The organism is Stutzerimonas nosocomialis (assembly GCF_005876855.1).
Lineage (GTDB): Bacteria > Pseudomonadota > Gammaproteobacteria > Pseudomonadales > Pseudomonadaceae > Stutzerimonas > Stutzerimonas nosocomialis.
This window is the reverse complement of record NZ_QLAE01000002.1, coordinates 57672-173014: the sequence shown is the minus strand read 5'-3', so window position 1 is coordinate 173014 and position 115343 is coordinate 57672. Positions and strand designations below refer to the sequence as shown.

General features: G+C 67.8%; 93 protein-coding genes and 2 tRNA genes (1 of these 95 only partly in view). 38 read left to right on the top strand and 57 right to left on the bottom strand.

The annotated features are described in order from the left end of the window. Positions 1-123: 123 nt before the first annotated feature. The 5 genes from DN824_RS01880 to hisB all read right to left on the bottom strand — a co-directional run bounded on the left by DN824_RS01880 (position 124) and on the right by hisB (position 3937). Complete coding sequence (locus DN824_RS01880; RefSeq protein ID WP_138406695.1) at positions 124-876, bottom strand: substrate-binding periplasmic protein; 753 nt, start codon at positions 874-876, stop codon at positions 124-126. A gap of 119 nt (positions 877-995) precedes the next feature. Next, on the bottom strand, positions 996-1766 hold the full coding sequence (hisF, locus tag DN824_RS01875) for an imidazole glycerol phosphate synthase subunit HisF (protein ID WP_138406694.1): 771 nt from the start codon (positions 1764-1766) through the stop codon (positions 996-998). A 98-nt stretch (positions 1767-1864) separates the two neighbouring features. Next, positions 1865-2608, bottom strand: coding sequence for a 1-(5-phosphoribosyl)-5-[(5-phosphoribosylamino)methylideneamino]imidazole-4-carboxamide isomerase (gene hisA, locus DN824_RS01870; protein ID WP_138406693.1), 744 nt, complete (start codon positions 2606-2608; stop codon positions 1865-1867). A 97-nt stretch (positions 2609-2705) separates the two neighbouring features. Further along, positions 2706-3344 (bottom strand): imidazole glycerol phosphate synthase subunit HisH, encoded by a 639-nt coding sequence (hisH, locus tag DN824_RS01865; RefSeq protein WP_138406692.1) that lies wholly within the window; start codon positions 3342-3344, stop codon positions 2706-2708. After that, a complete protein-coding gene (gene hisB, locus DN824_RS01860) occupies positions 3344-3937 on the bottom strand; it encodes an imidazoleglycerol-phosphate dehydratase HisB (protein ID WP_138406691.1) in 594 nt (197 codons plus the stop codon). The genes hisH and hisB overlap by 1 nt, the downstream gene beginning before the upstream one ends. A 116-nt stretch (positions 3938-4053) precedes the next feature. Here hisB and panM point away from each other — a divergent pair, with 116 nt between their 5' ends. From panM to DN824_RS01830, 6 genes are all read left to right on the top strand, one after another. Further along, on the top strand, positions 4054-4458 hold the full coding sequence (gene panM / locus DN824_RS01855) for an aspartate 1-decarboxylase autocleavage activator PanM (protein WP_138406690.1): 405 nt from the start codon (positions 4054-4056) through the stop codon (positions 4456-4458). A gap of 113 nt (positions 4459-4571) precedes the next feature. Next, the gene (locus DN824_RS01850) at positions 4572-6797 is read left to right on the top strand and encodes an AsmA family protein (RefSeq protein ID WP_138406689.1); all 2226 of its coding nucleotides are present in this window, start codon (positions 4572-4574) and stop codon (positions 6795-6797) included. Further along, positions 6794-7861, top strand: a complete 1068-nt coding sequence (gene mutY / locus DN824_RS01845; RefSeq protein WP_138406688.1) for an A/G-specific adenine glycosylase — start codon at positions 6794-6796, stop codon at positions 7859-7861. Before DN824_RS01850 ends, mutY begins: the two co-directional genes overlap by 4 nt. After that, positions 7858-8130, top strand: a complete 273-nt coding sequence (locus tag DN824_RS01840) for an oxidative damage protection protein (protein WP_138406687.1) — start codon at positions 7858-7860, stop codon at positions 8128-8130. Before mutY ends, DN824_RS01840 begins: the two co-directional genes overlap by 4 nt. Positions 8131-8263: 133 nt before the next feature. Then, positions 8264-8339: transfer RNA gene (locus DN824_RS01835), tRNA-Phe, on the top strand. A gap of 290 nt (positions 8340-8629) precedes the next feature. Beyond that, positions 8630-10681, top strand: coding sequence for a BCCT family transporter (locus tag DN824_RS01830; RefSeq protein ID WP_138406686.1), 2052 nt, complete (start codon positions 8630-8632; stop codon positions 10679-10681). A gap of 6 nt (positions 10682-10687) precedes the next feature. Here the strand turns inward: DN824_RS01830 and DN824_RS01825 are convergent, their stop codons facing one another. Beyond that, positions 10688-11035 carry a DUF4124 domain-containing protein gene (locus DN824_RS01825; RefSeq protein ID WP_158295364.1) on the bottom strand — a complete coding sequence of 116 codons (348 nt, stop codon included), beginning with the start codon at positions 11033-11035 and terminating at the stop codon, positions 10688-10690. 356 nt (positions 11036-11391) lie between these two features. Here DN824_RS01825 and DN824_RS01820 point away from each other — a divergent pair, with 356 nt between their 5' ends. The 6 genes from DN824_RS01820 (at position 11392) to DN824_RS01795 (ending at position 15794) form a co-directional block, all read left to right on the top strand. After that, positions 11392-12165, top strand: a complete 774-nt coding sequence (locus tag DN824_RS01820; RefSeq protein ID WP_138406684.1) for an ABC transporter ATP-binding protein — start codon at positions 11392-11394, stop codon at positions 12163-12165. A gap of 16 nt (positions 12166-12181) precedes the next feature. Continuing rightward, positions 12182-12934, top strand: coding sequence for an ABC transporter substrate-binding protein (locus tag DN824_RS01815; RefSeq protein ID WP_138406683.1), 753 nt, complete (start codon positions 12182-12184; stop codon positions 12932-12934). A gap of 54 nt (positions 12935-12988) precedes the next feature. Next, positions 12989-13684: an ABC transporter permease gene (locus tag DN824_RS01810; protein ID WP_138406682.1), complete on the top strand. Its 696-nt coding sequence runs from the start codon at positions 12989-12991 to the stop codon at positions 13682-13684. Continuing rightward, on the top strand, positions 13681-14370 hold the full coding sequence (locus tag DN824_RS01805; RefSeq protein ID WP_138406681.1) for an ABC transporter permease: 690 nt from the start codon (positions 13681-13683) through the stop codon (positions 14368-14370). The genes DN824_RS01810 and DN824_RS01805 overlap by 4 nt, the downstream gene beginning before the upstream one ends. 51 nt (positions 14371-14421) lie before the next feature. Further along, positions 14422-15624, top strand: coding sequence for a methyltransferase (locus DN824_RS01800; protein ID WP_138406680.1), 1203 nt, complete (start codon positions 14422-14424; stop codon positions 15622-15624). Positions 15625-15718: 94 nt separating this feature from the next. Then, positions 15719-15794, top strand: a tRNA-Thr gene (locus DN824_RS01795). 98 nt (positions 15795-15892) lie between these two features. On the opposite strand, the gene DN824_RS01790 is transcribed toward DN824_RS01795, so the two are convergent. Continuing rightward, on the bottom strand, positions 15893-16225 hold the full coding sequence (locus tag DN824_RS01790) for a winged helix-turn-helix transcriptional regulator (RefSeq protein WP_138406679.1): 333 nt from the start codon (positions 16223-16225) through the stop codon (positions 15893-15895). Positions 16226-16315: 90 nt separating this feature from the next. Here DN824_RS01790 and DN824_RS01785 point away from each other — a divergent pair, with 90 nt between their 5' ends. Both DN824_RS01785 and DN824_RS01780 read left to right on the top strand, forming a co-directional pair. Continuing rightward, the gene (locus DN824_RS01785) at positions 16316-16642 is read left to right on the top strand and encodes a nuclear transport factor 2 family protein (protein WP_138406678.1); all 327 of its coding nucleotides are present in this window, start codon (positions 16316-16318) and stop codon (positions 16640-16642) included. Beyond that, positions 16642-17418: an SDR family oxidoreductase gene (locus DN824_RS01780; protein WP_138406677.1), complete on the top strand. Its 777-nt coding sequence runs from the start codon at positions 16642-16644 to the stop codon at positions 17416-17418. The genes DN824_RS01785 and DN824_RS01780 overlap by 1 nt, the downstream gene beginning before the upstream one ends. 49 nt (positions 17419-17467) lie before the next feature. On the opposite strand, the gene DN824_RS01775 is transcribed toward DN824_RS01780, so the two are convergent. The 4 genes from DN824_RS01775 to DN824_RS01760 all read right to left on the bottom strand — a co-directional run bounded on the left by DN824_RS01775 (position 17468) and on the right by DN824_RS01760 (position 21581). Continuing rightward, entirely contained in the window at positions 17468-17863 is a 396-nt protein-coding gene (locus DN824_RS01775) for a hypothetical protein (protein ID WP_138406676.1), read from the bottom strand. Positions 17864-17878: 15 nt separating this feature from the next. Then, a complete protein-coding gene (locus DN824_RS01770) occupies positions 17879-18976 on the bottom strand; it encodes an FAD-dependent monooxygenase (RefSeq protein ID WP_138406675.1) in 1098 nt (365 codons plus the stop codon). Between the two features lie 90 nt (positions 18977-19066). Further along, complete coding sequence (locus DN824_RS01765) at positions 19067-20659, bottom strand: GMC family oxidoreductase (protein WP_138406674.1); 1593 nt, start codon at positions 20657-20659, stop codon at positions 19067-19069. Positions 20660-20801: 142 nt separating this feature from the next. Beyond that, positions 20802-21581: an alpha/beta fold hydrolase gene (locus DN824_RS01760; RefSeq protein WP_206666155.1), complete on the bottom strand. Its 780-nt coding sequence runs from the start codon at positions 21579-21581 to the stop codon at positions 20802-20804. A gap of 129 nt (positions 21582-21710) precedes the next feature. Between DN824_RS01760 and DN824_RS01755 the strand changes: the two genes are divergently transcribed. After that, a complete protein-coding gene (locus DN824_RS01755) occupies positions 21711-22181 on the top strand; it encodes a MarR family winged helix-turn-helix transcriptional regulator (protein ID WP_138406673.1) in 471 nt (156 codons plus the stop codon). Positions 22182-22275: 94 nt separating this feature from the next. Here the strand turns inward: DN824_RS01755 and DN824_RS01750 are convergent, their stop codons facing one another. From DN824_RS01750 to DN824_RS01725, 6 genes are all read right to left on the bottom strand, one after another. Next, positions 22276-23937, bottom strand: coding sequence for a ShlB/FhaC/HecB family hemolysin secretion/activation protein (locus tag DN824_RS01750; RefSeq protein ID WP_138406672.1), 1662 nt, complete (start codon positions 23935-23937; stop codon positions 22276-22278). Then, a complete protein-coding gene (locus DN824_RS01745; protein ID WP_158295363.1) occupies positions 23924-38026 on the bottom strand; it encodes a leukotoxin LktA family filamentous adhesin in 14103 nt (4700 codons plus the stop codon). The genes DN824_RS01750 and DN824_RS01745 overlap by 14 nt, the downstream gene beginning before the upstream one ends. Before the next feature lie 344 nt (positions 38027-38370). After that, on the bottom strand, positions 38371-38850 hold the full coding sequence (locus DN824_RS01740; RefSeq protein ID WP_138406670.1) for a VOC family protein: 480 nt from the start codon (positions 38848-38850) through the stop codon (positions 38371-38373). A 257-nt stretch (positions 38851-39107) separates the two neighbouring features. Continuing rightward, the gene (locus DN824_RS01735; RefSeq protein WP_138406669.1) at positions 39108-40310 is read right to left on the bottom strand and encodes an MFS transporter; all 1203 of its coding nucleotides are present in this window, start codon (positions 40308-40310) and stop codon (positions 39108-39110) included. A gap of 291 nt (positions 40311-40601) precedes the next feature. After that, entirely contained in the window at positions 40602-41792 is a 1191-nt protein-coding gene (locus DN824_RS01730; protein WP_138406668.1) for a trans-sulfuration enzyme family protein, read from the bottom strand. Positions 41793-41885: 93 nt separating this feature from the next. Next, positions 41886-42668, bottom strand: coding sequence for a MetQ/NlpA family ABC transporter substrate-binding protein (locus tag DN824_RS01725; RefSeq protein WP_138406667.1), 783 nt, complete (start codon positions 42666-42668; stop codon positions 41886-41888). 460 nt (positions 42669-43128) lie between these two features. On the opposite strand from DN824_RS01725, the gene DN824_RS01720 reads away from it, so the two are divergent. Continuing rightward, a complete protein-coding gene (locus tag DN824_RS01720; RefSeq protein ID WP_138406666.1) occupies positions 43129-44535 on the top strand; it encodes a DegQ family serine endoprotease in 1407 nt (468 codons plus the stop codon). A 64-nt stretch (positions 44536-44599) separates the two neighbouring features. Here the strand turns inward: DN824_RS01720 and DN824_RS01715 are convergent, their stop codons facing one another. Beyond that, on the bottom strand, positions 44600-46963 hold the full coding sequence (locus DN824_RS01715; protein WP_138406665.1) for a DNA polymerase II: 2364 nt from the start codon (positions 46961-46963) through the stop codon (positions 44600-44602). Positions 46964-47033: 70 nt separating this feature from the next. On the opposite strand from DN824_RS01715, the gene DN824_RS01710 reads away from it, so the two are divergent. Beyond that, positions 47034-47399 (top strand): hypothetical protein, encoded by a 366-nt coding sequence (locus DN824_RS01710; protein WP_138406664.1) that lies wholly within the window; start codon positions 47034-47036, stop codon positions 47397-47399. A gap of 126 nt (positions 47400-47525) precedes the next feature. On the opposite strand, the gene mepA is transcribed toward DN824_RS01710, so the two are convergent. The 3 genes from mepA to DN824_RS01695 form a co-directional block, all read right to left on the bottom strand. Further along, positions 47526-48389 carry a penicillin-insensitive murein endopeptidase gene (mepA, locus tag DN824_RS01705; protein ID WP_138406663.1) on the bottom strand — a complete coding sequence of 288 codons (864 nt, stop codon included), beginning with the start codon at positions 48387-48389 and terminating at the stop codon, positions 47526-47528. Further along, positions 48389-49573 carry an alpha/beta hydrolase family protein gene (locus tag DN824_RS01700; protein WP_138406662.1) on the bottom strand — a complete coding sequence of 395 codons (1185 nt, stop codon included), beginning with the start codon at positions 49571-49573 and terminating at the stop codon, positions 48389-48391. Before DN824_RS01700 ends, mepA begins: the two co-directional genes overlap by 1 nt. A gap of 179 nt (positions 49574-49752) precedes the next feature. Next, entirely contained in the window at positions 49753-51999 is a 2247-nt protein-coding gene (locus tag DN824_RS01695; protein ID WP_206666154.1) for a DUF6351 family protein, read from the bottom strand. 242 nt (positions 52000-52241) lie between these two features. On the opposite strand from DN824_RS01695, the gene DN824_RS01690 reads away from it, so the two are divergent. Next, positions 52242-52643: a DoxX family protein gene (locus tag DN824_RS01690; protein WP_138406661.1), complete on the top strand. Its 402-nt coding sequence runs from the start codon at positions 52242-52244 to the stop codon at positions 52641-52643. Between the two features lie 16 nt (positions 52644-52659). Here DN824_RS01690 and DN824_RS01685 read toward each other — a convergent pair whose 3' ends face one another. From DN824_RS01685 to DN824_RS01655, 7 genes are all read right to left on the bottom strand, one after another. After that, the gene (locus DN824_RS01685) at positions 52660-53853 is read right to left on the bottom strand and encodes an acetyl-CoA C-acyltransferase (RefSeq protein ID WP_138406660.1); all 1194 of its coding nucleotides are present in this window, start codon (positions 53851-53853) and stop codon (positions 52660-52662) included. Positions 53854-53863: 10 nt separating this feature from the next. Then, a complete protein-coding gene (locus DN824_RS01680) occupies positions 53864-54631 on the bottom strand; it encodes a 3-hydroxyacyl-CoA dehydrogenase (RefSeq protein ID WP_138406659.1) in 768 nt (255 codons plus the stop codon). Between the two features lie 127 nt (positions 54632-54758). Continuing rightward, on the bottom strand, positions 54759-55826 hold the full coding sequence (locus DN824_RS01675; RefSeq protein WP_241666480.1) for an AraC family transcriptional regulator: 1068 nt from the start codon (positions 55824-55826) through the stop codon (positions 54759-54761). 57 nt (positions 55827-55883) lie between these two features. Continuing rightward, positions 55884-57566: a long-chain fatty acid--CoA ligase gene (locus DN824_RS01670; RefSeq protein WP_138406658.1), complete on the bottom strand. Its 1683-nt coding sequence runs from the start codon at positions 57564-57566 to the stop codon at positions 55884-55886. After that, a complete protein-coding gene (gene surE / locus DN824_RS01665; RefSeq protein ID WP_138406657.1) occupies positions 57563-58357 on the bottom strand; it encodes a 5'/3'-nucleotidase SurE in 795 nt (264 codons plus the stop codon). Before surE ends, DN824_RS01670 begins: the two co-directional genes overlap by 4 nt. Further along, positions 58354-59424, bottom strand: a complete 1071-nt coding sequence (locus tag DN824_RS01660; RefSeq protein ID WP_138406656.1) for a phosphotransferase — start codon at positions 59422-59424, stop codon at positions 58354-58356. The genes surE and DN824_RS01660 overlap by 4 nt, the downstream gene beginning before the upstream one ends. 9 nt (positions 59425-59433) lie before the next feature. Next, the gene (locus tag DN824_RS01655; RefSeq protein WP_138406655.1) at positions 59434-60201 is read right to left on the bottom strand and encodes an SDR family NAD(P)-dependent oxidoreductase; all 768 of its coding nucleotides are present in this window, start codon (positions 60199-60201) and stop codon (positions 59434-59436) included. Between the two features lie 560 nt (positions 60202-60761). On the opposite strand from DN824_RS01655, the gene dctP (DN824_RS01650) reads away from it, so the two are divergent. From dctP (DN824_RS01650) to DN824_RS01635, 4 genes are all read left to right on the top strand, one after another. Then, the gene (dctP, locus tag DN824_RS01650; protein ID WP_138406654.1) at positions 60762-61802 is read left to right on the top strand and encodes a TRAP transporter substrate-binding protein DctP; all 1041 of its coding nucleotides are present in this window, start codon (positions 60762-60764) and stop codon (positions 61800-61802) included. A gap of 73 nt (positions 61803-61875) precedes the next feature. After that, complete coding sequence (locus DN824_RS01645; protein WP_138406653.1) at positions 61876-62415, top strand: TRAP transporter small permease subunit; 540 nt, start codon at positions 61876-61878, stop codon at positions 62413-62415. Beyond that, entirely contained in the window at positions 62412-63722 is a 1311-nt protein-coding gene (locus tag DN824_RS01640) for a TRAP transporter large permease (RefSeq protein WP_138406652.1), read from the top strand. The genes DN824_RS01645 and DN824_RS01640 overlap by 4 nt, the downstream gene beginning before the upstream one ends. A gap of 70 nt (positions 63723-63792) precedes the next feature. Further along, positions 63793-65025, top strand: coding sequence for an OprD family porin (locus DN824_RS01635; protein ID WP_138406651.1), 1233 nt, complete (start codon positions 63793-63795; stop codon positions 65023-65025). A gap of 57 nt (positions 65026-65082) precedes the next feature. Here DN824_RS01635 and DN824_RS01630 read toward each other — a convergent pair whose 3' ends face one another. Genes DN824_RS01630 through DN824_RS01615 form a run of 4 tightly spaced genes read right to left on the bottom strand, consistent with a single transcriptional unit; the run spans position 65083 to position 68617 of the window. After that, positions 65083-65730: an ABC-type transport auxiliary lipoprotein family protein gene (locus tag DN824_RS01630; RefSeq protein ID WP_138406650.1), complete on the bottom strand. Its 648-nt coding sequence runs from the start codon at positions 65728-65730 to the stop codon at positions 65083-65085. Beyond that, positions 65727-66665 carry an MlaD family protein gene (locus tag DN824_RS01625; protein ID WP_138406649.1) on the bottom strand — a complete coding sequence of 313 codons (939 nt, stop codon included), beginning with the start codon at positions 66663-66665 and terminating at the stop codon, positions 65727-65729. The genes DN824_RS01630 and DN824_RS01625 overlap by 4 nt, the downstream gene beginning before the upstream one ends. Next, positions 66666-67469: an ABC transporter ATP-binding protein gene (locus DN824_RS01620; protein ID WP_138406648.1), complete on the bottom strand. Its 804-nt coding sequence runs from the start codon at positions 67467-67469 to the stop codon at positions 66666-66668. Continuing rightward, entirely contained in the window at positions 67466-68617 is a 1152-nt protein-coding gene (locus tag DN824_RS01615) for an ABC transporter permease (protein ID WP_138406647.1), read from the bottom strand. Before DN824_RS01615 ends, DN824_RS01620 begins: the two co-directional genes overlap by 4 nt. Positions 68618-68779: 162 nt before the next feature. Between DN824_RS01615 and DN824_RS01610 the strand changes: the two genes are divergently transcribed. From DN824_RS01610 to dctM, 10 genes are all read left to right on the top strand, one after another. Further along, complete coding sequence (locus tag DN824_RS01610; RefSeq protein ID WP_241666481.1) at positions 68780-69418, top strand: YceH family protein; 639 nt, start codon at positions 68780-68782, stop codon at positions 69416-69418. 171 nt (positions 69419-69589) lie between these two features. Beyond that, positions 69590-70663, top strand: coding sequence for a dTDP-glucose 4,6-dehydratase (rfbB, locus tag DN824_RS01605; protein ID WP_138406645.1), 1074 nt, complete (start codon positions 69590-69592; stop codon positions 70661-70663). Then, a complete protein-coding gene (gene rfbA / locus DN824_RS01600) occupies positions 70660-71532 on the top strand; it encodes a glucose-1-phosphate thymidylyltransferase RfbA (protein WP_138406644.1) in 873 nt (290 codons plus the stop codon). The genes rfbB and rfbA overlap by 4 nt, the downstream gene beginning before the upstream one ends. Continuing rightward, the gene (gene rfbC / locus DN824_RS01595) at positions 71529-72074 is read left to right on the top strand and encodes a dTDP-4-dehydrorhamnose 3,5-epimerase (protein WP_138406643.1); all 546 of its coding nucleotides are present in this window, start codon (positions 71529-71531) and stop codon (positions 72072-72074) included. Before rfbA ends, rfbC begins: the two co-directional genes overlap by 4 nt. Further along, complete coding sequence (gene rfbD / locus DN824_RS01590) at positions 72071-72979, top strand: dTDP-4-dehydrorhamnose reductase (protein ID WP_138406642.1); 909 nt, start codon at positions 72071-72073, stop codon at positions 72977-72979. The genes rfbC and rfbD overlap by 4 nt, the downstream gene beginning before the upstream one ends. A gap of 86 nt (positions 72980-73065) precedes the next feature. Further along, the gene (locus DN824_RS01585; RefSeq protein WP_138406641.1) at positions 73066-74874 is read left to right on the top strand and encodes a sensor histidine kinase; all 1809 of its coding nucleotides are present in this window, start codon (positions 73066-73068) and stop codon (positions 74872-74874) included. Further along, positions 74871-76262: a sigma-54-dependent transcriptional regulator gene (locus tag DN824_RS01580; protein WP_138406640.1), complete on the top strand. Its 1392-nt coding sequence runs from the start codon at positions 74871-74873 to the stop codon at positions 76260-76262. Before DN824_RS01585 ends, DN824_RS01580 begins: the two co-directional genes overlap by 4 nt. 371 nt (positions 76263-76633) lie before the next feature. After that, positions 76634-77626, top strand: coding sequence for a C4-dicarboxylate TRAP substrate-binding protein DctP (dctP, locus tag DN824_RS01575; RefSeq protein ID WP_138406639.1), 993 nt, complete (start codon positions 76634-76636; stop codon positions 77624-77626). A 228-nt stretch (positions 77627-77854) separates the two neighbouring features. Further along, on the top strand, positions 77855-78490 hold the full coding sequence (locus DN824_RS01570) for a TRAP transporter small permease (RefSeq protein WP_138406638.1): 636 nt from the start codon (positions 77855-77857) through the stop codon (positions 78488-78490). After that, the gene (gene dctM / locus DN824_RS01565; RefSeq protein WP_138406637.1) at positions 78487-79767 is read left to right on the top strand and encodes a C4-dicarboxylate TRAP transporter large permease protein DctM; all 1281 of its coding nucleotides are present in this window, start codon (positions 78487-78489) and stop codon (positions 79765-79767) included. The genes DN824_RS01570 and dctM overlap by 4 nt, the downstream gene beginning before the upstream one ends. Positions 79768-79825: 58 nt before the next feature. On the opposite strand, the gene DN824_RS01560 is transcribed toward dctM, so the two are convergent. Then, positions 79826-80428, bottom strand: a complete 603-nt coding sequence (locus DN824_RS01560; RefSeq protein ID WP_138406636.1) for a 2OG-Fe(II) oxygenase — start codon at positions 80426-80428, stop codon at positions 79826-79828. Positions 80429-80536: 108 nt separating this feature from the next. Here DN824_RS01560 and DN824_RS01555 point away from each other — a divergent pair, with 108 nt between their 5' ends. Further along, a complete protein-coding gene (locus DN824_RS01555; RefSeq protein ID WP_138406635.1) occupies positions 80537-81271 on the top strand; it encodes a DUF2059 domain-containing protein in 735 nt (244 codons plus the stop codon). 3 nt (positions 81272-81274) lie between these two features. Here the strand turns inward: DN824_RS01555 and bipL are convergent, their stop codons facing one another. Continuing rightward, the gene (gene bipL / locus DN824_RS01550; RefSeq protein ID WP_138406634.1) at positions 81275-82216 is read right to left on the bottom strand and encodes a phospholipase BipL; all 942 of its coding nucleotides are present in this window, start codon (positions 82214-82216) and stop codon (positions 81275-81277) included. 87 nt (positions 82217-82303) lie between these two features. Here bipL and DN824_RS01545 point away from each other — a divergent pair, with 87 nt between their 5' ends. Beyond that, complete coding sequence (locus tag DN824_RS01545) at positions 82304-82867, top strand: DUF6436 domain-containing protein (RefSeq protein ID WP_138406633.1); 564 nt, start codon at positions 82304-82306, stop codon at positions 82865-82867. A gap of 45 nt (positions 82868-82912) precedes the next feature. On the opposite strand, the gene DN824_RS01540 is transcribed toward DN824_RS01545, so the two are convergent. From DN824_RS01540 to DN824_RS01505, 8 genes are all read right to left on the bottom strand, one after another. Beyond that, the gene (locus tag DN824_RS01540) at positions 82913-83812 is read right to left on the bottom strand and encodes an ABC transporter permease subunit (protein WP_138406632.1); all 900 of its coding nucleotides are present in this window, start codon (positions 83810-83812) and stop codon (positions 82913-82915) included. Then, entirely contained in the window at positions 83809-84705 is an 897-nt protein-coding gene (locus tag DN824_RS01535; RefSeq protein ID WP_138406631.1) for an ABC transporter permease subunit, read from the bottom strand. The genes DN824_RS01540 and DN824_RS01535 overlap by 4 nt, the downstream gene beginning before the upstream one ends. Continuing rightward, entirely contained in the window at positions 84702-85853 is a 1152-nt protein-coding gene (gene potA, locus DN824_RS01530) for a polyamine ABC transporter ATP-binding protein (protein WP_138406630.1), read from the bottom strand. Before potA ends, DN824_RS01535 begins: the two co-directional genes overlap by 4 nt. 81 nt (positions 85854-85934) lie before the next feature. After that, a complete protein-coding gene (locus DN824_RS01525; protein ID WP_138406629.1) occupies positions 85935-87026 on the bottom strand; it encodes a polyamine ABC transporter substrate-binding protein in 1092 nt (363 codons plus the stop codon). A gap of 209 nt (positions 87027-87235) precedes the next feature. Further along, complete coding sequence (locus tag DN824_RS01520) at positions 87236-88333, bottom strand: polyamine ABC transporter substrate-binding protein (protein ID WP_138406628.1); 1098 nt, start codon at positions 88331-88333, stop codon at positions 87236-87238. 156 nt (positions 88334-88489) lie between these two features. Next, on the bottom strand, positions 88490-89848 hold the full coding sequence (locus DN824_RS01515; protein WP_138406627.1) for an aspartate aminotransferase family protein: 1359 nt from the start codon (positions 89846-89848) through the stop codon (positions 88490-88492). 136 nt (positions 89849-89984) lie between these two features. Beyond that, complete coding sequence (locus tag DN824_RS01510; protein ID WP_138406626.1) at positions 89985-91343, bottom strand: glutamine synthetase family protein; 1359 nt, start codon at positions 91341-91343, stop codon at positions 89985-89987. 42 nt (positions 91344-91385) lie between these two features. Continuing rightward, positions 91386-92126, bottom strand: coding sequence for a gamma-glutamyl-gamma-aminobutyrate hydrolase family protein (locus tag DN824_RS01505; protein WP_138406625.1), 741 nt, complete (start codon positions 92124-92126; stop codon positions 91386-91388). A 234-nt stretch (positions 92127-92360) separates the two neighbouring features. On the opposite strand from DN824_RS01505, the gene DN824_RS01500 reads away from it, so the two are divergent. Further along, complete coding sequence (locus DN824_RS01500; RefSeq protein WP_138406624.1) at positions 92361-93737, top strand: glutamine synthetase family protein; 1377 nt, start codon at positions 92361-92363, stop codon at positions 93735-93737. 208 nt (positions 93738-93945) lie between these two features. Here DN824_RS01500 and DN824_RS01495 read toward each other — a convergent pair whose 3' ends face one another. From DN824_RS01495 to speB, 7 genes are all read right to left on the bottom strand, one after another. Next, complete coding sequence (locus DN824_RS01495) at positions 93946-95547, bottom strand: 5-guanidino-2-oxopentanoate decarboxylase (RefSeq protein ID WP_138406623.1); 1602 nt, start codon at positions 95545-95547, stop codon at positions 93946-93948. Between the two features lie 5 nt (positions 95548-95552). Then, positions 95553-96275, bottom strand: a complete 723-nt coding sequence (locus DN824_RS01490; RefSeq protein WP_138406622.1) for a class II aldolase/adducin family protein — start codon at positions 96273-96275, stop codon at positions 95553-95555. Continuing rightward, positions 96272-97792, bottom strand: a complete 1521-nt coding sequence (locus DN824_RS01485) for an amino acid ABC transporter permease/ATP-binding protein (RefSeq protein ID WP_138406621.1) — start codon at positions 97790-97792, stop codon at positions 96272-96274. Before DN824_RS01485 ends, DN824_RS01490 begins: the two co-directional genes overlap by 4 nt. Before the next feature lie 83 nt (positions 97793-97875). Beyond that, complete coding sequence (locus tag DN824_RS01480; protein WP_138406620.1) at positions 97876-98676, bottom strand: transporter substrate-binding domain-containing protein; 801 nt, start codon at positions 98674-98676, stop codon at positions 97876-97878. Positions 98677-98717: 41 nt separating this feature from the next. Beyond that, on the bottom strand, positions 98718-99758 hold the full coding sequence (locus DN824_RS01475; RefSeq protein ID WP_138406619.1) for an isopenicillin N synthase family dioxygenase: 1041 nt from the start codon (positions 99756-99758) through the stop codon (positions 98718-98720). A 15-nt stretch (positions 99759-99773) separates the two neighbouring features. After that, a complete protein-coding gene (locus DN824_RS01470) occupies positions 99774-100616 on the bottom strand; it encodes a sugar phosphate isomerase/epimerase family protein (RefSeq protein ID WP_138406618.1) in 843 nt (280 codons plus the stop codon). Positions 100617-100673: 57 nt separating this feature from the next. Continuing rightward, entirely contained in the window at positions 100674-101624 is a 951-nt protein-coding gene (speB, locus tag DN824_RS01465) for an agmatinase (protein ID WP_138406758.1), read from the bottom strand. Between the two features lie 221 nt (positions 101625-101845). Between speB and DN824_RS01460 the strand changes: the two genes are divergently transcribed. Next, positions 101846-102397 (top strand): sugar ABC transporter ATPase, encoded by a 552-nt coding sequence (locus tag DN824_RS01460; RefSeq protein WP_138406617.1) that lies wholly within the window; start codon positions 101846-101848, stop codon positions 102395-102397. Between the two features lie 15 nt (positions 102398-102412). Here the strand turns inward: DN824_RS01460 and DN824_RS01455 are convergent, their stop codons facing one another. The 8 genes from DN824_RS01455 to DN824_RS01420 all read right to left on the bottom strand — a co-directional run bounded on the left by DN824_RS01455 (position 102413) and on the right by DN824_RS01420 (position 113630). Continuing rightward, entirely contained in the window at positions 102413-102748 is a 336-nt protein-coding gene (locus DN824_RS01455; protein WP_138406616.1) for a glutaredoxin family protein, read from the bottom strand. A gap of 90 nt (positions 102749-102838) precedes the next feature. Continuing rightward, entirely contained in the window at positions 102839-105388 is a 2550-nt protein-coding gene (locus tag DN824_RS01450) for an HWE histidine kinase domain-containing protein (protein WP_138406615.1), read from the bottom strand. Between the two features lie 271 nt (positions 105389-105659). After that, positions 105660-106046, bottom strand: coding sequence for a Na+:solute symporter (locus tag DN824_RS01445; protein WP_138406614.1), 387 nt, complete (start codon positions 106044-106046; stop codon positions 105660-105662). Positions 106047-106169: 123 nt separating this feature from the next. Then, on the bottom strand, positions 106170-106955 hold the full coding sequence (locus tag DN824_RS01440; protein ID WP_138406613.1) for a DeoR/GlpR family DNA-binding transcription regulator: 786 nt from the start codon (positions 106953-106955) through the stop codon (positions 106170-106172). A 101-nt stretch (positions 106956-107056) separates the two neighbouring features. After that, positions 107057-108946, bottom strand: coding sequence for a methyl-accepting chemotaxis protein (locus tag DN824_RS01435; protein WP_206666153.1), 1890 nt, complete (start codon positions 108944-108946; stop codon positions 107057-107059). Between the two features lie 159 nt (positions 108947-109105). Next, positions 109106-110470, bottom strand: coding sequence for an efflux transporter outer membrane subunit (locus DN824_RS01430; protein WP_138406612.1), 1365 nt, complete (start codon positions 110468-110470; stop codon positions 109106-109108). 5 nt (positions 110471-110475) lie between these two features. Continuing rightward, positions 110476-112428, bottom strand: coding sequence for a MacB family efflux pump subunit (locus DN824_RS01425; protein ID WP_138406611.1), 1953 nt, complete (start codon positions 112426-112428; stop codon positions 110476-110478). A gap of 2 nt (positions 112429-112430) precedes the next feature. Further along, on the bottom strand, positions 112431-113630 hold the full coding sequence (locus DN824_RS01420) for an efflux RND transporter periplasmic adaptor subunit (RefSeq protein WP_138406610.1): 1200 nt from the start codon (positions 113628-113630) through the stop codon (positions 112431-112433). 167 nt (positions 113631-113797) lie between these two features. Between DN824_RS01420 and DN824_RS01415 the strand changes: the two genes are divergently transcribed. Then, positions 113798-114745 (top strand): LysR family transcriptional regulator, encoded by a 948-nt coding sequence (locus DN824_RS01415; protein WP_138406609.1) that lies wholly within the window; start codon positions 113798-113800, stop codon positions 114743-114745. Then, positions 114742-115343, top strand: partial view of a TetR/AcrR family transcriptional regulator gene (locus tag DN824_RS01410; RefSeq protein WP_138406608.1) — the 5' portion only. It continues 55 nt past the right edge of the window; 602 of the gene's 657 nt are visible here — the first part of the coding sequence; its start codon is at positions 114742-114744; the stop codon falls past the right edge of the window. Before DN824_RS01415 ends, DN824_RS01410 begins: the two co-directional genes overlap by 4 nt.

Sequence of the window (115343 nt, the reverse complement as noted above, 5' to 3'; positions counted from 1 at the left end):
AGTTTTCAGCCGCCCGTCACGCATCAAGACCATGCGCCCGAATGCAGTCACGACGCGCACGCCCCATTGCAGGGCGTGCGCGTCCAAAACCGGTCATGACGCTCGCGCCATGAGGGCAGCCGCTCAGAGGTAGCGGTCGCTCACGGCGTCGACGAAGCCCTCGGCGCGCATCCGCTCGAGCGCCTTTTGCAGCCGCTCGACCACGGTGTCCGGCACGTCGCGATTGAGCGCCAGGAAGAGTTCGGCCCGATTGAACCGCAGCACCGTCTTGAGCCCGGTGATCTGCTGCTGGCGCGCCAGGTAGCGGCCTGCCGGATCGCCCGTGGCCCAGAGGTCGATCTCGCCGGCCGCCAGTTTCGTCGCGTTTTCCTGATCACGCAGCGCCAGCACCGGCTCCAGGCCCTGCTGGATCAGATGCTCGGCGATCGCGTCGCCCCGGTAGGCTCCCACGTCGAATGCTCCGGCCTGCGCCAGGGTGCTCAGGCTGATGCGGCTGTCGCCACGCGCCAGCAGCACCCAATCGTCCGGGCCGATCGGCCCTACCCACTTGAACAGCGCCTCGCGCTCGGGCAGGCGCGCCGTCACGAAGATGCCGTAGCCAGGCGTCTCCAGCGCCGTTGCGTACAGGCGCTCCCAGGGAAAACGCAGCGTCAGGGTGTAATCGATGCCGGCACGCTGGAACATCTCCCGCACGATGTCCGCCGCGATGCCGGACACGGCATCGCCCTGGGCGAAATTCTTCCCGTTGGGCGCCATGTTGTACGGAGGGAAGTTCTCGGTCAGCAGGTCGACCTTGTAGTTGGCGGGGACTTCGGCCTGGGCGACCGAGACGAAAAGCAGGGCGCCGATCAGGCCGATCAGCAGACGACGGGGCATTGCCAGGTTCCTCTTTAATGCGCGCCCGGCCAGCAGGCGCATCCTTTTGATGAAAAAAGCTTCCCTGCGCCGCGCCTGAACGCGGCTGCATCGGTAACAGGAAGGGAGCGGCCGCGGCCTCAGCGCATCACGATGCCGCAGCTCGCCAGGTAGGCCTTGGCCTCGGGGACAGTGTATTCACCGAAGTGGAAGATGCTCGCGGCCAGCACCGCATCGGCCTTGCCCTGGAGGATGCCGTCGGCCAGGTGCTGGAGGTTGCCGACGCCCCCCGAGGCGATCACCGGGATGCGAACCGCCTCGCTGATGGCGCGGGTCACGCCCAGGTCGAAGCCGCTCTTCATGCCATCCTGATCCATGCTGGTCAGCAGGATCTCGCCGGCGCCGAGGGCCTCCATCTTCTGTGCCCAGGCCACCGCGTCGAGCCCGGTGGGCTTGCGTCCGCCGTGGGTGAAGATTTCCCAGCGCGGCGTCTCGCCTTCGGCGGACACCTTCTTGGCGTCGATGGCCACGACGATGCACTGCGAACCGAAGCGCTGCGCGGCCTCGCCGACGAACTCGGGGTTGAACACCGCGGCGGTATTGATCGAGACCTTGTCGGCACCCGCGTTGAGCAGGTTGCGGATGTCCTGCACGCTGCGCACCCCGCCGCCCACGGTCAGCGGGATGAACACCTGGCTGGCCATGCGCTCCACGGTGTGCAGGGTGGTGTCACGGTTGTCGACGCTGGCGGTGATGTCCAGGAAGGTGATCTCGTCGGCGCCCTGCTCGTCGTAGCGGCGGGCGATCTCCACCGGATCGCCGGCATCGCGGATGTTCTCGAACTTGACGCCCTTGACCACGCGGCCGTTGTCCACGTCGAGGCAGGGAATGATGCGTTTGGCCAGGGCCATGGCTTTCTCCGAAGGCAGCTCCAAGCCCGCAGGCTTCAAGCTGCACGTAGCACGTGTAGGTGGATCGCGCTTCACCGATCCACCGCAGGTTCAGCGAATCACTCGTCCTTGTACTTCAGGTCGCAGATCGCCTGCGCTTCGGCGACGTCCAGCGTGCCTTCGTAGATCGCACGACCGGTGATGGCGCCGATGATGCCGGGGTTATCGGTATCCAGCAGTTTCTGGATGTCGCCGATGTTGTGGATGCCGCCGGAGGCGATCACCGGGATGCGGCTGGCGTTGGCCAGGGCCACCGTGGCCTCGACGTTGCAGCCCTGCATCATGCCGTCCTTGGCGATGTCGGTGTAGACGATCGCCGCGACCCCGTCGGCCTCGAAGCGGCGCGCCAGGTCGGTCGCCTGTACGCTGCTGACCTCGGCCCAGCCGTCGGTGGCGACGAACCCATCCTTGGCGTCCAGGCCCACGATCACCCGGCCGGGGAAGGCACGGCAGGCCTCGGCGACGAATTCCGGCTCCTTCACCGCCTTGGTGCCGATGATCACGTAGCTCACGCCGGCCTTGACGTAATGCTCGATGGTCTCGAGCGAGCGGATGCCGCCACCGATCTGAATCGGCAATTGCGGGAAGCGCCTGGCGATCGCCGTGACCACTTCACCGTTGACCGGCTGGCCCTCGAAGGCGCCATTGAGGTCGACCAGGTGCAGGCGACGGCAGCCGGCTTCCACCCACTTGGCCGCCATGCTCACCGGATCGTCGGAAAATACCGTCGAATCGTCCATACGGCCCTGACGCAGGCGCACGCAGGCACCGTCTTTGAGATCGATTGCGGGGATGATCAGCATGTCTTTTTCCTTCGGAAAAGAGCCTGAAGCCTGAAGCCCGAAGCCTGAAGCGCATTGGCTTTCCGGCTTTCCGGCTTTCCGCTTCCAGCTCAGGTATTTACCAGCGCCCATCCCAGGCGGCGAAGTTCTGCAGCAGCTGCAGGCCGTGGGTGTGGCTCTTCTCGGGATGGAACTGCACGGCAAAGCGCGAGCCGTCGGCCAGTGCGGCGGCGAAATCCTTGCCGTAGTGTCCGCGCCCGACGACCTGGCGCGGGTTGCCGGCATCGATGTAGTAGCTGTGAACGAAATAGAAGCGGCCATCGTCGGGAATGCTGTGCCACAGCGGATGGTCGACGGCCTGCTTGACTTCGTTCCAGCCCATGTGGGGGACCTTCAGCGCCTCGCCCTCTTCTTGCAGATCCTTGCCGAAGAAGCGCACCTGGCCGGGGAACAGGCCGATGCAGTCGACGCCGCCGTTCTCTTCGCTGCGCTCCATCAGGGCCTGCATGCCGACGCAGATGCCGAGGAAGGGACGGTCGACGCTGACCTCGCGCACCAGCTCGTCGAAGCCCAGGCGGCGGATCTCGGCCATGCAGTCGCGGATCGCACCGACGCCGGGGAACACCACCCGGTCGGCCTCGCGAATCACCCGGGCATCGCTGGTCACCTGCACGCGGCCGGCGCCGACGTGCTCGAGCGCCTTGGCTACCGAATGCAGGTTGCCCATGCCGTAGTCGATGACGGCTACCGTCTGCATTACAGGCATCCCTTGGTGGACGGCATCTGCCCGGCCATGCGCTCGTCGAGCGTCACCGCCATGCGCAGGGCACGGCCGAACGCCTTGAATACCGTCTCGATCTGGTGATGGGTATTGGTGCCGCGCAGGTTGTCGATGTGCAGCGTGACCTGGGCGTGATTGACGAAGCCCTGGAAGAATTCCTGGAACAGGTCGACATCGAAGCGACCGACCACCGCGCGGGTGTAGGGCACGTTCATGTGCAGGCCCGGGCGGCCGGAGAAATCGATCACGACGCGCGACAGCGCCTCGTCGAGCGGTACGTAGGAGTGGCCGTAGCGGACGATGCCCTTCTTGTCGCCGATGGCCTTGGCGAACGCCTGGCCGAGGGTGATGCCCACGTCCTCGACGGTGTGATGGTCGTCGATTTCCAGGTCGCCCTTGCACTCGATGTCCAGGTCGATCAGCCCGTGACGGGCGATCTGGTCGAGCATGTGCTCGAGAAAGGGCACACCGATGGCGAAACGCGCCTTGCCGGTACCATCCAGATTGATCGAGGCCTTGATCTGGGTTTCCAGGGTGTTGCGCTCGACGAATGCCGTACGTTCGGCCATCACCTGCTCCACAAAAGCGATCGGGAAAAGGCTGCCATTATAGGCGTGCGCCGCCTCCCCCGGCTACCGCCGTGCTGGGGCTGGGGTACACTGGCATCCCCGCTCCGGAGCCTGTCATGCCTGTACTCGTCGAAGCCGTCGGCACCCCGTCCGCCCAGGACCGCATCGATCTGGCGAAGATCTACGCCGATGCGCCAGCCTGGTTGCTCGCCCCCTACGACACTGCCGAAGCGCTCATCGAGGCGGGCCTGGCCAGCGGCCGGCTGATCGCCGGGCGCTTCAACGATCGACTGCTGGGCGCGGCCCTGCTGCAACCCGGCGAACAGGCCTGGCAACTGTCGCACCTGTGCGTACGCCGGGTCACCCGCCGCCGTGGGGTCGGCCGGCGCCTGCTGGAAGAGGCCGAGCGCCTGACCGGCGAAGCCGGCAAGACCCTGCGCCTGGCCGCGCCGACCGATCACCTCGAAGCCCAGGCGCTGGCGGCGCGCGCGCATCTGCCGCTGCAGCCTCTGCAACCCTAGTCCCAGGCGCGGAACCGGCGCCCGGCCGGGCGCTCCAAACCTGCCGCGCCTACCGCCGTCACGGGGCAGCGTTATACTCGCCACTTTTGCCACACCTCACAAAGGGACTCTCCATGAAAGCGCTGGGCAAGATCCTGGGTCTGGTCATTCTCGGATTGCTGCTGATACTGGTGGCGCTGGGCTTCGCACTGACCCACCTGTTCGATCCCAACGACTACAAGGACGAGATCCAGCAACTGGCGCGCGAGCGGGCCGGGCTGGAGCTGACCATCAACGGCGACATCGGCTGGAGCCTGTTCCCCTGGCTGGGCCTCGAACTGCACGAGACCACCCTGGCCAGCGCCCAGACGCCGGAGCAGCCCTTCGCCGACCTGCGCATGCTCGGCCTCTCGGTACGCGTGATGCCCTTGCTGCGCCGCGAAGTGCAGATGAGCGACATCACCGTCAACGGCCTGAACCTGACCCTGGTGCGCGACGAGAACGGCCACGGCAACTGGGAAGGCGTCGGCCAGCCAGCGGGCCAGGCGAGCGCCGAAACGCCGCCCGCCGCGCCAGAGGCCGAGCAACCCGCGCCGACCGAAGCCGAGCCGGCACGGCGCAAACCGCTCAAGCTGGACATCGACAGCCTGGCCATCAGCGATGCACGGGTCACCTACCATGACGCGCGCAGCGGCCAGCAGCTCAGCGCCGAAAGCATCGAGCTGAGCACCGGCGCCATCCGCGAAGGCGCGACCATTCCCCTGAAGCTCAGCGCCTTCTTCGGCAGCAACCAGCCGGTCATGCGCGCGCGCACCGAACTGCAGGGCAACCTGCGCTTCGACAACCAGCTGCTGCGCTACTCCCTCGAAGACCTGCGCCTGTCCGGCGAAGCCTCTGGCGAGCCGCTGAACGGCAAGACCCTCGCCTTCAGCGCCCAGGGCCAGCTGCTGGTCGACCGCGCCGCGCAGATCGCCGAATGGAACGGCCTCAAGTTCTCCGCCAACCAGTTGCGCGGCCTGGGCGAATTCAAGGTGCGCGAACTGGAAAGCGAACCGAAGATCGCCGGTGCGCTGTCCATCGCCCCGTTCAACCTGCGCGAATTCCTCGACGGCGTCGGCCAGCAGCTGCCGCCCATGGCCGACGGCAAGACTCTGGAAAAGGCCGAACTGGTCACCCGCCTCAACGGCACGGCCAACAGCCTGATGCTCGAAGATGCCACCCTGAAGCTCGACGACAGCACCTTCACCGGCCAGCTCGGCGTCGCCAACTTCAGCACCCAGGCACTGCGCGTCACGCTCAAGGGCGACCGCCTCAACCTCGACCGCTACCTGCCGCCGGACAGCGAGCAGAGCAAGGCCGCCACCGCCGCCCGCCAGGATCAGGTGCGCAGCACCGAAGCGGCCGCGGTCGGCAATGGCACCACCCCGCTGCCGGACAAGCCCAGCCAGCACGCCTGGAGCGAAGCCGACGTGCTGCCGATCACCACCCTGCGCGCGCTCGACAGCCGCATCAACCTGGTCGTCGACAGCCTCGCGGTGAAGAAGCTGCCCCTCGAAGCGTTCAGCCTCAAGGCCAACAGCCGCGGCGGCCTGATCACCCTCGAAGAACTGCGCGGCAATCTCTACAACGGCCGATTCGAAGCCAACGCGACCGTCGACGTACGCCCGCAGATACCGGTACTGACCGCCACCAAGCGCATCAGCCGGGTGCCGGTCGAGCGCCTGCTGGAAAGCCAGGGCCAGCAGCCGACGGTGCGGGGCCTGCTCGACCTCAACGCCGACCTGCGCACCCAGGGCAACAGCGAGCGGGCCTGGATCGACGGGCTCAACGGCACCCTCGGCTTCACCGTGAACAACGGCGTGCTGGTCGACGCCAACCTCGAACAGCAGCTGTGCCGGGCGATCGCCACCCTCAATCGCAAGAGCCTCTCCAGCGAACCGCGCAGTCAGGACACCCCGTTCCGCGCCCTGCAAGGCAACCTGCTGCTGCGCAACGGCGTGGCGACCAACCCTGACCTCAAGGCGAGCATCCCGGGGATGACCGTCAACGGCAACGGCGACCTGGACCTGCGCGTGCTGGGCCTGGACTACCGCATCGGCATCGTCATCGAAGGCGACAAGGGCGAGATGCCGGACCCGGCCTGCGAGGTCAACCAGCGCTACGCCGGCATCGAGTGGCCGCTGCGCTGCCGCGGCCCGCTGGAAATCGGCGCCAAGGCCTGCCGCCTCGACCAGGACGGGCTGGGCAAGGTCGCGGCCAAGCTCGCCGGCGACAAGCTCAACGAGAAGATCGAAGAGAAGCTCGGCGACAAGGTCTCGCCAGACCTCAAGGACGCCCTCAGAGGCCTGTTCAACCGATGACCCCCGAAGCGTTCGGCGAGGCGGTCCTCGACTGGTACGACCGCCACGGCCGCAAGGATCTGCCCTGGCAGATCGGCATCACGCCCTATCGGGTATGGGTCTCGGAAATCATGCTGCAGCAGACCCAGGCCAGCACCGTGCTCGGCTATTTCGACCGCTTCATGGAAGCGCTGCCCACGGTTCAGGCCCTGGCCGAAGCCGATGAGGACGAAGTGCTGCACCTGTGGACCGGCCTCGGCTACTACAGCCGCGCCCGCAACCTGCACAAGACCGCCAGGCTGATCGTCGCCGAGCACGGCGGCGAGTTCCCGCGCGACGTCGAGCAACTGGCCGAGCTGCCCGGCATCGGCCGTTCCACCGCCGGCGCCATCGCCAGCCTGAGCATGGGGCTGCGCGCGGCGATCCTCGACGGCAACGTCAAGCGCGTGCTGGCACGCTTCAGCGCCCAGAGCGGCTATCCCGGCGAACCGAAGGTCGCGCGCGAGCTCTGGCTGACGGCCGAGCGCATGACGCCGCACCAGCGCGTCAACCACTACACCCAGGCGATGATGGACCTGGGCGCGACGCTGTGCACCCGCAGCCGCCCGAGCTGCCTGCTGTGCCCGCTGCGCAGCGGCTGCCAGGCCCACCTGCTGGGCCGCGAAACCGACTACCCGGCGCCCAAGCCGCGCAAGGCGCTGCCGCAAAAGCGCACCCTGATGCCGCTGCTGGCCAACGCGGATGGCGAGATCCTGCTCTACCGCAGACCGGCCAGCGGACTCTGGGGCGGGCTCTGGAGCCTGCCCGAACTCGACGATCTGAACGCGCTGGCCCCGCTCGCCCAGCGCCATGCCCTGGACCTCGGCGAGCCCCGCCCGCTGCCCGGGCTGACCCATACCTTCAGCCATTTCCAGCTCGCCATCGAACCCTGGCTGGTGCAGGTACGCAGCGCCGCACCCGCCGTGACCGAAGCGGACTGGCTCTGGTATAACCTCGCCGCCCCGCAGCGCCTGGGCCTCGCCGCCCCGGTGAAGAAACTGCTCAAGCGCGCCGCCACCGAACTGAACGCAGGAGTGACGTCATGACCCGCACCGTGAACTGCCGTAAATACAAGGAAGCGCTTCCGGGCCTGGACCGGCCGCCCTACCCTGGCGCCAAAGGCGAGGACATCTACAACAACGTCTCGAAGAAGGCCTGGGAAGACTGGCAGAAGCACCAGACGATGCTGATCAACGAGCGTCGCCTGAACATGATGAACGCCGAGGACCGCAAGTTCCTCCAGGAGGAAATGGACAAATTCCTCTCCGGCGAAGAGTACGCCCAGGCCGAAGGCTACGTACCGCCCAGCGAGTGAGCGCCGCCTCGACCGCACAGCGGCCCGCGATACCGGCGAGCCGCTGGAAGACACCTAAGCGCCCGCCGTAGCTAAATATTTTCCCGGCCTTGCTTGACAGAGCAAAGCCAAATCCGTTTAATGGCGCCCCGTTGCCCAGGTAGCTCAGTTGGTAGAGCAGGGGATTGAAAATCCCCGTGTCGGCGGTTCGATTCCGTCCCTGGGCACCACTGATTTCTCGAGTGGTGCAAGCCACCCGAAACAGAAACCGGCCTAGAGCCGGTTTTTTGTTGCCCGCGTGTTCGCGGCGCCAGCCTTTCGGCCGGGGCAGAGCAGCCCCACCGTCCTCACGCCTAGCTCGGTAATCGAGCCCTCAGGCAACCCGCAGCATCAAGAGCCGCGAAAATACCGGTGAGTATTTGCAGGCAATTGGCCGTCTACCCTTGCACACGCTGCATTTTTATCTCGGAGCCTGTCGCCTCGCCGTTACCGAACTCCGACGAGAAAACCGGACGCCCCAATGGACACGAACAAGAAACTACCCCGCGCCGTCATCCTGCTTCCCGTCTTCATCCCCTCCGTCGTCATCACCTTCCTGCTGGTGGTCGGCACCATCAGCAACCCGGAACTGGCCGGGGAGCTGTTCGACTCGGTGCTGGCCTACATCACCCGCACCTTCGGCTGGTTCTACATGCTGTCGGTGGCGTTCTTCCTGGTGTTCATCGTCGGGATCGCGCTGACCAAGTGGGGCAACATCAAGCTCGGGCCGGATCATTCGGAGCCGCAGTACAGCTTCCCGGCCTGGTTCGCCATGCTTTTTTCCGCAGGCTATGGCATCGCGCTGCTGTTCTTCGGCGTCGCCGAGCCGGTGCTGCACTATTCGACGCCTCCGACCGGCGCACCGGAAACCGTGGATGCCGCCAAGCAGGCGATGCAGATCGCCTTCTTCCACTGGGGCTTCCACATCTGGGGCATCTTCGGGATCGTGGGCCTGGCGCTGGCCTACTTTTCCTTCCGCCACGGCCTGCCGCTGTCGCTGCGCTCGGCGCTCTACCCACTGATCGGCGAACGCATCCACGGCCCGATCGGCCATGTGGTCGACGTGCTGGTCATCCTCGGCACGCTGTTCGGCATCGCGACCACCCTGGGTCTCTCGGTCACCCAGATCAACGCCGGGATCAACTACCTGTGGGACGTGCCGGTGAGCATCACCGTGCAGGTGATAGCCATTGCGGTCATCACCGGCATGGCGATCTGCTCGGTCGTCGCGGGCCTGGACAAGGGCGTGAAGAACCTGTCGCTGCTCAATATCGTCCTGGCCACGATCCTGATGCTGTTCGTGCTGGCGGTGGGCCCGACGATCTTCATTCTGGAAACCTTCCTGCAGAACACCGGCAGCTACCTGAACAACATCATCGAGCGCACCTTCAACCTGCAGGCCTACAGCCGCAGCGACTGGATCGGCAACTGGACGCTGTTCATCTTCGGCTGGACGATTTCCTGGTCGCCCTTCGTCGGGCTGTTCATCGCCAAGATCAGCCGGGGCCGCACCATTCGCCAGTTCGTCTTCGGCGTCATGATCGTCCCCACGCTGTTCACCTTCTTCTGGTTCTCGGTGTTCGGCGATACCGCGCTGCACCTGATCATGGTCGAGGGTTACACCAGCCTGATCAACGACGTGCAGGCCGACCACGCCATCGCGCTGTTCAAGCTGTTCGAGCACCTGCCGCTGACCTCGCTCGCCTCGATGCTGGCGGTGCTGCTGATAGTCACCTTCTTCGTCACGTCCTCGGACTCCGGCTCGCTGGTGATCGACTCGATCGCCGCCGGCGGCGCAAGCCACACGCCCACCTGGCAGCGCGTCTTCTGGGCGACCACCGCAGGCGTCGTCGCCTCGACACTGCTGCTCGCCGGCGGACTCAGCGCGCTGCAGACCATGGCCATCGCGGCGGGCCTGCCCTTCTGCATCCTGATGATGCTGACCGCGCTGGGCATGTGGCGCGCGCTGGTGATCGAAGGGCACCAGCTGAGCCTGCAGAACCAGATGCAGGGCAGCCGGACCTCCGTCGGTGCCGCGCCGGGGGTATGGAAGAAACGGCTGGCCGGGCTGGTCAACTTCCCGGCCCGCGAACCGGTGGAGGCATTCATGTCCACCACCGTGCTCAAGGCGATGCGCCGCGTGCAGCGCGGGCTGCAGGAGCAGGGCTGGCCGGCGCAGGTACACGTCGACGAGCCCAATTCGCGGCTGTATCTGGAGGTGGTCAGGGAGGATCAGCTGGATTTCGTCTACGAGATCCGCCTGATGAGCTATGCGATGCCGGCGTTCGCGCATCCGGAAAGCCCCGACGGCGACGAGCACTACTACCGGGCCGAGGTATTCCTGCGGCGCGGCGGGCAGTCATACGACATCTATGGCTACGACCAGCAGGAAATCATTGGTGACATTCTCGACCAGTTCGAGAAATACCTGCACTTCCTGCACATCTCGCCGGGAAGCCTGCCCTGGAAGATGGAGGAACACGACGAGATGCTCGGCGACACGCTGACCGAGGCCAAGCAGCCTGGGCACTGAGGCCGGTCACAGGCCCGCCGGGTTGCGCCGGATGCCGCTGGGGTCGCCATAGCTGATGCCCGGCGGCGGCTCGTTGTCGGGCATCAGGTCGCTACCGGGCGCGGGGGCGTCGGAAATGTTCGGCCCTCGCACTTCGTAGACCGTCTGCGATGCCGGGCCGAGCAGCTGCTCGATCTGCTGGGCCGATGGCAGCTCGTTGGTCACCTTGGGCTCGAAAAGACGGGTCTCCTCGCCCTGAACACCGCAGGGTCGGTCGGAGAACGTGACATGGCCGTCGCCGCCCACGCATTTGAAGACGGTCGCCGAATGCGCCCAGCCGGGCAGCGCAAGCAGCAAAACCAGAAGAATGCGCATGTCGATAACTCCCATAGCCGTTTGCTGGCGATCCTGACGGACCCGGTGTTTTACCCGCCCGCCCGCTACACTGGCGTGACTGAACGCACAGCGTTCCGACTATAGCCGCGAAAGCCGACAAAGCGTCGTTCGCCATGGTGCCAATTGCAGGCCGCGATCCAGACGGCTCGCACCGCGAACATGCCTGCAACCGAGCCGTACGAGCGCGAAACCGGCTGCACCCGCGCTTGGCTCTAGGCCGCATGCATGCTAGCTTTGCGCCCTCGCCAGGAGGGCGAGCCCTAGGCCGGAGCGCAATCAATCGAACAGCCCGTGAAATATCGTTCTTGGGGTCTGATTAAGAGGTAGGTAGATCAATGGCCGAGGCCATACCCGCACTGGAAATTCGCAATCTGCACAAGCGCTACGGCGATCTGGAAGTTCTCAAGGGCATTTCGCTGACCGCGCACGATGGCGACGTGATTTCCATCCTGGGCTCCTCAGGCTCCGGCAAGTCGACGTTTCTGCGCTGCATCAACCTGCTGGAAAACCCCAACGAAGGGGAAATCCTGGTGGCCGGCGAACAGATGAAGCTCAAGACCGCCAAGGGCGGCGAGCTGGTGGCGGCCGACGCCAGGCAGATCAACCGCCTGCGCAGCGAAATCGGCTTCGTGTTCCAGAATTTCAACCTCTGGCCGCACATGACCGTGCTCGACAACATCATCGAAGCCCCGCGCCGTGTCCTCGGCAAGAGCCGTGCCGAGGCGACCGAAACGGCCGAGGCCCTGCTGGCCAAGGTCGGCATCGCCGACAAGCGCCACGTCTATCCCGCACAGCTGTCCGGTGGACAGCAGCAGCGCGCCGCGATCGCCCGCACACTGGCGATGCAGCCGAAGGTGATCCTGTTCGACGAGCCCACCTCGGCGCTGGACCCGGAAATGGTACAAGAAGTGCTTAATGTCATCCGTTCGCTCGCCGAAGAGGGACGGACCATGCTGCTGGTCACCCACGAGATGAACTTCGCCCGGCAGGTGTCCAGCGAAGTCGTCTTCCTTCATCAGGGGCTGGTGGAGGAACAGGGAACACCCGAGCAGGTCTTCGAACGCCCGGAGTCGGCGCGCTGTAAACAATTCATGTCTAGCCATCGCTAAAACTGGAGCAACAACAATGAAGAGCTTCCACAAGATCCTCCTCGCCGCGGCCGTCACCCTGGCCTGCGGCAGTTCGTTCGCGGCGGAGAAGCTGCGCATCGGCACCGAAGGCGCCTACCCTCCCTTCAACCTCATCGACGCCAGCGGCCAGGTCGTAGGCTTCGATCTGGACATCGGCCACGCCCTCTGTGCCAAGATGAAGACCGAGTGCGAAGTGGTCACCTCCGACTGGGACGGCATCATCCCAGCCCTGAACGCCCGCAAGTTCGACTTCATCATCGCCTCCATGTCGGTGACCGAAGAGCGCAAGCAGGCGGTGGACTTCACCAACCCCTACTACACCAACAAGCTGCAGTTCATCGCGCCGAAATCCAAGGATTTCAAGACCGATGAAGCCAGCCTCAAGGGCAAGGTGATCGGCGCCCAGCGCGCCACCATCGCCGGCACCTGGCTGGAAGACAACCTGGGCCGGACCGTCGACGTGAAACTGTACGACACCCAGGAAAACGCCTACCTGGACCTGGCCTCCGGTCGCGTCGACGGCATCCTCGCCGACACCTTCGTGCAGTGGGAATGGCTCAAGAGCGACGCCGGCAAGAACTTCGAATTCAAGGGCGAGCCGGTCTTCGACGACGACAAGATCGCCATTGCCGTACGCAAGGGCAACGATGAGCTGCGTGAGAAGCTGAACAAGGCGCTGGAAGAAATCCTCGCCGACGGCACCTACAAGCAGATCAACGACAAGTATTTCCCCTTCAGCATTTACTGACCCGCCTGACCGCTGCCCGGCCCCTTTCCGGGCAGCGGTGCTTTTCGAGTACACATGATTCCTGACCTTCACGGATTCGGTCCGGCACTGATTGCCGGGACCTGGATGACCATTCAGCTGGCGCTGGCATCGCTGGCCCTGGGCCTGGTGCTCGGGCTGCTCGGTGCGCTGGCCAAGACTTCGCCCTACGCCTTTTTCCGTTGGCTCGGCGGCACCTACTCCACCATCGTGCGCGGCGTACCCGAGCTGCTCTGGGTACTGCTGATCTATTTCGGCACCATCAATCTGGTTCGCGGCCTGGGCGAACTGGTCGGCATCCAGGACCTGGCGCTCAGCCCGTTCGCGGCCGGCACCATCGCCCTCGGCCTGTGCTTCGGCGCCTACGCGACCGAAGTGTTTCGCGGCGCGCTGCTGGCCATCCCCAAGGGCCATCGTGAAGCCGGCCTGGCACTGGGCCTGGGCAAGCGGCGGATCTTCTGGCGGCTGATCCTGCCGCAGATGTGGCGCCTGGCCCTGCCGGGCCTGGGCAACCTGTTCATGATCCTGATGAAGGACACCGCGCTGGTCTCGGTGATCGGCCTCGAGGAAATCATGCGCCGCTCGCAGATCGCCGTCACCGCGAGCAAGGAGCCGTTCACCTTCTTCCTCGTCGCCGCCTTCATCTACCTGGGCCTGACCGTCCTCGCGATGATCGCCATGTACTTTCTCGAAAAACGCGCCGGACGCGGTTTCGTCAGGAGCGCCGCATGACCTGGGAAATCTTCATCCGCTGGCTGCCGAGCTTTCTCGAAGGCGCCTGGCTGACCCTGCAGCTGGTGGGGCTCTCGGTGATTGCCGGACTCATCCTTGCACTGCCATTGGGCATCGCCCGCTCGTCACGCGTCCTCGCGGTGCGTGCCCTGCCCTACGGATACATCTTCTTCTTCCGCGGCACGCCACTGCTGGTGCAGCTGTTCCTCGTCTACTACGGCCTGGCGCAGTTCGAAGCCGTGCGTGAAAGCGTGCTCTGGCCCTATCTGCGCGACCCGTACTGGTGCGCGGTCATCACCATGACCATGCACACTGCCGCCTACATCGCCGAGATCCTGCGTGGCGCCATCCAGAACGTACCGGCCGGCGAAGTCGAAGCGGCGCGGGCGCTGGGCATGTCCCGCAGCCAGGCGCTGCTGCACATCATCCTGCCGCGTGCCGCGCGCATCGGCCTGCCGGCCTACAGCAACGAAGTGATCCTGATGCTCAAGGCCAGTGCCCTGGCCAGCACCATCACCCTGCTGGAACTGACCGGCATGGCGCGCAAGATCGCCGCCCGCACCTACATGCACGAAGAGATGTTCCTCACCGCCGGCCTGATCTACCTGGTCATCGCCTTCGTCCTCATGCAGGGCTTCAAACTGCTCGAGCGCTGGCTGCGGGTCGATGCCTGCCAGGGCCGCTGACCGCCCGCTGCGCTTGCCGCGGCGGGGTGTCGTCGGGCGCCGCTGAACAACGTGGCGCCGTCAACCGGGACATTGGCGCGGTTCGGCGAGCTGGACGCCTTCCTGCTCGCCCATCAGGCACTTTGGCGCCCGCGCCCCTTCACCTGCCTCCGCCTGCCGTGGGAAGCCGACCACCCGGACTGGTCGGCCTGGCTACGCGCCCGCTCGCTGGACGATGCCGAACGGATCGCCCTGCAGGGCCTGCCCGGTGACGCGCCGCCGAACCTCGGCCAACTCGCCACCCGCGCCGCCGAGCTTTCACGGCTCGACGAACTGCCCGCGAGCACGCGAACGACAGGCGCGCCACGCCAGTCGGTAGACGTGCCCGGCCGCAAATGGGAACAGATACAGGCCTTCGCCGGGCGCCTCGGGTTCACCGAACCGCCACGGCACTGGCTCGACTGGTGCGCCGGCAAAGGCCACCTGGGCCGCCTGGTGGCCTATCCCGACATGCCCCTGACCTGCCTGGAATGGGACGCGGCGCTGGTCGCCGAAGGCGAGCGACTGAGTCGCCGCCTGAACATCGCGGCCAGCCATCGCCAGCAGGACGTGATGGCCGAGAACGCAGCCACCTGCCTCGAGCCAGGCCACACCCCCATCGCCCTGCACGCCTGCGGCGACCTGCACGTCAGGCTGATGGAGCTCGCCATGAGCCGCGGCTGCCGCCAGCTGGCCATCGCCCCCTGCTGCTACAACCGCATCGAAGGCGATCGCTACCAGCCGTTGTCCCAGGCCGCTCGCCGGTCTGCGCTGACCCTGAGCCGCGACGATCTCGGCCTGCCGCTCAGCGAAACCGTCACGGCCGGCGCCCGCGAGCGACGCCAACGCGACCAGTCGATGGCCTGGCGCCTCGGCTTCGACCTGCTGCAACGCCGGCTGCGTGGCACCGACAGCTACCTGCCGACGCCGTCGCTCCCCAGCGCCTGGCTGCGCAAGCCCTTCGCCCAATACTGCCGCGACCTCGCCTCGCTCAAGAACCTGGGCAACGTCGACGAACAGGACTGGAACGCACTGGAAGACGCCGGTTGGCAGCGCCTGGCCCAGGTGCGCAACCTCGAAACGGTCCGCAACCTGTTCCGCCGTCCGCTCGAACTCTGGCTGCTGCTCGACCGCGCGCTGCGTCTCGAAGAAAGCGGCTACCGCGTGCGCCTCGGCACCTTCTGCCCGACCAGCCTGACCCCTCGCAATCTGCTACTGCTCGCCGAGCGCCCCTGAACACCGATTCGACGCGTTGCGAAGAAAGCCAGCAAATCCCCAGCAATCAACGGTTTACTAGCCCCGTGCAATGGATATAATGGCGACCCTTCATGCCGGTATAGCTCAGCTGGTAGAGCAACTGACTTGTAATCAGTAGGTCCCGGGTTCGACTCCTGGTGCCGGCACCACGAATTCACGAAAAGGCTCACCGCAAGGTGGGCCTTTTTCGTTTCCGGGCTTTTGGGTCTAGAGGATTGTCGATGCTCGGTACCCGCCGCATGGCGCGTCAGCCGAGCAACGCGTCGCGCTGCTCGGCCCATTTCAACAGGGCGTCCAGCGCCGGGCACAGCGCCTGTCCCCAGGCCGTCAGGCGGTACTCGACTTTCGGCGGGACTTGGGGGTAGACGGTGCGCGAGACGATGCCGTCGGCTTCCAGCTGGCGCAGTTGTTGCGCCAGCATCTTCTGGGAAATGCCGGGAATCAGCCTTTCCAGGTCGGAGAAGCGTTGCACCTTGCCGTCGAACAGGTGGAACAGGATGATCAGTTTCCACCGACCCTCCAGTAGCTTCAGGATGTTTTCGACACCGCTTGCGGCCGTGTCCGGCGTGTAGATGGTCATGGGGTAGTTACTTACTTTTAGGTGCGTTCTTGTCGATAGGTTAGTGGATGGCGACACTGTAAAGCCACCCCCTGACAAGGTGAATCTGACATGACCGAGCCGCTGCCTTCGCCAATCGCAACCTTCTTCGCCCTCAGTAACGGACCAGCACAGCCACCGTTGCACCCGTGCTTTTCCACCGATGCGGTCGTTGTCGACGAGCGACGTACCCACGTCGGCCACGACGCCATCAGCGCATGGCTGGACGAAGCGCGGCGCCTCTATCGCTTCCAGGCCGAGCCGTTGGAACAGCGGGAACAGGACGGCAAGGTCACCGTGATGGCCCGTGTATCCGGCACCTTTCCGGGCTCCCCGGCACGGTTGCGCTACGTCTTCCACCTGAACGGCGATCGGATCGATCGCCTGGAGATCGACTGATGAGCATGAACCTGGAGCTTGCCGGCAAACGCGTGCTGGTGACCGGTGCCAGCCGTGGAATCGGTGCGGCCGTGATGCAGCGCTTCGTCGAGCAAGGCGCGCAGGTCCTGGCCGTTGCCAGGCACGCGTCGACATCGGTAATCGGTGCCACCTTCATCGAAACCGACCTGACCAGCGCCGACGGCTGCGCGGACGTGGTGGACAGGGTGCAGCGCCTCGGCGGCGTCGACATCGTCGCTCACGTACTGGGAGGCTCATCCGCACCAGGCGGTGGCTTTGCCGCCTTGTCCGACGAGGAATGGGAGCGGGAATTAGCCCTGAATCTCTTCCCGGCGGTGCGCCTGGATCGGGCGCTGGTTCCGGACATGGTGGCCCGGGGAGCCGGCGTGGTGATTCACGTGGCCTCCATCCAGGCACGAATGCCTCTGCCTGAATCGACGACCGCCTATGCGGCCGCCAAGGCAGCCCTGAGCGCCTACAGCAAGAGCCTGTCCAAGGAAGTGACGCCCAAGGGCGTTCGGGTGCTGCGGGTGTCCCCCGGCTGGGTCGAGACCGAGTCGGCCGTGGCTCTGGCCGAACGCCTGGCCGAGCAAAGCGGCACCGACTACGAGGGTGGCAAACGGATCATCATGGACGCGCTCGGCGGTATCCCCTTGGGGAGGCCGGCCAGGCCAGAGGAAGTGGCCGACCTGATCGCCTTCCTGGCATCACCCAGAGCAGCGGCGATCAGTGGAACGGACATCACCATCGATGGCGGCACGGTCCCGACGGTCTGAGGTCGAACCGACCGCTGATGCCCGATCGGCCGGCGCCGCAGGGGAAGGCTCATTCGGCCGCCTCGGGCCGGGCGGCCACCACCTGCATAACCGCATCGCCACCCCGCAGCCGGGTGGAGACCTTGACGGAGGCGTCCGTGACCAGAGCGGTCACGATCGTTGCCGTCGTGAAATACGCCCTCTCGGTGGCGATGCGCTGCCCAGCGGGATAACCGACGTCGAAGCTCATCGCCGCCTCGCCGCCCGTTTTGAACGTCCGGCTGGCGCCCGGCGGGATAACGCCCAGCGCTTTGCTTGCCCGGTTCCATCGCGCCGTGACGTCGACTTCGACGCTCGCCTGGTTCTTCACCACCACTGTCGGCGTCGCCAGATAGGCTGCGGTGGCAACCACCGCCCCGGCGGCGAGCACCAGGCCCATAACCACAACGATGAATTGCTTCAGCATCGTTCGCGCCTCTGTTCACACAGGCGCAAGCAAAGGCGTATAGCTCCGCCTGTACAGCCTGTTGCCGAGCAACCTGAGGACGCCATTGCGCGCCGGCGTGGGCAGGGTGCGCATCCTGTCCCGCGCCACGCATTGTCGCTGCACCCAGTCGACCCGCGGGCGGCGTCTGGCCGTGTAGGCGGCAAGCGCGGCGTCGGGACTGCCGGACGCCGCGAGGACCTCGGCCAGCACCAGCGCATCCTCGATCGCCATCCCGGCGCCCTCGGCCATGCTGGGCGAGGAAGCGTGCGCGGCGTCGCCGATGAGCACGACGCGGCCGCGGGTCCAGTCGTCCAGCACCACCTGCCTGATCCTGCCGAAATGGACCGGCGTGTCCGGTGGCACATCGGCAATCAGCGGAAACAGCGGCGCCGCGAAACCCTCGAACAGCCCCGCCAGGGAGGTGTGGGCGAGCGATTCCTGGATATCGGCCTCCGCTATCGCCAGGTCGGCATACAGGTAGACCTGCTCCGCGCTCACGGGAATCGCCAGCAGGGTGCGTCCAGCGCCCAGCATGGCCGTCCAGCCTTCGATGCCCGTGGTGTTGCGCGCCATCAGGCGCCAGCAGACGTTCCCGACATAGGCGGGCTGCACGCCCGGGACCATCAGTCCACGCACGGTCGAATCGATGCCGTCCGCGCCGATGACCAGGTCGTAGCTGGCCGTCGTGCCGTCGGAAAACGCCACCTCGCACCCCTGGCCCGACGGCGTCAGTCCTTCCAGCGAGACGCCGAAGCGAACGCTCGTGCTGCTCAGCGAGTCGCGCAGAAGGGCATGCAAGGCCGCGCGCGGAAGCGAAAGGCATGGACCACAAGACGCCCAGACATCCTGCGTCCGGGTGAGGGTCAACGGCCGGCCACGGCTGTCCAGTATGCGCTGCGAGGCGATCACGACAGCCGCCTCGCGAACCGCCTCGTGCAGGCCGAGCTGACCCAGCGCCCGGGCAACGTTGCCCGGCAGATAAAGCCCGGTGCCGCCCGAGAGTTCATCGGGACGGCGCTCGACCAGCTCGGGTCGATAGCCCTTGAGCTCGAGCGCCCGGGCCATGGAAAAGCCGGCGATGCCGCCGCCCACCACCAATATCCTCATCGTCCGCATCCTTTCATCGTCGGTTATTGACCCAAAGAGACCGCTTCACGCGTGGCAGGCCGCTCGGCAACGCGCCTAGAGCCCATGGTCGGCGCGGATCATGTCGGCGGCGCGCTCGCCGATGACCACGCAGGGCGCCATGGTGTTGCCGATCGTGATCCGCGGCATGATCGAAGCATCGGCGATGCGCAGGTTGTCGATGCCGTACACCCGCAGCCGATGATCGACGACCGAGTCGGCGTCCCGCCCCATCTTCGCTGTGCAGGACTGGTGCCAATAGGTGACCGCCGAGTCACGAACGAACTGCTCCATGGCGCGACGGTCCCGCTGGCCGGGCACGACCTCCCGCTTCACCAGCCGCCCGAATGCCGGGTGGTTGCCCAGCTCGCGGCACAACTCGACGGTCGACAGTGCGGCCGCCATGTCCTCCGGCTCGCTCAGCGCGTTCGATTCGATGAGCATCCTGTCCAGCGGGCCGGCCCCTGACAGGCGCAGACGTCCCCGGCTCCTGGGGCGGGCCAGGCCGGCAAACATGGTCCAGCCGTGTTCGGGAGCGGCGATGCCGACCTCGGCCGGGGACGGCACGGCGAACTCGAGCTGGAAGTGCAGAAGATCCGGAGCGTCGAGGCGCGAATCGCTTTTCCAGTACAGCTTGGCTTCGCATCCGCCGCCGCCGACTTCCTGCGGCTGCAGGTACTCCCAGGTACAGCCGAAGGCCACATGGTCCTGATGATTCCGGCCGACGCCCGGCAGGTGCTGTACCACGTCGATGCCGTGCGCCCCGAGTTCCTCCTCCGGGCCGATGCCCGATTGCATGAGCACCTTGGGCGTGTTGATCGCCCCCAGGCACAGGATCACCTCGCTGCGCGCCTCGATCGTCCTGGGCGCTCCGTCCACCAGCACCTCGACGCCGGTCACCTTGCGGCCTTGCAGCCGCAGGCGGGAAACGAGCGCATGGGGCAGTACCTTCAGGTTCGGCCGATGCGGACGCTGGAGAATGTAGGCCTGATACATCGACTGCCGCTTGCCGTCGCGAATGCTCAGGTCGGCGATCGCGGCACCGCCCGGCCCCTCCATCATCGCCCCGTTGGAGCTGTCGAACCGCGGAATGCCCAGCAGGCCGGCGGCCTCGACCGTGACCTGGGCCAGTGGCTGCGGCGCAACGGGAGGCGCCACGTGCACGGGCCCGCCCGAGCCGCGACGCTGCGGGTCAGCGGCGCCCTGCCAGTCTTCGATTCGCCGGTAGTAGCCGAGTACCGACGCGTAGCCCCAGGCAGGATCGCCCGATTGCGAAGCGAAATACTCCCAGTCGGACTCATGGCCTCGCGCCCAGACCATGACGTTGATGCTCGAGCCGCCGCCCAGCCCCTTGCCCATGTTCAGGGGCAGACGGCGGCCGTTCAGGTGTGGCCCCGGCTCGCTTTCGAAAGCCCAGTCGCGCTCGGTGCCGAGGTTCAACGGCCAGCTGCCGGGCTCTGTCGTCGCCGGGCAGACGCCATCGCCGCCCGCCTCTATCAGCAGGACCCGGACTTCGGGTCGCTCGGCCAGCCGCGCCGCGACCACGCATCCAGCGGAGCCCGCTCCGCAGACGATGAAGTCATAACGTGAATCGAGATCGGCCGCATCGGCCTTCAATGGCCGATGCGGATTGACGGAATCGCTACCCATGGAATGTCGTCCTCAAAGAGAGTATCTGGAACCTGGCTTCGCCCAGGTCATTCGCCTTTTTCAGGGGGTCCATCGCCGGCCAGGGACGGGCGGCCCACGGCTGGCCGCCCTGCCCCGCCGGCGCGGGCTCGACGGCGGTCCGTCAGCGGGAGGCGCCCCGCGCGGCACGATCGACGGCATCGGCGACCGCCTTGGGCTGGGTGAGGAACGGCACGTGGCTCGCGTCCACCTCCTCGACCTGGGCGCCGATGCGTTTGGCGGTATGACGCAACAATGCCGGGTCGATCGCCTTGTCCTGCGTGGCGACGACCGCCCAGCTCGGCTTGCTCTTCCAGGCGGCCCGGGTGACCGGGGTGTCGAAGATCGCCATGTTGATCGGGACCTGCGAGTCGCGCAGGAAGGCGGCGTCCGCCTCGCTGGTGTCACCCGCGAAGCCGACCCGAAACTGCTCGAGATCGATGAATCCGAAGCCATCTTCCTGAGTCTCGATGATGAATTCCGGCGGAGCCGGTATGTCCTTGAACTGCGAGCCCGTCGATTCCCCGACGTCCGGCGCCAGGGCCGAGACGTAAACCAGCCCGGCAACCTTCGGGTCCACGCCGGCCTCGGTGATCACCGTGCCGCCGTAGGAATGGCCGACCAGCAGCGTTGGCCCGTCCTGGCGATCGAGAATCCGTTTCGTCGCGGCGACATCGTCGGCAAGCGAGGTGAGTGGGTTCTGGACGATCGTGACCCGGTATCCGCGCCCGGTCAGCTCGTCGTACACGCCGCGCCACCCCGAGCCGTCAGCGAAAGCGCCATGCACCAGCACCACGTTTCTGACGGCCTGAGCGTCGGGAATCCGCTCGGCCGAATGCGCGAAGCCGGCCGAGCTGATTACGATAGTCGCGATTACGCACAACAGTTTTTTTATCTTCATCATTCTGGTCCTCTCGCCATGTTTCGCGATAACAGTTATCGCGATAACCATAAGCTGCGACAGGGCTCATCGATTGTCAAGCGATAACATTTATCGCAATATCAGTTACCGGCAGTTCCCGACGAGCACCTCATGACCCGCAAGAAAGCCAACCCTGCTCCCGCCATGGGCGACCAGCTGTGCTACGCCATCTATTCGGCGAGCATTGCGATCCAGCGCATCTACAAACCCTTGCTCGACGAGATGGGCCTGACCTATCCGCAGTACCTCGTGCTCAACGTCCTGTGGCGAGAGGACGAGCAGACGGTTAGCGGGATCGCGGAGAAGCTGGCGCTCGAATCGAGCACCCTCACGCCGCTGCTGAAGCGGCTGGAAGCCGCAGGCCTGGTGCGCCGCACCCGAAACCCGCAAAACGAGCGCCAGGTCGTCGTTGCCCTGACCGAGCAGGGTCGCGCGCTCCAGTCCGATGCGGGCTGCCTGGGGGATTCGCTGCTGCAGGCCTCCGGCCAGTCGCCGACGGAACTGGCGGAGCTGAACAGGCACATCAGGCAGCTTCGCGATGCCATCTATTCCGGAATGGACGGCTGGAACCCGCCGCTCTGAGCATCGCACCATGAAAAAGGCCCACCGGGTGGTGGGCCTTTCGTTTCTGCTCGTCGGTTGCCGATCGCCGGCATCCGGTATCTACGGGATCGGCTCAGAGCGCCTTGAGTACCAGCTGGACGTTCAGGTAGACGTCGTCCTGGTCATTGCGGACGTTTCTGAGCGGAACGCCCATCGACACCTCGGTGGCGAGGCGGCGGTTCACTTGCCAGTTGAACCCGGCCCCGACGCTGTCGAGGGTTTCGGGCTGGCGGAACGAGGAGTCGATCTTGCCGAAGTCGTAGAAACCGAAGCCGGTGAGCGCCTGGGTGACGCGATAGTTGGCCTGGAAGTTGGCGTAGGCGCCGCCGTCGCCGGCCAGTTCGCCCTGGCGGTAGCCGCGCACGGTCGAAGCACCGCCGATCTGGAACAGCTGGCTGGACGGCACGCCTTCCTTGCGCGAGTACTGCCAGGCGCCGGCGCCGTTCAGGTACCAGTCGGCGCCGAGCGCCTGGTAGAGCTGCCAGTAGCCGGACCAGAGGTCGAAGGTTTCGCGCTCCGGGGTACCCTCCAGCTCGCTGCGGGCTTCCTGGTACCCCAGGCCGAGGCGTGCCGAGCGGCCGGGCACCAGATACAGCGCGGTCAGGTCGCCCTGGGTCGACTTGACCCGGGTTTCGTTGAGGAACACGCCGGCCACGCGGTTCTCGGTACGCTGCTCGCCGACGGTCAGCTGACCCGTGAGCAGCCAGTCGCGGTTGCTCCACAGCGGATGACTGAGGAACACCGAGCCGTTTTCCGAATCGCTCCTGGAATCGAGATCGCGGAACGGGCCGTAAACGACCCGCGCCGAACTCTTGCCCAGGCGCGCGCCGATGCGTCCGCCATAGGCGTTGAAGGGCGCGTCGTAGGACAGGCTGCCGACGCCCGAGCCCCGCGAGCCGGCGCCGAAGAAGGAGAACACGTCGTCGGCACCCAGCGCGCCATAGTGGCGGTACATGACCCCGCCGGTTTCCTCGCCGGTGGATTCGTAGCCGTGGTTGTTGACGAACAGGTCGAGGCTGTTGCGCGGCGGCTCGGTGACGTTGAGGTAGACATCGGTGAGGCCATAGCCCTTGCCCGGCTGCAGCGAGGCGGACAGCGCGCCGGCGCTCAGGCGGTTGAAGCGCGACAGTTCCTCTTCCAGGCGGCGCGGTTCGATCAGCTCGCCGGACTCGATGCCCACCCGCTGGCGGATGTACTCGGGCTTCATGTAGGTGGCGCCTTCGAGCACCAGCTCGCCGACGCGTCCCTCGACCAGCTGCACCCGCACGCGACCGCCTTCGATGCGCTGCGGCGGCAGGATCGCCCGGGCGGTGACGTAGCCCTTGTCGTCATAGAGCCGGTTGACCGCGACGATGACCTGCTGCAGCTCGGCGAAGCCGACGGTGCGCGCCAGGTAGGGCTGCACCACGGCATCGAGCTCTTCGCGCGAGAGGATGGCCGTCTCGCTGAACACCACCGATTCGAGGGTGAAGGCCACGCCGGGGTTGTCCGGCAGCTGCTGGTCGCCCACCAGCGGCACGTCCAGCACCGGCGCCTCGCCCTGCGGCAGGGCTTCCATGCGCTCGATGCGCTGCGGCTGGCGCAGCAGCTCGGAGCTGATCGCACCGGGCTGCGCGCCCGGTGGAACCGCCTGGGCCAGAGATACGGACGGCAATGCGGCCGCGCCCAGCAGCAGCGGGAGACAGGCGCTGGCGACCCGCAGGTCGCCGGCGTTGAGACGCTTACAGAGTTTCATCATCGATCTCGGTGTTCACGGCGATGGCCGCGTTGGAAAGGGTGCCCGGCAGCTGCAGCGCAGGGATGACCGGGTAGGCGGCCGCGAAGGCCTGCAGCAGGCCATTCCTGCCGGTGGACCGGTAGTCCTGGCTGAACTGCGGACGGGCCAGGTCGAAGGTCGCGTGGCCGCTGGTGACCATGTTGCGGGTGAACACGCCGCGCGACACGTCGAACCACATCGGCGCGCGCGAGCCGGTGGCGCCGCGGGCCTCGAGATCCAGGCTGAAGTCCTTCTTCGGGATGTAGTACTGGAAGTCGTGGCCGTAACGCAGGGCCGGCGTGGTGTTGTCCATCAGCGCACTGACGTGGCGGGTGGTCAGGTTCATTTCCTCGCCGATGTGGCCGCTCACCACGTTGGCGCGATGGGCGTCGGTGCGGACGTCCGCCAGGCGCGCGGCGAGTCGCTCGACGCGCACGTGCGGCGCGGCGGCGACCTGCAGCTCGACCCGGTCGGCGACCGCGCCGCCCTGGTCGGTGGCCCAGACACGCAGCGGGGTGTCCTGCAGGGTCTGGGTGACCTTGGCGCGCAGGGTCTGCGCACGCAGGTCCAGGTCCTTCGCCACCCGCACGTCGGCCAGGTCCAGGTCGGTGCTGGCGAGCACGCCGTCACCGTCGCCGACGAGGTAGGCCGAGCCGGTCAGCGCGTGCACGCGCTCGGCGCTGGCTTCGCGGTGCAGGTGCAGGCGCACGTCGCCGACCGGCGTCTGCGCGTTGAAGCGACCGGTGTCCAGGCGGACCGCGCCCTCGGTTTCGCCGATGCCGGTGGCGGCGACCAGATTCACCTGGCCCAGCGCCTCGTCGGTGGTGCGGATCACCGCACTGGGGCTGTCCATGCGGATGACGCCCTGCGCGGACGTCAGGCCGACACGGCCGTCGAGCACGCTGCCCGCCATCACCAGGTCGTTCTGCATGGCCACCACGTTGGCGCCGAGGCCGTACAGGCCGAGCGCGCCACGCTTCTGCACCACCTTGAACGGGTTGGCGTCGGTGCCGATGTAACCGGAGGTCTTGTCGTCGCCGTCCACCGCACGCAGGTTGACCAGGCCACCGTCGAAGGTGGCGTGGTCGCCCAGCGAGTGGAAGTTGCCGGCGTTGGCCACCAGGTTGGTCTCGCCCTGGACGTCGATCTTGCCGATCACCACGTCGCCGTTGATCACCACCACGTTGGCGGTGCCCGGTGCCACCAGGCGGTACACGGTCACCGGGTTGGTGCCGTCGTTGGTGACCTGGATCGGGTTGTCCGGCGAGCCGATGTTGCGACCGGCGTCGATGTACAGCCCGCCGGTGACCGCACCGGCCACGCCAGCGGCGGTCTGGTTGATCACGTCGCGCCCGGCATAGACGTACAGGGTGCCGCCCACGGTGATGTCCTTGAGGATCACGTCCTTCGAGGTGCCCACGTGGTAGTCGCCCTTGGCGTTGATGACCACCGGCTCCGCCGCCTCCACCGCCAGGTCGTAGCGCGGCTTGAGCGTGATGCGCACAGTGTTGCCGTCGACCTGCTGGGCCTCCATGGTCCCCGGCTTGGCCTGGGACAGGAAGGCCAGCAGCTGGCTCGCCGAGTAGCTGTTGCCCTCCGACGAGGACAGCTGGGTCACCGTCGGCTGGAAGGTGCCGTTGGCCTGCAGGGTGAACACCAGCATCTCCGACTCCGGCAGCGCCTGGTTCGGGTCGTTGTTCAGGCGGATCGCGCCCTGGGTGGCCGAGACGTTGGCCAGCGCGCCGGTGGACGGCCGTTCGCCCGCTGCGGCGCCGGCGTTGATCACCGTGCCGAGCATGCTCTTGTCCCAGACCGCGCCATGGGTCATCTGCGCGTACTGCTCCGAGCCGGTATCCAGGCTGTACTGGAAGCCGTCGCTGTAGGTGGTCAGCAGGCCCTGGTCGACGCCCGGGGCGCTGACCAGGAAGGCCCTGGCCTCCAGGTAGCGCGCCTTGACCGCGGCGTTGACTTCCGCATTGGTCGGCGCGCGGCCCAGGCTGGCGGCCACCTGATCGCGGAAGCGGTCCATCCCGGTGGCGGTGAGGCTGAAGCTGCCGTCGGGGTTGTTGGCCAGCTCGCGGATGGTCCAGTAGTCGCCGTAGTAGCGCTCCACCAGGTTCTCGTAGCCGTTGATGGTGCTGTCGGCATGGTTGGCGTCGGTGACGCCCATGTCCTGCCAGGTGGCGATCTTGTCCTGCAGCTGGGCGTCGTAGTCTTCCGCCTTCGGTGCCGCGCCGAGAATCTGGCCGCCGGGGGTGTTCAGTTCGACGCTGCCCAGGGTCGACTCGATGTAGCCGACGTTCATGTTGCCGACCGCCTGGGTCAGGGTGACGTTGCCGGGCGCCGAGGCGTTGATCTCGTTGCTCTGGGTGATCAGCGGCGCGTTCACGCCGCCGATCGAGCTGCCGGAGCCCGAGTGCAGGTTGAGCACGTCGCCGGAGATCGACGCACCCGCCGCATCGGCGTGCTGGTAGATGCCACCCTTGGCCCTGACGGTGACGTCGCCCGAGGCCTGGATCGCCTTGGCGTAGAAGTCGCCGCTGCTGGCCAGGAAGATGTCGCCCTGGCTGCTGGCGCTCACCGAGGCTCCCGTCACGCGCGAGTCGATGATGTTCAGCGCCTGGTCGGCACTGCCGATGCCGGACGTGGCGTTGAGCTGCAGGTCCAGGCCCTGCAGCGAGCCGCCGGCCTGCAGCAATGCGCCGCCATTGACGTCGAAGCGGCTGGTGCCGACATCGTTGCGGATGTCGCCGCCGATCAGCACGTCGGCGTTCGAATCGACCTTCAGGCGCGACTCGCTGTTGCCGACGAAGCGGATCGGGATGGCGTGGTCGGCCTTGACGCTGTTGGTGACGGTCAGCTTGATGTCGGTGGCCAGGTTGAACTGGGTGCTGTTGTCGAAACCGCCCCAGCCATTGCTGATCGCACCGTTCGAATAGACCGTGGTGTAGTCGATGTCGGCATCGGCCCACTGCATGAAGGCCTGGCCGTTGCCGGTCGGCGCACGGACCACCACGGTGCCGTCGCTCACCCGGTAGGCGTTGCCGTCCGCGGTGGCGATTTCCGAGGTCCAGGGACCGGGCTCGACGGGACCGTCGCCGCGCACGGTGGTGGCACCGGCGTAATCACGGGTGATGTGGTAGTCGTGGGTCCACTCGTAGCGTGCGCCGGTCTGCGGGTTGTAGCTGAACTCGCGACCGATGACGCTGCTCAGGCCGGCGCTGGCCAGGCCGGTGGCGCCGTTGGCGTCGTTGTACACCGAGACGCTGTCCTGGCCGGCCTGGTTGACGTACCACCAGGTCTGCGCGCGACCGTCGCCCCACGACTTGAGGGTGTCGGTGATGCGCACCACGCTCTGCCCACCGTTGCCCAGGTCGATGTCCGACAGCTGCATGCCATGGCCGGTGCTGTTGTTGATCTGGACGTCGCCGTAACCGGAGTTGACGGTGATGTTGCCCAGGGTGTTGGTGTTGATGATGTTGCCGGTCAGCGACACCGAGCCGCCGCCGGAGGCCTTGATGCGCTGCACCTGGATGCGCTGGTTGTCGACGTCCCAGTAGACCTGCGGCACGTCGTCCAGACCGTTGCCGTCGGCGATGGCATTCAGGTTGTTCAGACGTACGAGGCCGCTGGTGGCGCCGATCCCGGCGATTTCCGCGGCAGTGGCGCTGCCCAGATCCAGCGACCAGTCGGTCCGGCTGCCCACTTCGATGCCGGCGTTGACGTTGATGTTGCGGGCGTTGATCGCCAGGGCGCCGCCGACACGCAGCGCGCTCCGGGCCGAACCGGAGGTATCGGCCTGGGACAGCGCCGCACTGTTGGCGGTGTTGTAGGCGTTGAGCGCGGTATAGGACCACTGACGGGCACCGGTCTTGCCCGACCAGAAGTCATGGTCGTTGGCCGACACGTTGGCCGTGTAGATGTAATTGCCCCCGTTCAGGAACGCCCGGTTGGCCGTGTAATCGTCGGACGTTTCCCAATACTGGTCGATCGCGTTGCCGACGATGATGTGCTGGTCATGTCCGTTGCCCCGGCCGTACTGGCGGATCAGGTAGTCGTTCAGGCCGAAGCGGTCGTACTGCCCGTTGGCGTTGTAGACCACGTTGGCGGCGAACTCGGCAATCGAGTTGGGCACGCTGCGACCGCTGAGGGACGAGGGGCTCAGGCCGTCGATGACGTTCGCCCATTCGGCCTGCACCGAGGCCAGGCTCCAGTTGCGTCCCGGCAGGTTCACGAACAGGTCGCCATTGGGCACGTTCATGCTCAGCTGGTAGCTCTCGATGGTGGCGAACTGCGAGACGTTGCCCGAGACGTTGCTCAGCGAGGTGCTGCCCTTGAGGTTCTCGATGTCGCCCAGCACCAGGATGCCCGGCGCCTTGCCGGTGTTACCCGGCAGGCTGGTGTCGTAGCTGTTCTCGATGACGATCGAGGGCACGTCCGGGCGCTGGTTGGCATCGTAGTAGTCCGACTGCGAACGGCCGACCTCGGTCAGGCTGGCGCCGCTGTTGGCCACCTTGGCCGCACCACTGGAGAGGATTCTGCCGCTGCCGGCGGCCGACACCAGGATGCCGTTGGTGACCAGGTAGTCGTCCGAACTGTTGTGGATGATCACCGTCGGCGCGCCATAGGCGGCCAGCCTGGCGCCGGACTGCTGGATGCGCTCGGCGTTGACGTTGATGTCGCCGGCGCCGGCGACGATGTCGCTGATCACCAGGGTATCCACGCTGGTGCTGCCGTTGGCGCCGGCGCCCAGGGCCTGGGCGGTGCTGGCGCGCATCTGGGTGTACAGGTCGATCTGCTCGCCGAGGCGGGCGTAATCGGCCGACGCCGGGTTCAGCGTGGCGCGCTGCTGGTTCAGCGCGGCCAGGGTGGCGTCGATCTCGGCCAGCGGGCGGAACGCGTCGGTGCTGCCGGCGGCCTTGTACTGCGCGCCGATGTCGCCCAGGGCCGAGACGGTACGCAGCGTGGTGCCGTCCCAGTAGAGTTCCTGGCGGTTGGAGACGCCGGCGACCAGGTGGGTATTGGCCAGGTTCAGCGTGGCCGAGCGGTCGATCCGGCTGGAGCGGGTGGTCTGCTCGCTGGAGAACAGCGACAGGTACGGGTTCTTGCCCACGCCGCCGCCGTCGGCGGTGACGCTGCCGTTGGTGGCGACCAGGTCGATGCTGCGCACCGAGCGGACCCGGTTGTTGCTGCCGAACAGCAGGTCGTTGGTGGTGCTGGCGATGGCGTCGGCGTCGAGCACCGCGGTCACCGGGATCAGCGTGTTGTTCATCACCAGGGTGTTGGCCACGGCACGGATGTCGTTGCTCAGGTTGCCGTCGGCGCTCTGCCCGGCGCGCAGGCCGATGTTGCCGTAGGCGAGCAGGTCGGCGTTGGCGCCGAAGCGCACCAGCTGGTTGGCGACCAGGTCGATCTTCGACGAACCGCCGCCGGCGCCGACCAGGCCGTAGACGTCCACGCGGGCCTGGGTGGTGGCCCGGGTATCGCTGTAGGCGCCGACCTGCAGCAGGCCGCTGCTGCTGAGCGAGACGTCGTTGCCGAACACCACCTGGTTGGTCACGTCGACGTCCATCTCGGTGCCCGCGTAGGGCGCGGCGATGGCGCCGCCGGCGGACAGCCGGCCGGTGTCGGAGGCGCGCAGGGTGTTGTGCGCGGTCATCCGCAGGTGGCCCTTGTCGGTCACCAGCGGGCTGCCGACGGTGGCCAGGTTCACGCCGTTGCCGACCAGGATGCGGCTGTCGTCGCGGATGCTGTTATCGACCAGCACGGCACTGCCGTTGAGCACGCCGCCGGAGCCGGAATAGGCCAGCGCGCTGCCCTGGGTGATGCTGTGCGCCTCGACGTCCAGCCCCTCGACCGCCGCCAGGCTGGCGCCGTCGCGGATCAGCACGCGGGTATCGGCCGCCAGGTCGAGGTCGATGAAGGTGCCCGAGGCGCCGACCATCGCCGCCTGCAGCGAGTTGCTGTCGGCCGAATAGTCGAGGCGGTGCTCGGCGAGCACGGTGGTACGGCCGCTGAGCACGTCGGTGCTGCCCAGCACGTCCACGGTGGTGGCACTGCGGGCGTCGAGATTCAGGACCGAGGCACTGCCGGCGATCACGCCGCCGCTGCCTGCCACCGCCTCGCCGGCGATGCCGTTGCTGCCGGTCGCCGAGAGGTCGAGGGTGCCGCCCACCAGGCCGGTGGCGCCGAAGCGCACCAGCTGGCTGGCGTTGATGTCGGCGTTGCCGACGTTGGCGCCGATGGCCAGGGCACCGCCCACGGCCAGGCCGGTGGCGTCGGTCTTGATCCGGGTGGCGTCGCTGGCCCTGACACTGGCGTCGCCGCCGATCGCCAGTCGGGTGCCCTGGCCGAGCTCGGCCTGCACCAGGGTGTCGAGGTCGGCGCTGGCCACGGTGGCGTTAACGCCCAGCAGCGCACCGCCGGCGGCGCCGATGGCGCGGGCCTCGGCGCTCTGCGCGCGGCTGCGCTCGGCGCTGGCGTCCACTTCCAGCGAAGCACCGGCGAGGTTCACCGCACCGGCACCGGCCTGCACCTGGTTGTTCACCGCGGCCACCGCGACGCTGGCGCCGATGGCGGCCTTGCCCACCGCCGCGCCGATGGCGAAGGCGCGGGCCATCGGGTCGGTGCTGGCGCGGATGCCGATGGCGTTCTGCGCCAGCAGCAGGCTGCCGTCGCCGACCCAGGCGCGGGCCCGGGTGTCGTCCACCGCGGTGGCGACCACCGCGTTGCCGGCCAGCAGGATGCCGCCGCTGACGCCGACGGCGTCCACGTTGTTGCTGGAACGGGCATTGGCGTCGACGGCGATGTTGCCGGCACGCACCTGCACGTTCCGGCCCATCAGGGCCTCGGCCTGTCCGGTGGTGCTGGCGGTGGCGATGGAGGCGCCGATCGCCAGCCCGCCGAGGCTGGTGCCGACCGTCTGCGCCTTGAGCGCATGGTCGAGATTGGCCGCGACCTCGAGGGTGCCGCCGGCGGTGACCGAAGCACCGTCGAGCAGCCGCGCGGTGACCTGACTGGACTTCTGGCTGACCGCGACCGCGGCGCCGAGGCCCAGCGCCCCGCCGCCACCGGCCTGCGCATGGGCCTGGGTGACGCCGTTCTGGCCGTCGTCGGCGCTGATCGAGACGTTGCCGCCGGCCAGCAGGGTGCCGCCCAGCTCGGCCAGGCTGCGGTCGCCGACGTTGATCACCGACACGCCGCCACCGGCGCCGGCCAGGCCAGCGGCCACGCCGGCCGCCTCGCTGAGGGCATCGGTACGGTTGCTGGCGCTGACCTGCACGTTGCGGCCGGCGTCGATGACCGCGTTGCCGACCCGCGCCGCCGCCGAATAGCGGGTCGCGTCCGGCGCGGAGAGAAAGGTGTCGTTCGGGCTGACGGCCTGCTGGCGGGCGTTGATCTCGCCCTGCAGTTCGCCGGCACGGGAGAACTGGGTGCCCATCTGGCCCTTGAGGCCGGAGTTGCGGGCGGCGGCCTGCGCGCTGGCCAGGCTGCTGTCGAGGCTCTTGGTCGCCTCGGCCGAGGCCCCCGCGGCGACACTGACCACCGACACGCCGGCACCGGCGCCGACGTAGCCGCCACCGGCGGCGGCCACCGACACGGAGTCGATGTCGCGACGGTTCTCGGCGGCGATGAGGATGTCGCGGTCGGCGCCGACGTAGGCGCCGTCGCCCACGCTGGCCACCGCGCCGCTGCGCACCACCTGCACGTCGGCACCCGCGCCGACGCCGGCGACGCCGCCGACACCCGCGGTACCCAGCACGCTGGTGGTGCTCAGCGCGTCGGAGGCGTGCAGGCGCACGTCCTGCTGCGCGCCGCCGAGGTTTTCGTTGATCCGGCTGCCGGCGCCCACGGCCGCGAGGGTGCTGCCGTTGGCGACCAGCACGTTGACGGTACCGGCGACGCCGGCGGTACCGCCGCCGGCTCCGGTGAAGCCGACGGTGGTCACGTCCTGCGAGGCGCTGGCGTCGATCGCGGTCAGCCCGCTGGCGTCGATGCGCGTGGCACCGGCGGTAGAGGCCTCGGTGCTCTGCTGCAGGGTGCTGACGATCACCGTGGCGCCCACGCCGGCCACGCCACCACCGGCGATGCCGCCGGCGACGATGTCGAGGTCGTTGTCGGCATCGGCGGCGATCTGCACGCCGCCACCGGTGCTGGTCAGCACGCCGTCGGTGACCTTGCTGCGCACGCTGCCATCGAGGGTGGTGACGGCCACCGAGCCGTTGACGCCGGCGGTGCCGCCGATGGCGGCGCCCACCACCACGGCGTTGAGGTCGTGGGTCGCGCGCGCGTTCAGGCCCAGTGCGCCGGCGGCGGCGATGCTCGCGCCGTTGACCAGGGCCTGGGTGTCGTGGTCGAGAATGTTGGTGGTCACGGAAGCGCCGACGCCGGCGGTGCCGCCACCCGCGCCGGCACCGTTGCCGGTGGTGACGCGGGTGTGGTGGTAGGCGCCGACCTGGGCCGCGCCCTCGCTGCTCAGGCGGGCGCCGCCGCTGACCTCGGCCAGGGTGCTGCCGCCCACCAGGTTGGTGGTGACGGCACCGGCCACGCCGGTGTTGCCACCGACGCCGACGCTGGCGGCCACGGTGTCCACCTCGTCGGTGCTGCTGGCGATCACCGCGATGCCGCTTACGTTCTGGGTCAGGGTGCGGTCGCGCAGGTCGCTGCCGGTGTTGCCGCTCAGCGCGCCGTTGTCCACCGCGACGCCGCTGCCGAGGCCCTTGGCGTGCAGGTTGGCGCCGCCGGTGACCCGCGCGGCGGTGCTGCCTTCGAGCTGGTTCACCGCCACCGCGCCGGACAGGCCGACGCTGGACAGGCCGACGCCCAGGGCGCCGGCGACGGTTTCGATGTCGCTGTCCGAGCGCGCGGCGAGCAGCAGGCTGCCGTCGCTGTCGAGCACCGCGCCCTGAGCGATCTCGGCGAGGGTGGCGCCGCCGACCCTGTTCACCGCGACCGAACCGGCGACGCCGGTGGCGTTGCCCGCACCGACGCCGGCGGCCAGGGACTGCAGCTGCTGGTCGCGCAGCGCGCTGACGCGCAGCAGATCGCCGGCCTTCAGGTTGCCGCCCAGGGCCGCGGCATGGACCAGGCCGGAAATGTCGTTGTAGGAACCGGCGATGCCGACGCCGGCGCCGTTGCCGCCGAATGCCAGGGCACCGGTCAGGCTGCGGATCAGCGAATGGTCGCGGGCATCCACCCGCAGGGTGCCGGCGCTGTCGAGGTCGGCGTCGATCACCCGGGCGCTGGCCTGGTTGTCGATGGTGTTGATGGCGATGGAACCGGCCACCGCGGAGGAACGCGCGGCCACGGCGCCGCCGGCGACCAGCGCATTGATGTCGCTGCTCTGCTCGGCGGCGACCAGGATGCTGCCGGCGTCGGCCTGGCTGTTCAGGATCTCGGCTGCGACCCGATCGCTGACGGTGTTGTAGCCGAAGGCCGCGCCCATCGCGCCGTCGTTGCCGATGGCGGCCGAGCCGGAGGCGGTCCAGATGCTGCTGTCGTTGCCGGCCTGCACCGCCAGCGCGCCGCCGACCAGCAGGTTGCGGCTGTCGCGCACGGCGGCGGTGGTGTCGTGGTCGACCTGGTTGATGGCCACCGAGCCGTCGAAGGCGTACCGGTTGGAGTAGCCCATGGCCGCGGCGACGGAGACCAGGTCCGCTTCGCTGTGGGCGCTCACCTGCAGGTCGCCGTTGGTGTCCAGGCCGCGCAGGTTCTCGACCAGCGCCTCGGTGGCGCCGCCGATCTCGTTGATCGACAGGCCCGCGCCGACCCCGGCCTTGCCGCCGAAGCTGGCCGCGCCGGCCACGGCGTGGATGGTCGAACTGTCGTCGGCGCTCACCGTGACGCCGTCGCGGGCGCTGAGGTTGCCGTCGGCCAGGCGCGCACGGGTGGTGGCGTCGATGGCGTTGACGCTCACCGAGCCGGCCACCTGATAGCTGGAGGCCGAGGCGCTGGCGGACACGCCGGCGGAAATCGACAGGGCATCGGCGTCGTTCCTGGCCGTGACCTCGACGCGCCGTGCGTCGACGCTGCCGTTGGCGGCCAGTTCGGCCTCCACCTCGGCATTGATGGTGTTCTGGGTGTAGGCGCCGGCCAGGCCGACGCCGTTGCCGGTGTTGCGCGACACCGAAGCGCCGCCGGCGATGGCGTGCTGGGCGCTGTCGTCGCGGGCGCTGACGGTGACGCTGTCGGCCGCGACGTCGAGATCGTCGGCCACGCGCGCCGAGACGCGGTTGTCCACCAGGTTCACCGCCGCCGAACCGGAGACGTTGATGCCGAAGGCGCCGGTGCCCTCGCGCGATTGCGCCGCGCCCGAAGTGCTGGGCGCGGGCGGCGCGGTCATGGCGACCGACAGCGCGTAGTTGCCGAGGCGGCCGGCGCTGCCGGCATCGACCACCAGCGCGCCGTCGGCGGACGTGCGGCCCGGGGCCTTGTCGCTGTCGCGGCTGCCCAGCCAGGCTTCGGTGGTGCGGTCGAAATCGTGCACCCCGGCGGCCACGCCGGCGGCGCGGCTGGAGGAGCTCACCACGCCACCGGTGATGGTCAGGCCGTCGGTCTCGTCACGGGCGGAGACGCGCAGGTCGCCGCCGACGTCCGGGGTGGCCACCAGCAGCAGGTTGGCGCCGTCGTCGATGCCGGCGCGGGTGAGGTTGGTCAGCGTCGAGACCGCCACCGAGCCGCTCAGCGCATTGGTGCCCCCCTTGGAACCGCCGACCGCGTAGTTGAGCAGGTCGACGTCGGTGACCGCCTCGACGTTCAGCGCGTTGGCGTACAGGTTGACCGCGCCGAGGGTGGCCTCGGCGGTATTGGTGTAGCGGCCGACGATCACGCCAGCGCCGAAGCCGTTCTTGCCGCCTTCGTTGTTGAACAGCATCGGGTCGGCGGCGACGTTGATCATCTGCGACTCGGTGCGTGCCGAGACGTCGACGGTCTGTGCCTGGCCGCGGTAGGCCGCGTCCTGGTTGACGTTCACGCCATCGGCGACGTCCACCTTGGCGGTCAGCCCGACGTTGTTGATGTCGACCATGCCGCTCAGGGTGGTGCCGTCGTCCTTCGCGCCTTCGCCGGACACGGCGGTGGCGGCGTTGACCCAGGTGCTGAAGCTCTGGCCTTCGTTGATGGTGGCCAGGAAGTCGCCGAGGTTGTCGCTGTCGAAGGCCTTGATCAGGTTCGACAGGCGGCTCTGGTCGACCCAGGGCAGGCTGGCCTTGGCGTTGAGGCCGAGGGCCTCCAGCGCATCGAGCTCGGCGCCCGGGCGCACGCTCAGCACGGCGCTGTTGTCCTGGTCGCTGATCAGGATGGCGACGCCGACGCCGTTCTTCTTGCCGGTGCTTTCGGTGCTGAAGTCGAACGGCTTCTCGGCGTTCTTGCTGTCGGAGATGGTGGCCGAGACCTGCGAATCCAGCAGGTCGGTGACCTCGGCGGAGAGGTTGGCGTTCTGCCCGGCCTTGACCTTGGCCTGGCCACCGACGTTCACCAGCGCCTGGTTGTCGTGGTTGACGTAGGCCAGGGCGCCGGCGGCGCCGAGCTCGTCGAGGAAGCCCTTGGTCGGTGCGGGCTGCTCGCCGGCGCCCTCTTCCTTCTTCTTCTCTTCCTCCACGGCTTTTTTAAGCAGGGTCTTCATCAGCTCCTTGATGCCGTCGCTGACCTTGCCCTGCAGCAGCTCCTTCGGGTCCTCGCCGGCTTCGCCGATCTTTTCCTCGAGGGTGGAGACGATCTTGTTCTCGTCGCCGAGCAGCACCGCCGCTTCGTGGTGGTTGGACTGGGTGTCGACCATCGCCGTCAGGTTGGCGTCGCGGCCGGCTTCCAGGGTGCCGTTGAAATCGTTGCGCGCCTGCAGGTCGGACAGCGCCACCAGCACCGCGATGCCGATGGAGCCATCGGTGTCACCGGCGCTGGCGCTGACGTCGAACACCTTCACCTGCTCGGCGCTCACCGTGGCATCGAAGGCCGCCTTGATCAGGCTGCCGTTGCCCACGGTGGTGGTCGCGCGGCCCTTCACGTGGGACACGTTGGCCGTCAGGGTGACCGGCAGGCCTTCCAGGGCGCCGGCCTCGACGCTGGTTTCCACCGTGCTGTCGGACTGGCTCTTGAGCTCGACGCTGCCGCCGAGCGACTCGATGCGCACGTTCTGCCCGACGTTGAGCTGGGCGTCGCTGCGGGTCACCGAAACCACCGCGCCCACCGGCAGTTCGCCGACTTCAGCCTGGGCATTGGTGGCGGCATGGGCGGCGATGGTCACGTCGTCGCTGGCGATGAGGGTCACGCGGTCGCCGATGTCGACGCGCGCCTCGGCCTTGAGCACCTGTACCGAGGCCAGCAGGCCGGTGCTGGCCAGGTTATCGAGCACGCCGGCGAAGAAGCCGTCGTCCTCGGCGTTGGGGTCGGTCACGCCGGCTTCCGCCAGCATCTGGCTCTGCTCTTCCAGCTCATCGTCGGAGAGCACCTTGGCGATGGGGCGCCCCTGGGCGTCCACGCCGTTGTACAGCGCATCGCTGGAGAGGGCGTCGGTCAGCGCGGTGGAGGCTTCGGCGATCAGGGTGACCTGGCCGCCGCGAAGCTCGCTGTCCGCGCCGACGAGGATCTCGGCCTTGTTGCTGCCCACGCCGACCTGGATGCCGGGGGTGAGCATGGCTCCTTCGGCGGCCTGGGCCTTGAGGGTGATGTCGCCGGCCTTGAACGCATCGGTGTTGGTGTGCGCGTAGAGCTTGGCGCCCTCGCCCAGCGCGATGGTCGGCGCTTCGAGGGTGATGCTGCCGGAGTCGCCGATGGACACCGCGTCGCGGTGCTCGGTCTGGCTGGCGCTCTGGTAGTTGGCGATATCGCGGGTGGAGATCATCACGCCATCGGCGAGGTCGATGCGCTTGGAGGCCTGCAGGGTGTAGTTGGTCCCGCCCAGGCGCTGGTCCTGGCTGACCAGGATCTCTTCCGGGTCGATCAGCACGTGGCCGGCGGCGCCGCCCTTGCCGGCGCTGGCCTCCAGGCTGCCGCCCCAGGTGACGGTCTTGTCGGCCGACAGCTCGACGAAGCCGCCGTCGCCAGTTTCGCCGGCATTGGCCGCGACCACGCCACCCTTGGCCAGGCTGCTCTGCTGCTTGGCCTTGATCACCACCGAGCCGCCGTCGGAGCCGGCGCCCTGTCCGGACGCGGAGACCCGCGCGGTCTGCGCCAGGTCGATGTTGCGACCGGCACGAATCTCGATATCGCCCGCGGCATGCCCGGCGGCACCATCGGCCACCACCTGGCCGCCGACCTTCACGTCGTTGCCGGCGACGATGACGATCTCGCCGTTGGCCTCGACCAGCGCGCCACCGCTCTGCAGGTCGCCGATGTTCACCAGCTGCTCGATGCGCGGCAGCGCCTGGCGGCCGGCGGTGAGCTGCGCGCCAGTCTCGATGCCGACGTCCTGCGCGGTGAGGGTGATGGCGCCGGTGGCGTTGACCTGGCCACGAATGGACACCAGGCCGCTTTCCGACAGCGGGACGTTGCCGGCCTTGAGCTGCTCCACCGCCTGGGCGTTGATCTGCCCGTCGGCACCGAGCATGCGCTCGAGGAAGGCCGAATCCGGGGTCGACACGCTCAGCGAGCCGACGTTGATCACGCCGGATTCGCCCACGACCATGCCGTGCGGGTTGGCGAAGTAGATGTCGCCGCCGATCTGGCCGTTCTGGTAACCGTTGAGGATGCCGTTGATCTCGCTGCGCTGGTCGCGAACGATGTTGATCAGCGCCTTGGCCGAGTCGGGCACGTGCAGGTTGGCCACGTCGCCCTTGTCCACGTCGAAGCGGGAGAAGGAGTTGAAGCCGTTGCCGTTCCTGATCGTCGAGGTGTGGACGTCCGTGACGTTGCCGGTCTGCGTCACGCTGGTGGCCGTCCGCCCGTCCGTCACGATGCCCTGCGCGTACAGCGCGGGGCTGCCGAGCAGCGCGCCTATCGCCACGATGCCGGCGCTACGGGCCGCTTTCGCAGACTTCGCCGATTTGGTCTTGCCCTGGCGCGTGGTGTGCTCTCCGACTACCTGCCAGACGCCTTTGGCATGGTTCCAGATCGTGCGATAGACATGATTCATGAGGGACTGCTCAATAACTACGAAGAAGAAAAGCGACGACTGAAGGCTTTCGTGGCATGGGCCACGACTCGAAGTGCTCAACCGCCACGGACATCCATTGCCGATCCGAAACCTGGCTGAAACGCAGACGGCCGCCGTCGAACGCACCAGGCTCCGCATTGCATCGGCACCTGGTGTGGGTTCTTTTAGGGTGTTTGCGCGCCGGGCGACGAACGGTGGAGGCGCCCGGTTTCAGCTCCAGAACGGAGCGGCGCGCGATATAAGCCGTCTTTCCCGAACCTGGCAAGCGATATCTGTGACCCGGTTACAAAAAAAGGCCCGCACCGCTTGCGTCCTGTGCCTCTTCAGGCCTTCAACGCCGCCTCGATCGCCACGATGTCGATCCTTCCCATGGTCATCATGGCTTCGAACGCGCGTCTGGCCGCCGCCCGGTCAGGGTGGCTCAGCGCCGCGGTCAATGCCCGTGGCGTGATCTGCCACGACAGGCCCCACTTGTCCTTGCACCAGCCGCAGGCGCTTTCCTGGCCGCCGTTGTCGACGATCGCGTGCCACAAGCGATCCGTCTCGGCCTGGTCGTCCGTCGCGACCTGGAAGGAGAAGGCTTCGTTATGGGTGAAGACCGGGCCTCCGTTCAGCCCGAGGCAGGGGATGCCCAGCACGCTGAACTCGACGGTCAGGACATCGCCCTCCTGGCCCGCCGGATAATCGCCCGGCGCATGCTGGACCGCGCCTACCGCGCTGTCCTCGAAGGTGCGGGCATAGAAGGTCGCGGCCTCCAGCGCCGCGCCGTCGTACCAGAGGCAGATCCTGTTCCTGGGGGTCATCTCGCATCTCCCGACAGAGGGCTGACCCGAGCAGACTAGCCCGGAACCGGCGCTGGCGCCGCCCGCAGGTAACGGGAGGGCCGCTGGCGACGACGATCACACCCTTGCGGTCGGACCCACTGGCGGCCAGGCCTCCTAGCAATGGAGCGTGTTCATCAGCAGGTACGCCAGGCCCCCTTGCCGCCAGGCCCAGAGAATGGCGCCAAGCACGACCATGGCGACGGCCGCCAGCAGGACGTTGCGAAGCATTCGCCAGCTCATGCCAGCGCCCGCTGCAATCGTGCGACGGGGCGCTCATGTATGGGCCAATTGAGCGCGGCGGCTATGAAGCTGAGGCTGATCGCGATGTACCAGACCAGGTCATAGCTGCCGGTCCGATCGAACACGTAGCCCCCCAGCCAGCCTCCCAGGAACGAACCGATCTGGTGGAACAGGAAGACGATGCCGCCCAGCATGGAAAGGTTGCGCACCCCGAACATTGTCGCGACGGTGCCATTGGTCAGCGGCACGGTGGAGAGCCACAGCAGCCCCATGGCGATGCCGAAGGCGTAGGCGCTCCAAATGCTCAGGGGCGTGCTGATGAACAGGACGATGACCACCGCCCGCGCCAGGTAGAGAAGGCTCAACAGCCTGGGTTTGGAACGGGTAGCGCCCAGCCAGCCGGCGATGTAGGTTCCGAACACGTTGAACAGCCCGACCAGGGCCAGCACCGTGGTACCGACGATGACCGGCAGCCGCTGGTCGACCAGGTAAGCGGGCAGATGCACCCCGATGAAGACCACCTGGAACCCGCAGACGAAAAAGCCCAGTGACAGCAGCCAGAAGCCCGGCTGGCCACAGGCTTCCCGGAGCGCTTCCACGAGGCTCTGCTCCAGCCCCTGCGAGACGGGTGGCTTGTCCTTGATGACGAAGGCCAGGGGCACGATCAGCGCGGCCAGCATGCCCAGCGCGATGAGAGCGGCGGACCAGCCAAGCCACTGGATCAGGCCGAGCGATCCCGGAAGCATGGCGAACTGGCCGAGCGAGCCCGCAGCCGCCGCGAGCCCCATGGCCATGCTGCGCTTCTCGGCGGGCACCGCACGGCCGACGACGCCCAGGACCACCGAGAACGAGGTGCCGGACAGCCCGATGCCGATCAGCAAGCCGGCACTCACGGCAAGCGAGAGCGGCGAGTCCGACAGCCCCATCAGAATCAGGCCCGCGACGTACAGCAGGCCACCGGCGATCAGGGTCATGCGCGCGCCGAACCGATCGGCAACCGCCCCGGCGAAGGGCTGAGCGACGCCCCAGGCCAGGTTCTGCAATGCCAGGGCAAACGCGAACACCTCGCGTCCCCATCCGAACTGCAGGCTCATCGGAGAGAGAAACAGGCCGAAGCCGTGGCGGATGCCCAGTGACAGGAAGAGGATGAGCGAAGCACCCAGCATCAGCCAGACGCTGGTGCGCCAATGGGAACTCATGGCGTTTCCTTCTGGTTATCTTGCAAGCGGAGCATCGATTCTAGCCGGTACGCGGGAACGCGGCCGCCGCACCGCACGGCTGGATTCGCGCCATCGGGGTCATCGCGCCACGTACAGCCTAATGGGTCTATCCAGGCGATTGCAGTACCAGATTCGATGGATTGCGACCGGTACAGTCAGGCGCCAGCGGCCCCAACGTGCCGCTGCCTGGCGGCTTGCGGCCCGGCGCCGTCACCGGGCCGATGCCTCCAAACCCCGCCCCGCCAAGTGGCGCTTATCCGAAACGGCTGCTCACAGCCGATCCAGCGCCCCGACGAAGTCCGCCACGATGTCCTGCGCATCCTCGATGCCCACCGACACGCGGATCGTGCCGTCGTGGATGTCCAGGCTGCTGAGCGTCTCGGCCGAGAGCGCGCGGTGCGAGGTCTTGCCGGGGTGGGTGATGCTGCTGGCCACGCCGGCGAGCGACGGGGCGAAGGCGGTGCGTTGCAGGCCCTGGATCAGGGCGTCGACTTCGGCCAGCCCGCCCTTCAGGGTGAAGCCGAGCATGCCCGAGCAACCCTTGGGAAACAGCCGTTTGGCCCGCGCGTGGTCCGGGTGCGACGGCAGGCCGGGGTAGTGGACCTTGGCGACTTTCGGATGCGCCTCCAGCGCTTCGGCCAGTCGTTGCGCGTTGTCGGCGTGCGCGCGCATGCGCAGGGCGAGGGTCTTGGCGCCGCGGAAGGTCAGCCAGGCCTCGAACGGGCTGGCGCTGCCGCCGGCGTTGATCTGGAAGCGCCGCGCCTGGGCGACCCACTCGGCATCGCCGACGATCACCCCACCGGTCGCATCGCTGTGGCCGTTGAGGTATTTGGTGGTGCTGTGCAGCACCAGGTCGGCGCCGTCGGCGAGCGGCTGGTACAACGCCGGCGAGAGGAAGGTGTTGTCCACCACGAGCTTCAGGCCCCGGGCCTTGGCCTGTTGGGCCAGGGCGGGCACGTCGCTGATGCGCACCAGTGGGTTGGACGCGGTTTCGGTGTAGATCAGCCGGGTGTTCGGCGTGATGGCGGCCTCGACGGCGGCGAGGTCGTTGATGTCGACCAGCGTGGCGCCGATGCCGAAGCGCGCGAGCTCCTTCTCGATCAGGCTTTGCGTGGTGCCGTAGAGCTCGCGGCTGGCGATCAGGTGGTCGCCCGCGTTCAGGCGCCCGAGCAGCGCCGCGCTGATGGCGGCCATGCCGGAAGCGGAAAACAGCGCCGCCTCGCCCCCTTCCAGCTCGCACACCAGGGTTTCCAGCGCGGCGGTGTTCGGGTTGCCCAGGCGGGTGTACATGTAGTTGTCGGGGTTGCCGGCGAGAAAATCATCGACCTGTGCGAGGGACTCGTAGACGAACACCGAGGTTTCGTAGATCGGCAGGCTCTTGGCGCGGGTGACCATCTTGTGGTCGACGTCGTTGCCGCTGTGCACCGCGCGGGTGGAGAGTCCTGGCTGCTGCTTGCTCATATCGCTTCCTTCGCAAGGGTTGGGGGCACCCGGCAGATGCGAGAACGCCGGCCTCGTGCGGCCGGCGCCATGCGGGCCGAGCGCCCGGCTCGATCAGAACGCGGGCACGACCGCGCCAGCGTAACGCTTCTCGATGAAGGCTTTGACTTCCGGGCTGGTCAGCGCGGCGGAGAGCTTCCTGATCGCCTCGCTGTCACGGTTGTCCGGGCGGGCCACCAGGTAGTTCACGTAGGGCGAATCGCGGTCCTCTATCACCAGCGCGTCGGCGCCCGGATCGAGCTTGGCCTCCAGCGCGTAGTTGGTGTTGATCATCGCCAGATCGACCTGGTTCAGCACGCGCGGCAGCATGGCCGCCTCCAGTTCCCTGAACTTGAAGCCGCGCGGGTTATCGGCGATGTCGCGCGGCGTGGCCTGCGCGTTGCTCGGGTCCTTGAGGGTCAGCAGGCCGGCTTTCTGCAGGAGCAGCAGGGCCCGGCCGCTGTTGCTGCCTTCGCTGGGGATGGCGATGGTGGCGCCCCTGGGCAGCTCGTCCAGCGAGTCGAAGCGGCTGGAATAGCCGCCGAAGGGCTCGACGTGGACGCCGGTGACGGTCACCAGGTCCGTGCCGCGGCTGCTGTTGAAGGTGTCCAGGTAGGGCTTGGTCTGGAAGTAGTTGGCGTCCAGCCGCTTCTGGCTGACCTGCATGTTGGGCTGCACGTAATCGGTGAACACCTTGATGTCCAGGTCCACGCCCTGCTCGGCCAGCTGCGGCTTGATCAGCTCGAGAATCTCGGCGTGGGGCACCGGAGTCGCGGCGATGGTGAGCGTTTCGCCGGCTTGCGCGAGGCTGATGGAAAAGGCAGCGGCCAAAGCGGCCAGTAGCGAGGTCTTTTTCATGTCCATTGTTCTCGGTGAGGAAGCCCCGGCTGGATCGCAGCCGCGCGGCGGGAGGGAACGTTCGGCCGGCTTGGCCGCAACGAGACGACAGTACGGACTATAGTTATTCCAATAAAATATCGAATTGTTATTTTTATATTCTAAACATGAATAAAACTACGGTTCCGCCGCAGCGCTTTCGACCCGGACGGCCGAGGGCCGCGACGTCAGTGCCTCGGAAAACCGTGCTTACGTTTCCTTTACGTCGACTTCACACGATGCTGACCTTGTTAGGCGTAGAGTCTGGAGCCAGGCTGACGGATCGACCGGCCCCCTTGGATGAGGGCACCGGTGCCCCCACATTGCCGTCATGCAGCGCCTCGGTGTCGGCAGCCCTTCCTGCGCCCGCGGCACTTGCGTTGCGACCGGGGACACGTCAGTTTCGCCCAATCCTTTGAACAGCGTGGGGAGACCAACCGCCATGTTACTTCGTAAGCAATTGCTGGCCGTCACGGCAGGTGTCGTGATGCTCGGCCAGGCCCTCGTGGCCTATGCCGACCTGCCGGACTTCACACCGCTGGTCGAAAGTGCGTCGCCAGCGGTGGTCAACATCAGCACCAAGCAGAAGATGCCCGCACGCGGTCCCGCGGCGCAGCTGCCCGATCTGGAAGGGTTGCCGCCGGGTTTCCGCGAGTTCTTCGAACGCAGCATCCCCAACCGTCCGGAACGCCAGCGCGAGGCCCAGTCGCTGGGCTCGGGCTTCATCATTTCCCAGGACGGCTACGTGCTGACCAACAACCACGTGGTCGCCGATGCCTCCGAAATCATGGTGCGCCTGCCCGATCGCAGCGAGCTGACCGCCAAGCTGGTCGGCGCCGACCCGCGCAGCGACGTGGCCTTGCTGAAGATCGAGGGCAACAACCTGCCGACGGTCAAGCTCGGCAAGTCCGACCAGCTCAAGGCCGGTGAATGGGTGGTGGCGATCGGTTCGCCGTTCGGCTTCGACCACACTGTCACCGCCGGCATCGTCAGCGCCACCGGGCGCACCCTGCCAAGCGAAAGCTACGTGCCCTTCATCCAGACGGACGTGGCGATCAACCCGGGCAACTCCGGCGGCCCGCTGTTCAACCTGAACGGCGAAGTGGTGGGCATCAACTCCCAGATCTTCACCCGTTCCGGTGGCTTCATGGGCCTGTCGTTCGCCATTCCGATCGACGTCGCGATGGACGTGGCCGACCAGCTGCGCACCACGGGCAAGGTCAGCCGCGGCTGGCTCGGCGTGGTGATCCAGGAAGTGAACAAGGACCTGGCCGACTCCTTCGGCCTGGATCGCCCGGCCGGTGCGCTGGTCGCGCAGTTGCTCGAGGACAGCCCGGCGGCCAAGGGCGGCCTGCAGGTCGGCGACGTGATCCTGAGCATGGACGGCAAGTCGATCGAGATGTCCAGCGACCTGCCGCACCTGGTCGGCGCGCTCAAGCCCGGCAGCGTGGCGCGGTTCGCCGTGGTCCGCGACGGCAAGCGCCAGACGCTGAACATCACCATCGGCGCCCTGCCCGATGACGACGAAGTGGTCGCCGGCGGCGGTGCGCCGGGTGGCGCCCAGCAGAGCAGCAACCGCCTCGGGGTCACCGTGGCCGAGCTGAGCCCGGAGCAGAAGAAGACCTTCGACCTGCGCGGCGGCGTGGTGGTGCGCGAAGTGAGCAACGGTCCGGCCGTGGAAATCGGCCTGCGTCCGGGCGACGTGATCACCCACCTGAACAACCAGGCGATCGACTCGGCGAAGACCTTCCGCGCCATCGTCGACAAGCTGCCGTCCAAGCAGTCGGTGTCGATGCGGGTGCTGCGCCAGGGCCGCGCCAGCTTCATCACCTTCCGCCTGCCGGACTGACCGGCAGCCTTCACGGCACGAAAAAGGCCCGCCTCGCGCGGGCCTTTCCTTTTTCGGCCGGCGCCTAGAACAGCCCCAGCTGGGTGTCGATCAGGCTGGCGAAGTCATCGCCCACGAACGGCAGGATCGCATCGGCGACCGGTTGCAGCTGGCGGCTGATGTAATGGTCGTAGTCGATGGCGGCGCGGCGGTTCTCCAGCGGCTCGGGGCCCGCGGTGGTGATCACGTAGCTGATCCAGCCACCGCTCTGGTACTGGCGCGGCCGGCCCTTGCGCTCGTTGTAGTCGTCGGCCAGGCGCGCCGCGCGCACGTGGGGCGGCACGTTGCGCTGGTAGTCGTCGAGCCGGCGGCGCAGCCGCTTGCGGTAGATCAACAGCTCGTCCAGCTCGCCGGCCAGGGTCTGGCGCACGTAGTCGCGCACGTAGTCCTGGTACGGCTCGCCGTCGAAGATGCGCCGGTACAGTGTCTGCTGGAACCGCTGGGCCAGAGGCGACCAGTCGGTGCGCACGGTTTCCAGCCCCTTGAACACCATCGACTCGCTGCCGTCGGCGCGCCTGACCAGCCCGGCGTAGCGCTTCTTGCTGCCTTCCTCGGCGCCACGGATGGTCGGCATCAGAAAACGCCGGAAATGGGTTTCGAACTGCAGCTCCAGCGCACTCTGCACGCCGAACTCCCGCGCCAGATGCTCGCGCCACCAGGCGTTGATCTCGGCCACCAGCGTCTGGCCGATGCGCGCGGCATCGGCCTCCTCGTGGGGGCGGCCGAGCCAGACGAAGGTCGAATCGGTGTCGCCGTAGATCACCGCGTGGCCACGGGCCTCGATCAGCTCGCGGGTGCGACGCATGATCTCGTGGCCGCGCAGGGTGATGGACGAGGCCAGGCGCGGGTCGAAGAAGCGGCAGCCGCTGGAGCCGAGCACGCCGTAGAAGGCGTTCATGATGATCTTCAGCGCCTGGGACAGCGGCTTGTTGCCCTCGCGCTTGGCCGCCTCGCGGCCCTCCCACACCCGCTCGACGATGGCCGGCAGGCAGTGCCGGGTGCGCGAGAAGCGTGCGCCGCGAAAGCCGGGCACCGAGGCCTCGTCGCCAGGCTCGCGCAGGCCTTCGACCAGCCCCACCGGATCGATCAGGAAGGTGCGGATGATCGACGGATAGAGGCTCTTGTAGTCGAGCACCAGCACCGAGTCGTAGAGGCCCGGGCGCGAATCCATGACGAAACCGCCGGGGCTCGCCTCGGGCCTGCGCTCGCCGAGGTTCGGCGCGACGAAGCCCTGGCGGTGCATCGCCGGCAGGTAGAGGTGCTCGAACGCCGCCACCGAGCCGCCGCTGCGGTCGGCCGCCAGCCCGGTCACGCTGGCGCGTTCGAGCAGGAAGCTCAGGAGCTCGGTCTTCTCGAAGATGCGCGTCACCAGCTCGCAGTCCTTGAGGTTGTAGCGCGCCAGGGCGGGCTTGTCCTCGGCGAACATGCGGTTGATCTCGTCCATGCGCTGGTAGGGATTGTCGATCGCCTTGCCTTCGCCGAGCAGCGTCCGCGCGACGTTCTCCAGGCTGAACGAGGGGAAGCTCCAGGTGGCCGAGCGCAGCGCCTCGATGCCGTCGATGATCAGGCGCCCCGCCGCCGCGGCGAAGAAGTGGTTGCTGCGCGCGCCGTGCTCGCGCCATTCCATGGCCTGCCCATCACGCCCCAGGCGCAGGGGAATCTTCAACCGCTGGGCATGCTCATGTAGCACCCGCAGGTCGAACTGCACCAGGTTCCAGCCGATGATCGCGTCGGGGTCGTGGGTGGCCAGCCAGGCGTTGAGCCGTTCGAGCAACTCGCCGCGGCTGTCGCAGTACTCGAGGTCGAAGTCGACCTGCCCGGCGTCCCCGTTGGGCGGGCCGAGCATGTACACCTGCCGCTGGCCGCAGCCCTCAAGCGCGATGGAATAGAGCTGGCCACGGGCGGTGGTCTCGATGTCCAGCGAGACCAGCTTCAGGCGCGGCCGATAGGACGGCATGGGCCTGAGCTGGGCGACCTGCAGCGCGCCGTCGCCCTCGGCCTGCCCGTCGAACCCCACGGGCGCGGTGATGAAGCGCTCCATGAGATAGCGCTCCGGCGGGCGGACATCGGCCTCGTAGACGTCGACGCCCGCGGCGCGCAGGCGCTTTTCCAGCTGCAGCAGCTGGCGGTACTGGCGGCAGTACAGCCCGAACACCGGCCGCTGGCGGAAATCGCGCAGCTCCAGCGGGCGCAGCTCGACACCCCGCTCGCCGCGCAGCACGGCCTCGGCGGCCTGGCGCTGTGCGACCGGAACGAAGGCGGTGGACACCTGATCCGGCACCCGGACACGACGCGGCCCGTCATCGGTCGCCAGCCAGAACTCGACTTCGGTGCCTGTCGGCGTGTCGCGCCAATGGCGGGTGAGGACGAAGCCCTGCTGTTGGTTCACGCCGTTTTCCTGGGAGCGATGGAAGCCGCCGATTGTAGCGAGCCTGGCCCGCCCTCACCCGGATACGACGATGACCGGATCGATCGCGTCGATATTCACTAGTGATCCTCTGCGTTTCTCATGCGCGCGCTCGGCCGCCACCATGGGCACCGAAGTCACCGACAACCTTGAGGAACCCATCATGAGCAAGCACATCATCGCGTCCCTGTTCGTCGCCGCTTTCGCCGGTAACGCCCTTGCCGCCACGGTAGACACCAACCTCGCCTCCACCCAGGCGACCCGCGTCGAAGCAAGCCGTGCCGAGCCGGCTCAGCAAAACATCGAACTGGCCGATGCGCGCACGACCGACACCGCAGTCGAAGCGAAGGCAGAACGCAGCGCCTCGCGCGCCGAGTTCCGCAAGGACCGCCAAGGCCTGCCGCGCTGGTGGAACTGAACCCGCGCGTCACCCATCAAGGGCGCCGGTGGCGCCCTTTTTTCATGCCCGGTTTCCACCAGAGCCCGGAATCCCGGCCGCAGGCCTGCCGAGGCGTCGACCAGCTGAGCGCTCCACTGAGGGTCTCTACTGCTCGAGCACGGCGGCGCAGGCCGGGGGCAGGCGTCGTACCGGGCTGGCTTCGACCAAGGGGCGCGGGGTCGGCAGGATGGTGGCGCAGCCGTCGCCTGCCGGCGGCTCGGGTTGGTCGACGCATTCCTTCTGGTCCGCCGGGCAGCGCAGGCGCACGTGCAGGTGTTCGTCGTGCCAGGGCCAGGGGCGGATGCGTCGCAGCCAGGAGCGGTCGTCCCACTCGCGGTCGCAGAGGTCGCGCTTGACCGCGCCGTCGACGAAGATCCTCGCCACGCGCGGGTCGTCCGCGGCCAGGCGGATCAGCTCGGCATGTCGATCGGTCCAGCGCGCATCCAGCCGGGCGGTCTTCGGGTCGACCAGGATCGGCTGTTCGAGCCCTTCGCGCTCGCTGCGGTCGAGTACCGGCAGGTCCAGGCGAAACCAGATGTCCACGTCCAGCCCGCTCTGGTGGCTGACGTGCCCGTAGCTCATCGGCCCGCCGCGCGGCTGGGACATGTCGCCCACCAGCATCGGGCCGAATCCGGCCTCGGCGACGCGGCGACCCAGGGTCTGGATGTAGTCCAGCAGCTCGGGATGGCCATAGTGGCGGCGGCGCTCCAGGTCGACGGCCTGGTAGCCGACGCCCTCGGCCGGCAACTGCTGCGCGCCGATCAGGCAGGCGGCCCCGTGGTGGCCGATGATGCGCGGCGGGCCGGCCAGCGGACCGGGGACTTCGGACCAGTCCCGGGCGAGCGCGTCGGACGCCGGCAGCAGGCAGGCCGCGGCGATCGCCAGCGCTGCCGGGGCGACACGCCCGCTGCGCCAGGGGTTGGAGAGACGGCGAAGGGACGCGGCGGCCCCGGTGATGGTTGCCTTCATCAGCGCTCCTGTTCGGCGAGCCATTCGAGCCCCGGGCGGTAGAGCATGTCGTGTTCGCCGTCGAACAGGATCAGCTCGGCGAGCCCGGATTTGAGGTGCAGCAGCACGGGCGCGCCGGCCTCGTCGAAGCGCGCATGGTCCTCCTGCGCATGGATCGAGCGCCCTTCGAGCGCCTCGGGTACCTTGCGGTCTGCCATCAGCTGGTCGATCTGCTCCTGGGGGATGCGGTCCGACTCGTCGGCCAGGTCGTTGAAGGCGTGCAGCGCCTGGTCCGGCGGCACCGTCTGGTCGCCGATGCCGTGCGCGATGCGTATCCGCACCTTGCCGGCCGCGTCGTCGATGTGCGCCTTCGCGCTGCGCTTGACGCATTCCTCGTGCGCGTCGGTGCCCGAGGTCGGCTCGCCGCCGCAGGCCTGGGCGATTTCCCCGGCATATTTCTCGCCACGCTCGTCATTCCAGCGATACCAGCTGACCAAGTCGTACACCGGGACCCACAGCGAGACGCCGGCGAACAGGTCGGGGTTGCGGCTGGCCAGGTGCATCGCGTTGAGCGCGCCGCCCGAATAGCCGAGCAGGTAGATGCGCGAGCGATCGACGCGGGCGTTGTCCAGCGCGTAGTCGAGCGCATCCTGCATGTCGGCGATCGCCAGGTCCGAGGCGGTGGATTCCGGGCGGCCGTCGTTCTGCCCGCGGAAATCGGGGTGCATGAAGACCCAGTCGTTGGCCACCGCGAACTGGCCAAGCGGAATGTCGATGTTCTGCAGGTAATCGGTGCTCCAGCTGTGCAGCACCAGCAGCAGCGGCTTGTCCTGCTCGGAGCCGGAGTCGTAGTAGAGCGCCGGTTGCGCGGCATCGTCGGCCGAGGAGGCGATCTCGATGCGCTCGATCTCCGGTGCCTGTTCGCGCCAGGCCTCGCGGTCGGCGTCGGCCAGCTCGCCCGGGAAGCGGGTCACGCTCAGGTGCTCGCTGGGGTGTTGCAGGCCCGCGGCGTCGGGGCTGTCCGGGGTCGCGGGCTGTTCGGTGCCCGCCGCCGGCTGCTCCGGGGCGTCCGGCTCGCCGTCGCCGCAACCGCCGAGCAGCGCCAGGCCCAGCGCCAGCAGCACCGGCGCGCCCCAGCGGCGCAGTCCCGTCGCGTATTCGGTATCGGGAGACGCACCCCTCACGGTGGAAAGAGAACGGATCATCGGCAGGGCTCCTGGCTGTCTCGTTCGCACGGCAAGGGCGTCCGGGCGAATCGGTCCTTTTTGCGACCCTGCTCGCCTGGCCGCCGTTCACCCCGGGGGCCGCCATCGCCGTCCGGACAGGTAACAAAATCGTGCAGACCCCGGGGCAGACGATCATCGACCGCCCCGGGGGCTCGGCGTCAACGCGCCGGCCGAACCGCGTCGCGCACGTAGCGCCCTTCGCCGAGATACCGCAGCCAGGTGCCGACCACGGGTTGCTGGCCGACGCCGGGCAGCTCCCAGTCACAGACGCCGTTGGGGAAGATGCGGGTCAGGCGGGCGTATTCGTCGGGATCGAAGCTCACCTGGTAGTCGCGCTCGTCCACCGGGCGCAGCTGGCACTTGATCACGTCCGAGGCCAGCGGCCCGCCGGCGACCATTCGCGGCGAGGGGAATGCCGGGTACAGGTCGTTGCAGGCCGAGCTGCCACGGCCGCCGAAGGTCTGCGGCTCGGCGATGAAGCTCGGCTGCTCGTCGCGCGTCCAGCAACCGTCCTGCAGGTCGGCCGGCTTGTTGCGCACCACCTTCTCGGCCCGCGTCGCGCTGCCCGGGTCGGCCGAGATGGCGGCCAGCCAGCGGTCCATCGCTTCGAGCGCGCGGTCCTGGATGTAGCCGGTACGGGCGGCGCCGGTTTCGCCCTCGGGATAGCCCGCCCCGCCGCTCCACATCACGTGGTTGTCGATGTGGCCGTTGGCCTCGAGCAGCCGTTCGCGGGTGGAGAAGTGGTGAAACTTCAGGTGGATGTCGCCGCCCGGCTCCAGATCCGTGTACATCAGGTCGTAATCGAGGATCGGCATTTCCGACAGCCCCGCCCCGCCGTAGAGCAGGCGTCCGGTCTGATAGGCCGCCCGGGTGGCCTGGCGGTCGGCGACCATCCGTTGCCCGGTGAAGTTGGCGTCGATGTCCAGCCCGCCGATGTGCTCGTTCAGATCGAGGAACTGCGCCTTGCTGATCTGCCCGGCGTTAAGCGCCTGCAATCCATACTGGATACCGACGTTGTCCAGCGGACGGCGGGCGAAGCCGGTGCGCGGGTCGCGGCCGTAGCTGTTCACCGCATGATCGTAGACCGTCGCGCGGGCGCCGTCGGGGTTGTTCAGCGGGTGGTAGCGCTCTGCGGCCGGCACCGAGGCATCGAACTCGGCCGAGGCACGGCCGTCGTCGCGCCCGGGCACTGGGTCGATGCGCGCGGCGCCGTTGTCCAGGTTGCCGATGGTGTTGAACCGGGCAAAGCCCGAGACCGCCCGCAGCTGCTCCGGCGCCCAGGGTATCTCGGTGGTCCTGGCGTAGTGCAGCAGCAGGCGCGAGTCGGCCAGGGTGTGGACGGTACCGAAGCCGACCTCGGGGAAGCTGCACATCGGGATGATGCCGTCGAGCAGGCCCGGGTAGTTGTCGCCGATCTGGTGCTGCTGGTAGGAGCCGCCCGAGCAGCCCCAGCCGATGGTGTAGCGCGGCGGCCCGTAGGCCTCGATGAAGCGTTCCTTGACCATCATCATGGTCTCGGCGGCGAGCAGGTCGTCGCACTGGTTGCCGAACACGTTCAGCGATGCCGAGGCGGTGGCGAAGCCGCGCGAGAGGTGACGGTCGTCGAGCACGCCACCGGTGCTGTTGCCCTGGCGGTACCAGCCCGAGCGGCAGCCGCCGCCGAAGGTGTAGACCAGCCGGCCGTTCCAGGCGCCGTCGCGCAGGTCGATGCCCGGCCCGGGCCGAGCGGGGTCATCGAGCACGGCGGTCTGGTAGATCGCGCGGTTGAGGGTGCCGGTCTCCAGCCGCACCACGTAGGGCACGGTGTTGCCGTCGAGGGTCGTCGTGGTGGCGAGATCGCCCGGCGGCACGGCCGGGTCGTAGCGGGCGAACCGCCCCTGGGTGTTGCGATAGACGTAGTCCACCCGTCGCGCCACGGTGCAGTGCTCGTCCAGGGCCGGGCCCAGGGTGCCACCGCCCGGATAGACCTCGAACTCCTCCGTCTCGCACACGAACGGCTGCTGCTTGGGTCCGGCAAACACCGGGCCCGACAGCGGATGGCTGGTCAGCATCAGGCCTTTGGCCGCCGCGCCGGGCGCGATAGCCATGAGCAGGTTGCCGCCCGGACGCAGGCCCTCGACCAGGCCGGTCAGCACCCGCCCATCGGCCGATGGGTCGAAGGCGGCCGTCACGTCCGCACCGTTGAGCAGCACGCGCAGGCCTTCGCCCGAGGCGGAAGACGGCAGGGTGATGCGGATCAGGGCATCGTCGCCGGTGAGCGTGTCCGCACGGCTGGACAGGCTCTCGACCTGGATACGCGACGCGGGCGCGTTCTGGGCGTGGACCGTGGCGGTGAAGCAGAGGGCCAGGGCAAGGGGCGTCAGCCCGTAGCGCAACGCGCGCAGGGAACCCGTTGTTATTGTCATGGGTGTTCCTCGGTCTTGTTGTCGGAGGTCGCCTCCTGCGCGGGGTCGTGCTGCCTGCAAGGTTCAGCGTAGAAGTCGGCCTCGGGTTCGCAACGGCCAGGCGGCGTCAGCCGTCGGCTCGGCGCAGAGGCGGGGCGCGCGGCGTCATCCATCCGTTCCGAGGCGCGGTGGTCTATAACGACCAGAAGCCGTCACCGAATCCGGCACCCGGGCAAGCGCGCCCATCGATCAGCGAGGAAGACATGAATACCGAAGACACTGGAAAACTGGTTCTGCGCGTGGCGCTCGGCCTGCTCATCCTGCTGCACGGCATCTTCAAGCTGCAGCACGGCGTCGGCGCGATTGCCGGCATGCTCACCGGCCATGGCCTGCCGGGAGTGTTCGCCTATGGGGTCTATGTCGGCGAGGTAGTGGCGCCGGCCTTGATGATCGCCGGCTTCTACACCCGCATCGCCGCGCTGGTGGTGGCGATCAACATGATCGTGGCGCTGGCCCTGGCGCATGCGAATGAACTCTTCGCGCTGAATGCGATGGGCGGCTCCGCCATCGAGTTGCAGGCGATGTTCCTGTTCGCCGCGGTGGCCGTCGCCCTGCTCGGTGCCGGCCGTTTCAGCGTCGGCGGTCTGCACGGCCGCTTCAACTGAGCGGCCGCGCCGGGCGCTAGTCGAGCCGCTCGAGGGCCACGGCGGTGGCCTCGCCGCCGCCGATGCACACCGAGGCCACGCCACGCGTAAGGCCGTGATGGCGCAGCGCGTGCAGCAGGGTCACCAGCACCCGCGCGCCCGAGGCGCCGATCGGGTGGCCCAGGGCGCAGGCCCCGCCATGCAGGTTCAGCCGCTCGTGGGGGATGTCCAGCTCACGCATGGCCGCCATCGGCACCACCGCGAAGGCCTCGTTGATCTCGAACAGATCGACCTCGGGCAGCGCCCAGCCGGTACGCTCGAGCAGGCGGTTGATCGCACCCACCGGCGCGGTGGTGAAGAGGTTCGGCGCCTGGGCCACCGAGGCGTGGCCGACGATGCGCGCGAGCGGCGTGAGCCCCAGGGCCTCGGCCCGGGACAGGCGCATCAGCACCAGCGCCGCCGCGCCATCGGAAATGGAACTGGCGTTGGCGGCCGTCACGGTGCCGCCCTCGCGAAAGGCCGGCTTGAGGGTGGGAATCTTGTCCGGGCGTGCCCTGGGCGGTTGCTCGTCCTCGCTCACGGTGACCTGCTCGCGGCCGGCCGTGGTTTCCACCGCGACGAGCTCGTCGGCGAACAGTCCTTCGCGCATCGCCCGCTGCGCGCGCTCCAGGGAGGCGATGGCGTAGCCGTCCTGCTGTTCGCGGGTGAAGGTATAGGCCGATGCGCATTCTTCGGCGAAGGTGCCCATCAGCCGGCCCTTGTCGTAGGCATCCTCCAGGCCGTCGAGAAACATGTGGTCCAGCACCCGCCCATGCCCCATGCGGTAGCCGGTGCGCGCCCGCTCCAGCAGGTAGGGCGCGTTGGACATGCTCTCCATGCCGCCGGCGACCACCGCCTCGGCGCTGCCGGCCAGCAGGGCGTCGTAACCCGACATCACCGCCTTCATGCCCGAGCCGCACATCTTGTTCAGTGTCGAGCAGGGCACCCCCTGCGGCAGGCCCGCGCCCAGGGCCGCCTGACGCGCCGGGGCCTGGCCCTGGCCGGCCTGCAGCACGCAGCCCATGACCACCTCGTCGATGCGCTCGACCGCCACGCCGGCGCGCTGCACCGCCGCGCGAATGGCGGTGGCGCCGAGTTCGGCGGCCGTCGCCCCCTTGAGCGCGCCGAGAAAACCGCCCATGGGCGTGCGCACGGCGCTGACGATGACGACCGGATCGTTGTTCGTGTTCATCTTGCCCCCCTCACTTGGCCGCCATGCGCAGGGCGCCATCCAGGCGGATGACCTCCCCGTTGAGCATGGCGTTCTCGACGATGTGCCGCACCAGCGCGGCGAATTCCTCGGGCCGGCCCAGGCGTGGCGGGAACGGCACGTTGGCGGCCAGCGAGTCCTGAACCTCCTGGGGCATGCCGGCCATCATCGGCGTCTGGAAGATGCCCGGGGCGATGCACATCACCCGGATGCCCGAACGGGCCAGCTCGCGTGCCGCCGGCAGGGTCATACCGGCGACGCCGCTCTTGGACGCGGCATAGGCGGCCTGGCCGATCTGGCCGTCGAAGGCGGCGACCGAGGCGGTGTTGACGATGACCCCGCGCTCGCCGTCCGCCCCGGGTTGCCCCTTCGCCATCGCCTCGCTGGCCAGGCGCAGCATGTTGAAGGTGCCGATCAGGTTGACCTCGATGACCTGGCGAAAGCGCTCCAGGCCATGCACGCCATTGCGGCCGAGGATCTTCTCGGCCGGCGCGATACCGGCGCAGTTGACCAGCCCGTGCAGGGCGCCGAAGGCGTCCAGCGCCGCCGCCACCGCCTGCGCCGCGTCGGCCTCCCGGGTGATGTCGGCCCTGACGAAGCGCGCGGATTGCCCGAGCGTCTCGGCGGCCGCCTGCCCGCGGGCCTCGTCGATGTCGACCAGCACCACGCGTCCGCCCTGGCCCGCCAGCTCGGTCGCCGTGGCGAGGCCGAGCCCGGAGCCCGCGCCGGTGATGAGAAATGTCCTGCCGTCGATCTGCATGCTCGCCTCCCGCGCGATGAACCGGATGTCCGGTATGGCCCGGATATTCGCCCCGCCCCGCCGGCCTGCCAATGGCCGAACGTCTCGACCGGGGTGAGAGGTTTTGACAGTCGCCGACGAGGCGCGATCAGTCCGCCTCGGGTTCGCCCAGCAGCGCCCGGTAGCGCCCCGGTGTCGAGCCGGTCCACTTCTTGAAGGCCTTGTGGAAGGCGCTCGCGTCGGCGAAGCCCAGATCCTGCGACAGCTGCGCCAGGTTGCCCTCGCCCCGGGCGAGGTGTTCGAGGGCCAGGTCCCGGCGCAACTGGTCCTTGAGCCGCTGGTAGGACTGCCCCTCGGCGGCGAGCTTGCGCTGCAGGGTGGAGGGCGCCACGTGGAACTGCGCGGCCAGGGCCTCGATGTCCGGCCAGTTGCCGGCATCACACCGGCGCAGGTGCTGCCGGACCCGCGCGCCGAGGCCCTGCGGATCGCGGTAGCGGACCAGGATGTTGCCCGGCGCGCGGGCGAGGAAAGGCTCCAGCTCGGCCGCGCTGCGTCGCACCGGCTGCCCGAGGCAGTCGGCGTTGAGCAGCAGGCGGCTTTCGGTACGACCAAAGCGCAGATTGTCGGTGAACTTGACGCGATAATCGTCCAGACGGCGCGGCGCTTCGCCTTCGAGGTCGATACCGAGGATCGGCAGGTGACGCCCCGCCAGCCAGCAGGCCAGGCCGTGGATGATCATCCACAGGGTGAAACAGGTGAAGGCGCGCGGGAGGTGGCCGGCGCGGTGGTCGAGGACGATCTCGGCCAGGCCGTTGCCGCGTTCGAGCCGCGGTGCCAGGTCGTCCAGCGACAGGCGAAGAAAGGCGAGCATGGTCTCCAGCGCCTCGCCGAGGCTGGCCGCGCCCTGGGCGACGCGGGCCATGAAGGCGAAGCTGCCGGCCTTCAGGCCACGGCTGTCCATGGCGAAGAATTCATCGTCGAGCAGCCGGGCGCTGAGCCGCCACAGCCGCGCGTAGGCCTGGGCGGTCACCCTCCCCTCGCCTTCGGACGACGGCCGCTCGATTCCGGCCGCGCGCAGCAGGGCCGCGCCGTCGTGGCCGCGCCGTTCGATGTCCAGCAGCGCCTCGGCCACCAGCTGGGCCGAGATGGTGCCCTTGTGCAGCCGCTCGCCGGTCCGGGCGAGGGGGCGTTCGAGAGTTTCAGCACGACCAGCCAACCGGGCCTCCACAGGCAGTTGCCGGAGCGAAAGGCCTATCTAATCACGCCCGGCGGCTCAGGAGGTGGCGCGCAGCGCCTGGCGGGCATCCTCTTCCTGCTGCAGGACGCGCCACATCAGCTTGCCGGTGGAGGAACGCGGCAGCGACTGGCGGAATTCCACCACCGCCGGCACCTTGTAGGCGGCCATTTCCTCCCGGCACCAGTCGATGATGTCCTGCTCGCCGACCTGGCCGACCCGTTCCGGGCGCAGCACCACGCAGGCCTTGACCGTCTCGCCGCGGCGCGGATCGGGGGTGGCGATGATGCAGCACTCCTGGATCGCCGGATGACGGTACATCAGGCTCTCCACCTCCGAGGGCCAGACCTTGAACCCCGAGGCGTTGATCATCCGTTTGACCCGGTCGACCATGAAGAAGTAGCCCTCTTCGTCGTAGTAGCCCAGGTCGCCGGTGCGAAAGAAGCGCTTGCCGTCCAGCTCGATGAAGGCCTGCGCCGTCTCTTCGGGGCGGTTCCAGTAGCCTTCGAACAGCTGCGGCCCGTGGCTGACGATCTCGCCGACCTCGTTGGGGCCGAGCTCCTGGAGGCTGGCGACGTCGATGATCCGGCTGTCCACGTCGAACACCGGGATGCCCAGACACTGGGGCTTGGGCCGCTCGGCCGGGTTGATGTGGGTCGCGGCGATGGTTTCCGACAGCCCATAGCCCTCGATGTAGTGCAGCCCGGTCAGGCGCTGCAGCTTCTCTTCCACCGCGCTCGGCATCGCCGCGCCGCCGCCGCCGATGCTTTTCAGACTCGACAGGTCGTAGCGCTCGATATCCGGATCGGAGAGGAAGTCGATGGCCATGGTGGCGATGTTGATCCAGGCGTTGATGGCGTAGCGCTCGATCAGCTGCGCGGCGACCTGGCGGTTCCAGCGGGTCATGACCACGCTGGTGCCGCCCAGGTAGATCGGCCCGTTCATCGCGCCCTGCATGCCGGTGACGTGAAAGAACGGCAGCGTGGCGAGGATCACCGTTTCCGAGGTGCTGCCGTTCCACACCAGCCGGTGCACCGTCGTGGCCATCGCCGAGCGGTGGGTGTGCACGCACCCCTTGGGCGCGCCGGTGGTGCCGGAGCTGTAGGGGAACACGCAGTGGTCGTCCGGCCCGGCCAGGTGCGCCGAGGGCCGATGCCCGGCCGCGAGCGCGTCCTGCCAGGCGATGGCCCCCTCGAAGGCGGCAAGCGGCGACTCGTCGGTGAGTTCGGGCGGCAGCGCCAGGTCGGTGGGCTGGCGCAGGTACTCGCGGTAGGCGGTGACGATCACGTGGCGCAGCTGCGCCTGGCCCACCAGCGGCGCGATGAAGCCGGTCAGCTCCTGGCCGCAGAGGCAGACGGCTGCACCGGTATCGGCCAGGTAGTGTTCCAGCTCCGCGCTGTGGTTCATCGGGTTGACCGGCACCACCACCGCGTCGGCCCGGAGGATCGCGTAGTAGGAGATGGTGAACTGCGGCGCGTTCTGCATGTAGAGCAGCACCCGGTCGCCACGCCCGACGCCCAGGTGCTGCAGGTAACCGGCCAGCGCCTCGACCTCGCGCAGCAGCTCGGCGTAGCGGATGCGGGTGTCGTAGTAGACGATCGCGGTCTTGTCCGGAAAACGCCGGGCGGCGATTTCCAGGTTGGTGAACAGGCTGGTCTGCGGGACCGACAGGGTCTTGGGCAACTGGCGCGGCCAGACGCCGTAATGGCGTTCGAACTTCATCGTGACGTCTCCCGTTCAAGGTCGGCCAGGCGCTGTTCCTGGCCCCATTCGAGCCAGCCACGCGTATCGCGTAGCGGCGTGATGGCGACGCAGCGGTCGCGCAATGCGGTGACATCCGCATCAGGCGCGACGATCTGCGTCGACGAGCGTTCGAAGCCCAGCCACCAGTAAGGCAGCCCGCGGGCATCCCGGCCGGCCAGCAGGCGCGGCGCGCGGATCGAACCCCGCGCCTGGCGCGCCATGCGCAGCTGGCCGATCTCGGCGGCCGGACAGGCCGGGAAATTCAGGTTCCAGCAGCAGCCATCGGCTTCGCGGCGCGCCCAGAGCGCGCGGATCAGGCTGCCCGCATAGCGTTGCACCGGCGACCAGTCGATGGCGGCGCGATCGAGGAAGGCCTGGCTCAGGCCGATCGCCGGCAGCCCCAGCAGATCGGCGCTGAGCACCGCCCCGATGGTCCCCGAATACGGCACCGAGTCGGCGATGTTGGCGCCGCTGTTGATGCCCGAGAGCACCAGGTCCGGCGGGCTGTCGCGCAGGAACTCGGCCATGGCGAACATGACGCAGTCCGACGGGGTGCCGGACACCGCGTAGCGCCGCTCGCCGTGGGCGAACACCCGCAACGGCGCATGCAGCGAGATGCCCTGGCCGGTGCCGCTCTGGTCGTGTTCGGGCGCGACCACCCAGACCTCTTCGGCCAGTTCGGCGGCGAGCCGTTCGAGCAGCGCGAGGCCCGGCGCGGCGATGCCGTCGTCGTTGGTCAGCAGCACGCGACGCAGCAGGGGATAGCTCATGGCGAAAGGACTCCGTTGCCACGTTGGGCGATGGCCCAGCCCGTTTCGGCGAGGATGCCGGCACGTTTGCCGACCTCCAGCGCATCGGCGTTGCTGGCGTTGCCCTGCAGCGCGCGGGCGTAGACGCCCTGGACGATGGCCGCGAGGCGGAACAGGGAAAAGGCGAGGAACACGTGCCAGTCGTCGATGCCGTCACGCCCGCTCTGCTGGCAGTAGCGCGCCAGCAGGTCGGCTTCGCTCGGCACGCCCAGCGCGGCGAGATCGAGGCCGACCAGGCCGCGCATGCCTTCGTGTTCGCAGTGCAGGTGATAGGGCAGGCAGTAGTAGGCAAGGTCCGACAGCGGATGCCCGAGCGTGGACAGCTCCCAGTCGAGGATCGCCGTCACCCGCGGCGCGTCGCCCGCCACCATCAGGTTGCCCAGCCGGTAGTCGCCGTGGGCGATGGCGGTTTCGTCGTGCGCTGGCGACCGGTCCTGCAGCCAGGCCATGAGCTTGTCCATGGCCGGCATGTCGCCGGTGCGCGAGGCCTCGTACTGGCCGCTCCAGCGCTTGACCTGGCGCGCCATGTAGCCCTGGGGCTTGCCGTAGTCGGCCAGACCGATCGCCTCGACGTCGACCCGGTGCAGCGCGGCCAGGGTATCGATGGCAGCGAAGTGGATCGCCCGCCGCTCGCCCTGCCCGGCATCGCGCAGGGCGGGATGGGGCAACACCCGTCCGTCGACGAAATCCATCACGTAGAAGGGCGTGCCGATGATGCGCTCGTCCTCGCAGAGCACGTGGGCCGCCGGCACCGGCACCGCGCCCTGCTCGCCCAGGGCGCGGATCACCCGGTACTCGCGCTCGACCAGGTGCGCCGACGGCAGGATCCTGCCCGGCGGCTTCTTGCGCAGCACATAGCGCCGGCCGGAGGTTTCCAGCAGAAAGGTCGGGTTCGACTGGCCGCCCTGGAACTGGCGGATCACCAGCGCCTCGCCCATCTCCGGCAGCCGTCCGCGCAGGTAGGACGCCAGCGCCGCTTCGTCGAAGCGATGGGCCGGGAGGACATCGATCAGTTCCGGTCCGTTCATGGCAGGCCCTCAGCAGGCCGTCTCGCCGCCATCGGCGACGATCACCTGGCCGGTGATGTAGGCGCTGGCAGGGGCGGCGAGGAAGACCGCCAGCCCGGCGATGTCGATCGGCTCGCCGATCCGGCGCAGCGGCGTCTTCTCGGCGGCGCGGCGCAGCCGTTCGGGATCGTCCAGCAGCGCCCTGGCGAAATCGGTACGCACCAGGCCCGGCGCGATGGCGTTGACGCGGATGCCGTCCGGGCCCCATTCGGCGGCCAGGTTGCGCGCCAGCGCCGCCTCGGCCGCCTTCGACACGCCATAGGTGCCGATGGTGGTGTTGCCGCGCAGCCCGGCGATGCTCGACAGCAGGATGACCGAACCCCCGCCCCGCTCGGCCATGCCCGGCAACACCCTGTTGCAAAGCCAGAAGGTGCCCTTGACGTTGGTCTCCATGATCTTGTCCCAGGCCTCGTCGGTCATCTCCCGGGTCGGCCCGTAGACCGGGTTGGTGGCCGCATTGCAGACCAGCACGTCGATCCGACCCCAGTGCGCGAGGGTGGTGTCGACCAGCCGCTGCAGATCCTCCTTGCGCCCGACGTGGCAGGGCACCGCGAGGGCCTCGAAGCCGGCCGCGACGAGCTCGCCGGCCACCTGCTCGCAGGCGTCGGCCTTGCGGCTGGAGATCACCACGCGGGCGCCGCAGCGGGCCATCTGCTCGGCGATGGCGCGGCCGATGCCCTTGGTGGAACCGGTAATGAGCGCGACCTTGCCGCTCAGGTCGAACAGGGGATTGGTCATCGAGACACCTCTCATGACGCGGCCTGGCTCAGGCCGAGGACTTCAGTGCGTTGCGCGCAGATCGACGCTCACGCAGCGCTTTTATTGTTGTTTTCGCTCATCCGGCACGCTGCCGCCGGAGTGATTCATCCCACCGAGCAGGCTGCTCTGTGGTCAAGCGTTCGCGGTCGAGGCCGCTCCCACGAACGCGTTCCCACGGACGCGCGGCCCGCTGTGGGAACGGTCTTGGCCGCGAGCTTTACGTCAGCGGCCAGCGGTCTCGCCAAGGCCCGCCAGCTTCCCGTCGGGCACCCTCGAAACAGCCCTTTTTTTGACGCTGTCACGGCTCGCCCGGGGCCGTCAATTCGGAAACGGCTCCCATCAAGCCGGTTGATATCGCATCACAGCGAAACGCTTTTCGCCGGATGGGCTGTTGAAAATTTGTCCTGACGTGCTAGGTTCGCCTTAACGATATGCAAAAGGTAATTCCGCACTGCGAAACATTTAGCCAGTGTAGCTGACAAAATCGGTACCGCGTTGCAGTTCTGAACCCAGAACAATTACAAGAAAGAGGATCCGAAATGAAATTGTCGCCCCCGCTCAAGACCCTCAAGCTCGCCGTCGGCGCCGCCCTGCTGGCCGCCGCCGCGCTGGCCCCCTCCCTCGCCAGCGCCCAGGACGTCGCCAAGTGGCGTGTGCAGTCCCACTGGCCGGGCGCCAGCAGTTCCTACAAGGACAGCCTGGTACGCCTGAAGAGCGAGATCGAGCGGCGCACCGAGGGTCGCGTCCAGCTGCAGCTGTTCGAGGCCGGCGCGCTGTTCAAGGCGCAGGAAACCTTCAACGCGGTCAGCCGCGGCATCATCCAGATGGGCACCATTTCCCCCGGCTACGCCCAGGACAAGATCACCCTGGCGGGCATCGCCTCGGGCCTGCCGTTCGCCTTCCAGCACGTCTGGGAAGCGGCCTACTTCCACCAGCAGCTGGGCTTCGAGCAGATGCTGCGCGAGGAGGCGTCGAAGTTCGGCGTCTACTGGGCGACCGACAAGGTCTATCCCACCGAGATGGTGGTGAAGAAGCCGATCAACAGCTGGGAAGACTTCACCCGCCTGAAGATCCGCTCCTCCGGCGCCCTGCAGAAATTCCTCAACGAGGCCGGCGCCTCCACCACCTACCTGCCCGGCAGCGAGCTGTACCCGGCGCTCGACACCGGCGTGGTCGACGCGGCCCACTGGGGCGCGGCCCAGGGTGCGGCGAGCATGAGCTTCTACGAGGTGGCCAAGTACCACGTCAAACCGGCGCTGAACATCGCCGGCACCGACGTCACCATCGTCAGCCAGAAGGCCCTCGACGCGCTGTCAGAGCGCGACCAGGAAATCGTCAAGCAGGTGCTCGACGAGCAGTTCTGGTACCGCACCAACGAATACCTCTTCCAGGAGCACGTGGCCCTGAACAAGGCCGTCGCGGAGCAGGGCGTGGAGGTCAACACGCTGCCCGAGGACGTGCAGAAGCGCCTGACCGAAATCGCCCGCAAGACCTGGGAAGAAGAAGGCAAGCGCAGCGACAAGGCCGCCGAAGCACTGGACAAGCTCAAGGCCTTCCTCGGCGAGCTCGGCTACCTCTGAGTCGCCCGTTGCCTGGCCGCCGCCCCCGGGCGCGCGGCCGATTCCTTTCGGTATTTCCTGTCGGGGCAGAGCAATGCGCGTGATTCGTGCCTACGTGAACGGCATCAGCCGGCTCAATTCCTTCATCGGTCGCTGGGTCGCCTACCTGATCTTCGCGATCTTCCTGCTGCTGATCGGCGAGGTGTTCATGCGCTACGTGCTGTCCTCGCCGACGTCATGGACCAACGAGCTGGGGCAGATGCTGTTCGGCCTCTACGTGGTGCTGTCCGGGGGCTACCTGCTGCTGCACCGCGATCACGTCAACGTCGACATCTTCTACGGCACGCTGTCGCGCCGCGCCCAGGCCTGCCTGGACATCTTCACCTCGTCGATGTTCTTCCTGTTCACCGCCGCCCTGCTCTACTTCGGCAGCTCCATGGCATGGGAGTCGATCGGCAGCCGGGAAACCTCGTTCTCGGCCTGGAACCCGCCGATCTGGCCGATCAAGGCGGCGATCCCCATCGGCACCGCGCTGCTCCTGCTGCAGGGCATCGCCAAGCTGCTGCAGGACATCCTCATCGCGCTGGACAAGGCTGACGACACCGCCGACAGCCCGTCGGAGCACGCCCGATGAGCATCGAGATCACTACCCTGCTGTTCTTCCTCACCCTGGTGTTCTTCCTGCTGCTGGGGCTGCCGCTGGCCTTCGTGCTGGGCGGCGTGTCGGTGCTGTTCCTCTATTTCACCTGGGGCGTGGACGCCTTCTACATGGTCGCCTCGCAGATGTGGGGCACCATGGAAAGCTTCACCCTGGTGGCGATCCCGCTGTTCGTCTTCATGGCGATGATTCTCGAGCGCACCGGCGTGGCCAAGGACCTCTACCGGATGATGCACCTGTGGTGCGGCGGCATGCGCGGCGGCCTGGCGATCGGCACCCTGGGCATCTGCGCGGTGTTCGGCGCGATGGTCGGCATCAGCGGCGCGGCGGTGGTGGCCATGGGCACCATCGCGCTGCCGGCGATGCTCGAACGTGGCTACGACAAGCGCATGGTGCTCGGCTGCATCAACACCGGCGGCGGCTGGGGCATCCTGATCCCGCCGAGCATCATGATGATCCTCTACGCCATGATCAGCGGCGTCTCGGTGGGCAAGATGTTCGCCGCCGGGGTGCTGCCGGGCCTGCTGCTGGTGGCGCTGACATTGATCTACGTGATCGTGCGCAGCCACCTGCAACCGCACCTGGCGCCGGCCCTGCCGCCAGAGGAGCGCGGCAGCTGGAGCGAGAAGCTCACCGCCCTGCGCGCCGTGCTGCTGCCGATCGGCATCGTGGCGATGGTGCTGGGCTCGATCATCGGCGGCGTCACCACGCCCACCGAGGCGGCCGCCATGGGCGTGCTCGGCGCGCTGATCTCGGCCGCGGTCTACCGCAAGCTGAGCGGGGCGGTGCTGCACGAGGCGGCGATCCGCACCTTCAAGCTGACCGGGATGATCGCCTGGATCCTCTTCGCCGCCCACGCCTTCAGCTCCGCCTACCAGGGCATGGGCGCCCAGGCGCTGATCGAGGGGCTGATGATGGACCTGCCCGGCGGGCGCTGGGGCGTGATCATCGTGATGATGGCGCTGGTGTTCGTGATGGGCATGCTGCTCGACCCGGTCGGGATCATGCTGATCACCCTGCCGGTGTTCCTGCCGATCGTGGCCTCGCTGGGATTCGATCCGATCTGGTTCGGCATCCTCTTCGTGATCAACATGGAAATCGGCTACATGACGCCGCCCTTCGGCTTCAACCTCTTCTACCTCAAGGGCATCGTGCCGCCGGGCATCACCATGAAGGACATCTACTGGTCGGTGATCCCCTTCGTGCTGGTGAACCTGGTGGGCCTGGCGATCATCGCCATGGTTCCGGAGATCGCGACCTGCCTGCCCAACCTGCTGTTCTGACCTGCCGGCGGGCGCCCCGCCCGCCGCGCACCTGGCCATCCTTTCCAACAACAACAAAAGGAACGACCCGATGCCCAAGACGCCCCTTGCCCGGTCCGTCACCCTCGCCGCCCTGGCCGGCGGCCTCGCGGCGCCTGCCGCCCATGCCGACTTCATCGGCGACAGTCGCGCCAACCTGGAACTGCGCAACTTCTACGTCAACAGCGACAACCGCCAGGACGGCGTGGCGCAGTCCAAGGCCGAGGAATGGGCCCAGGGATTCCTGCTCAAGTTCGAATCGGGCTTCACCGAAGGCCCCGTGGGGCTCGGCGTCGACGCCCTCGGCCTGCTCGGCGTCAAGCTCGACTCGAGCCCGGAACGCGCCGGCAGCGGCCTGCTGCCGGGCGGCTTCAACGATCCCGCGCCGGACGATTACGCCAACCTCGGCATGACCGCCAAGGTGCGGGTCTCCAAGAGCACCCTGCGGGTCGGCACGCTGATCCCCCGGCTGCCGACCATCCTGCCCAACGACACGCGCCTGCTGCCGCAGACCTTTCGCGGCGCCCAGCTCACGTCCCAGGAAATCGACGGCCTGACCCTCAACGCCGGGCGCCTGACCGAGAACAGCCTGCGCAGTGAAGCCGGCTACGAGGACATGATCATGTCCGGGGTGGCCGGCGGCCGGCAGACCGACAAGTTCGACTTCGGCAGCGCCAGCTACCGCTGGAACGAGGACCTGACCACCGCCTACAGCTACGGCAGGCTCGACGGCAACTACAAGCAGCACATCGTCAACCTGACCCACGTGGCCGCCCTGGGCGAGGACCAGTCGTTCAAGAGCGACCTGCGCTACGCCCGTTCGACCAGCGACGGCAATGCGACGGTGGACAACAAGGCCTTCGGCGCGATGTTCACCTACAGCCTGAGCGGGCATTCCTTCGGCCTGGCCTACCAGAAGATGAGCGGCGACACGGCCTACCCCTTCATCAACGGCAGCGACGCCTTCCTGGTCAACTACGTGATGATCGCGCCGACCTTCGCCAACGCCGACGAGCGCTCCTGGCAGGCCCGCTACGATTACAACTTCACCGCGATGGGCATCCCGGGGCTGTCGCTGATGGCGCGCTACATCAGCGGCGACAACTTCGGCCCGGGCGGCGACAGCACCGAATGGGAACGCGATACGGACCTGGCCTACGTCATCCAGAGCGGCGCGCTGAAGAACCTCGGGCTCAAGTGGCGCAACGGCACCTACCGCGCCAGCGGGGGCCGCAAGATCGACCAGAACCGCCTGATCCTGAGCTACAGCATTCCGCTGATGTAACCCGCGCAGGTCACGCCGGCCGGGCCTTTCGCCTCGGCCGGCCAGACACCCCGCCCCTCAGCGAGACCCCTGGCCAGGCGCCAGACGGGGCTGCTGCGCCAGGGTCCAGTTCACCACCTCGGCGGACAACCGGTCGCTGGCCTCGCCGAAGGCCTGCACGACCTGGTCGACCGACTCGCCCCGGCTCGGCTGGCGCACTTCGAGCCGCTGGCTGGCGACGATCCGCTGGCTGGCGTGGTGGAGCAGGCGCAGGTCCAGCCGAATCACCACCACCGGCGCGCCCTCGATGTACTCGGTCTGGAAGGCGCGCAGGTCGCTGAACAGCTCCACGTCGGCATGGACCTTCACGTCGTCGCTGGTCACCGAGGCGATGCGGCCGTCCTCCTGGAAGGCCTCGACCAGGCGGTTGCGCAGCAGCACCGGCGCCGAGTCGCTCCAGCGCGCGCCCTTGTAGCTGCTGATCCGGTTGCCCTCGGGAATCACCGCGATGCGTGGCCCGCCGAGGATCTGGCTGGCCTGGGGCGTGGACACCCGCAGGGACAGGTCCAGCGGTGCGGCCGCCGGCTGGCCGGTGCTTGCCGGCGAGGCCAGGGTGCCCGGCAACAGGTAGACGGCGATCGGATCCGGGGACGAGACCAGCGCGCAGGACGTCAGGCTGGCGAGCATGGCCAGCGCAGCGAGGCGCGGCAAACGGCTGAGGATCATGGTTCGAACTCCTGGATGCGTTCCCGCCCGAGCAGGAAGCCGGTGGGGTTGTCTTCGAGGCGGCGGGTCACGCGGCGCAGCGCGCCGAGGGTCTGGCGCAGCTCGCCGATGGCGGGCCCCAGGTCGCCGACGCCCTGCAGGCCGCTGTTGAGCGACTCCTGGTTCTGCTCGAAGAGCCGGTCGAGGCGGCTGGTGGAGCGCTCCAGCGCCGCCATCGACTGCGCGGCGCTGTCGAGCAGGCCCCGCCCTTCTTCGTCCAGCAGGCCGTTGGCGTTGCGCGCCAGTTGGGTCATTTCCTCGAGCGCGGCGCTGGTCTGGCGGCCCAGCCCGTTGAGCTGGGCGAGCGCCTCGGCGAGATCGCCGCGCTGCTCGGCCAGCACCCGCGTGGCCTGCTCGATGTGGTCCAGCGTGCTGCTGATGCGCTGGGTGTTCTCCTCGGAGAACATCCGGTTGGCACTGCCCAGCAGGCTGTTGATGTTGCCCAGCAGGTCTTCGCCGTTGGCCAGCAGGTTGGCCAGCGGCGACGGGTCGGCGACGATGATCGGCGGCTCGCCGGTCTTGCTGATCAGCAGCGGGCTTTCCGGGGTGCCGCTGTGCAGCTGGATGACCATGCTGCCGGTGATGTTGGCCAGCGCCAGGCGCACCCGGGTGTCCTCCTTGATCGGCGTGTCGGCGTAGACCCGGATCCGCGCGCGCACCTTGCGCGGGTCGTCCGGTTCCAGGCGCAGCGATTCCACGTCGCCGACCTTGATGCCGCTGTACTCCACCGAGCCGCCCACCGACAGGCCGCTGACGTCGCGGTTGAAGATCACGTCGTAGAGCCTGAACTCACGGTCCATGCTCGACTTGCCGAGCCAGAGCGCGAACAGCAGCGCGCCGCCTACCGCGATCACGGTGAACAGGCCGATCAGGACATGATGGGCACGGGTTTCCATTCAGGGAGCCTCCAGAAGTTCGGCAGCCTTGTGTGCCGCACGGCCACGCGGGCCGTGGAAGTAATCACGGATCCAGGCATCGTCGGTGGCCTCGACCACCTCCAGCCGGTCAGCCACCAGTACCCGTTTCTGCGACAGCACCGCGACCCGGTCGCAGATGGTGTAGAGGGTGTCGAGGTCGTGGGTGACCAGGAACACGCTCAGGCCCAGCGCGTCGCGCAGGGTCAGGATCAGCTGGTCGAAGGCCGCCGCGCCGATCGGGTCGAGCCCGGCGGTGGGCTCGTCGAGAAACAGCACCTCGGGGTCCAGCGCCAGCGAGCGGGCCAGCGCCGCGCGCTTGACCATGCCGCCGGAGAGCTCGTCGGGAAACTTGCAGGCCGCCCCGGAAGGCAACCCGGCCAGGGCCAGCTTCAGCCGTGCCAGGTGCTCGGCGTCGCGGCGGCTGAGCCCGGCATGCTCGATCAGGGGCAGCGCCACGTTCTCCTGCAGGTTCAGCGAGGTGAACAGCGCGCCGCGCTGGAACAGCACGCCGAAGCGCCGCTCCAGCTCGGAACGGCGCGACGGGCTCAGCGCCAGCAGTTCCTCGCCGAACACCCGCACGCTGCCCTCGGTGGGCCGGCGCAGGCCGACGATGCTGCGCAGCAGCACCGACTTGCCGGTCCCCGAGCCGCCTACCACGCCGAGGATCTCGCCACGGCGGATGTCCAGGTCGAGCCCGTCGTGCACGGTCTGCCGGCCGAAGCGGTTGACCAGGCCACGGACCTCGATCAGCGTCTCGGCCGTCGACGCCTGCGAACCCGTCACCAGCCCATCTCCATGAAGAACATCGCGGCGACCGCATCGACCAGGATCACCATGAAGATCGACTGCACCACGCTGGAGGTGGTGTGTTCGCCCACCGACTGGGCGCTGCCGGAGACCTTGAAGCCCTCCAGGCAGCCGATCACGCCGATCAGGAAGGCGAACACCGGCGCCTTCGCCAGGCCGACCAGGAAGTGGCTGATGTCGATGTCGCGCTGCAGGATGCCGACGAACTGGGCGACCGAGATGTCCAGCGCCAGCACGCAGACCACCGCGCCGCCGACGATCCCGCAGAGCATGCCGACGAAGGTCAGGATCGGCAGGGCGACCAGCATGGCCAGCACCCGCGGCAGTACCAGAAGCTCGACCGGATCGAGGCCGAGGGTGCGAATCGCGTCGACTTCCTCGTTGGCCTTCATCGAGCCGATCTGCGCCGCGAAGGCGCTGGCGCTGCGCCCGGCCAGCAGGATCGCCGCCAGCAGCACGCCGAATTCGCGCAGGAAGGCGAAGGCCACCAGGCTCACCGTGTAGATGCTGGCGCCGAATTCATCCAGCACCGTGGCGCCGAGAAAGGCCACCACCGCGCCGACCATGAAGGTCAGCAGCGCGACGATCGGCACCGCGTCCAGGCCGGTCTGCTCGATGTGCGACGCCAGCGCGGTGAGCCGCCAGCGGCGCGGACGCAGGACGGTCAGCGCCAGCGCCTGCAGGGTCAGGCCGATGAAGCCGAGCAAGGCGCGCTGCTGCTGCCAGACATGGGCGACGGTGCGGCCGATGTGGGCCAGCAGGTCGCCGATCGCCGAGCCGCTGCGCGGGTCATCGACTTCGCCAGCGGGCGCGTCCAGCGCATCGGCAACGCTGCGCAGCAGGGCCAGCCGCTCGCCCGGCAGCTGCGGCGCCCACTGGTCGACGCGCGCCAGTCGCTCGGCGCCTATCAGTTCGGCCAGCAGCCCGGCACCGGCGGTGTCCAGTGCGCCGAGTCCGGCGAGATCCACGGTGCCGCCCTGGCTGACCCTGGGCTGCGCCCGCTCGACCTCGCGCCGCAGGGTCGCGTAATGCGCAAGGGTCCAGTCGCCGGACACCTGCAGATGGCTGCCGGACGTCTCGTCCTGCAGGCGCAGCGTGCCGGGTAGCCTGGTATCAGCGTGCATCAATGTCCCTTGGTGAAAGTGGTGACGTCGCGTGACCTGTCCGATCCTAGCAGCCAGCGCCGGCAAGCAGAACCGCCCCGGCCCGTCCCGCCTGACGCAGAGTGGGCAACCGCGCCGTGGCCAGCTAGGCTTGGCGCTTTCGCAAAAGGAGAACCCATGAACTTGTCTGACCCCGGCGACACCGAGAATTCTCCGCAACCGCTGAGCGCCACCGAAGCCCGCATCCTCGGCTGCCTGATCGAGAAGCAGGCGCTTTCGCCGGAAACCTACCCCCTGACGCTCAATGCGCTGGTGCTGGCCTGCAACCAGAAGACCAGCCGCGAGCCGGTGATGAACCTCTCCGCCGGGCAGGTCGGCCAGGGCCTGCGCACGCTCGAGGAGCAGGGGCTGGTGCGGATGGTCATGGGCAGCCGCGCCGACCGCTGGGAACACCGCGTCGAAAAGGCGCTGCAGCTGACCGCGCCGCAGGTGGCGCTGATCGGCCTGCTGCTGTTGCGCGGCCCGCAGACCCTCAACGAACTGCTGACCCGCAGCAGCCGGATGCAACCCTTCGATGACCTGGCCGACGTCCAGCACCAGCTCGACCGCCTGGCCAGCCGCACGCTGGCGACCCGCCTGCCACGCCAGGCCGGCCAGCGCGAGGAACGCTACATGCACCTGCTGGGCGGCAGCGAAGTGCCGGCCGACGGCGGCGCGGAGGAAGAGGACGCGCCGGTCGCCCCCTCGCGCCTCGAAGCGCTGGAAGCCCGCGTGCAGGCGCTCGAAGAGCGGCTCGCCAGGCTCGAAGGCACGTCCGACTAAGCGCCGTCGCCGACCCGCCCGTCGTCGGCCCGTCCAGCCGGGCGAGGGGTTCGCTGAAATGTCATCGAGCTCCTTGCGGCGGCTTGGGAATTTTTGAATTACGGCTGTGTCTATGCAGCCGATATGCTAAGAGCCTGCTGCTCTACAGCGCGCCAAGGAAGCCCTATCATCATGCGCATTCTCGTCACCGGCGGAGCCGGATTCATCGGCTCCGCACTTATCCGTCACCTGATCCTCGACACCGAGCACAGCGTTCTCAACCTCGACAAGCTGACCTACGCCGGCAACCTGGAATCGCTCAGCGAGGTTCAGGACAACCCCCGCTACCGGTTCGTCCAGGCCGACATCGCCGATCGTGATCGGGTAAGCGAGGCGCTGCTGGACTTCCAGCCGGACGCCATCATGCATCTGGCCGCCGAATCCCACGTCGACCGTTCCATCGACGGGCCCGCCGAATTCATCCACACCAACATCGTCGGCACCTACCAGCTGCTCGAGGCCGCCCGCGCCTACTGGCAGAGCCTGCCGGCCGAGCGCCGCGAAGCCTTCCGCTTCCACCACATCTCCACCGACGAGGTGTATGGCGACCTGCACGGCGTCGACGACCTGTTCACCGAGACCACGCCCTACGCGCCCAGCTCCCCGTACTCGGCGAGCAAGGCCTCGTCCGACCACCTGGTCCGCGCCTGGCACCGGACCTACGGACTGCCGGTGCTGGTGACCAACTGCTCGAACAACTACGGCCCGTACCACTTCCCGGAAAAGCTGATCCCGCTGGTGATCCTCAATGCGCTGGACGGCAAGAAACTGCCCGTCTACGGCGATGGCTCCCAGGTGCGCGACTGGCTGTTCGTCGAGGACCACGCCCGCGCGCTGTTCAAGGTGGTGAGCGAAGGCGTGATCGGCGAGACCTACAACATCGGCGGCCACAACGAGCAGAAGAACATCGACGTGGTGCGCGGCATCTGCGCCCTGCTCGAAGAGCTGGCACCCCAGAAGCCGGCCGGGGTCGAACGTTTCGAAGACCTGATCACCTTCGTCAAGGATCGCCCGGGCCACGACCTGCGCTACGCGATCGACGCCGGCAAGATCGAGCGCGAGCTCGGCTGGGTGCCGCAGGAAACCTTCCAGACCGGCCTGCGCAAGACCGTGCAGTGGTACCTGGACAACCTCGAATGGTGCCGTCGCGTACAGGACGGCAGCTATCAACGTGAGCGCCTCGGCGCGCTGGAGCAAAGCGCATGAAAGGAATCATCCTCGCCGGGGGCTCCGGCACCCGCCTGCACCCCATCACCCTGGGCGTATCCAAGCAGCTGCTGCCGATCTACGACAAGCCGATGGCCTACTACCCGATCTCGGTGCTGATGCTCGCCGGGATTCGCGACATCCTGGTCATCTCCACCCCCGCCGACCTGCCGCAGTACCGCAACCTGCTGGGCGACGGCAGCCAGTTCGGGGTGAACTTCAGCTACGCCGAGCAGCCCTCTCCGGATGGCCTGGCCCAGGCCTTCCTGATCGGTGAAGACTTCATCGGCGACGACTCGGTGTGCCTGATCCTGGGCGACAACATCTTCCACGGCCAGCACTTCACCGAGAAGCTCAAGCGCGCCGCCAGCCAGCCCAGCGGCGCGACGGTGTTCGGCTACTGGGTCAAGGACCCGGAGCGCTTCGGCGTGATCGACTTCGACGAGTCGGGCAAGGCCCTGTCCATCGAGGAAAAGCCGAAGAAGCCCAAGTCCAGCTTCGCCGTCACCGGTCTGTACTTCTACGACAACGACGTGGTGCAGATCGCCAAGTCGATCAAGCCCTCGCCGCGCGGCGAGCTGGAGATCACCGACGTCAACATGGCCTACCTCGAGCGCGGCGACCTGCGCGTCGAGCGCTTCGGCCGCGGCTTCGCCTGGCTCGACACCGGCACCCACGACAGCCTGCTCGAAGCCTCCCAGTACGTGCAGACCATCGAGCACCGCCAGGGCCTGAAAGTGGCGTGCCTCGAGGAAATCGCCTACCAGAACGGCTGGATCGACCACCAGCAGTTGCTGGCCCGGGCCGATATGTTCGGCAAGACCGGCTACGGCCAGTACCTGTTCAAGCTCGCGGGTGAACACGAATGAACGTGATCGAGACCAGCCTGCCCGGCGTGCTGGTCATCGAACCCAAGGTGTTCGGTGACGCGCGGGGCTTCTTCTACGAAAGCTTCAACGCCGCGCGCTTCGAAGACGCCACCGGCATCAGGCGCGAGTTCGTCCAGGACAACCATTCCAAGTCCCAGCGCGGCGTGCTGCGCGGCCTGCACTACCAGATCCAGCAGCCCCAGGGGAAACTGGTGCGGGTGATCGCCGGCGAGGTCTTCGACGTCGCCGTCGACCTGCGCCGCAGCTCGCCGACCTTCGGCAAGTGGTTCGGCATCCACCTGAACGCCGAGAGCCATCGCCAGGTCTGGATTCCCGAAGGCTTCGCCCACGGTTTCGTGGTGCTCAGCGAAACGGCCGAGTTCCTCTACAAGACCACCGACTACTACGCACCGGCCCACGAGCGCAGCCTGCTCTGGAACGACCCGGCGCTGGGCATCGAGTGGCCCATCGACCAAGCGCCGCAACTGTCCGCGAAGGACGTCGCCGGCCTGCCCCTCAGCGAAGCGGAGTGCTTTGCATGAACATCCTGATCATCGGTAAACAGGGCCAGCTGTCACGTGAACTGCAGTTGGAACTTGCCGGTGACGGGCAGGTAACCGCGCTCGGCCATACCGAGCTCGACCTGGCGGACCCCGAGCAGGTTCGCCAGCAGATACGCCGGCTGCGGCCGGAACTGATCATCAACACCGCGGCCTACACCGCGGTGGACGCCGCCGAGGGCAACCGCGAGCAGGCCTTCGCGGTCAATGCCACCGGCCCCGGCGTACTCGCCGAGGAAGCGGCCAGCCTCGGCGTCCCCCTGATCCACTACTCCACCGACTACGTCTTCAACGGCCGCAAGTCCACGCCCTATACCGAGCAGGACGAACCCGACCCGCTCAGCGTCTATGGCGCCAGCAAGCTGGCCGGAGAGCGGGCGATCCAGTCGGTCGGCGGGCAGTACCTGGTGCTGCGCACCAGCTGGGTCTACTCGCTGCATGGCAAGAACTTCCTGCTGACCATGCAGCGCCTGCTGCAGGAGCGCGACCGCCTCTCGGTGGTGGCCGACGAGATCGGCTCGCCGACCTGGGCCGGGACCCTGGCGCAGGTCACCGGGCAGATGGTACGGGCCTGGCGCGACGGCAACGGCGGTCCCTGGGGCCTGTACCACCTGACCTCCACGGGCGAGACCTCCTGGTACGGCTTCGCCTGCGCCATCGCCGATCACCTGCGCAAGCAGGGTAAGACCTGCGCCGAGGTGAGCCCCATCGCCTCGAAGGATTACCCCACCGCGGCCCAGCGTCCGCTCAATTCCCGCCTGGACTGCAGCCAGCTGCAACGCGACTGGACGCTCCGGCTGCCCGACTGGGAAGCGGCGATGCAGCAGTGCCTGGCCACCCCGCGAAACCTCGAGCCGCGGGCCGAAGCCTTCCGGCAGGGCGCCTGACCGAGGCACCGCGCGAGGCGATCGCGGGCGGTCCCGCCCGGCCCGGCGAACGTGCATAATGCGCCGGTCCCATTGGCGCAGCATGCATGACCTTTCCCCCGATACCCCGACGTCCCCGCTGGCGTAGCCTGTTCCTGCTGGCCCTGATACTGGTGCCGATGCTCTGGCCCCTGGAGCAGCTGGCCGAGCGCTACTACCGCGGCGAGCTGACCGAACAGAACCGGCAGACCCTCGACCTCTATGTCGCCAACCTGCTGGGTTCGCTGCGCCGTTACGAAGTCCTGCCGCGCATCCTCGGCGACCTGCCCGAGGTCCGCGACGCGCTGCTCGACGCCGCCAACCCCGGCGCCCTCGACCGCGCCAACCGCCTGCTCAACCAGCTGCGCAACCAGACGGGCGCCGACGTCATCTACCTGATGGACCCGGATGGCAACACCCTCGCGGCGTCCAACTGGGCCGACGAGGACAGCTTCGTCAACCGCAACTTCGCCTTCCGCCCCTACTTCCGCCAGGCCAAGGCCGGCCGGCTCGGACGCTTCTTCGGCCTCGGCACCACGTCCGGCAAGCGCGGCTACTACTTCGGCTCGGCCGTTCACGAGGGCAACCAGGTGATCGGCGTCATGGTGGTCAAGGTCGACCTCGACCACACGGAGCGGCTCTGGGGCAACACGCCGGAGAAGCTCCTGGTGACCGACGCCTACGGCGTGGTGATCCTCACCTCCAACCCCGACTGGCGATTCCGCGCCACCCGCGCGCTGGATGCCGAGGAACGCGAGGAGCTGGCCCTGCACCAGCCCTACCCGACCCTCGAACCGCGCAACCTGCTGTTCGACACCGACCAGTGGCTGATCCAGAGCCGCGAGCTCAAGGAAACCGGCTGGACGGTGCGCATCCTCGCGCCGATCAGCCTGATCGACCGCCCGGTCCGCACCGTGGTCGCCATCGGCGGCGCGACCCTGCTGGCGCTGCTGCTCTGGGTCGGGCTGCTGATGCAGCGGCGCCGGCACTTCCTCGAACGCCTCTCCCACGATGCCCAGGCGCGGCGGCAGCTGGAGCTGCGCGTGCAGGAGCGCACCCAGGACCTCGAGGCACTCAACAGCCGCCTCAAGCAGGAAGTGCTCGAACGCGAGCAGGCGCAGCAGGACCTGGTGCGCGCGCAGGACGAGCTCCTGCAGGCGGGCAAGCTGTCGGCGCTGGGCACCATGTCGGCGAGCATCAGCCATGAGCTCAACCAGCCGCTGGCGGCCATCCGCAGCTATGCCGACAACGCCGGCGTGCTGCTCGACCATGGCCGCAACGACGAGGCCCGGGACAATCTGCGGCTGATCAGCGAGCTGACCGCGCGGATGGCCTCGATCATCGCCCACCTGCGCGCCTTCGCCCGCCGCGACCGGCATGCGCCCGAACGGGTGGCGCTGCAGCCCGCCATCGACGATGCGCTGTCGCTGCTGGCCAAGCGGCGCCAGGCGATGGGCGTCGAGCTGATCCGCGACCTGCCGGACGCCACGCTCTGGGTGGAAGCCGGTGAAACGCGCCTGCGCCAGATCATCTCCAACCTGCTGGCCAACGCCCTGGACGCGCTCAATGAAAAGGGCCTGCCGCGGCGTATCTGGATCAGCGCGGAGCAGCACGACCAGCGGGTGATCCTGACCCTGCGCGACAACGGCCCGGGCTTCAGCGACGAAGCGTTGGCGCGCGCCCGCGAACCCTTCTTCACTACCAAGACCAGCGCCCAGGGACTGGGGCTGGGGCTGGCGATCTGCGACACCCTGATCCGCGCGCTGGACGCGGAACTTTCGCTGGGCAACCATCGCGACGGCGGCGCCGAGCTGCGCCTGACGCTACGCTCGGCCAGCGCCGCCGTCGCCTTTCCAACCGAGGACCTTCTGCAATGATCGTCAGCCAGATCGACAACCAGGCGCAGGTGGTGCTGATCGACGACGACGCGCACCTGCGCAAGGCGCTGAGCCAGACCCTCGACCTCGCCGGCCTCAAGGTGGTGAGCCTGGGCGATGCGCGCAATCTCGCGGCGCAGTTGCCCACCGACTGGCCAGGCGTGGTGATCAGCGACATCCGCATGCCCGGCGTCGACGGCCTGACCCTGCTCGAACAGCTGCACGCCCGCGACGCCGAGCTGCCGGTGCTGCTGATCACCGGCCACGGCGACGTGCCGCTGGCGGTGCAGGCGATGCGCGCCGGGGCCTACGATTTTCTGGAAAAACCCTTTCCCAGCGAGGCGCTGCTCGAAAGCGTGCGGCGCGCCCTCGCCCTGCGCCAGCTGGTGCTGGACAACCGCAGCCTGCGCCTGGCCCTGGCCGACCGCCAGGAACTCTCGACCCGCCTGCTCGGCCAGTCACCGGCGGTGCAACGCCTGCGCGAGCAGATCGGCGCCCTGGCCGGCACCCAGGCCGACGTGCTGATCCTCGGCGAAACCGGCTCGGGCAAGGAAGTGGTGGCGCGCGCGCTGCACGACCTGTCCAGCCGCCGCGCCGGTCCCTTCGTGGCGATCAACGCCGGTGCGCTGGCCGAGTCGGTGGTCGAGAGCGAACTGTTCGGCCACGAGGCGGGCGCCTTCACCGGCGCGCAGAAACGGCGCATCGGCAAGTTCGAGTTCGCCAACGGCGGCACCCTGTTCCTCGACGAGATCGAGAGCATGAGCCTGGAGGTCCAGGTCAAGCTGCTGCGCCTGCTGCAGGAGCGGGTGGTCGAGCGACTGGGCGGCAACCAGTCGACGCCACTGGATATCCGGGTCATCGCCGCCACCAAGGAAGACCTGCGCCACGCCGCCGACCAGGGGCGCTTCCGCGCCGACCTCTATTACCGGCTCAACGTCGCCCCGCTGCGCATTCCGCCGCTGCGCGAGCGCAACGGCGACGTGCTGTACCTGTTCCAGTACTTCGCCGAGGCGGCGGCCGGACGCCACGGCCTGCCCCTGCGCACCCTCGCGCCGGAGCAACGTGCGCTGCTGCTGCGCCATCGCTGGCCGGGCAACGTGCGTGAACTGCAGAACGCCGCCGAGCGCTTCGCCCTGGGGCTCGACCTGGGCCTTGAGCCCGACGACGTCGCCAGCGCCCCGGAGCAGGGCGCGCCGAGCAACCTGGGCGACCAGGTCGAGGCCTACGAACGTGCCCTGATCGCCGCCGAGCTGGCGCGCCCGCACAGCTCGCTGCGCAGCGTCGCCGAGGCGCTCGGCCTGCCGCGCAAGACCCTGCACGACCGGCTGCGCAAACATGGCCTGAGTTTCACCGACCCTGGCGGAACCTCGCCGGAGGATGGCGAGTAGCTGGCGGGTTTTCGCCACCTTCGGTGACATCGCCCCGCCGCGGCCCGGTTGCAGCCCCGTCCGAGCCCGTGCCGGCCGGTCGCCTGCGCGCGGCACCGGCACCCACCCGACGCCCCCTCGCGCGTCCCGCAACCCTGCGGGCTAGACCGGTTCGCACCTGGAAAGAAAAGGCTCCATTTCGTCATGGCAAAGTGGTAAAAGGCCACAGCGGAAGTGAATCATGGCCATCTGGCACGTGCCTTGCTCTCGCACTAACCGAGTCGGGCTACCCCGGCGTACGGCATGCCGATCGAGCCGCCGACGCCGGAGTTCTGCCTCTCACTGCCGGATTGCTCTCGGAGCGGTTCTTCACAACAAAAGGAATGCCAATAATGTTCAAGCTGACAGCCAAGGCGCTCGCTTGCGCTCTGTCCCTTAGCGTTGCCGGTCTGGCCCATGCGGCCGACCCGATCATCATCAAGTTCTCCCACGTCGTAGCGGACAACACTCCAAAAGGCCAGGGCGCGATCATGTTCAAGCGCCTGGCTGAAGAGCGTCTGCCCGGCAAGGTTAAGGTCGAGGTCTACCCGAACTCCTCGCTGTTCGGCGATGGCAAGGAAATGGAAGCACTGCTGCTCGGCGACGTTCAGCTGATCGCCCCGTCGCTGGCCAAGTTCGAGCATTACTCCAAGGGCGTCCAGGTATTCGACCTGCCGTTCCTGTTCGACGACATCGACGCGGTCGATCGCTTCCAGCAGGGCGAAGCCGGCCAGAAGCTGCTGCGCTCGATGGAAGACAAGAACATCACCGGCCTGGGCTACTGGCACAACGGCATGAAGCAGCTGTCGGCCAACAAGCCGCTGCGCGAGCCGAAGGACGCCCGTGGTCTGAAGTTCCGCGTACAGGCTTCGGCGGTACTGGACGAGCAGTTCAAGGCCGTTCGCGCCAACCCGCGCAAGATGAGCTTCGCCGAGGTCTACCAGGGCCTGCAGACTGGCGTGGTCAACGGTGCCGAGAACCCGTACTCGAACATCTACTCGCAGAAGATGCACGAAGTGCAGAAGTACATCACCGAGTCCAACCACGGTCTGCTGGACTACATGGTGATCACCAACACCAAGTTCTGGCAGGGTCTGCCGGATGACGTGCGCAGCGAGCTGCAGAACATCCTGAGCGAAGTCACCGTCGCGGTGAACGAGCAGGCTGACGCGCTGAACCAGGCCGACAAGCAGCGCATCCTCGATGCGGGCACCACCGAAATCATCACCCTGACGCCCGAGCAGCGCGAAATGTGGCGCGAAGCCATGAAGCCTGTCTGGAAGAAGTTCGAGGGCGAGATCGGTGTCGACCTGATCCAGGCCGCCGAAGCAGCCAACAAGGGCTAATCTAGCCTTGGCAGAGGGGCCCGCAACCGGGCCCCTTCGCATACCTAACGCAACGACAGCGCAGTGAAAAAAACGTAACGCACCAGTATTGCGCGGTGGCGCCAGCTCAGGCCCCCGGCTTGGTCGATAACACCTTTCATTGATCTGTCTGCCGGCCATGGTCGCTGCCCCTGCGCACGGCCGAGCCTTTCGCTACGCCAACCGCTAGTCCATCGGGAGATGTCATCCATGAACGCCCTCCGGCGCGTCTGGGACCACTTCGAGGAAGGCTTCATCGCCTTTCTTCTGGCCGCCATGACGCTGGTGACTTTCGTCTACGTCATCCTCAACAACCTCTACACCCTTTTCTACGATCTTGGAGACAAGTTCGAAGGCGCCAGCGAGTTCTTCTTCGCGATCGGCGACTTCATCATCGGCCTCGCCCAGTCCATGACCTGGAGCACCGCGCTGACCAAGGCGCTGTTCGGCTGGCTGATCTTCTTCGGCCTGGCCTATGGCGTGCGCACCGCGGGCCATATCGGCGTCGATGCGCTGGTCAAGCTCGCTTCGCGTCCCGTTCAGCGGGTCATCGGGCTGATCGCCTGCCTGATCTGCCTGGGCTATGCCGCCCTGCTGACGATCGCCAGCTTCGAGTGGATCCAGACGCTGTTCATCGCCAATATCGGTGCCGAAGACCTCGGCCACATCGGCGTCAAGCAATGGCACATCGGCATGATCGTCCCCATCGGCTTCGCCCTGGTGTTCATCCGTTTCGCCGAGATTCTCGTACGCATCCTGCGCAACCAGCAGACCGGTCTGGGCCTGGCTGACGAAGCCGCCGAGGCCGCCAAGCTCGGTGGCGATCAGGAGGAGCTGCACAAATGACCATCCTGTTCCTTTTCGTCGCGCTGTTCGCGCTGATGTTCATCGGCGTGCCGGTGGCCATCTCCCTGGGCCTCGCCGGCTCGATGACGATCATCTTCTTCAGCCCCGACTCGGTGCGCTCGCTGGCGATCAAGCTGTTCGAGACCTCCGAGCACTACACCCTGCTGGCGATCCCGTTCTTCCTGCTCGCCGGTGCCTTCATGACCACCGGTGGCGTGGCCCGTCGCCTGATCGACTTCGCCAACGCCTGCGTCGGCCACATCCGTGGCGGCCTGGCCATCGGTGCGGTCCTGGCGTGCATGCTGTTCGCCGCGCTGTCGGGTTCCTCGCCTGCGACCGTAGCGGCGGTGGGCTCGATCGCCATCGCCGGCATGGTGCGTTCCGGCTATCCGCAGGCCTTCGGCGCCGGCATCGTCTGTAACGCCGGTACGCTGGGCATCCTGATCCCGCCGTCGGTGGTGATGGTGGTCTATGCCGCCGCCACCGAGACCTCGGTCGGCAAGCTGTTCATGGCCGGCGTCGTGCCGGGCCTCATGCTCGGCCTCGCGCTGATGATCGCGATCTACATCATCGCGGTGAAGAAGAACCTGCCAGCCCTGCCGCGCGCCACCTTCCGCGAGTGGCTCACCGCCGCACGCAAGGCCGTCTGGGGCCTGCTGCTGATGGTGGTCATCCTCGGCGGTATCTACTCGGGCATGTTCACCCCCACCGAAGCGGCGGCCGTGGCCGCGGTGTATTCGGCATTCGTCGCCTTGTTCGTCTACAAGGACCTGACCCTGCGCGAGTGCCCGAAGGTGCTGCTGGAGTCCGGCAAGCTGAGCATCATGCTGATGTTCATCATCGCCAACGCCATGCTGTTCGCCCACGTGCTGACCACCGAGCAGATCCCGCAGGCGATCACCGCCTGGGTGATCGAAGCCGGTCTGCAGCCCTGGATGTTCCTGCTGGTGGTGAACATCGTGCTGCTGGTGGCCGGTGCCTTCATGGAGCCGTCGGCGATCATCCTGATCCTGGCGCCGATCCTGTTCCCGATCGCCATCCAGCTGGGGATCGACCCGATCCACCTGGGCATCATCATGGTGGTGAACATGGAGATCGGCCTGATCACGCCACCGGTGGGCTTGAACCTGTTCGTCGCCTCGGCGGTGACGGGCATGCCGGTGACCCAGGTGATCCGCGCCGTGCTGCCATGGCTGGCGATGATGCTGAGCTTCCTGATCATCATCACCTACGTGCCGGCGATCTCGCTGAGCCTGCCCAACCTGTTGGGCATGTAGCCAACGTGGTTCTTTCAGCCCGGCCAAGTGCCGGGCTTTTTTGTGCCTGGAGAAAACCTCAGAGCGGCTCGGGAGCGCGCCGACGGAACCAGCCCGTCAGCGACAGGCGCTCGCGGCGTGTCGGCAGGACTTCGTGGGGCACCTCGCCGGACAGGAACACCACCAGCGTGCCGCCCGTGGGCGCCACGTCGAGCGCCGGCGCAGCGTCGAAATGCATCCGCAGCTCGCCGCCATGCTCGGGCTGCCAGTCCGGATTGAGGTAGAGGGCGGTGGTCACCGCACGCCGGTCGTCGTCGCGAAAGCGGTCCAGGTGCGTCTTGTAGAAGGCCCCGGGCGGATAGAGCGCGAAATGGCACTCGTAGTCCTCCAGGCCGAGGAACAGCTCGCGATTGAGCGCCTGGCGCAGCTGCTCCATCAGCGCGAGATAGGCATCGGTGGGGGCCGACTGGCCCGGTTCGAGCCACTGGATGTGGTCGCCGCGGATACCCTCGCGCACCGCGGCCCCGTCACCCCGGCCGATACCGGCCGGACGCAGGGCGCCTTCGGCCTCGCGCGTGCGGCACTCGACGGCCAGATCGGCGGTCAGATCAGGGGACAGGAATGCGTGCTGCAACGACCATCCCCGCGCGGCGAGGTCGTCGATGATGACAGTGAAGGACAAGGGTGCGGACTCCGAAAGACCTCCGCACAGTCTATCAGCGCCCAATCGAGCCTCGACAAGCAGCCGCCGGGGCACGGAAAATAAAATGCCCGCCAGACAGGAGTTCCCATGCGCGTCCTTTTAGCTTGTGCCTTGTTCGCCTTCAGCCTCTACAGCCTTGCCGACGCCCACCAGGAACTGTACGAAACCGCCGGCTGGCCCGATCAGCGCGCCAACTTCGCCGATGCCCTCACCAGCGCCCAGCAGCGCTACCAGCAGACGCTGCCGCCGGCGGTGTTCAAGACCCTGGTCAACAACAGCAACCAACGCTTCGCGCCGCAGGCCATGGACGACCGCGCGCTACAGGCATTGCGCAGCAACCTCGCCGACCCGCAGCCGGCGCTGGCGTTCTACCAGTCCCCGCTGGGTCGCAAGATCGTGTCCGCCGAAGTGCTGGCCGGGCGCCGCGAGCAGCTGGAGAAGTACGCCGGCGGCCTGCCGCGCCTGGAAGCGGGCAGCAACCGTCGGCTGCTGATCCGCCACCTGGCCCAGGCCGTGCCGGCCACCGAGGCCGGTGCCGAAGTCAGCCTGGCGCTGGCCGGCGTGGCCGCCGACAGCCTGAGCCAGATGCTGCCGGGCATCCTCGGCGGCGGGCAGGCCCAGGGCCTGCTCGATACCCAGCGCGAACGGCTGATCCAGCAGATGGACGGCGAGATCGACAACACCCTGCTGTTCGTCTACCGCGACCTGTCGGATGCCGAGCTCCAGGAATACGTCGACTTCGCCCAGTCGAGCGACGGCAAGGCCTATTACGACGCCGCCCTGAAGGCGCTGCGGGCCGCGCTGGCGGTCGGCGCCCAGTAACCCCTAGCGGCCGAGGCGCTCGCGCAGGAAGTCGAAGTACTCGCGCCGCAGCGCCTCGCTCTCGTTGACCAGATGGTGGCGCGCCGTCGGCAGCCGCAACACCTCGGGGTTGTCGAACTTGCTCTGCAGCACCGGCAGGTTATGCCGCCAGTCCACCGTCATGTCCGCCTCGCCCTGGACGATGATCGGGCGGTGCCGGCAGCCAGGCGCGGCCTCGATACGGGGAATCCAGCGCGACAGGGCACCGACCCAGGCCGTCGGCAGGATGACCGGCTGCAACGGATCGCGGGTCTGGATGAACTCCAGGAAGCCGGCATCGCTGGAGTTCTCGCTGAAGCGCCGGGGAATCTGGTCGACGAAACGGCGCAGCAGCTCGTAGCTCACCCGCGACCAGCCCCAGGAACGCGGCCGCACGAGTGGCGCCAGGAGGATGGTCTCGCCCAGCGCGCCGGGCTGGGCGGTGTGCAGCAGGTGATCGAGGGCGATGGCCCCGCCGGTGCTCTGCCCGAGCAGGTGCCAGGGGGTCGGCAGGTCCAGCCGGCGCGCCTCGTCGAGCAGGGCCTGCAGCACCGCCTGGTACTCGTCGAACTCGTTGATGCTCGCCCGTGGGCCGCTCGACAGCCCGTGCCCCGGCAGGTCGCAGCCGAGCACGGCGAAGCCCATGGCGAGGCCCCAGTCGATCACATGGCGATACAGCCCCATGTGGTCGTAGAAGCCATGCAGGACGACCAGCGTCGCCTGCGGGCTGTCCGGCCACCAGGCCTGGGCCACCACCTCGTAGTCGCGCACGGCGAAACGCCCCAGAACGCTGTGCACGCCGCGCCGATGCGGCAGGTCCAGGCCGTAGTAGGCCTGGTAACGGCGCGCCTGGGGCGACAGGTCGGTCGCCTGGGCCAGGGGTTGCAAGGCCGCGCGCAGCAGGTCGGGATCGAGGGAATCGGCCATCATCGGATTCTTCATACGTGAGCGGGCAGGATATTCTGCTCTGCGCCACGGCGTGGCAAGCTGAGAAACCGTCGAACGAGCGTCGTCATGTCCTTACGCAACAAATACCTGCTGGTCGGTCTCGTCGGCATTCTCTGGGTCATCGCCATGCTCCTGGCGTTCTGGTGGTTCCAGGCGCGCTACCTGCGCCCCTTCGAGCACACCGCGGTGTTTTCCGGCGAAAGCCTGGCGCTGCCCACAGCGCTGGCCGGTTCCGGGGAAATCCGGGTGGTGCATTTCTGGGACCCGGCCTGCCCGTGCAACGTCGGCAACCAGCAGCATCTGGCCGAACTCATCGGGCGCTACGCCGGCCAGGGCGTGTCCTTCCATGTCGTGCAGAAACCCGGCAGCACCGGTCGCCTGCCGCAGCCGCTGGCGCGGCTGGAGCCGCTCGCCTCGCTGTCCGGCGCGCAGGATCTGCCGGCAAGCCCCGCCGTGGCGATCTGGGACCGCAGCGGCCGGCTGGCCTATGTCGGGCCCTACAGCGAAGGCGCGGTGTGCAATTCGAGCAACAGCTTCGTCGAGCCCATCATCGAGGCCCTGGCCGCGGGTCGCCGGGTGGCGGCGACCCATTCGCTGGCGGTGGGCTGTTTCTGCGACTGGCAGGATTGAACGCAGGCCAGCCCGGCGCGCGCTGCGCCGGGCTGAACGCGAGCCTCAGCTGTGGGCGGGAGGCGGGGTCAGCGTCTTGCGGCTATCGATCGGCTGGCCAAAGCCCGGCGTCCCGGTGTCGTCCATGGCCTGCTGCATCGCCCGTGCGCGGCGCTTGTCGGCGCGCCGGGTGATGAACCAGGCGAGGAAGGTCGCCAGCGACACGGTCAGCAGGATCAGGCTCGCCACCGCGTTGATCTCCGGTTTCACGCCCAGGCGCACCGCCGAGAAGATCTCCATCGGCAGGGTGGTTGAGCCCGGCCCGGACACGAAGCTCGCCAGCACCAGGTCGTCCAGCGAGAGCGCGAACGAGAGCATGCCGCCGGCCGCCAGCGACGGCGCGATCATCGGCACGGTGATCAGGAAGAACACCTTCCAGGGCCGCGCACCGAGGTCCATGGCCGCTTCCTCGATGGACAGGTCCAGCTCGCGCAGCCGCGCCGAGACCACCACCGCGACGTAGGCCGAGCAGAAGGTGGTGTGGGCGATCCAGATGGTGGTCAGGCCCCGCTGGGCCGGCCAGCCGATCAGCTGGGCCATGGCCACGAACAGCAGCAGCAGCGACAGGCCGGTGATCACCTCGGGCATCACCAGCGGCGCGGTCACCAGGCCGCCGAACAGCGTGCGTCCGCGAAACCGGGGGATGCGGGTCAGCACGAAGGCGGCCATGGTACCCAGCGCCACCGCCGCGATGGCCGTGTAGAAGGCCACCTCCAGCGAGCGCATCACTGCGCCCATCAGCTGGCTGTTGTCCAGCAGGCCGGCGTACCACCGCGTCGACCAGCCGCCCCACACCGTCACCAGCCGCGAGGCGTTGAACGAGTAGATGACCAGGATCACCATCGGCAGGTAGATGAACAGCAGGCCGAGCACCAGGATCAGGTTGGAGAAGCTGTAGCGTTTCATAGCTTGCCCTCCAGCGCCCGCGCCTGGTTGCGGTTGAACAGGATGATCGGGATCAGCAGCAGGGCCAGCATCACCACCGCCAGGGCCGAAGCCACCGGCCAGTCGCGGTTGTTGAAGAACTCCTGCCAGAGCACCTTGCCGATCATCAGCGTCTCCGGTCCGCCGAGCAGCTCCGGGATCACGAACTCGCCCACCACCGGGATGAACACCAGCATGCAGCCGGCGATGATGCCGTTCTTCGACAGCGGCACGGTGATCTTCCAGAAGCTGGAGAGATTGCGCGCGCCAAGATCGGACGCCGCCTCCAGCAGGCTCGGGTCGTGCTTAACCAGGTTGGCGTAGAGCGGCAGGATCATGAACGGCAGGTAGGAATAGACCACGCCGATGTATACCGCGGTGTCGGTGTTGAGGATCTGCAGCGGCGCATCGATCAGCCCCAGCCCCTGCAGCAGCCCGTTGAGGATGCCGTTGCTGCTGAGGATGCCCATCCAGGCGTAGACGCGGATCAGGATCGCGGTCCAGGTGGGCATCATGATCAGCAGCAGCAGGACGGTCTGCAGATCCTTGCGCGCGCGGGCGATGGCGTAGGCCATCGGATAGCCGATCAGCAGGCACAGCAGGGTGCTGACGAAGGCGATCTTCAGCGAACCGGCATAGGCCGCCAGGTAGAGCTGGTCTTCGCTGAGGAAGATGTAGTTGCCCAGGTTGATGACCACCTGCAGCTGCTGCTCGGCGTAGCTGAAGATGTCGGTATAGGGCGGGATGGCGACGTCGGCTTCGGCAAAGCTGATCTTCAGTACGATGACGAAGGGCAGCAGGAAGAACAGCATCAGCCAGACGAAGGGAATGCCGATGACCAGGCGGCGCCCGTTGTTCATCCGGACCCGGCTCATGCCTGCAGCACCACGCCGCTGTCGTCCCACCAGTACACGTACACCTCCTCCTCCCAGGTCGGCCATTTCACGTGGCGCTCGGAATTGGCCAGGAATGCCTGGACGATGCCGCCGGAGGACAGCCGGATGTAGTAGACCGAATGGCCGCCCAGATAGGCGATGTCGTGCACCACGCCGCGGGCCCAGTTGTAGCCGGGGCGCTGCAGTTCCGGCAACTCGGTGCCGATCAGCAGCTTTTCCGGGCGCAGGGCGTAGGTGATGCGCTTGTCTTCGGCGCGGGTGCTGATGCCGTGGCCGACGTAGATCGGATTATCCAGGCCCGGGCAGGCGATGATCGCGTGGTCCTCGAGGTCCTCGACCAGCTCGCCGTCGAACAGGTTGACGTTGCCGATGAACTCGGCGACCAGCCGGCTCGCGGGCGTCTCGTAGATGTCCATCGGGCTGCCGACCTGGGCGATCCAGCCCAGGTGCATGATGGCGATGCGCTCGGCCATGGTCATGGCCTCTTCCTGGTCGTGGGTCACCATCACGCAGGTCACGCCGACCCGCTCGATGATCTGCACCAGCTCCAGCTGCATCTGCGAGCGCAGCTTCTTGTCCAGCGCGCCCATCGGCTCGTCGAGCAGCAGCAGCTTGGGACGCTTGGCCAGCGAACGGGCCAGGGCGACGCGCTGGCGCTGGCCACCGGACAGCTGGTGCGGCTTGCGCTTGGCGTACTGGCTCATCTGCACCAGCTTGAGCATCTCGGCCACGCGTTCTTCCACCTCGGCCTTGGGCAGCTTGTCCTGCTTGAGGCCGAAGGCGATGTTCTGCTCCACCGTCATGTGCGGGAACAGCGCATAGGACTGGAACATCATGTTGATCGGCCGCTCGTAGGGCGGCAGGTCGGTGATGTCCTGGCCGTCGAGGAAGATGCGCCCCTCGGTGGGCCGCTCGAAGCCGGCGAGCATGCGCAGCAGCGTCGACTTGCCGGAGCCCGACCCTCCCAGCAGGGCGAAGATCTCGCCCTGGTGAATGTTCAGGGAGACATCGTCGACCGCCACCGTCTCGTCGAACTTCTTGGTGACGCGGTCGATCTTGAGCAGCACCTGCTTGCTTTTGCTCTCGCCACTGAGGGCTTTCTTGTAGGCGCTGGAGGCTACGGCCATGCGCGAACTCCCGAAGATGGAAAATTGGCCCAGCCAGCAGGCTGGGCGGCTACCGAGCTGCGCCGGGCACAGCGTCGGGACTTAACGACCGGATTTGACCTTGGTCCAGGTTCGCGTCATCACCCGCTGGATCCGCGGCGGCAGCTCGGCCGACACGTAGAGCCGGTCGAGCACCTCCTGGGGCGGGTAGACCGACTCGTCTTCATACACCTCGGCATCCATCAGCTCGCCCGCCTTGAGGTTGGGGTTGGCGTAGCCGACGTAATCGCTGACACCCGCGATGACCTGCGGGTCGAGCAAGTAGTTGATGAAGGCGTGGGCGGCGTCGATGTTGCTGGCATCTGCGGGGATCGCCAGCATATCGAACCAGAGGTTGCCGCCTTCCTTGGGAATGGAATAGGCGATCTCGATGCCCTTGCCGGCTTCCTCGGCGCGGGCGGCGGCCTGGAACACGTCACCGGAGAACCCGGCGGCGACGCAGATATTGCCATTGGCCAGGTCGGAAATGTACTTCGACGAGTGGAAATACCTGACGAAAGGCCTGACTTCGAGCAACTTGGCCTCGGCCTTCTCGTAGTCGGCCGGGTCCTCGCTGTTGGGGTCCAGGCCCAGGTAGTTCAGCATCGCCGGGACCATCTCGTCGGCCGAGTCGAGGAAGGCGACGCCGCAGCTCGAAAGCTTCTCGATGTTCTCGCGCTCGAACAGCACCGCCCAGGAGTCGATCTCGTCCACGCCGAGCACGGCCTTGACCTTTTCGACGTTGTAGCCGATGCCGTTGGTGCCCCACAGGTAAGGCACCGCGTAGCGGTTGCCCGGGTCGTTCTTCTGCAGCTGCTCGAGCAGCTCGGGGTCGAGGTTGTCCCAGTTGGGCAGCTTGGCGCGGTCCAGTTCCTGGAAGGCGCCGGCCTTGATCTGCTTGCCGAGGAAGTGGTTGGACGGCACTACCACGTCGTATCCGCTGCGCCCGGCCAGGAGCTTGCCTTCGAGGGTCTCGTTGGAGTCGAAGACGTCATAGACCGGCTTGATGCCGGTGGCCTTCTGGAACTCATCGAGGGTCGACTCGCCGATGTAATCCGACCAGTTGTAGATGTGCACGGTGGATTCGGCGTGGGCCTGTGTCGTCGCGGCAACGGCGATGGCCGTGACGAGCAGAGTCTTGAGCGTCGAGCGCATGGTGGGTCCTCGTGTTCCAGGCCGCGGTCACCCGGCGGGCAAAGGCGGGCTGTTTATTGGAAAAACCTCGAAAAATCAACTGTTGTCGCCCGCAAAGGGCAACAGCGTGTCGTAATGGGGTGGCGAATCAGGGGAGGCGTGGCGGCCGCAAGGCGCGACCGCCACCCCGGAGCGACTCCGGCGGGGCACAGGACCGGAGTCGGCATGGCTCAACGGCCCGACTTGATCTTCGTCCAGCTGCGGGTCATGGCGCGCTGGGTTTTCGGATCCAGGTCCGGGAAGGTGTAGAGCTTCTTGGCCACCTCGGCGCTCGGGTAGATGCCCGGGTCGTTGCGGATGGACTCGTCGACCAGCGGCGTGGCAGCGGCGTTGGCGTTGGGGAACTGCACGTAGTCGGTGATGGCGGCCATCACTTCGGGCTTGAGCAGGTAGTTGAGGAACGCGTGCGCGCTCTCGACGTTCTTCGCATCGGCCGGAATGGCGAGCATGTCGAAGAAGCTGCCAGCGCCTTCCTTGGGAATGTTGTAGCCCACGTTGACGTTGTTGGCGGCCTCTTCGGCGCGCGACTTGGCCTGGTAGATGTCACCCGAATAGCCGATGGCGACGCAGATGTTGCCGTTGGCGAGGTCCGAGATGTACTTGGAGGAATGGAAGTAGGCCACGTGCGGACGGATCTGCATGAACAGGTCCTCGGCCTTCTTCAGCTCGTCGGCCTTGCCGCTGTCCGGCTGGAAGCCCAGGTAATGCAGGGCCGCGGGCAGGATCTCGGTCGGCGAGTCGAGGAAGGAGACGCCGCAGGACTTGAGCTTCTCGATGTTCTCGGGCTTGAAGACCAGGTCCCAGGAATCGACCGGGGCGTTGTCGCCGAGCACGGCCTTGACCTTGTCGACGTTGTAGCCGATGCCGATGGTGCCCCACATGTAGGGGATGGAGTACTGGTTGCCCGGATCGCTCGGCTCCAGCGCCTTGAGCAGGTCCTGGTCGAGGTTGTCCCAGTTCGACAGCTTGGACTTGTCCAGCTTCTGGAACACGCCGGCCTTGATCTGCTTGGCCAGGAAGGGGTTGGAAGGCACCACCACGTCATAGCCCGAGCTGCCGGCGAGCAGCTTGGCTTCGAGCACTTCGTTGCTGTCGAAGACGTCGTAGACGACCTTGATGCCGGTCTCCTTGGTGAAGTTCTCCAGGGTGTCTTCGGCGATGTAGTCGGACCAGTTGTAAACGTGCAGGACCTTGTTGTCGGCCTGCGCGACCCCGACGGCGGCGCCGGCCAGCGTCAAGGCGAGTAGGGTCTTGGCAAAGGGTTTCATCCGTGCAGCTCCTGTTATCGTAATAAGCGTTCGGGGCAGTGACGTGGCGATCGGGCCGGCTGCCTGACGCACCCGCGCAGTCTGGCAAGATCGGGGCCTTTTTTACAACAGGCCAGACGCTACAAAAGGCTGCGTAACGGCCGCCATCCGCAGCGTTCAGGCCCGCATGTCCCTGGCCGTCAGATCCAGACAACGGCGAACCTTGTCCAGCAGCTCGTCGATTTCGTCGGTGCCGATCACCAGCGGCGGCGAAATGATCATGGTGTCGCCGACCGCGCGCATCACCAGCCCGTTGTCGAAGCAGTGATCGCGGCAGCGCAGGCCGACGCCCTGGTCGGTGAAACGCTCGCGGGTCTTCTTGTCCTTCACCAGCTCGAGCGCGCCGAGCATGCCGACGCCACGTGCCTCCCCCACCAGCGGATGTTCCGCCAGTTCCGCCCAGCGCTTTTGCAAATAGGGTGCCGTGTGCGCCTTCACCCGCTCGACGATGCGCTCATCGCGCAGGATGCGGATGTTTTCCAGCGCCACCGCGGCCGCCACCGGATGCCCGGAATAGGTGAAGCCGTGGTAGAACTCGCCGCCCTCGTTGAGGGTGTGCACCACTTCGTCGCGCACCACCACGCCGCCCATGGGCACGTACCCGGAGGTCAGGCCCTTGGCGATCGGCATCAGGTCCGGCGCGTTGCCGAAATAGTCGCTGCCGAACCACTCGCCGGTACGGCCGAAGCCGCAGATCACCTCGTCGGCGACCAGCAGGATGTCATAGCGGTCGAGGATCTCGCGCACCTTGGGCCAGTAGCTGTACGGCGGAATGATCACCCCGCCCGCGCCCTGGATCGGCTCGGCGATGAAGGCCGCCACCTTGTCCTCGCCGACCTCGAGGATCTTGCGTTCGAGCTGCCCGGCCACCTGCACGCCGAAGGCGTCCGGGTCCAGGTCGCCGCCCTCGCCGAACCAGTAGGGCTGGTCGATGTGCTCGATGCCCGGAATCGGGAAATCGCCCTGCCCGTGCATCGCCTTCATCCCGCCGAGGCTGGCGCCGGCGACAGTGGAGCCGTGGTAGCCGTTCCAGCGGCCGATGACCACTTTCTTCTCCGGCTGGCCCTTGATTGCCCAGTAATGGCGCACCATGCGCAGCACGGTGTCGTTGGCTTCGGAGCCCGAACCGGTGAAGAACACGTGGTTCATGCCGGCCGGCGCGATGTCGGCGATCGCCTTGGCCAAGGCGAGGGCCGGCGGGTGGGCGGTCTGGAAGAACAGGTTGTAGTAGGGCAGCTCGCGCATCTGCCGGCTGGCCGCCTCGACCAGCTCTTCGCGGCCGTAACCGACGTTGACGCACCACAGCCCGGCCATGGCATCGAGGATCTTGTTGCCCTCGCTGTCCCACAGGTAGACGCCGGAGGCCTTGGTGATGATCCGCGCGCCACGGGCGTTGAGCGCCTTGTAGTCGCTGAACGGCGGCAGATGGTGGTCGCGGCTCATGGCTTGCCATTGCTGGGTTTGCGTATCGCTCATCGATCACCTCGAGGTCGTTGGTGCGTTGACGGTGGATGAAGAAAAGCGTCATCCACCCCGGCTGTTGTGCTTTATCGGTGGATGGGGAAAGCGCCATCCACCCTACGCTTGAAGCTTGCCGCTCGAAGCTCCTTTCTCAGACCGATAGCATCAGGAACTCGCGCTCCCAGGAGCTGATCACCCGGTGGTAGTTCTCCTGCTCGGCGCGCTTGACCGCGACGTAGCCGGTGATGAACTTGGGGCTCAGGTACTTTTCCAGCTGGCGACAGCTTTCCATGCGCTCCAGCGCCGTCTCCAGGGTCAACGGCAGGCGCAGGTTGCGGCGCTCGTAACCGCGGCCCTTGACCGGCTGGCTGGGGGTCAGCTCCTCGACCATGCCGATGTAGCCGCACAGCAGGCTCGCGGCGATCGCCAGGTAAGGGTTGGCATCGGCACCGGCCAGGCGGTTCTCGACGCGGCGGTTCTGCGGATCGGAATCGGGCACGCGCAGGCCGACGGTGCGGTTCTCCTCGCCCCATTCGACGTTCACCGGCGCCGAGGTGTCGGGCAGGAAACGGCGGAACGAATTGACGTTGGGCGCGAACATCGGCAGCAGCTCGGGGATGTACTTCTGCAGGCCGCCGACGTGGTGCAGGAACAGCTGGCTCATGGAGCCGTCGGGGCTGGAGAAGATGTTGCGCCCGGTTTCCAGGTCGATGACGCTCTGGTGCAGGTGCATGGCGCTGCCCGGCTCGCCGGTCATCGGCTTGGCCATGAAGGTGGCGGCGACGTTGTGCTTGAGCGCGGCCTCGCGCATGGTCCGCTTGAACACCAGGATCTGGTCGGCCAGGTGCAGCGCCTCGCCGTGACGGAAATTGATTTCCATCTGCGCGGTGCCTTCCTCGTGGATCAGCGTATCGAGGTCCAGGCCCTGGGCCTCGCACCAGTCGTACATGTCCTCGAACAGCGGATCGAACTCGTTGGCCGCATCGATGGAGAACGACTGGCGCCCGGTTTCCTGCCGGCCCGAGCGGCCGACCGGCGGCTGGAACGGCAGGTCCGGGTCCTCGCAGCGCTTGGTCAGGTAGAACTCCATCTCCGGCGCGACGATGGGCTGCCAGCCCTTGTCGGCGTACATCTTCAGCACTTTCTTGAGGATGTTGCGCGGCGACAGTTCGATGGGGTTGCCCATCTTGTCGTAGGTGTCGTGGATCACCTGGGCGGTGGGCTCGATGGCCCAGGGCACGAGGAACACGGCGTTGGGGTCGGGCCGGCAGAACATGTCGATGTCGGCCGGGTCGAGCAGCTCGTAGTAGATATCGTCCTCGACGTAGTCGCCGGTGACGGTCTGCAGCAGCACGCTCTCGGGCAGGCGCATGCCCTTTTCGTCGAGGAACTTGTTGGTCGGGGAAATCTTGCCCCGCGCGATGCCGGTCAGGTCGCTGATCAGGCATTCGACTTCGGTGATCTTGCGTTCTTTCAGCCAGCCCGTGAGCTGGTCGAGCTTGGTAGTCATAACGACCTCAGGTTGATGGAACGACCGCCGCGAGGGGTACGGTCAGCGATGGCTCGCGTGCTCCCGGCAGGCCTCGGCGAAGGCCTGGAACAGCGCCAGGTAATGCGGGTTTTCATGCACCTTCCATTCGGGGTGCCACTGGACGCCCAGGGCGAAACGCGCGCCCTCGACGGAGAAGGCCTCGATCAGCCCGTCCGGTGCCAGCGCCTCGATGCGCAGGCCCTGGCCCAGGCGTTCGACCCCCTGGCCGTGCACGGAGTTGACCTCGATCCGCGCGGGCAGCAGCCCGGCCAGCAGGCCTCCCGGCTGGATGTGCAGCGGATGGCTCAGGCCGTACTGCACCTCCACCGGATCGTCCGGGCGCTCGCGGTGATCGCCATAAGCGCCGACTTCGTGAACCTTCTGGTGCAGGCTGCCACCAAAGGCAACGTTCATTTCCTGGAAGCCGCGGCAGATGCCGAACACCGGGATGCCGGCGTCGATCGCCGCGCGGATCAGCGGCAGGGTGGTGGCATCGCGCTGGGGATCGTGGTGCGTGCCGGGCTCGCTCGCCGGCCCACTATAATGATGAGGCTCGACGTTGGACGGCGAACCGGTGAACAGCAGGCCGTCGAACTGCTCGAGCAGGGTGGCCTGGTCGAGCGCCTCGCCGAGCGCCGGAATCACCAGTGGCAGCCCGGCGATGGAGGCCGCCCGCAGGTACTTGTCGCCAGCGATGTGGAATGGATGGTGACCGATCTGTTTGGTGCAGGCGCATACGCCGATCAGCGGCAAGCGAGACATAAGGACACACATCTGTCTGGTCGTGGGGGTCTTGATCGAGAGTAGCCTTGTTCATTTTTTTAGACAATAGCTTGCCGATTCCCTGAACACGGGCGCCGACCGCAGGCCGTCAAACGGGCCTGCGCAGGCCGCACGGAGCCTCCCGGCGCTACTATTGACACTGGCCTGGCTTTTCGATTGACTCCGGGCAGGACGTTTGATGATTGAAATTTTTAACAATTAAGGTGCTTCATCATGGCTTCCCAGCCGCGTGCCGTTCAGCTCAACGAAGCGAACGCATTTCTCAAGGAACATCCGGAAATCCTCTACGTCGATCTGTTGATCGCCGACATGAACGGGGTCGTCCGGGGCAAGCGCATCGAGCGCGCCAGCCTGCACAAGGTGTATGAAAAGGGCATCAACCTCCCCGCCTCGCTGTTCGCACTCGACATCAACGGCATCACCGTGGAAAGCACCGGGCTCGGCCTGGACATGGGCGATGCGGACCGGACCTGCTTCCCGATCCCCAACACCCTGTCCAAGGAACCCTGGCAGAAGCGCCCCACCGCCCAGCTGCTGATGACCATGCACGAGCGCGACGGCTCGCCGTTCTTCGCCGACCCGCGCGAGGTGCTGCGCCAGGTCGTGGCGCGCTTCGACGAACTGGGCCTGACCATCTGCGCCGCATTCGAACTGGAGTTCTACCTGATCGACCAGGAGAACGTGAACGGCCGTCCGCAGCCGCCGCGCTCGCCGATCTCGGGCAAGCGCCCGGTGTCGACCCAGGTCTACCTGATCGACGACCTGGACGAGTACGTCGACTGCCTGCAGGACGTGCTCGAAGGCGCCAAGGAGCAGGGCATCCCGGCCGATGCCATCGTCAAGGAAAGCGCGCCGGCGCAGTTCGAGGTCAACCTCCATCACGTCGCCGACCCGATCAAGGCCTGCGACTACGCGGTCCTGCTCAAGCGGCTGATCAAGAACATCGCCTACGACCACGAGATGGACTCCACCTTCATGGCCAAGCCCTACCCCGGCCAGGCCGGCAATGGGCTGCACGTGCACATTTCCATCCTCGACAAGGACGGAAACAATATTTTCGCCGGCGAGGAGCCGCTGGAAAACGCCCGCCTGCGCCATGCTATCGGCGGGCTCCAGGAGACCATGTCGGCCTCGATGGCCTTCCTTTGCCCGAACGTGAATTCGTACCGCCGCTTCGGCGCCCAGTTCTACGTGCCGAACACCCCGAGCTGGGGTCTGGACAACCGCACCGTGGCCCTGCGCATCCCCACCGACAGCCCCGACGCGGTGCGCATCGAACACCGGGTGGCCGGCGCCGACGCCAACCCCTACCTGCTTCTGGCCGGCGTCCTGGCCGGCATCCATCACGGCCTGACCAACCAGATCGAGCCGGACGACCCGATCGAGGGCAACTCCTACGAGCAGGTCGAGCCGAGCCTGCCGACCAACCTGCGCGATGCGCTGCGCCAGCTGGACGACAGCGAAGTCATGGCCCGCTACATCAGCCCCGACTACATCGACATCTTCGTCGCCTGCAAGGAGAGCGAGCTGGCCGAGTTCGAGCACTCGATCTCCGACCTCGAGTACAACTGGTACCTGCACACCGTCTGAGCCGATGCGGGTTCGCTAGCCCATCCCCGGATGGGCAGCGAACCCCGCCTCGATCAGCTCACCCCTCCGCTGCCCCGAAAACCCTCCGAAGACCCGCCCTGCACGGTGCCGCCGGCAACCCGCGCCAGCGCGCCCGCCAGCGCGCCCGCCTGCGCGTCGCCGCCGGGTTCCGGGGCAGGCGTTGCGATCACGGCAGAAAGGCTGCACATCATGGGTGGAACGGCGGCCCCTCCATGAGCTCGACCAGCAGTGGCCGGTCGCCAGGCGCCTGACGCAGCAGTTCGGCCAGGTGGGCGTGGTCGCGGGCGCGCTCGGCCTGGCAGCCGAAGCCACGGGCGATGGCGATGAAATCGGGGGTGTGGATGTCGACGCCGAGCGGGGTGATCTGGCGGCGCTGCATGTAGCGCTTTATCTCGCCGTAGCCCTGGTTGTTCCACAGCAGCACGACGATGCCGACCCCCGCCTCCACCGCGCTGGCCAGTTCCGGCAGGCTGAACTGCAGGCCGCCGTCGCCGATCAGGCAGATCACCGGGCTGGACGGGTCGGCGAGTTTCGCCCCGATGGCGGCCGGCAGGCCGTAGCCGAGGGTGCCGTAGCCGGTCGATGAGTTGAACCAGCGGCGCGGGGCCAGGGTGTCGACCAGGTGGTTGCCGCTGTAGACGGTCTGGGTCGAGTCGCCGACCAAGCGTGCGTCGGGCAGCGCCTGCTGCAGGGTGTCGAACAGCTGCCGGTAGTGCGCCCAGCCGGCAAAGCCCTCGGCCAGGGCCGCGCGAACCGCGGCGGCGCGCCGAGCGCCCGGACCCTGGGCATCGAAGACGGACGGCGGCAGCTCGGCCAGCAGCCGTTCCATCGCCTGGCGCGCATCGGCCTGGATCGCCAGCGCCGGGGTGAAGTTGCGGTCCAGCTGCGCGGCATCGATGTCGATGCGGATCAGCTCGCCGCCGAGGGCGAAGCCGCCGTCGAAGACCACGTCGTAATCGGTCTCGCCCAGCTCGGTACCGATCGCCAGCACCACGTCGGCCTCACGCGCCAGCTCGCGCACCGGCACCAGGGACTGGTTGCTGCCCAGCAGCAGTGGATGGCCGGCCGGCAGCAGGCCCTTGGCGTTGATGGTGAGCGCGGTTGGCGCATCCAGCGCCTCGGCGAGCGCACGGGCTTCGGCCGGCGCCTCGACGCAACCGCCGCCGAGCAGCAGCAACGGCGCCCGGGCGGCGCGCAGGCGTTCGGCCGCCGCGCGGATCAGCGCCGCATCGGCCACCGGGCGCGAGGCCCGGGCCCGCGGCTGCAGGGCGAGGTGATCGGCCGGCGCGGTGATCAGATCCAGCGGCAGCTCGATGTGCACCGGCCGCGGCCGGGCGCCCGAGAACACCGCGAAAGCCCGCGCCAGCACCTCGGGCAGTTCCTCGACGCTCATCAGCGTATGGCTGAAGGCGCTCACCCCGGCGGTGAGCGCGCGCTGGTCGGGCAGCTCGTGCAGGTAACCCCTGCCCTGCCCCAGCCGGTCGCGCTCGTTGACCGAGGAGATCACCAGCATCGGGATCGAGTCGGCGTAGGCCTGGGCCATGGCGGTGAGGATGTTGGTCATCCCCGGACCGGTGATGATCAGGCATACGCCGGGCTTGCCGCTGACGCGCGCATAGCCGTCGGCCATGAATCCCGCGCCCTGCTCGTGGCGCGGCGTGACGTGGCGAATGCCACTGCCGGCCAGGCCCCGGTAGAGCTCGACGGTATGCACGCCGGGGATGCCGAACAGGGTGTCGACGCCCCAGGCCTGGAGCTGGCGGATCAGAAACTCGCCGCAGGTGGTCATGTGGGTCAGTCCTTGTAGCCGGGATCGAGGCGGTCGAGCTTGCGCAGCCAGGCCTGCCAGATCAGCTGGCGCTGCCATTCGGCGCCCTGCAGCTGTTCGCAGGCGTGGCGGCTCAGGTGCGCCGGGATCTGGCTGTAGTGGCGGCCGCCCGAGGTGGTCGCCAGCTGAATCTCGCAGGCGCGGTTGAGGTAGAACATCACGTAGAAGGCATCGGCGACGCTGGCGCCCACGCTGAGCAGGCCGTGGTGCCGCAGGATCAGGGCGATGTGGTCGCCCAGCGAGGCCTGGATGCGGCGCCGCTCCTCCAGGTCCAGCGCCACGCCCTCGTAGGGGTGGTAGCCGATCCGGCGGTAGAACTCGGTGCTGATCTGGTTCAGCTGCAGCAGGCCGTCGTCCTGCGCGGCCACCGCCATGCCGGCCAGGGTGTGGGTGTGGATCACGCAGTGCGCGTCCTCGCGGGCCATGTGCACCGCGCTGTGGATGGTGAAGCCGGCGACGTTGTAGTCGGCGCGGCCTTCGACCACCTTGCCGTGCATGTCCACCACGATCAGGTCGCTGGCGCGCACCTCTTCGAACAGCAGGCCGAACGGGTTGATCAGAAAGCGCGGCTCCTCGCCCGGCAGGCGTACGGAAAAGTGGGTGTAGAGGGTGTCGTCCCAGCCGAACAGGGCGGCCAGCCGATAGGCCGCGGCCAGGTCCCGGCGCAGGGTGGCGATGTCATCATTCATGTCGGGTCCGTCTCCAGGCCGATGAAGCGCCGCACGCGTTCGCTGCCGTGGCTGCGAATCGCCTCGGGCGAGGCGTCCAGGCCGATGTGGCCGTCTTCCATGAACACCACGCGGTCGGAGATCGACAGCGCGAAGTCCATCTCGTGGGTGACGATGAGCATGGTCATGCCCTCGGCGGCCAGGTCGCGGATCACGGCGAGCACGTCGCCGACCAGCTCCGGGTCGAGCGCCGAGGTGGGTTCGTCGAACAGCATGATGTCCGGTTTCATCGCCAGCGCGCGGGCGATGGCCACGCGCTGTTGCTGGCCGCCGGAGAGCTGGTGCGGGTATTTCTCGGCATGGGCCAGCAGGCCGACCTTGTCGAGCAGCGCCAGGGCCTGCTGGCGCAGGCTCGCGGTGTCGCCCAGGCGATGATAGCGCGGCGCCAGCAGCACGTTGTCGAGGATGGTGCGGTGGGGGAACAGGTTGAAGCTCTGGAACACCATGCCGATGCGCCGCACCCCGGCGCGCAGGCGGCGGCTGTCGGGGGCGTCGCCGGCGCGGATGTAGTCCTCGCCGAAGAGCACGATCTCGCCGTCGTCGATGCGCTCCAGGCCGTTGACCGTGCGGATCAGCGATGTCTTGCCCGAGCCGGAAGGGCCGATGATCGAGATCACCTCGCCCGGCCGCACCCGCAGGTCGATGCCCTTGAGCACGTGGTGGTTGCCGTAGCGCTTGTGCACGCCGTTCAGGCGCAGTGCGTCGGGCATTCCCGGACGCGGGGCCTGCGCCGCCGTCGCGACCGCCGCCGGCAGGCTGTCGCGCAGGGTCTGCAGGCGGGCGCCTTCGAGGGTCTCCGGCTTGCGCCGGCTCAGGTCCAGGTGCCGTTCGAGGTACTGCAGCAGCCAGCCGAAGAGGGTCACGATCAGCACGTAGTAGAGCGCCACCGCGCCGAGGGTCTCGAGCACCAGGAAGTTCTGCGCGTAGAGGCGCTGGCCCACCAGCAGCAGCTCGGTCAGCGAGATCACCGACACCAGGGAGGTGAGCTTGACGATGGTGACGTATTCGTTGGTCAGCGTCGGCAGGGCGATGCGGAACGCCTGGGGCACCACGATCAGCCGCTGCGTGCCCAGCCCGCGGATGCCCAGCGCCCGCGCCGCCTCGCGCTGGCCCTTGGCGACCGAGAGCAGCCCGCCGCGGTGAATCTCGGCCATGTAGGCCGCCTCGGTGAGCACCAGCGCGAACAGGCCGGCGTAGAACGGCTGCGAGAGGATCGGGCCGCTGCCGGGAAACAGCTGCGGCAGGTTGTAGACGAAGATCAGCAGCACCAGCAGCGGCACGCTGCGGAAGAACCAGACATAGAGCGAGGCTGGCACCCGCACCCAGGCGTGCAACGACTGCTTGGCGCTGGCCAGGCCGAAGCCGATCAGCATGCCGATCACCCAGGCCAGGGTGCTCAGCTTGACCACCGTCCAGCTGGCCTTCCAGAAGGCCGGCATGGAGAACATCGAGAAGAAATACGTCCATTCGAATGGCATGCGTCACCTCTGGCCTGGGGCGGCGCTCCTGCGGCCCCGGTGGATCGTCGCGCGGCGCAGGCGGCGCGCCGCGCGCAAGGGCATCAGGCTTCTTCCAGACCGTACTTGGCCAGCAGCTGCTGGTAGTCGCCGCTCTGCTTGAAGTCGTCGAGCGCGGCCTTAAGCGCATCGAGCAGCTGGGTGTTGCCCTTTTTCACGTAGATGCCCAGGGTTTCGGGGTAGATCGACGCCGGCGTGGTGACGACGATGCGGCCACGGGACTTCTCGGCCATCATCTGGGAGGCGCTGGCGATTTCCAGGTGCGCCTGGATGTGCCCGGACAGCAACGCCTGGGAGGTTTCCGAGCTGGTCGGGTACTCGTTGACGGTGATCGCGCCCTTGCCCTCTTCGGCGCAGTAGCCGGCCGACAGCTCGTTGAGCTTCTTGATCCAGGAGGTGCCCTGCTGCAGCCCGACGGCCAGGCCGCACAGCTCCTGCTCGGTCGCGGGCTTACGCTCGGCGTCGGCGCGAACCATGATCGCCGCGCCGGTCTTGGCATAGGGGATGGCGTCGGCCTGCTGGAGGCGTTCGGGCAGGATGTACATGCCGGAAATGATGGTGTCGAAGCGGTTGGCGTTGAGCCCCAGGATCAGGTTGGGGAAGCGCGTGTCCGAGAAGGTCGCGTTCAGGCCCATGCGCTGGGCGAGTTCGGCGGACACTTCGGGGTCGAAACCGACCACCTTGTCGCCCTCGTAATACTCGAACGGCGGGTAGGCGATCTCCATGCCCACCTTGAGCTCGCCACGGGTCACGGTCTTGGGGGCATCGGCGGCGACCGCGCCGAGGGCGGTGCCCAGCAACAGCGCGCCCAGGCCACCGAGCGAGAGAGTCTTCAGGCTTTTCATCGTTGTGTTCTCCAAAGGCTTGAAAGGTCGTCGGCAGCGAATCAGGTCGCGCTCGGCTGGTGCTTGAGGTGGCCGAAGCTCGAGGGTTTGCGCGCGCGTTCGGGCAAGTGCAGGTCCCCGGCCTCGACGCGTCTTTTCAGGTATTGATAGGTCTGCAGCGCCTGGCTCCACATGTGCTCGCCGATGCTCAGCGGCTCGTAGCGGGTGCCGGCCTCGGCGAACTGCGGCAGCGGGCGGATCTGGGTGTGGTAGTCGCAGGCGTAGAACAGCGGGAAGGAGTAGCGCTCCTCGGCCACCTTGCGCACCCGGTGGGCGGTGGCGACGAAGGTGCCGGCGGTCATCACCTCGAGCATGTCGCCGATGTTGACGACGAAGGCGCCCTCCACCGGCGGCGCGTCGATCCATTCGCCCAGATCGTTCATCACCTCCAGCCCCGGCCGGTCGGCCAGCAGGATGGTGAAGCACTCGTAGTCGGTATGGGCGCCGATGCCGGGGGCGTCCTGCGCCTCGCCATCGTAGGGGTAGTGGATCAGCCGCAGCTTGGACGGCGGGAAGTTGGCCACGCCGTCGAAGGCATCCTCGGCCAGCCCCAGGGCCAGGGCGAAGCCGCGAAACAGCTGGCGACCCAGGCCGAACACCGCGGCGTAATAGGCCTGCGCCGCCTCCCTGAAGCCCGGCAGCTCGGGCCAGCGATTGGGGCCCAGGAGGGGCGTGCCGGCGAGCACCAGCGGGTTGTCGGCGGGCACTTCGAAACCGATGTCGAAGGCTTCCTTGTGGTCGGGCTTGCCCTTCGAATAGACCTCCTCGCCCTCGGGCACGTAGCCCTTGTGGCTTTCCGAGGCGCCGATGTAGTGGCGCATCTTGGTCTCGAAGGGCTGGGCGAAGAAATCCTCGGCGGCGCGGTGCAGGCCGTCGATCAGCGCCGGCTCGATGCCATGCCCGGTGATGTAGAGAAAGCCCACCTCGCGCGCCGCCTGGCCGAGCTGGTCGGCCACCGCCTGGCGACGAGCCAGCTCGGGGCTGAACAGGTCGCCGATGTCGACCACCGGGATGCGGGTGAAGTGCTTGGCGCTGCCGCTCATGGGAATCGCTCCTTGCTAGTGGCCGAGAAATCGATGGAAGTGGTGCCGTTCGGTGCGCGCCATCCACTGGTTCAGCTGCCAGAGGTCGGCGACCGGCACGTCGGTAAAGGGCAGATGATGCAAATAGCCGTCCGGGCCGAACTCGGGGGTCAGGGTGGTGCCGGCGAAGCCGCGCCGTTGCTGGCTGTTCCAGATGCTTTCCCAGTGGCGCTGGTGGAAGGCCAGCGCATCGGCGTATTCGGGCGCACCAGGATGGGGCACCTGCGGCCCCTGGTCGTAGCCGACCCGGGCCTGGATGTGGTGCACGCGTTCGACGAAGGGCGTCAGGTCATCGGCCGGATCGTCCAGCAGCCGCTCGCAGGTCACCACCCAGTGGCTGATGTCGCTGGTGAAGCGCAGCGCCGGCAGCTGGCGGATCAGCTCCAGGGTGACCCAGGGGCTGTAGAGCGAACGGGCGCGGTGGGTCTCGAAGCTCAGCAGCAGGCCGGCGCGCTCGCCGAGCTCCAGCGCGGCGCCGAAGAAGTCGACCTGCTCGGCCAGGCTCCAGCGGTCGTTGCCGGCCAGCAGGTTGATGAAACGCGGCTCGAGTTCGCCGGCCAGCGCGAGCTTGCGCGCGAGGTCGGCCAGGTGCATCGCCGGGGTGTCGGACTGGCGCGGCAGCACCGGGGTCGAGGTGAACAGCACGCAGATGTAGGGCACCGCCTGCTCGCGCAGGATGCGGGCGAAACGGCTGCGCTCGGCATCCGCCTCGGGCAGGCGCGCCTCGATGCCGTCGAAGCCCGCGCCGCGCAGTTCGTCGAAGACCTGTGGCCAGGGGCTGCGATTGCCCCAGAGGGTGCGAAAGATCTCAAGCTTCATGGGGCATCCTGCTACCGGTCAGGGTCCGGCCGCGCCGGGCGGCCATGGGTGTCCGTGTCAGCGCCGGGTCACGCCGGGCATCACGCAGAGCATTTCGTAGAGCAGGTTGGCGCCGAGCAGCGCGGTGTTGCCAGTGGTGTCGTAGGGCGGCGAGACCTCCACCAGGTCGCCGCCGACCAGTTCCAGGCCCTGACAGCCACGGATGATTTCCAGCGCCTGGATCGTGGTCAGGCCGCCGACTTCCGGGGTGCCGGTGCCCGGCGCCCAGGCCGGGTCGATGCCGTCGATGTCGAAGGACAGGTACACCGGCCCGCCCCCGACCCGCTCGCGCACCTCGGCCATCAGCGGTTCGAGGGACCGGTGCCAGCATTCCTCGGCCTGCACCACGCGAAAGCCCTGGGTGCGGCACCAGTTGAAGTCCTCGGCGGTGTAGCCCTGGGCCCGCAGGCCGATCTGCACCACGCGGTCGCAGTCGAGCAGCTCTTCCTCCACCGCGCGGCGGAAGGTGGTGCCGTGGGCGATCTTCTCGCCGAACATGTGATCGTTGACGTCGGCATGGGCGTCGACGTGGACCAGCCCGACCTTGCCGTACTTCTTCTTCATCGCCCGCAGGATCGGCAGCGTCAGGGTGTGGTCGCCGCCCAGGGTCAGCGGGATCACGCCGTGCGCGAGGATGCGGTCGTAGGCCTGTTCGATGATCCGCACGGTGTCGAGCAGGTTGAAGGTGTTGATCGCCACGTCGCCGATGTCCGCCACGCTCAGCGAATCGAACGGCGCGGCGCCGGTGGCCATGTTGTAGGGACGGATCATCACCGACTGGGCGCGGATCTCCCGTGGGCCGAAGCGCGTCCCGGCGCGCAGCGAGGTGCCAATGTCCAGCGGAATGCCGACGAAGGCGACGTCCAGCCCGGCGGGGCTGTCCACCACCGGCAGGCGCATCATGCTGGCGATGCCGCCGAAACGTGGCATTTCGTTACCGCCCAGCGGCTGGTGCAAGGTCTTTTCCAACGGGACGGCCCTCATGTCGATGCGTTCGTTGGGAACCATCTTGGCCAGCGTGGCGCAGCGGAAGAATCGGCCGGAGCAAATAATCAGTTCAGAAATTCCTGAACTATCGTCAGGCCCGACGGCTGCGATCGCGATCCAAGCGCGGCGTCCGTCCCGGCTGCCTTGACCCCGGCCCGGGAGCCTTTAAGCTGCGCGCCTGAACCGACTCGCGAGGCACCGCCATGGCCGATCAGCTGATCATCGTGCCGCAGATTTCCACCTACCCCGGCCACGAAGCCCGTGCCCGCGCCATCGTCCGCTGGCTGGCGCAGCGCAACGTCGTCGAGGCGGTGCCAACCACCTGCGGCCGCACCGGCAACCGCATGGCCCATGCGCTGGCGCCCGGCGCCCGGCAGGTCGCCCGGCATCCGGACAGGCTGCCCTTCGACGCGCCGGTCAACGGCCTGGAAGTCATCACCCGCCGCTGCATCTACACCCCGACGCAGGGTTTCAAGGAAGAGGCCGGTTGCCCCGAATGCCGCCGGGAGATCGGCGAGGCCCTGTTCGACAGCCTCGAGGACTGGATGCCCGGCCACACCGACCACTTCCGCTGCCCCGAATGCGGGCACGAGGACGACATCAACGGCTTCCTGTTCCTGCAGCCGTGCGCGTTCTCGAACCTGGGGTTCATTTTCAACGACTGGGGCGAGGCGGGATTCACCCAGGCCTTTCTCGACGAGTTTCGCGAGCGTCTGGGGTTCGACCTCGCCCAGGTCCGCGTCGCCTGCCCCTGAGCGCCGGGACGCCGGTCAGGGAATCGCGGCCCTGGCCTGGGCGACCAGCGTGGCGTTGTCCGGCCGGATGCTGATGGCATTGTTCAGGTCCACCACCGGCAGGTAGTAGTAACGGGTGTCGATTCCCTTGCGCTTCATCCGCCCGTGCAGGGAATCGGCCACCACCGGGTCGTCCACGTTCAGGTAGCGGAACTTCACCCCCGCGCCGGACAGCGCGCGCAGCGTGCCCTGGGTGTAGCCGCAGCTGTCGCGGCCGTAGACCACCAGATAGGGCCGGTCTTCGAGGGGCTCGACGAGCGCGCCTGCCAGTACGTCCAGCCCTTGTGGCCCGCCGCGATCAGCAGGATGCAATAGAGCAGCTTCTTCATTCCCTGAAACCTCGCCTGTCGATGCCGGGCCCTGTGGCCGGATGCTATCGCCTGGCTGAGGCCGCCGCCATCCTCAGCCGGGCAGGACGATGCCCGGGACCTGGCCGATGGCGTAGGCCAGGGCGCTGAGGTTGTAGGGCTTGGTCACCACCGGCACCTGGTCGAAGCGCTCGGGAATGGCCGTCCGCGCGCCGTAGCCGGTGGCGAACAGGAACGGGTGCTGGCGGGCCTCGAGCTCCGCCGCGATGCCCAGGCTGGTTTCCCCGGCGAGGTTGACGTCGAGCACAGCCAGATCGAAGTGATCCAGGCGCAGCGCGCGCCGGGCGTCCTCCAGCGAGCCGGCGATTTCCACCCGCACGCCGGCATCCTCGAGCATGGTCTGGGCGTCGAGGGCGATCATCATGCTGTCCTCGACCAACAGCAGGCGCAGCCCCGCGAGCGAGCTGGTACTGGGTGGCCTGACCGCATCGCGCGGCTGCGCGCGGTCGTCGCCCGCCGAGACATGCATCGGCGGCACCTGGAAGCAGGCGAACAGCCCCTCGGGACGGAACTCCACGCGCGCCTCGCCCTGCAGCTCGAAGGGGATGGTGCGCTCGGTGACGATGCTGCCGAAGCCGCGACGGGCCGGGGGCAGCACCTCGGGGCCGCCGCTTTCGTTCCACTCGATCACCAGGCCACGCCCCTCGACCAGCTGCCAGCTCACCGTCAGCTGCCCCTCCGGCACACTCAGGGCGCCGTACTTGGCGGCGTTGGTCATCATCTCGTGGAACACCAGCGCCAGCGTCTGGTAGCCGCGCACGTCCAGCAGCACGGCGCCGCCGGAGAGCTGGATACGCTCGTCCAGCACCTCCCGGCCGTTCCAGGCCCGCGCCTCGGACTCGAGCAGCGCCCGCAGCTGGGTCGAGGTGCCGCTGGGCGCGTTGATCTGGTCGTGGGCGCTGGCCAGCGCCTGGATGCGCCGCTCCACCTCCTCGGTGAAGGACTCCACGGACGTCGCCTGCTGGGCGCTCTGGCGGGTGGTGGCCAGCACCAGGCTGAGCACGTTCTTGATCCGGTGATGGAGCTCGGCGATCAGCAGCGACTGGCTGTCCTGGGCGCGCTGGCGCTCCGAGGCGATCAGCTCCGAGCGCCGCAGCACGATCTCCAGCAGGGCGACCCGCAGCGTCTCGGCGACCCGCAGCTCGCTCGCCGTCCAGGGCCGGGCGTGGCACCGCACGGTTTCGCGCCAGGCCTCGAAACTGCGCCGCGGGTTGAGCCGGCCCGTCGACGGATCGCGCTGCAGGGCCTTGTCCGGGTTGCCGCCCCAGGTGACGGTCTGGATCAGTTCGCGGCGGAAGAACAGCAGGTAATCCTGCGCCGCCCGTGAAATGGGAATGGCCAGCAGGCCGCTGGCCCGATCGGCGAAGCGGGCCGCCGGCGCGAAGTGCTCGGCCAGCGACGAGGTCGCGTAGATGCGATCGGCCGGCTTCTGCCCGAGCAGCGCGATCAGTTCGGCGATCGCCTCGTCGGGCGGCAGCACGCCCTGCCCGCTGAGCTGGCCGTTCGACCAGACCGCCAGGCCGTCGCTGGCGATCATGGTGTCGAGCATGTCGGCGTAGCGGCCCAGGTCCTCGAACACCGTGTCGCGCGGCGACATGGCGGCCAGCAGGCGATCGTGGGCGTTCTGCGCGTTGGCCAGGTGATGTCGTTCCTGCTCCTGTTCGCGCACGTCGATCTGCAGCGAAAGCATCTGCCCGAACAGCTCCGCGGCCGAGCACAGCGCGCCGCTCAGGTAATGCGGCTCGCTGTGGTGACAGGCGATCAGCCCCCACAGCTGGTCGCCGCGCATCAGGCTCACGGTGAGGGTGGCGCGCACGTTCATGTTGCGCAGGTACTGGATATGCACGGGCGAAACGCTGCGCAGCGTCGCCAGCCCCAGGTCGAGCGGCTGGCCGTCCGGCCCGCGCCCGGGCAGCACCGGAACCGGCACGTAGTCCACATCCGGGATCAGCCGCAGCGGCTGGCGCCGGTAGAGCGCGCGCGCCTGCGCCGGGATATCCGTGGCCGGGTAGCGCAGCCCCAGGTAGGACTCGGTGCCGGGACGCACCGCCTCGGCCACCACCTCACCGGAATCGTCGGGCAGGAAGCGGTAGATCATCACCCGGTCATAACCGGTCACGGCCCGCATCTGCTGCGCCGCGAGCGTGAGCAGGCGCGACACCGTGGGCGTGCGGCGCAGACGACCGGCGAGCCCACGCAGCAGCGTCACCCCATTGGCGCCCGCCCCCGGCACGCTCGGCGCCGCCTCGATCACCGCCAGCCCACCGGCCAGATGCACCGTCAGGTCGTAGCGCCGTGTGCCCTCGTCGAGGGCCAGGCAATCGAGCCGCTCGGCCAGGCCCGAGAGCATCGCGGTCTGCAACTGATTGCGTACCGCGTGGACCGTCTCGGCCGGAAGCACCCGGTCCAGCGACTGCCCCAGCAGGCCGGCCGGCGCGGCCCCTTCGAGGAACTGCGCGACATTGCCCGACACATGGGCGATGGACCAATCGGGCAAGGTGCAACCCAACAGCAGGCCATGGGGCTGAATGGTCCCAGGGGTGTGGATCGGCTCCTGGGCACAATCGATCGTGGTGGCGCTCATCTGCGGCTCGGTCGTCAAAACAAGGCATCTCCAGCAGCTTCTGAAAGCTGGGCGTGTGAGACCCAACGGTATGTTTGGACCCGCCCAACGGCGATAACGCACAAAAAAAGTAGTGGTAAAGGGGCGCGCAAGCGCTGCCGGCGCAGGCGAAAGCCGCGCCCGTCAGCTCGCCGGAATGCGCGCCGCGCCTGGCCTCGGACGCGATACGGCAGTGGCGTGATCGGCCCTCAGCTAAAAGCGAAACGGCGTCAGGATTCGTGGCCGTACGCGTTCAGCGCACGACATGGATGTTCAGCCGCCGCGTCGCCGGGCCGGCCAGCAACGCCCCCGCGACGGCGGACGGAACGCCCCACAGCAGGACGCTCACGTAGACCATGGAGGCTCCGCCGCCGGCAGCGGGCGCCACGCAATCGGTGTAGTAGGCCAGCAGCAGCCAGGGCGCCAGGAACAGGCAGGCGCCGACCGCACGCAGGGGGTTCGGGAAGGCCAGGCAGACCACGGCCGGCACCAGTGGCGGCCCGACGAACAACGAATTGGCCGCCACGAAGGTCGCCAAGTCGTGCCCGTAGCAGCTGAAACTGTTGAAGGCCGCCAGGGCGACGACCGCCCCGATCGCCAGGAGGCCACATCCGAAAGCACGCGCGCGCGAGATCACCATGGTCGTTACCGCCTCAGTCAGGCCCGCGCCGCGAGGCGGCGCCAGTTGCCGTGGGAACCCATCATCGTCCGTTTCGGGCCTTCGAGCCGGCCTTTCGGACGCTTTTGCGCGCTTGGTCGCGCCTCACGCCCTCGCCTGCTGCACCTCGATGCCCTGCTGCCGGTAGACGCCGATATCGCCCGACGGGATGTGCCGCTCGGTGATCAGGACATCGACGCGGTGACAGGGCGCGACCACGAAGGGCTCGACCGCGCCCAGCTTGTCGGCGGTGGCCACCGCGACCACCTGGGAAGCGCCGCGCAGCATGGCCTGTTTCACCGCCACCTCGTTGAAGTGGGCGGTGGTCAGGCCGAGTTCGGGATGCAGGGCGCAGAGGCCGGTGAACAGCAGGTCGGCGTTGACCGACTCGAACAGGCGCACCGCTTCGTGGCCGGTGACGACCATCGCGGCGGTGTTGAGCTGCCCGCCGGCGAGGATGATCTCGACCTGGCTGTAGCGCGCCAGGGCCATGGCGATCATCGGCGAGTGGGTCACCGCGGTGATGGCGATCTCGGCCGGCAGCGAGAGGGCGATCTGCAGGGTGGTGGTGCCGGAGTCGAAGACCACGATCTGGCCGTCCTGCACCCGTTGCGCGGCGAGGCAGGCCAGGGCCTGCTTGGCCTCGCTGACCTCGATGGCGCGGGTGAAGAAGTCCTTGCCGGTGTCGGCCGAACGCGGCAGCGCGCCGCCGTGGACGCGATGCAGCAGCCCGGCGCCGGCGAGTTCGGCCAGGTCGCGGCGGATGGTGTCTTCGGAGACGCCGAAGCGCTGGCTGAGGTCGGCGGCCATGACCTTGCCGTCGCGCTCGAGCAGCAGGAGGATTTTCTGCCGACGCAGATGGGGGAGTTCCGGAGCGTCCTGAATTTGCATGTTTGTGCCCGCTTTTGCATGGTCTTGCCGATTCTAGGCGGCAAACGGCGGCGGCACAAACCGTTGCCCGCAACCCCGCGAAACGGGGCGCGGGCCGAGGCTCAGATGCGGAAGCTGCCGACCAGTTGCTGCAGGCGGGCGGCCTGCTGCTCGAGGTCGGAGCAGGCGCGCAGGGTCGCCTGGAGGTTCTCGACACCCTCCTGGTTGAGGGTATTGATCTCGGTGATGTCCACGTTGATCGACTCCACCACGGCGGTCTGCTCTTCGGTGGCGGTGGCCACCGACTGGTTCATGCCGTCGATCTCGCCGATGCGCTGGGTCACGCTGCCCAGCCGCTCGCCGGCCTGGTTGGCGATGCCGACGCTGGCTTCGCTCTCCTGCTGGCTGGAAGTCATGGTGACCACCGCCTGGCGGGCGCCGACCTGCAGCTCCTCGATCATCTTCTGCACCTGCTGCGCGGAATCCTGGGTGCGGTGGGCCAGGTTGCGCACCTCGTCGGCGACCACGGCGAAGCCGCGCCCGGCTTCCCCTGCGCGGGCCGCCTCGATCGCCGCGTTGAGCGCCAGGAGGTTGGTCTGCTGGGAAATGCCGGTGATGACCTCGAGGATCTGCCCGATGTTGACGGTGTTGGCGTTGAGCGTCTCGATGTTGCCGCACGAGTCGCTGATCTGGGCCGACAGCTGCTGCATGGCGCGGATGGTCCGGTCGACCACCTGCTGACCCTCCTCGGCGAGGCTGCGCGCGTCGCTCGAATGGTGGGAGGCGGTCGCGGCGTTCTGGGCGATTTCCTGGGCGGCGGCGCCCAGCTCGTTGATGGCGGCGGCGACGCTGTTGGTCCGCGTGGATTGCTCCTCGGAGTTGTGCAGCGATGCGTTGGACGCGCCGACCACGCGCAGTGCCACCTCGTTGACCTGGCTGGTGGCCGAGGCGACTTCGCGGATCGAGCCGTGGATACGCTCGACGAAGCGGTTGAACGACATGCCCAGGGCGCCGAACTCGTCGTTGCCGTGGATGACCAGCCGCTTGGTCAGGTCGCCCTCGCCTTCGGCGATGTCGTGCATCGCGCGGCCCATCAGCAGCAGCGGCTGCATCAGCACGCGGATCAGCATCCCCAGCAGGGCGATGATGATGATCACGGCGATCACCATGGCGATCAGCGCGGAGGTGCGGAACTCGCTGAGCATCGAAAAGGCGGTGTCCTTGTCCAGCACCAGGCCGACGTACCAGTCGGCCGACGGCACGCCGGTGACCCGGGTGAAGGAAATCAGCTGGGTCTTGCCGCCCAGTTCGAACTCCTGCAGGCCGTCGACGATGCGCGGCGTGGCGCCCGGATAGGCTTCGGCGAGCGTCTTGAGCTGCAGCGCGGCGTTGGGGTGCACCAGGATCTTGCCGTCGGCGCCGACGATGAACGCATGGCCGTGGCCACCGAAGTCCAGCGAGTTGATGGTGGCGCTGACGCTGCCCAGGTCGATGTCCGCGCCGGCCACGCCGATGAAGGCGCTGCGCTGGCGGACCGGGGTGGCGACGGTGATCACCAGCTTGCCGGAAGAGGCGGCGACGTAGGGCTCGGTGACGATGGTGTCCTGGGCGGCGCTGGCCGCCTTGTACCAGCCGCGCTGGCGCGGGTCGTAGTCCGGCGCGCGGTTGCCGGCCGGAATGGAGAACATCGCGCCGGTTTCGGCGCCGAAGTAGGTCAGCTGGAAGTTGTCGACGTAGGCCGGCAAGCCGACGCTGCGCTGCAGGCTCTGGGTGGAGCTGCCGTCGAGGGCGATCTGCTGGGCCAGCGATTCCACCAGCTGCATGCGGCTTTCCAGCCAGGTGCGGATGTTGCTGCTGGTGAGGCTGCCGATGTCCTGCATCGAGCTTTCGGTGTCGTCGAGCAGTGCCTGGCGTTGCCGGTAGTCGTTGAACAGGATGAAACAGGCGAATGCCGCCGCGACGACGAGCGCGGCGGCGAGCAGTATCTTGTGGCTGAATTTCAGAGTTGTCATGAGCGTCCACACAGCAAGAGAGGGCAAGGCGTCCAGCCAGGCTGGAACCCCCCTGTTTCGGCAGGGGGTAGCCGCACATGAGCCGACGAACGGAGGATCGGACGAATTGTCGCAGGGCGCCGTTTCTGGCCGGCGGCGTGGCGCCTCGGGACGCGACGGTCAGGGCTGCGCTACACCGCCTCCCAGGGCCTGGGTCAGGGCGACCTGTGCCTGCAAGCGGTTCAGGCGGGTTTCGGTCAGGCTGACCTGGGCCGTGCGGCGGGTGTCCTGGGCGCTGAGCCAGGATTGCAGGTCCACCGCGCCGGCCTCGTAGCGGATGCGGTAGATGCGCTCGGCTTCCAGCGCGGCCTCGAGGGCGCGCTCGCGCATGGCTTCCTGCTCGGCGTAGTGCCGCCGCGCGGCGAGGTTGTTTTCCACGTCCACCAGCGCCTGGTAGAGGCTCTGGCGGAAACCCACCACGGCCAGCTCGTAGTCGGTCCGGGAGACGGCGATGTCCAATTGCATCTGGTTCCATTGCAGGAACGGCAGCGTCAGCCCGGCGCCAAGCGCGGCCACCGGGTTACGCAGCACCTCGCCGAGACGGTCGCTGGCGTAGCCCAGGGTCCCGGTGAGGCTGAGGTCAGGGTAGTAGCTGGCGCGAATCGCATCGACCGATTTCAGGCTGCTGCGCAGGCGCAGCTCGGCGGCGCGCAGGTCCGGGCGGCGGCCGAGCAGGCTGGCCGGCAGATCGGCGTCGACCTCGGGCAGAACGGTCTGCGCCAGGGTCTGCGGCTCGGCGAAGGCGACCGGCGTGCTCCCGTCGAACAGCAGCGCCAGCGCGTTGCGCTGCTCGACCCGCTCCTGCAGCAGCGCCACGTGGCTCGCCTGCTGGCTTTCCAGGCTCTGCCGGGCTTCGGCCAGTTCCAGCGACGAGCCCTGGCCGGCGTCGAAACGTACCTGCACCAGCTGCAGGGTCTGGCGGGCATAGGCGATGCTCTGCTCGCTCGCGGCGATGCGCTCGTTGAGGTAGCCGATCTGCCAGTAGAGATTGGCCAGGGTGCCGACCAGCGTCAGCTCGGCGGCCTGGTAGTCCTCCTGCGTCGCCAGGGCTTCGAGGCGCGCGGCATCGGCGCTGCTGCCCAGGCGATTCCACAGGTCGATCTCCCAGCTCACCGAGCCGGTCAGCGAATAGCTGCGGGTGCTCGCGGTATCGCCGCGCACGTGGCGGCTGGTCTGGCCGCCCGCGCTGGCGCCGGCCTGCGGATAGCGCGCGTCGTCGGCGAGCCCGGCCAGCAGCTGGGCGCGGCGGACGTTGAGCAGTGCCGTGCCCAGGTCGTTGTTGCGCGCCAGCGCTTCGCTGACCAGGGCATCGAGGGCCGGGTCCTCGAAGGCGCTCCACCAGGCGTCCGGCAGCGTCGTGCCGCCGCTCGGGGCCTGTTGCCAGCTGGCCGGCAGCGTTACCGGGGGTTGTTGGTAGGAGGTGCTCATCGAACTGCAGGCAGTCAGCAGCAGGCAGCCGATGAGGGTCGAGAGGCTACGGATCATGCTGTTCATTCCCTGGACAGGGCCTCGACCGGATCGAGGCGGGCGGCGTTGCGTGCCGGCAGGTAACCGAAGATCAGCCCGATGGCCGTCGCGCAGGCGAACGCGGCGACGATCGAGCCGGTGGAGAAGATCAGGGTGAATTCGCTGGAGAGGCGCGCGAACACCGCGCCGAAGCCCAGCGCGGCGAGCACCCCGAGGCCGCCGCCGATGAGGCAGACCAGCACCGCCTCGATCATGAACTGGCGCATGATGTCGCTCTGCCGCGCGCCGACGGCCATGCGCACGCCGATCTCGCGGGTACGCTCGGTGACCGACACCAGCATGATGTTCATCACCCCGATGCCGCCGACCACCAGGGAAATCAGCGCGATCATGGAGATCAGCACGGTCATGGTCTGGGTGGTCTTCTGGATCGTCTGGCGGATGGTGTCGGTGTTCACCACGAAGAAATCCTCGGTGCCGTGGCGGCGGGTCAGCAGCCGCACGATGCCCTGCTCGGCGGCTTCGCTGGCGACGTCGTCGCGGATGCGCACGGTGATGCTGGCCAGGTACGACTGGCCGAGCAGGCGGTTCATCGCCGAGGTGTAGGGGACGTAGACGCGCAGCGAATCGTTGTTGCCGAAGCTGCTCTGGATGGGGTCGAGCACACCGATCACCCGGGCCGGCATGTTGCCCAGCATGATCACCTTGCCCAGCGCATCGCCGCTGCCGAAGACCTTCTTCCAGGTGTTGTCGTCGATCACCACGCTCTGCGCCGAGGCGCGCACGTCGGCCCGGTCGAAGCCCGCGCCCTGGCGGAAGCCATAGCCCTTGGCGCGGAAGAACTGCTCGCCGACGCCGTTGATCGACACGCTCAGCGCCTGGGAGCGGAAGCGCAGGGTGCTGCTGGTGGAGACCGTCGGCGTCACGCTGTCGACGAAGGCCTGGCCGGCCAGCGCCTCGGCGTCCGACGGCACCAGCGTCTGGATCTTCGCCGAGTTGCGGTCGCCGAAGCCCCTGCCGGGAAACACGTCGACGGTGTTGGTGCCGATGGCGCTGATGTTCTCCAGGATCTTCTGCTGCGAGCCCTGGCCGAGCGCGACCACCGAGACCACCGAGGCGATGCCGATGATGATCCCGAGCATAGTCAGGAAGGTGCGCAGCTTGTGCGCCAGCATCGCCAGCAGGGCCATGCGCAGGGCTTCGCCGAACGGGCCGACCCGCGCGCGGCGCAGCAGGCCGGGGTGCGGCTCCACCACGTCGGCCAGCGGCGCAACGGCTTCGACCTTGTCCTCCGCCAGCCGGCGATCGCCGATGATCCGCCCGTCGCTGATCTCGATCAGCCGGTCGGCGCTCTGCGCCACGCTCATGTCGTGGGTGACGATGATCACCGTGTGGCCCTGGCCATGCAGCTCGCGCAGCAGGGCCAGCATCTCCTGGCCGCTGCTGCGGTCCAGGGCGCCGGTGGGCTCGTCGGCGAGGATCACCTGGCCGCCGTTGATCAGGGCACGGGCGACGCTGACGCGCTGCTGCTGGCCGCCGGAAAGCTGGGCGGGCTTGTGGGTCAGCCGGTTACCCAGGCCGAGCCGCTCGAGCAGCTTCACGCTGCGCTCGCGGCGCGTGGCGCTGTCGATGCCGGCGTAGACCGCCGGAATCTCGGCGTTGCCCATGGCGTCGAGGTCGGCGAGCAGGTGATAGCGCTGGAAGATGAAGCCGAAGTGCTCGCGGCGCAGGCGCGCCAGTTCGTCGGCGTCGAGGCTCGCGGTCTCGCGGCCGTCGACGCTGTAGGTGCCGGCGCTGGGCCGATCGAGGCAGCCCAGGATGTTCATCAGGGTCGACTTGCCGGAACCGGACGCACCGACGATGGCGACCATCTCGCCACGCTCGATGACCAGGTCGACGTCTTCGAGCACCGTGAGGGTTTCGTCGCCGGCGGGAAATTCCCGCCGCAGCCCCTTGAGTTCGAGGAAGGCGCCCATGCTCAAAGCCTCATGCCCGGCGGGCCGCGACGGCCCGGGACGGGGCTCGCGCTGGCCTGGGAAGAGTCGCCGAGCACGATGCGCTCGTTCAGCGACAGGCCCTCGGTGACCTCGACGTTGAGGCTGTCTTCCAGCCCCGTGCGAATGCTGCGCTCGACGATGCGGCCATCGTCCTGCAGCACCTGCACGCTGTAGCTGCCGTCGCGGGCCGGGCGACCCAGGGCGGCGACCGGAATGGTCGGCACCCCGCGCGCCTGGGCCAGCACGATGTACACCTCGGCCGTCATGGAGATGCGCAGCCTGCCCTCCTCGTTGGGCACGTCGAACACGCCGTTGTAGTAGATCGCCGTGCTGCTGCTCGTGGCGCTGCTGGCGCTGTCCTCGGTGTTGATCGAGGTGGGCGCCGGCTCGACGCTGCGCAGCGTGGCACGGTAGCGCCTGTCCGGTTCGCCGAGGGTGGTGAAGTAGACCGGCTGGCCAGGCGCCACGCGCACCACGTCGGCTTCGGAGATTTCCGCCTTGACCGTCATCCGGTCGAGCTGGGCGAGCTTCACCAGGGTCGGCGCCGACTGCGCGGAGTTGACCGTCTGGCCCTCCTTGACCAGCACGCCGACGACGGTGCCGTCGATGGGCGCCACGATGCGGGTGTAACCGAGGTCGAGTTCGGCGGTGGAGACCTGGATCTGCGCCTGCTCGATCTGCGCGTCGAGGGCGGCGATTTCCGCCTTGCCGGTGGCCAGCGTGGCCTCGGCCGCCTCGAAGTCCTCGCGGGCACTGGCCTGCTGCTCGAGCATGCGCTTCTGCCGGTCGAAGGCCAGCTGCGCCTGCTTGAGCGCCGCCACCTTGGCCGCGCGCTGGGCCTTGACGTTGGCCAGCGCCGCCCGCGCGTTCTTCAGGGCGTTCTGCTGGGTCAGCGAGTCGATCTCGGCGATCAGGTCGCCCTTGTTCACCGTGTCGCCGATCGCGACCGCCAGGGTCTTGATCTGCCCGGAGACCTGGGCACCGACGCTCACCTGTTCGAAGGCTTCGAGGGTGCCGGTGGCGATCACGCTCTGCTCGATGTTGCGCGGCAGCACCTCGGCGGTGAGCAGGCGGCTCTGGGTCGGACCGGGGTAGAAGGTCGTGTAGGCGAAGTAGCCGCCGCCGGCGACGACGGCCAGGGCAACGGCGAACAACAGGCGGGTACGGGTAGAACGAGGCATGCGAAGGGCACTCCAGCCGGCATGACAGAGGTGCGGCCACTATAGGAAGCGCTTCGTTTGGTCGGGGTAAGCCCGAGGTAATGAATCGGTAAAGTCCCGCAGGGTTCGCGAGGCACCGGTCACAGCGCGCTGGTTTAGACTGCCCCGATCCCGCTTCAGGAGCCGTCATGAACAACGCCCAACCGGACATCAAGCTGCTGCGCATCTTCGTCGCGGTCGTGCGCCAGCAGGGGTTTGCCGCCGCGCAGCAGACGCTCAACCTGTCCACCTCGGCCATCAGCACCTACATGAGCCAGCTGGAGACGACGCTCGGTTTCAGCCTCTGCCACCGCGGCCGTGGCGGCTTCCGGCTGACCGCCAAGGGCGAGTCCTTCTACCAGGAAAGCCTGCGCCTGCTGGCCGAGCTGGAGAGCTTCGAACGCTACGCCGCCGCGCTCAAGGGCGAGCTCAGCGGCACGCTGTCGCTGGGCATCATCGACTCCACGGTGAGCGACCCGGCGCTGCCGCTGGCCGCCGTGCTCGGCGCCTACAGCGCGGAAAACCCCGGGGTGCACCTGCGCCTGTCGGTGATGGGGCCCCACGAGCTGCAGCTGGCGGTGCTGGAGAACCGGCTGGACGTGGCGATCGGCGCTTTCTATACGCGCATGAGCGGGCTGATCTACCAGCCGCTCTACCGCGAGCAGCACTGGCTCTACTGCAGCGACCGCCATCCGCTGTTCGGCGAACGGCGCATTCCCGCCGACCTGATCACCCAGCAGCGCATGGTCGGGCGCGGCTACTGGAGCCAGGCGGAGCTGGCGCGGCACGGCTTCAAGGACAGCGCGGCGACGGTGGAGAGCATGGAGGCGCAGCTGATCCTGGTGCTCTCCGGCGCCTATATCGGCTACCTGCCGGAGCATTACGCGCAGACCTGGGCCGACCAGGGTCGGCTCAAGGTGCTGCTGCCGGCCACCTTCGGCTACCAGGCGCCGTTCACCCTGCTCACCCGCCGCGGGCGCAGCCGCGAACCGCTGGTCAAGACCTTCCGCGACCTGCTGATGTCGCCCCCGGCGGGCGAAACGCCGGCGACGCCCGTTGCATCCGCCCCGGCGCTGGCATCCAATAGCGCCCCATGACCACAGCCGACACGCCTCCACGTACCCCTTCGGGCCGCAAGCCACGCGCCAGCAGCCAGGCGCGCATCGCACAGATCCTTGCCGCCGCCCGCGAACTGCTCGCCGACGCGGGCGTGGCCGGGCTGTCGATCTACAGCGTGGCCGAGCGCGCGACGATCCCGCCCTCCTCGGTCTACCACTTCTTCGCCAGCGTGCCGGCGCTGCTCGAAGCGCTCACCGCCGACGTTCACGCCGCCTTTCGCGCCAGCCTGCAGCAGCCGGTGGACCACGGCAGCCTGGACAGCTGGCACGACCTCTCGCGGCTGATCGAGCAGCGCATGCTGGCGATCTACCAGGGCGACGCCGCGGCCCGCCAGCTGATCCTCGCCCAGCACGGCCTGGCCGAGGTCACCCAGGCCGACCGCCAGCACGACATCGAACTCGCCGGGTTGATGCAGGTCCTCTTTGAACGGCACTTCGAGCTGCCCGCGCTGCCCCGCGACGTCGATGTGTTCGCCCTGGCCATGGAGCTGGGCGACCGTGTCTACGCCCGCTCGGTGCACCTGCACGGCAGCATCACGCCGCGCATGGCCGAGGAAGGCATGCGGGTCTTCGACGC

Coding starts and splice junctions, on each gene's coding strand:
- DN824_RS01730 (WP_138406668.1), bottom strand. CDS start 41,792: ATGAGCAAGCAGCAGCCAGGACTCTCCACCCGCGCGGTGCACAGCGGC.
- DN824_RS01720 (WP_138406666.1), top strand. CDS start 43,129: ATGTTACTTCGTAAGCAATTGCTGGCCGTCACGGCAGGTGTCGTGATG.
- DN824_RS01880 (WP_138406695.1), bottom strand. CDS start 876: ATGCCCCGTCGTCTGCTGATCGGCCTGATCGGCGCCCTGCTTTTCGTC.
- DN824_RS01685 (WP_138406660.1), bottom strand. CDS start 53,853: ATGAACACGAACAACGATCCGGTCGTCATCGTCAGCGCCGTGCGCACG.
- DN824_RS01540 (WP_138406632.1), bottom strand. CDS start 83,812: ATGAAACGCTACAGCTTCTCCAACCTGATCCTGGTGCTCGGCCTGCTG.
- DN824_RS01765 (WP_138406674.1), bottom strand. CDS start 20,659: ATGGGTAGCGATTCCGTCAATCCGCATCGGCCATTGAAGGCCGATGCG.
- DN824_RS01555 (WP_138406635.1), top strand. CDS start 80,537: ATGCGCGTCCTTTTAGCTTGTGCCTTGTTCGCCTTCAGCCTCTACAGC.
- DN824_RS01760 (WP_206666155.1), bottom strand. CDS start 21,581: ATGATGAAGATAAAAAAACTGTTGTGCGTAATCGCGACTATCGTAATC.
- DN824_RS01660 (WP_138406656.1), bottom strand. CDS start 59,424: ATGAACGGACCGGAACTGATCGATGTCCTCCCGGCCCATCGCTTCGAC.
- potA (WP_138406630.1), bottom strand. CDS start 85,853: ATGGCCGTAGCCTCCAGCGCCTACAAGAAAGCCCTCAGTGGCGAGAGC.
- rfbD (WP_138406642.1), top strand. CDS start 72,071: ATGAACATCCTGATCATCGGTAAACAGGGCCAGCTGTCACGTGAACTG.
- DN824_RS01630 (WP_138406650.1), bottom strand. CDS start 65,730: ATGATCCTCAGCCGTTTGCCGCGCCTCGCTGCGCTGGCCATGCTCGCC.
- DN824_RS01580 (WP_138406640.1), top strand. CDS start 74,871: ATGATCGTCAGCCAGATCGACAACCAGGCGCAGGTGGTGCTGATCGAC.
- DN824_RS01420 (WP_138406610.1), bottom strand. CDS start 113,630: ATGCCTCGTTCTACCCGTACCCGCCTGTTGTTCGCCGTTGCCCTGGCC.
- DN824_RS01485 (WP_138406621.1), bottom strand. CDS start 97,792: ATGCCATTCGAATGGACGTATTTCTTCTCGATGTTCTCCATGCCGGCC.
- DN824_RS01500 (WP_138406624.1), top strand. CDS start 92,361: ATGGCTTCCCAGCCGCGTGCCGTTCAGCTCAACGAAGCGAACGCATTT.
- hisA (WP_138406693.1), bottom strand. CDS start 2,608: ATGCTGATCATCCCCGCAATCGATCTCAAAGACGGTGCCTGCGTGCGC.
- DN824_RS01525 (WP_138406629.1), bottom strand. CDS start 87,026: ATGCGCTCGACGCTCAAGACTCTGCTCGTCACGGCCATCGCCGTTGCC.
- dctP (WP_138406654.1), top strand. CDS start 60,762: ATGAAATTGTCGCCCCCGCTCAAGACCCTCAAGCTCGCCGTCGGCGCC.
- DN824_RS01440 (WP_138406613.1), bottom strand. CDS start 106,955: ATGCAAATTCAGGACGCTCCGGAACTCCCCCATCTGCGTCGGCAGAAA.
- DN824_RS01445 (WP_138406614.1), bottom strand. CDS start 106,046: ATGGTGATCTCGCGCGCGCGTGCTTTCGGATGTGGCCTCCTGGCGATC.
- hisF (WP_138406694.1), bottom strand. CDS start 1,766: ATGGCCCTGGCCAAACGCATCATTCCCTGCCTCGACGTGGACAACGGC.
- DN824_RS01840 (WP_138406687.1), top strand. CDS start 7,858: ATGACCCGCACCGTGAACTGCCGTAAATACAAGGAAGCGCTTCCGGGC.
- DN824_RS01825 (WP_158295364.1), bottom strand. CDS start 11,035: ATGCGCATTCTTCTGGTTTTGCTGCTTGCGCTGCCCGGCTGGGCGCAT.
- DN824_RS01470 (WP_138406618.1), bottom strand. CDS start 100,616: ATGAAGCTTGAGATCTTTCGCACCCTCTGGGGCAATCGCAGCCCCTGG.
- DN824_RS01735 (WP_138406669.1), bottom strand. CDS start 40,310: ATGAGTTCCCATTGGCGCACCAGCGTCTGGCTGATGCTGGGTGCTTCG.
- DN824_RS01670 (WP_138406658.1), bottom strand. CDS start 57,566: ATGAAGTTCGAACGCCATTACGGCGTCTGGCCGCGCCAGTTGCCCAAG.
- DN824_RS01690 (WP_138406661.1), top strand. CDS start 52,242: ATGAATACCGAAGACACTGGAAAACTGGTTCTGCGCGTGGCGCTCGGC.
- DN824_RS01515 (WP_138406627.1), bottom strand. CDS start 89,848: ATGAGCGATACGCAAACCCAGCAATGGCAAGCCATGAGCCGCGACCAC.
- DN824_RS01680 (WP_138406659.1), bottom strand. CDS start 54,631: ATGCAGATCGACGGCAGGACATTTCTCATCACCGGCGCGGGCTCCGGG.
- DN824_RS01695 (WP_206666154.1), bottom strand. CDS start 51,999: ATGACAATAACAACGGGTTCCCTGCGCGCGTTGCGCTACGGGCTGACG.
- dctP (WP_138406639.1), top strand. CDS start 76,634: ATGTTCAAGCTGACAGCCAAGGCGCTCGCTTGCGCTCTGTCCCTTAGC.
- DN824_RS01785 (WP_138406678.1), top strand. CDS start 16,316: ATGACCGAGCCGCTGCCTTCGCCAATCGCAACCTTCTTCGCCCTCAGT.
- panM (WP_138406690.1), top strand. CDS start 4,054: ATGCCTGTACTCGTCGAAGCCGTCGGCACCCCGTCCGCCCAGGACCGC.
- DN824_RS01745 (WP_158295363.1), bottom strand. CDS start 38,026: ATGAATCATGTCTATCGCACGATCTGGAACCATGCCAAAGGCGTCTGG.
- DN824_RS01805 (WP_138406681.1), top strand. CDS start 13,681: ATGACCTGGGAAATCTTCATCCGCTGGCTGCCGAGCTTTCTCGAAGGC.
- DN824_RS01850 (WP_138406689.1), top strand. CDS start 4,572: ATGAAAGCGCTGGGCAAGATCCTGGGTCTGGTCATTCTCGGATTGCTG.
- DN824_RS01775 (WP_138406676.1), bottom strand. CDS start 17,863: ATGCTGAAGCAATTCATCGTTGTGGTTATGGGCCTGGTGCTCGCCGCC.
- DN824_RS01740 (WP_138406670.1), bottom strand. CDS start 38,850: ATGACCCCCAGGAACAGGATCTGCCTCTGGTACGACGGCGCGGCGCTG.
- DN824_RS01425 (WP_138406611.1), bottom strand. CDS start 112,428: ATGGGCGCCTTCCTCGAACTCAAGGGGCTGCGGCGGGAATTTCCCGCC.
- DN824_RS01505 (WP_138406625.1), bottom strand. CDS start 92,126: ATGTCTCGCTTGCCGCTGATCGGCGTATGCGCCTGCACCAAACAGATC.
- DN824_RS01640 (WP_138406652.1), top strand. CDS start 62,412: ATGAGCATCGAGATCACTACCCTGCTGTTCTTCCTCACCCTGGTGTTC.
- DN824_RS01635 (WP_138406651.1), top strand. CDS start 63,793: ATGCCCAAGACGCCCCTTGCCCGGTCCGTCACCCTCGCCGCCCTGGCC.
- rfbA (WP_138406644.1), top strand. CDS start 70,660: ATGAAAGGAATCATCCTCGCCGGGGGCTCCGGCACCCGCCTGCACCCC.
- hisH (WP_138406692.1), bottom strand. CDS start 3,344: ATGCAGACGGTAGCCGTCATCGACTACGGCATGGGCAACCTGCATTCG.
- DN824_RS01475 (WP_138406619.1), bottom strand. CDS start 99,758: ATGAGCGGCAGCGCCAAGCACTTCACCCGCATCCCGGTGGTCGACATC.
- DN824_RS01655 (WP_138406655.1), bottom strand. CDS start 60,201: ATGACCAATCCCCTGTTCGACCTGAGCGGCAAGGTCGCGCTCATTACC.
- DN824_RS01645 (WP_138406653.1), top strand. CDS start 61,876: ATGCGCGTGATTCGTGCCTACGTGAACGGCATCAGCCGGCTCAATTCC.
- DN824_RS01780 (WP_138406677.1), top strand. CDS start 16,642: ATGAGCATGAACCTGGAGCTTGCCGGCAAACGCGTGCTGGTGACCGGT.
- DN824_RS01430 (WP_138406612.1), bottom strand. CDS start 110,470: ATGATCCGTAGCCTCTCGACCCTCATCGGCTGCCTGCTGCTGACTGCC.
- mutY (WP_138406688.1), top strand. CDS start 6,794: ATGACCCCCGAAGCGTTCGGCGAGGCGGTCCTCGACTGGTACGACCGC.
- rfbC (WP_138406643.1), top strand. CDS start 71,529: ATGAACGTGATCGAGACCAGCCTGCCCGGCGTGCTGGTCATCGAACCC.
- DN824_RS01725 (WP_138406667.1), bottom strand. CDS start 42,668: ATGAAAAAGACCTCGCTACTGGCCGCTTTGGCCGCTGCCTTTTCCATC.
- surE (WP_138406657.1), bottom strand. CDS start 58,357: ATGAGCTATCCCCTGCTGCGTCGCGTGCTGCTGACCAACGACGACGGC.
- DN824_RS01790 (WP_138406679.1), bottom strand. CDS start 16,225: ATGACCATCTACACGCCGGACACGGCCGCAAGCGGTGTCGAAAACATC.
- DN824_RS01535 (WP_138406631.1), bottom strand. CDS start 84,705: ATGAGCCGGGTCCGGATGAACAACGGGCGCCGCCTGGTCATCGGCATT.
- mepA (WP_138406663.1), bottom strand. CDS start 48,389: ATGAAGGCAACCATCACCGGGGCCGCCGCGTCCCTTCGCCGTCTCTCC.
- DN824_RS01820 (WP_138406684.1), top strand. CDS start 11,392: ATGGCCGAGGCCATACCCGCACTGGAAATTCGCAATCTGCACAAGCGC.
- DN824_RS01700 (WP_138406662.1), bottom strand. CDS start 49,573: ATGATCCGTTCTCTTTCCACCGTGAGGGGTGCGTCTCCCGATACCGAA.
- DN824_RS01615 (WP_138406647.1), bottom strand. CDS start 68,617: ATGCACGCTGATACCAGGCTACCCGGCACGCTGCGCCTGCAGGACGAG.
- bipL (WP_138406634.1), bottom strand. CDS start 82,216: ATGGCCGATTCCCTCGATCCCGACCTGCTGCGCGCGGCCTTGCAACCC.
- DN824_RS01750 (WP_138406672.1), bottom strand. CDS start 23,937: ATGAAACTCTGTAAGCGTCTCAACGCCGGCGACCTGCGGGTCGCCAGC.
- DN824_RS01570 (WP_138406638.1), top strand. CDS start 77,855: ATGAACGCCCTCCGGCGCGTCTGGGACCACTTCGAGGAAGGCTTCATC.
- DN824_RS01810 (WP_138406682.1), top strand. CDS start 12,989: ATGATTCCTGACCTTCACGGATTCGGTCCGGCACTGATTGCCGGGACC.
- DN824_RS01830 (WP_138406686.1), top strand. CDS start 8,630: ATGGACACGAACAAGAAACTACCCCGCGCCGTCATCCTGCTTCCCGTC.
- DN824_RS01545 (WP_138406633.1), top strand. CDS start 82,304: ATGTCCTTACGCAACAAATACCTGCTGGTCGGTCTCGTCGGCATTCTC.
- DN824_RS01490 (WP_138406622.1), bottom strand. CDS start 96,275: ATGAATGATGACATCGCCACCCTGCGCCGGGACCTGGCCGCGGCCTAT.
- DN824_RS01815 (WP_138406683.1), top strand. CDS start 12,182: ATGAAGAGCTTCCACAAGATCCTCCTCGCCGCGGCCGTCACCCTGGCC.
- DN824_RS01415 (WP_138406609.1), top strand. CDS start 113,798: ATGAACAACGCCCAACCGGACATCAAGCTGCTGCGCATCTTCGTCGCG.
- DN824_RS01460 (WP_138406617.1), top strand. CDS start 101,846: ATGGCCGATCAGCTGATCATCGTGCCGCAGATTTCCACCTACCCCGGC.
- DN824_RS01450 (WP_138406615.1), bottom strand. CDS start 105,388: ATGAGCGCCACCACGATCGATTGTGCCCAGGAGCCGATCCACACCCCT.
- rfbB (WP_138406645.1), top strand. CDS start 69,590: ATGCGCATTCTCGTCACCGGCGGAGCCGGATTCATCGGCTCCGCACTT.
- DN824_RS01585 (WP_138406641.1), top strand. CDS start 73,066: ATGACCTTTCCCCCGATACCCCGACGTCCCCGCTGGCGTAGCCTGTTC.
- DN824_RS01520 (WP_138406628.1), bottom strand. CDS start 88,333: ATGAAACCCTTTGCCAAGACCCTACTCGCCTTGACGCTGGCCGGCGCC.
- DN824_RS01755 (WP_138406673.1), top strand. CDS start 21,711: ATGACCCGCAAGAAAGCCAACCCTGCTCCCGCCATGGGCGACCAGCTG.
- DN824_RS01625 (WP_138406649.1), bottom strand. CDS start 66,665: ATGGAAACCCGTGCCCATCATGTCCTGATCGGCCTGTTCACCGTGATC.
- dctM (WP_138406637.1), top strand. CDS start 78,487: ATGACCATCCTGTTCCTTTTCGTCGCGCTGTTCGCGCTGATGTTCATC.
- DN824_RS01435 (WP_206666153.1), bottom strand. CDS start 108,946: ATGACAACTCTGAAATTCAGCCACAAGATACTGCTCGCCGCCGCGCTC.
- DN824_RS01480 (WP_138406620.1), bottom strand. CDS start 98,676: ATGAAAAGCCTGAAGACTCTCTCGCTCGGTGGCCTGGGCGCGCTGTTG.
- DN824_RS01710 (WP_138406664.1), top strand. CDS start 47,034: ATGACCGGATCGATCGCGTCGATATTCACTAGTGATCCTCTGCGTTTC.
- DN824_RS01510 (WP_138406626.1), bottom strand. CDS start 91,343: ATGACTACCAAGCTCGACCAGCTCACGGGCTGGCTGAAAGAACGCAAG.
- DN824_RS01495 (WP_138406623.1), bottom strand. CDS start 95,547: ATGACCACCTGCGGCGAGTTTCTGATCCGCCAGCTCCAGGCCTGGGGC.
- hisB (WP_138406691.1), bottom strand. CDS start 3,937: ATGGCCGAACGTACGGCATTCGTCGAGCGCAACACCCTGGAAACCCAG.